The following is a 96,309-nucleotide window of genomic DNA, read 5'->3' as shown; positions in this document are numbered from 1 at the left end:
GGTACTGCAGGGGGGACCCTGTGGGAGAGTAGGACGCCGCCGAACTAATTTTAGGGAAAACCCCCGCACCTTTGGTGCGGGGGTTTTCTGCGTTCGGGGTCATTTAGGGTCGGAGATATGCGCTACGACCTCATCCTCTTCGACAACGACGGCGTCCTGGTCGACAGTGAGCCGATCTCCAACCGGCATCTCGCCGCCTACCTGACCGAGCTGGGGCACCCGACGACGTACGAGGAGTCCCTCCGGGACTACATGGGTTCCGCCATGCACCGCGTGCACGAGCTGGTGCGGGAGCGGACCGGGGAGCGGCTGCCCGAGGACTTCGACGACGTCTTCCACGCACGGGTGTTCGCGGCCTTCGAGCGGGAGTTGCGTCCCGTCGCCGGCGTCGGGGGAGTGCTGGAGAAGCTCGCCGCCGACGGGGTTCCGTACTGTGTGGCCTCCTCCGGCAGCCATGAGCGGATTCGCGTCGGACACCGGGTGACCGGGCTGGACCGGTGGTTCACGGACGACCGCATCTTCAGCTCGCAGGACGTCGGCCGGGGCAAGCCCGATCCCGACCTCTTCCTGTACGCCGCCGAGCGGATGGGAGTGGCCCCGGAGCGCTGCCTGGTCGTCGAGGACTCCCCGCTGGGCGTACAGGCGGCCGTGGCGGCCGGGATGGACGTGTACGGGTTCACCGCGATGACCCCACCGGAGAAGCTCGCGGGTGCCACGCAACTCTTCGGCAGCATGGGCGAGTTGGCTGACCTGCTGGTGTGACCGTCCGCACCGGGCGGACCTGACGGATGTCATGTGCAGCTCCGGACGATCGTTTCTGTCGGCCGGACCCCCTCGGCGGCCAGGCTGGGGGCATGACGAAGAACACGGGGAACCAGGGCCAGGACCAGCGGCGCCGGCCGAGCGCGCTCGACAACTTCAAGCCGCTCCTCATCGATGTGGCGCTGCCGCTCGGCTCGTACTACGTCCTCAAGGAGGTCTTCGGGGCGAGCACCTTCGCCGCTCTGGCCTGGAGCAGTGTCGGGCCCGCCCTGCGGACCGTGTGGAGTGTCGTGCGGAAGCGGTCGGCCAACGGGCTGGCGCTGCTCATCCTGACCGTGAACGTGGCCGGGCTGGCGCTCAGTTTCGTCTCGGGGGACCCGAGGATGATGCTCGCCAAGGACGGGGCCGTCAGCAGCACGGTGGCCGTCGGCATCCTGGTCTCCGTGGCGCTCGGGCGCCCGATGATGACCGCGGGGGTGAAGCCGTTCCTCGTCAAGGGTGACGAGGCCAGGGAGGCCGCCTGGCAGCGGCTGGCCGACGGCACCGCGGCCGGGTCGGCGGACTTCCGGGGGCGGGAGCGGGTGTTCTCCCTCGTGTGGGGTGTGGCGCTGCTCCTCGAGTGCGTGGCCCGGGTGGTGGGGGCGTACGTCGTCCCCGTGGACACCATGGTGTGGCTGGGCGGGGTGCTGGTGGCCGTGATGATGACGGTGACCTTCATGGTGAGCGGCGCGTTCGGGGCCGGCCCGATGGGACGGCTGCTGGCCGCCGAGACCGCGAACGGGTGCGACGGGGCGGCCTGCGGTCAGCCCCAGCCGGTGTCGCGCCGGGAGGCCGCGGCCGCCGTCTGACCCGCTCTCCCTCCTCGCTCTCCCCTCTCCCCCCTCGTTCTCTCTCTGCGCTTCCCGGCCGAAGATGAGCGCAACTCATCTTTGGCCGGATCTGTTCAGCGCATCGCCGGGGCCCTACGCTCGCCGCCATGACTGGAGTGCTGCGGCGCGGCAGGGCCTCGTTGGCGTTCGGTTTCTTCACGCAGGGGGTCGCGTTCGCCCTGCTGGTGACGCGTATCCCGGCCGTGCAGGAGCGGTACGGGGTGTCCGACGCGCTGCTGCCCGTCTTCCTGGCCGCGGTGCCGGTCCTGGCCGGGGTCGGAAGCGTGGTCACCGAGCGGCTGGTGCGGCGGGTGCGTCCCAGCGGGTTGCTGCGCTGGTCCCAGCCCGTGGTGCTGCTGGCGTTGCTCGGGGTGGGGTCCGGGAGCCAAGTGGGCGCGCTGGCCGTGGCGTTGGGCATCTTCGGTCTGTCGGTGGGGATGCTGGACGCCTCCATGAACATGCTCGGGGTGAGTCTGCAGCGGGCGTACGGGCGCAGCATCATGCTCAGCTTCCACGCGGCCTACAGCCTGGGGGGAATCCTGGGCGCCTCGCTCGCCTGGGTGGGCGCGCACGAGGAGTTGGCGCTGTGGGTGTCGTATCTCCCGGTGGTGGCGGTGCTGTTGCCCGCGGTGCTGGTGGGGAGCCGGTGGTACGTCGACGGGGCGGGGGAGCCGGAGGGGGCCGGTGAGGCACAAGGGGTCGCCTTCCGGCTGTTGTTGCCGTTGTGTCTGGTGATGACGTTCGCCTACATCGGGGACTCGACGGTCTCCAACTGGAGCGCGAAGTACCTCAAGGACGTGCTGGGCGGCTCGGAGCAGCTGGCGACGGTCCCCTACAACGTGTACATGGTGACCACGCTGGTGGGGCGGGCGGTCGGGGACGTCGGGGTGCGGCGGTTCGGGGCCGTGGCGGTGGTGCGGGTGGGGGCGCTGCTGGCGGCCTGCGGGTTCGCGGTGGTGGCGGTGGCGCCGGGGGCCTGGGTGGGGATGCTCGGGTTCACACTGCTGGGGATCGGGCTGTGCGTGCTGGTGCCGCAGACGTTCGCGGCGGCGGGCCGGCTGTTCCCGGGAGCGTCGGACGCGGCGGTCGCGCGGCTCAACATCTTCAACTACGTCGGTTTTCTGGTGGGTTCGCCGCTCGTCGGGGCGCTGGGGGACGCCTGGAGCTACCGGGGCGCGATGCTCGTACCGATGGCACTCGTGCTGGTGACGACGGTGTACGCCCGGTCGTTCGCGTCCGGGGGCGACCGATACGGTGGCGGGCATGAGCGGCCGCGCACAGCTGATGTGGGACGAGGCAGTAACGGGCTATGACTTCGGCCCGGACCATCCGATGGCTCCGGTGCGGCTGGAGCTGACCCGGAAGCTGGTGGCGGCTCTCGGCCTGGACCGGGAGCTGGAGATCGTCGCGGCCAAGCCGGCCGGGGAGTCGACGCTGCGGCTGGTGCACCGGGAGGACTACATCGAGGCGGTGCGCGCCGCGTCGGCCGATCCGGGTGCGGCGGACGGGTCGTACGGGCTGGGGACGGTCGACGATCCGGCGTTCGCCGGGATGCACGAGGTGTCGGCGCTGATCGCGGGGCAGTCGGTGGCGGCGGCCGAGGCGGTGTGGCGGGGGGACGCCGACCACGCGGTGAACTTCGCGGGCGGGCTGCACCACGCCATGCCGGGCGGGGCGTCCGGGTTCTGTGTGTACAACGACGCGGCGCTGGCCATCGCCCGGCTGCTGGAGCTGGGCGTGGAGCGGGTCGCCTACGTGGATGTGGACGTGCATCACGGGGACGGGGTGCAGGCGGCGTTCTGGGAGGACCCGCGGGTGCTGACCGTCTCGTTGCACGAGCATCCGCGGACGCTGTTCCCGGCGACCGGGTGGCCGCAGGAGACGGGTGCCGGTGCGGGCGAGGGTTCGGCGGTGAACGTGGCGCTGCCCGCCGGGACCGGGGACGCCGGGTGGCTGCGGGCGTTCCACGCGGTGGTGCCGGAGCTGCTGGCGGAGTTCCGGCCGCAGGTGCTGGTGTCGCAGCACGGGGCGGACACGCACTTCGAGGACCCGCTGGCGCATCTCGCGGTCTCGCTGGACGCGCAGCGGGCGGTGCAGGTGGCCTGTCACGAGTTCGCGCACACCTACGCGGACGGCAAGTGGCTGGCGCTGGGCGGCGGCGGGTACGCGGTGGTGGACGTGGTGCCGAGGTCGTGGACGCATCTGGTGGCGATCGCGGCCGGGCGGGAGATCGCGCCGGAGACGGTGATCCCGGAGGGCTGGCGGCAGGAAGTGTACGCACGGACGAGGCAGTTGGGTCCGCAGCGGATGACGGACGGGCGCTGGCCGGTGGGGTACGCGGCCTGGGAGTCGGGGTACGACCCGGCCGACCGGCTCGACCAGGCGGTGCTGGCCACCCGGCGGTCGGTGTTCCCGCTGCGCGGTCTGCTGGCCTGAGCGGGCGGTTCGGGCGGCCACTACGCCAACCGTGCGGTCTTCGTCCGTTCCGCTTCCGGGCGGCCCTTCGATGGGCCACGATCGCACCCGTGTCGGACATCGGTGCCCTGCGTGCGCACCTGCTGGCGGCCCGTCTCGCCGGGGAGGTCGCCACCACGCGGGAGGACAGTCTCCGCAACTACCGGCTGTTCGCCGCGCGTGACCCCCGCGCGCTGATCGGGATCGATCCCGAACGGCACTGGGGGCAGCGTGAACTGCTCGATCTGATGGCGGACCGGTGCGGGGTCTCGGCCGATCCGCGGCACACGTCGGGCCGGGACGTGATCGACCCGGAGCGGACGCTGGCCGCGCTGGACGCGTTCGCGGGGGCGATCGCCGGCGCGGCGCGGCGGGGGGTGCCGGTGCTGTTCGGCACCGGGCATCCGCGGCAGCTACTCGGTTTCTACGCCGCGCTCGCGGACGCGGTGTCGGCGGCGGGATGTGAGGTTCTCACCCCGGCGCAGGGTCGCTGTGTCGACATATTGACCCGGTTCGGTCTACGTACGCACCACCTCGACTACGTACGAGGGGTTGCCCTGGTGCGGGAACCGGCGAGCGGGCGCCGGGGTGGTGAGCCGGGCGCGCACAGCCATTCCCCGCTCCCGGTTCGGCTCGCGCTGGCCGCCGCGGCGGAGGCCGGCGGGCCGCTGCCGGGGCTGGTGGTCGGGGACCACGGGTGGGTCTGCGGTGCAGGTCAGCTCGGGTTCGAGGCGATCGGGCTGGCCGACTCCGACGACCCCGCGCCCTTCGTCGGCGAGGCCGAGGGGACGGTGTCCGTCGTCGTTCCGCTTGATGACGCCGTGCGGTCTGGTCACTACCGCCCGCTCACCCGCTACGTACTCAAACGAGCGTGTCTGTCACAGTAGGACGCCGATGGGGACACCTCTTCCCCATTCGCATCACCCGCCCCTAGTCTGGGGAGTGAGCACGCAACGACGAAGAGTCACCGGAAGGGGAAGCCGGTGGCCGTCGAGTGCGGAAGGTTCAGGTGTGTCATGGCTGCTGGCGAAAGGCCTCTGAACGAGGTTCAGTTCCTTACCGTGGCGGAGGTCGCCTCGGTGATGCGAGTCTCGAAGATGACCGTGTACCGGCTGGTGCACAGCGGTCATCTGCCCGCGATCCGGGTGGGGCGGTCGTTCCGCGTCCCCGAGCAAGCGGTCCACGAGTATCTGCGCGAGAGCTACGTGGGGGTGGAAACGGCCTGACGGCGGTCCGGTGGATCCCGGAACAACCCCTCGATTACGACCACGGCGCTCGGGCGGGTAGGCTGACCCCTCGTAGGTCGTATGGGCCCATGGCGCCCAGCAACCGAGTCATGAGAAGTGAGCGAGGGTAGTCGTGGGCTCTGTTATCAAGAAGCGGCGTAAGCGGATGGCCAAGAAGAAGCACCGCAAGCTGCTCAAGCGCACGCGCGTTCAGCGCCGCAACAAGAAGTAAGCGGCACCGCGCGAAGACGCGTCCCCGGTGGCCTCCCGTCCTTGAAGGGCGGGGGGCCACCGGCATGTCCGGACGCGGGCCGGGACGCCCGGTGTCTTCCGACCGGGCAGATTCCGCCACTTCGGGCCTCGGCGGGACACCTCGGCGTCACACCGACCCGATAGGTTGGCCGCACACGGGGAACGCGGACGAGGACGCGGTGCCCGCGTGCGCTCGCGCGAGGTCGGAAGGAAGGCGCTGGTCTTGGGAAAGGTCGTGCTCGTCACCGGAGTCGCCCGGCAGCTCGGCGGCCGGTTCGTGCGGCGCGTCCAGCGGGACCCGGAGGTGGACCGGGTGATCGCCGTGGACGCCGTGCCGCCCGCGCACGACCTGGGGGGCGCGCAGTTCATCCAGGCCGACATCCGGCAGCCGACCGTCGCCCGCGTGCTCGCCGAGACCGGCGCCGACACGGTGGTCCACATGGACGTGACCGGTACCGCCCTGGGCGGCGGCAGCCGGGCCACGGTCAAGGAGACCAACGTCATCGGCACCATGCAGCTGCTCGGCGCGTGCCAGAAGTCACCGGCGGTCAAGCGGCTGGTGGTGAAGTCCAGCACCAACGTCTACGGCTCCGCCCCGCGCGATCCGGCCGTCTTCACCGAGACCACCCCCGCCAAGTCGCTGCCCAGCGGCGGCTTCGCCAAGGACGCCGTCGAGGTCGAGGGGTACGTGCGCGGGTTCGCCCGGCGCCGCCCCGACGTCGCGGTGTGCGTGCTGCGGTTCGCCAACATCCTCGGCCCCACCGCGGACACCCCGCTCGCCTCCTACTTCGCGCTGCCCGTGCTGCCGACCGTGTTCGGCTACGACCCCCGGCTGCAGTTCGTGCACGAGGACGACGTGATCGAGGTGCTGCGGATCGCCTCGCACGAGCCGCGCCGGGGCACCCTCAACAGCGGCACCTTCAACATCGCCGGCGACGGGGTGCTGCTGCTCTCGCAGGCCTCGCGCCGGCTCGGCCGGCCCACCGTGCCGCTGCTGCTGCCCGCGGTCACCTGGGCGGGGTCGCTGGTGCGTACCCTCGGTATGACGGACTTCTCACCCGAGCAGATCCGGCTGCTCACGCATGGCCGGGTGGTCGACACCGCCCAGATGCGCGAGACCCTCGGGTTCTCGCCCACGTACACGACGGCTCAGACGTTCGCGGACTTCGCGCGCGGCCAGGGTCCGGGGCTGCTGCCGCCCGGGACCCTCGCGGAGGCCGTCGACCGGGTCGCCGCGCTGACCGCTGGGCGCGGCGCCCCCCTTCCGCAGCCCGGCGCCAACTGAGGAGCGCAGCAACCATGGCGGACGCCAAGGTCATTCCGTTCGACGACGACCGGTCCCGCGGGAGCTCGGGGCAGCGGCCGCAGCGCCGCCGGAGCCCGGGCGGCCGGCCCGGCGCGGTCCAGCCGCTGCCCACCAGAGGAGGCGCCCGGCACGAGGAGTCGCCCGCCGGCGAGCCCCCGGCCGGGGAGCGGCCGGGAGCCCACGCGGAGGCCGACGCCCTCGAGCAGCGCGTCGCCCGCGGCCTCGCCTTCCTGCGCCGCAGGCTCACCGGCGACTACGACGTCGACGACTTCGGGTACGACGAGGAGCTGACCGACCAGGTCCTGATGTCCCTGCTGCGCCCGGTGTACGAGAAGTACTTCCGGGTCGAGGTGAAGGGCGTCGAGAACATCCCGGCCGAGGGCGGGGCGCTGATCGTCGCCAACCACTCCGGGACGCTGCCGCTGGACGGGCTGATGATGCAGGTCGCCGTGCACGACCGGCATCCGGCCGGCCGGCATCTGCGGCTGCTCGCGGCCGACCTCGTGTTCGTGCTGCCGGTGGTCAACGAGCTGGCCCGCAAGCTCGGTCACACCCTCGCCTGCACCGAGGACGCCGAACGGCTGCTCGGCCAGGGCGAGCTGGTCGGGGTCATGCCGGAGGGGTTCAAGGGGATCGGCAAGCCGTTCGGGGAGCGGTACAAGCTCCAGCGGTTCGGCCGGGGCGGGTTCGTCTCCACCGCGCTGCGGCAGGGGGTGCCGATCATCCCGTGCTCGATCGTGGGCGCCGAGGAGATCTACCCGATGATCGGCAACGCCAAGACGCTGGCGCGGCTGCTGGGCTTCCCCTACTTCCCGCTGACGCCGACCTTCCCCTGGCTGGGGCCGCTCGGCGCGATCCCGCTGCCGACGAAGTGGACGATCCAGTTCGGCGAGCCGATCCCGACGGACGGCTATCCGCCGGAGGCGGCCGAGGACCCGATGCTGATGTTCAACCTGACCGACCAGGTCCGCGAACAGATCCAGCACACGCTGTACAAGCTGCTGGTGCAGCGGCGCTCGGTGTTCTTCTGACGCCACGCACACGAAGACGGGGCGCCCCTGCTCGGAAAGGGGCGCCCCGTCCTTCGTGTCGTGCGGGCCGCTACTGGGCGTCCTCGCTGTCGATGCCCAGGCCGGGCAGCAGGCCCGGCAGGAGCGGCGGGAGGGTGACGTCCGGCTTGCCGGACGGGGTGGACGACTTGCCCGCGGACGGCGAACCGTCCTCGGAACCGGTCTTCGGCGGGTCCAGCAGGCCGCCCGTGCTGCCGCCGAGCAGTCCGTCGCCGCTCTCGTCGCCCGCCGAGCCGCTGGGGGTGCCGGGGCTGCTGTCCTTCTTCGCCGACGGGGTGCCACCGGTGCTCGGGGAGCCGGACCGGTGGCCGTCGGCGGAGCCGGTGGGAGCCACGCCGGGACGCTCGCCGCCCTGACGGTCGTCGCCCTTGCCCGCGGGGGGCTTGGGCAGCAGCGACTCCAGCGGCGCGACTTCCTCGTCTATGGCGTCGAAGACCGACGAGACCTCGTCCTTCACGTCCCCGAGCTGGAGCGGGAGCCGGTCGCTCAGGGTGCTCCATGCCTCGCGGTGCGAGCGGGAGAAGGCGGAGAGGGCCTGGATCGGGCCGAGGGAGTCGGGGTCCGCCTCGTAGGCCGCGTGGAGCAGGCGGTGGCCCTCGGTGACGTCGTTGCGCATGCCGGACAGGGTGCGGCGGATCTCGCCGATGGACTCGTGGTCCAGCCGGCCGCTCCGGTCGCGCTCCATCAGCCTGCGCGCCTCGTTGAGCCGGGTGGAGGCGTGGTCCAGATACGCCTGGCCGCGCTCGCCGTCGCCCTCGCTGAGGTAGTTGAGCTGGAAGTCCTCGATGCCGCGCTTGAGGCCGTACAGCGAATCGCCGGGCAGGGCCTCGGAGCTGGCCGCGGCCACTCCGCCGAAGGCGCTGGCGGCCACGCCCACGCTGAGGCCGCCCGCGGTGAGTCCCTTGGCCAGCCGGGACTTCGGGCGCAGTTTGCCGAGCGGGCTCGCCCGGTGCGCGCCCCGGCCGGGGGCACGCTGTTCGGGCACCTGCGCCGGGGCCGTTGCGCCCAGGGTGCCCTCCTGGAGCATGGCCTCCATCGCGGCCACCAGTTGGGCCCGATGGACGACCTTGACCTCCGGGTCGAGCTGCGGTTTGGGCAGCTCGGCGAGGCCGTCGGCCAGGGCCAGCAGCTCACCCTGCTCGGATCTGCCCTCGGTGGGCGGTGGTCCCGCCGGGTGTGCGTGCTCGGCCGCCGTGTCCCGGTCGGACTGCTCCTCCAGGGCCTGGGCGAAGGCGTTCGCCCGCCGGTGCGCCGATACGTTCGCAATCACTGGCGGCACCTCCTCTCGTCATGACGGTCGACTCCCCAGGGGGTCTCCTGAGGGTTGCACGCCCATGGCCACAACCACCCGATCGAGCGATCAAGGTGGGCCAGGAAGTGACCACAGGGAGCCTGTATCCCGCACAACGAGCGGCTCGGCACTTGGGTTACGGACGGCGGCCCGCCGGATCGCGAAACCAACTCACTTTCACCGAGCGTGAGTTGGTCGTCGCTGTACGTCGCGGGGCGGCCGCCCTCAGCGGGCGTCCTCCGGCAGGAGCCGGGCGAGGGTGCGCACGGCCCGGTACTGGAGGGTCTTGATGGCGCCCTCGTTCTTCCCCATCACCCGCGCGGTCTCGGCGACCGACAGTCCCTGGAGGAAGCGGAGTGTCACGCACTCCTGCTGCTGGGGGTTGAGCCGGCGCACCGCGTCGAGCAGTGCCGCGTTGGAGAGCGACTCCAGTACGGAGTCCTCGGGGGAGCGCGCGACCTCGTTGGCGTCGAGCATCTCCCCGGTGGTGACCTCCAGCCGGAAGCGGCTGGACTTGAAGTGGTCGGCGACCAGGTTGCGGGCGATCGTCACCAGCCAGGCGCCGAAGTCGCGGCCCTGCCAGGTGAAGGTGCCGATCCGGCGCAGGGCGCGCAGGAAGGTCTCGCTGGTCAGGTCCTCGGCGGTGGCCTTGCCGCCCACCCGGTAGTAGATGTACCGGTACACGGTGTCGCTGTACTGGTCGTACAGGCGGCCGAACGCGTCCGCCTCACCGGCCTGGGCGCGTTCGACCAGGTCCATCATGCGGGCGCTGTCACTGTCCGCCGCCGGGCGGCGGGCGACGGGCGCGCTCGTGGAGCGGGCTCGTCTGCCGACCGCGGCACCGCGTTCGGCCAGTGCGTAGCACGGGCCGAGGGGTGCCGCGCCGGCGAAGGCGGGGACGGTGTGCGCGGTGGGGACGAGGCCGCGCAGCGCGTCTTTGACCGTTGCGACAGTTGCGCGCAGCGTAGCCAGGCCCGAGGCGTCAACCCCGACGTGTGGGTACACGGGACTCCCAGAGGCAGAGCTTCCATCACGTGCAGTACGGGACCTTTCACCCGTCGTAGCGACGGAGGGGTACCGGTTTGCGTCTGAGGAGAATAACGCTTCGTGTAGACCCTGCTACACCCAGTTGCTCAAATCGTCGATTAGGTCGCCTGTGTTAGCGATTGGCGACAGTTCAACTTGCCGAATCTGATCGCTTGTTGATCGAAACTGGGCTGATTTCTGTGAAAGCTGAGGCGTGTTCGAGGGCGAGATGCATAATTCGGGCGCGCGGGACCCGCACATGACGCTCTCGGGCGGGCCTGGGGATGATCCGGGAGTCAGCGCCGGCGACGGCTCAAAGCGATCGCCGCGGCCGTGCCGCCCGCCACCGCGCCGACACCGGCGGCCGCCGGGATGCCGACCTTGGCCGCCTTGCGGCCGGTGCGGTAGTCCCGCAGCCGCCAGTCCTTGTCGCGGGCGTGCCGGCGCAGCTTGGCGTCCGGGTTGATCGCGTAGGGGTGGCCGACCAGGGAGAGCATCGGGATGTCGTTGTGGCTGTCGCTGTACGCGGCGCAGCGGGAGAGGTCCAGCCCCTCCGCGGTGGCCAGCGCGCGCACCGCCTCCGCCTTGGCCGGGCCGTGCAGCGGTTCGCCGACCAGGCGGCCGGTGTAGACGCCGTCGACCGACTCCGCGACCGTGCCGAGCGCGCCGGTGAGGCCGAGGCGGCGGGCGATGACCTGGGCGATCTCCACCGGGGCCGCCGTCACCAGCCACACCTTCTGGCCCGCGTCCAGGTGGGCCTGGGCGAGCGCGCGGGTGCCGGGCCAGATGCGGTCGGCCATGTACTCGTCGTAGATCTCCTCGCCGATCGTCTCCAGCTCGGCCACGCGGTGGCCCTTGACGATGGAGAGGGCGGAGTCGCGGGCGTCCTGCATGTGCTCGGGGTCCTCGACCCCGGCCAGCCGGAACCACGCCTGCTGCCAGGCGAACTTGGCGAGGTCGCGGGTCTCGAAGAACTTCCGCTTGTACAGACCGCGCCCGAAGTGGAACAGCGCGGCGCCCTGCATCACGGTGTTGTCGAGATCGAAGAAGGCGGCGGCCCGGTCGTCGCCGAGCACCGGGAACTCCGGTTCGGGCCCGGCGCCCTCGGGTTCCGGGTGTTCCTGCGAGGACTTGCGGGCGGCCTCCGCGGAAGCCTCGCCTGCCAACACGCTCCGCGCCGTGGCGGAGCGCCTACGGGGGGTGAGCCATCCAAGAGCGGCCATGGCGTGAGCATAGCCAGTCCGTTCGGTGGTTCCGGAGCGGAGAGGTTCGGAGGATGTGAACTCTGGGTGGCCTCGCCGCCCCGGGCGAGGGGGGGGAGGGGGTGGTGCGGGGCGCGAGAATGGCCCGCATGAGTCCCCTCTTCCGGCGCAAGGCCGCCCCTCAGGAGCGACTGGTCACCCTGGTCCGCAAGCCCGGCTGCCATCTGTGCGACGACGCGCAGGTTGTGGTCGAGAAGGTGTGCGGCGAGCTCGGCGTGCCCTGGGAGGGCCGGGACATCACCGAGGACCGCGCGCTGTACGACCAGTACTGGGAGCAGATCCCGGTCGTCCTGGTCGACGGCGAGCAGCACACCTTCTGGCGGGTGGACGAGGGGCGGCTGCGCCGGGCGCTGACCGGCGGATGAGCGGTGCGGAAGGGGCTTTGGGGGCGAGATTCGCGGCAAGTGTGTAGCTTTGCCCCCAGGTAGGGCCCCGCAACGGGCATGCGTGACCCCGGTCACGTTGGCCGGGCAAATCGGACACCATCTTTGTGCACACGTTCACAAAGACATAGCCTTCTTGTCGACGGGGCGGTCCGGGGAAGCATGACCGCTCGCAGCCCCGCTCTACCCGCAGGAGCACCGTGGCAACTGGCCGAACTCACCGACCGGCGACCCGCAGCCGAGGGATTCCCGAGGCCACCGTCGCCCGGCTTCCGCTGTACCTCCGAGCCCTGACGGCCCTTTCCGAGCGCTCGGTGCCCACGGTCTCCTCCGAGGAACTGGCCGCGGCGGCGGGAGTCAACTCCGCCAAGCTGCGCAAGGACTTCTCCTACCTCGGCTCCTACGGCACCCGCGGTGTCGGGTACGACGTGGAGTACCTCGTCTACCAGATCTCCCGCGAGCTGGGCCTCACCCAGGACTGGCCCGTCGTCATCGTCGGTATCGGCAACCTCGGCGCGGCCCTCGCCAACTACGGCGGCTTCGCCTCGCGCGGCTTCAGGGTCGCGGCCCTGATAGACGCCGATCCCGCGATGGCCGGCAAGCCGGTCGCGGGCATCCCGGTGCGCCACACCGACGAGCTCGAGAAGATCATCGAGGACAACGGGGTCTCCATCGGCGTCATCGCCACCCCCGCCGGCGCCGCCCAGCAGGTCTGCGACCGGCTCGTGGCCGCCGGGGTGACCTCCATCCTGAACTTCGCGCCGACCGTGCTGTCCGTCCCGGACGGCGTCGACGTGCGCAAGGTCGACCTCTCCATCGAGCTGCAGATCCTCGCCTTCCACGAGCAGCGCAAGGCCGGTGAGGAGACCGCCTCCGGCGACGGCGCCGTACCCGCGGCCGCCCCCGCCCGCGCGGGCTCCGCGGACCAGGGACCCGACGGGGACGTGCCCGCCGTGATGCCGGCATGAGCCTCCTCGTCGTAGGGCTGAGCCACCGCAGTGCCCCCGTGAGCGTGCTGGAGCGGGCCGCGCTGAGCGCGGACGCCCAGGTCAAGCTGCTCCAGGACACGGTCGCCGCCGAACCGGCCACCGAGGCCGCGGTGCTCGCCACCTGCAACCGCATCGAGCTGTACGCCGACGTCGACAAGTTCCACGCCGGTGTCGCGGAGCTGTCCACGCTGCTCGCCCAGCACAGCGGGGTGGGCCTGGAGGAGCTGACGCCGTTCCTCTACGTCCACTACGAGGACCGGGCCGTCCACCACCTGTTCTCGGTGGCCTGCGGGCTGGACTCCATGGTCGTCGGCGAGGGGCAGATCCTCGGCCAGATCAAGGACGCGCTCGCCCGCGCCCAGGAGCTGCACACCGCCGGGCGGCTGCTGAACGACCTCTTCCAGCAGGCCCTCAGGGTCGGCAAGCGCGCCCACTCCGAGACCGGCATCGACCGCGCCGGCCAGTCCCTGGTCACCTTCGGCCTGGAGCAGCTGGCCGGGGGCGCGGACGTGCCCGGCTGGGCCCGGGGCCGTACCGCGCTGGTGATCGGCGCCGGATCGATGTCCTCGCTGGCCGCCGCCACGCTGGCGCGGGCCGGGGTCGCCGAGATCGTCGTCGCCAACCGCACCTTCGAGCGCGCCGAGCGGCTCGCCCGCATCCTCACCGAGGCCGAGGGCGGCACGACCACCGCCCGCGCGGTCCGGATGAACGCGGTGCCCGCCGAACTGACACGTGCCGACGTCGTCGTCTCCTGCACCGGCGCGACCGGGCTCGTGCTGACGGCCGACGCCGTCGCGGAGGCCGTCGCGGGCCGTACCGGCGAGGCCGCTTCCGGCCTGTCGGACGGCGGCGCCGAGGCTCCGGCCGCGCTGCCCCCGACCAGTGTGGGCAGCGAGGAGAACTGCCCGCTGGACCTGGCCGCCGTACAGGGCACGCCCGGCTTCTCCGTGCACGGCGAGGCCGCCGTCGCCGGGATGGACGCCGCCACCCTGGAGCAGCACGCGGCCTGGGTCGGCGAGGGCACCTCCCTGCTGGAGCAGGGCCGCGAGCACGACGCGGGCGCCCGGCCGGGCCCGGAGGACGAGACCGGGCTGATCGGCCGGCTCGCCCAGGCCGTCGCCACCGCCGGCCGTGTCCCCGAGTACCGCAGGCCCGAACCGGTCGCCGAGATCCCGCGCCCGGCCCCGGCCGTCTTCCTCCTCGACCTCGCCATGCCCCGCGACATCGACGCGGCCGTGCACCGGCTGGCCGGGGTGCGCCTGGTGGACATCGAGTCGCTGGCCGAGGCGTCCGCCGACGCCCCGATGGCGTCCGACGTGGACCAGGTCCGGCGTATCGTCTCCGACGAGGTCGCGGCGTTCGGCGCGGCCTTGCGGGCGGCGCACATCACGCCCACCGTGGTCGCGCTGCGCACGATGGCCGCCGATGTCGTCGCCGCCGAGATCGCGCGGCTCGACGGACGCCTGCCCGGCCTGGACGACCGCCTGCGCGGCGAGATCCGGCAGACCGTGCACCGTGTGGTGGACAAGCTCCTGCACGCGCCGACCGTACGGGTCAAGCAGCTCGCGGCCGAGCCCGGGGGCACCGGGTACGCGGACGCGCTGCGGACCCTGTTCGACCTCGACCCCGAGACGGTCGCCGCCGTGTCGCGGGCCGTGGACAACACAGATGACAAGGACCGACCGGCATGACTGACAAGGCACTGCGACTGGGGACCAGGCGGAGCAAGCTCGCCATGGCCCAGTCCGGGCAGGTGGCGGACGCCGTGAGCCGGGTGACCGGCCAGCCCGTCGAGCTGGTCGAGATCACCACGTACGGCGACGTCTCCCGTGAGGCGCTGGCGCAGATCGGCGGCACCGGGGTGTTCGTCACCGCGCTGCGGGACGCGCTGGTGCGGGGCGAGGTGGACTTCGCGGTTCATTCGCTCAAGGACCTGCCGACCACGCAGCCCGAGGAGCTGGCGCTCGCCGCCGTACCGGTGCGCGAGGACCCGCGGGACGTGATCGTCGCCCGCGACGCCCTGAAGTTCACCGACCTGCCCCGCGGCGCGCGCATCGGCACCGGTTCGCCGCGCCGCATGGCCCAGCTCAACGCGTACGCGCGGACCCACGGGCTGGACATCGAGACGGTGGCGATCCGCGGCAACGTGGACACCCGCATCGGGTACGTCCACGAGGGACGGCTGGACGCCGTCGTGCTCGCGGCCGCCGGACTCAACCGGATCGGCCGGATCGACGAGGTGACCGACTTCCTGTCGGTCGACACGGTCCTGCCCGCCCCCGGCCAGGGGGCCCTGGCGATCGAGTGTGCCGCCTTCGACGCGGACCTCGTCGCGGCCCTCGGCGAACTCGACGACCCGCACACGCGGGCCGCCGTGACCGCCGAGCGGTCACTGCTCGCCGCGCTGGAGGCCGGCTGCAGCGCCCCTGTGGGTGCGCTGGCCGACCTGCTGACCGACGGGCCTGTAATCAAGGAAATGCGCCTGCGCGGCGTCGTCGGCACGACCGACGGTTCGCGCACGGTGCAGCAGTCCACCACCGGTTCCGTGCCCCTGACGCACGACGGGGCGATGGCACTCGGGCGCGAACTCGCCACCGAGATGCTCGCCCAGGGCGCGGCCGGTCTGATGGGGGAGCGAGCACATTGAGCCCCACCGCCTTTCCCGCCGGTCCCGAACACGGGCACGTCACCTTCCTGGGTGCCGGACCCGGAGATCCGGGACTGCTGACTCTGCGCGCCGTGGAGGCGCTGTCCCACGCGGACGTCCTGGTCGCCGAGCACGAGGTGCTCGACGTGATCCGGACGCACGCCCGGCAGGGCGTCTCCGTCGTGCCGACGGAGGCGGTCTCCTCCCCGGACGCGCTTCCGGGCGCACCGCAGCTGACGATCGTTGACGGTGCGTCAACTCCCGCTGTGGCCCCGGCCGCTGCTCAGGATGCGGCTCATCTTGTCATGGAGGCCGCACGGGGCGGCAGGCGGGTGGTCCGTGCGGTCGCCGGTGATCCGGGACTGGACACGGACGCGGCCGAGGAGATGCTGGCCTGCGCCGCCGCAGGGGTGCCCTTCGAGGTCGTCCCGGGCGTCGCGGCGGCGACCGGCGTGCCCGCGTACGCCGGTGTGCCGCTGAGGGACGCGCGGGGCGCGGACGTGCGTTTCGTGGACGCGCGCACCGCCTCCGAGCGCTGCTGGACCGAGGTCGGCGCCTCGGACGGCACGGTGGTCGTCTCCACCTCGCTGGACTCCGTCGCGGCCGCCGCGGCCGAGCTGGTGTCGGCGGGCCGCAAGCCGGACACCCCGCTGACGGTGACGATCGCCGGTACGACGACCCGCCAGCGCACCTGGACGGCGACGCTGGGCACGGTCGCGCAGACGCTGAAGCAGGCCAAGGTGCTGCCGTCCCCGGACGGCGGCCGCCCGGTCATAGCCGTGGTCGGTGAGCGTTCCGCCGCCGCCCGCCGCGACCAGCTCTCGTGGTTCGAGTCCAAGCCGCTGTTCGGCTGGAAGGTGCTCGTGCCGCGTACGAAGGAGCAGGCCGCCTCGCTGTCCGACCAGCTCCGCTCCTACGGCGCGGTGCCGCACGAGGTCCCGACGATCGCCGTCGAGCCGCCGCGCACCCCGCAGCAGATGGAGCGCGCGGTCAAGGGCCTGGTCACCGGCCGCTACGAGTGGATCGCCTTCACCTCGGTCAACGCGGTCAAGGCGGTGCGCGAGAAGTTCGAGGAATACGGGCTCGACGCGCGTGCCTTCGCGGGCATCAAGGTGGCCGCGGTGGGCGAGCAGACGGCCAACGCGCTGATCGCCTTCGGCGTGAAGCCGGACCTGGTGCCGAGCGGTGAGCAGTCGGCCGCGGGCCTGCTGGAGGACTGGCCGCCCTACGACCCGGTCTTCGACCCGATCGACCGTGTCTTTCTGCCGCGTGCCGACATCGCCACCGAGACCCTGGTGGCGGGCCTGATCGAGCTGGGCTGGGAGGTGGACGACGTCACCGCGTACCGCACGGTCCGCGCGTCGCCGCCCCCGGCGGACACCCGTGAGGCGATCAAGGGCGGCGGCTTCGACGCCGTGCTGTTCACCTCCTCCTCCACGGTCCGCAACCTGGTCGGCATCGCGGGCAAGCCGCACAACGTGACGGTCATCGCCTGCATCGGCCCCGCGACCGCCAAGACGGCCGAGGAGCACGGGCTGCGGGTGGACGTGATGGCCCCCGAGCCGTCGGTCACCAAGCTGGCGGAGGCCCTGGCCGCGTTCGGCACGAAGCGGCGTACGTCGGCGCTGGAGGCGGGCGACCCGGTCACCCGGCCCAGCGAGCGGCGTCCGGGGGCGCGGAGGCGTCGTACGACGACCTGAGGTCTGCCGAGGCGTGTGTGAGCGGGGCGTCCCTGTACGGGGGCGCCCCGCTCCGCCGTTTCCGGACGCCTCCGGCGCCGCGGCCCGCCGGGGTCCGGGAACGCGTGTACCGGCGCGTGGAGCGCCGGGGCCGCGGGACGTAAAAAGACCAAAGAACCGGGGAAAAGAACCTGCCTACCGGCCAAACCTGGTGTGGATCACTCGGCCGGGTGAAAAGCCGCGAACCGGCTGGCGCGGCGCAGCCGTTGGGGTGCACTCTCACCACGAGGCGTTGACGCGCCGTGACAACCCCACACATGCATCGGCCCCCGCCGGGACGGCAATCCCAGTGCGAGGGCCTGACCAACGAGGAAGAAGAGACCTTCCCCATGGCTGAGAAGAAGCCTAACCCCGCCCCGCGCCGGATTCACGAGGTTCGCCGCACGGACACCCCCTCCGGTGTCACCCACGTACGGGCCCAGCAGCCCGACCGGTTCACGGTCGTCGGCAACCACCTCCTCCAGCACCCCGCGCTGTCGCTGACCGCCATCGGGCTGGCCGCGCACATCCTGTCGCTGCCCGAGGGCGCCCCCGTCGACATCCGCAGTCTCGCCGAGCGGTTCCCCGAGGGGCGGGACCGGATCGCCTTCGCCCTGCGGGAGCTGGAGACGCACGGGTACCTCCGGCGGGTGCGGGAGCGCACGGAGAGCGGGCGGATCGCCACCCGTACCTATGCTCACCACCTTCCGGTCCACGTGCCCGCCGTACCCGGTCCTGCCACGGCGCCCCGAGCCCGCAGGCAGGTACCCCGGCCGTCGCGGGACGTCCAGGCCCCGCCGCAGGAGGACGACCGGGGCGCGGGCCGGGCGGAACCGGCGCCCCCGGAGATGACCACTGTTCCCTCGGCGCCCTCAGCACCCGGGGCACCCGTCGTGGCAGCCACGCCAACCGCTTCCCCAGCAGGGGCGGACCAGCTCGACCCATCCGGCGCCGACGCCACACCGCGCCCCCGCGACGACAAGGCCGTCGCGCTTCTCGCGGGCCTGCGCCGCGCCGACGCCCGGCTCACCCTGTCCCGCCGGGACGTGTACCGGCTCGCGCCCGCCGTCACCGCCTGGTTCGACGTCGGCGCGGGCGCCTCCATCGTGATCCACACCTTGACGTCGGGCCTGCCGGCGGTCCTGGAGAGCCCGGCGGCGCTCCTCGCCTACCGCCTGCGTAACCAGCTCCCGCCACCCCTGCCCACGCCCCCCACGCCGCCCGCCCGTCCCACGACGACCCCCCACTCCATGCGGAACTGCGACGGCTGCGACCGGGGGTTCCGGGCGGCGGAGCCGGGGCTGTGCAGGGACTGCCGGTCCGCTCCCGCGGGGGTGTACGCGGCCTGACGCCGCCCCGGCGGCCCGACTGCGCGTCGGTAAAGGCACCGGGGCAGCGGGCGTAGCGTAGGACGTATGTCGAAGTACGGTTCCTTTCCCGGTACGCGTCCGCGGCGGTTGCGGACCTCGCCCGTCATGCGGCGGATGGTCGCGGAGACGCGGCTGCATCCGGCCGACTTCATCCTTCCGGCGTTCGTCCGGGAGGGCGTGAGCGAGCCGGTGCCGGTCGGGGCGATGCCGGGTGTCGTGCAGCACACCCGGGACAGCCTGAAGAAGGCCGCGCTGGAGGCCGTCGAGGCGGGCGTCTCCGGGATCATGCTGTTCGGGGTGCCGGAGGACGCGAAGAAGGACGGGCTCGGCACGCCGGGCACCGACCCGGACGGCATCCTCCAGGTCGCCCTGCGTGACGTGCGCGCCGAGGTCGGCGACGACCTGCTGATCATGTCCGACCTGTGCCTGGACGAGTTCACCGACCACGGGCACTGCGGTGTGCTGGACGCCGAGGGCCGCGTCGACAACGACGCCACCCTGGAGCGGTACGCCGAGATGGCGCAGGTCCAGGCCGACGCGGGCGCCCATGTGGTGGGCCCGAGCGGCATGATGGACGGCCAGATCGGTGTCGTACGGGACGCGCTGGACCAGATCGGCCGCGAGGACGTGGCGATCCTCGCCTACACCGTGAAGTACTCCTCCGCCTTCTACGGCCCCTTCCGCGAGGCCGTCGGCTCCTCCCTGCAGGGGGACCGCAAGACCTACCAGCAGGACCCGGCGAACCTGCGCGAGTCGATGCGCGAGCTGGAGCTGGACCTCGCCGAGGGCGCGGACATGGTCATGGTCAAGCCGGCCGGGCCCTACCTGGACATCCTGGCGCGGGTCTCCGACGCGGTGGACGTGCCGGTGGCCGCCTACCAGATCTCCGGCGAGTACTCGATGATCGAGGCCGCCGCCGAGAAGGGCTGGATCGACCGCGACCGGGCCATCCTGGAGTCCCTGACGGGGATCAAGCGGGCCGGTGCGCGCAACATCCTCACCTACTGGGCCACCGAGGTGGCGCGGAAGCTGCGCTAGCGGGTCGCCGGTCACCGCGCCGCTCTCCGTCGGGACGGGCGGCGCGGTGACCGGGGGCGGCTACTTCGCGCCGTCGCCCTCCGCGGTGCGCGGGCCCTGGATCTCCAGGCGGCCGCCCGGCTGCTCCCCGTCGGACGACGGGGCGCCGCCCTGGCCGCTGAGGTTGTTGCGGACCGAGTCCAGGATGGTCAGACCCTGGGCGACCAGGCCGGCCGCTATCTCACCGAGGCCGTCCGCGCCGTTCAGGACGTTGACGTTGGCGCCCTTGAGGCCGCCCGCGGCCTCCTTCACGATCAGCGGGAGCTGGTCGATCAGCATCCGGTCCAGCGCGACCCGGTCGTGCGAGGCGGCCGCCTCCGCCTGGATCTTCATCCGCTCGGCGTCCGCGATGGCGAGCACCCGGACCCGCTCCGCCTCAGCCTCCGCGGGCTTCACGATCTCCGCGACCAGCTCCTGCTGACGCAACTTCGCCTTGCGCAGCGCCAGTTCGGTCTGCGCGGCGAGCACCTCCTGCTGTGCGTGCGCCTGCGCCAGCGGACCGGCCTGCGCGGCCTCGGCCTGGGCGCGGTCGACCTGTGCCGAGTACTCCGCCTGGACCACCGCGGTCTGCCGGGCGTACTCCGCCTGCTTGCGGGCCGCGACCTGCTCCGCCTCGGCGGCGGCCTGGTTGGCCTGCGCCTGGGCGATCTGGGCCTGCCGCCGGATGGCCGCCTTGTGCGGCGCGGACATCGCGTCGATGTACCCGGTGTTGCCGTCGTCGATCGACTGGATCTGGAGCGAGTCCACGATCAGGCCGATCTTCGCCATCTCCGTCTTCGACGTGTCCAGCACCTCGGCCGCGAGCTTCTGCCGCTCGGTGACGATCTCCTCGACCGTCATCGAGCCGATGATGGCGCGCAGATGGCCGGCGAAGATCCGGCCGGTCAGCACCGACATCTGCTCCTGGTCGGACAGGAAGCGCTGTCCGGCGTTGATGATGCTCTCGGGGTCGTTGCCGACCTTGAACGCGATCACGGCACGGACGTGCAGCGAGATGCCCTGCTTGGTCACACAGGTCTCGGTGACCTCGGCCTCGCACATCGACAGCGTGAGGAAGCGGACCTTGCGGAAGACGGGGAGCACGAACTTCCCGTGCCCCGTCACCACCCGGAACGGCGCGCCCCCCAGTCCCCGCCGGCCTCCCGAGATCAGCATCGCCTCGTCGGGTGCGGGAACGCGGTAACCGAACATAACTGCTCGTCTCCTCAGTCGACGCCGGCGGACATCCCGCCCAGCGTGTCCAATGGATCGCCCCACGCGATGACATCGACCTCACGCAGCCCCCGCGACTCGATCACGAGTACGGTCGCCCCGCGCGGCAGCGGCTCCGGCGACCAGGCGAGGAAGGTCTCGGAGCCGCCTCTGACCCGCACCAGGATCTCGCCGGGACCGGCGGAGCCGCGCGTGCCGATGAGCAGTTCCCCCGTGCAGCCGATCACGGCTTCGTCCTGTGCCATCTCCCGGCTGCCTCCCGTCGTTTCTGGTCCTCCGGTCCGACGATAGACCCGCCGTTGACGGGCGTACACCAAGGTTTTCTCTGGCTTTTGAAGGGCCGCCGGTCATAAGAATCGGCCCGGTCCGCACAGGGCGGGCCGGGCCGATCGGTGGTCGTACGGGTCAGAGCTTGCCGGGCGTCCGGATGCCCAGCAGCGCCATGCCCTCGTGCAGGGTGCGCGCGGTCAGGTCGACCAGGAACAGGCGGTTGGCCACCTGCGCCGGGGAGTCGGCCTTGAGCACCGGGCACTGGTCGTAGAACGACGTCAGCAGCGAGGCGAGCTGGTAGAGGTAGGCGGCCATCTTGTGCGGCTCGCGGGCCGCGGCCACCTCCAGGACCGTCTCGGCGAACTGGTCCAGGTGCAGGCCCAGCGCGCGCTCGGCCGGGGCCAGCGCCAGCTCCGGGTGGGCGGCGGGGCGGGCCTCGCCGGCCTTGCGGAGGATGGACTGGATACGGGCGTACGCGTACTGGAGGTACACCGAGGTGTCGCCGTTGAGCGAGACCATCTGGTCCAGGTCGAACTTGTAGTCCCGCACGGCCGAGGTGGAGAGGTCGGCGTACTTCACGGCGCCGACGCCGACGTACCGGCCGTTCTCGACGATCTCGTCCTCGGTCAGGCCCACCTTCTCGGCCTTCTCCCGGACCACGGCGGTGGCCCGCTCGACGGCCTCGTCCAGCAGGTTCTCCAGCTTGACCGTCTCGCCCTCACGGGTCTTGAACGGCTTGCCGTCCTTGCCGAGGACCGTGCCGAAGGCCAGCTGGAGCGCGGTCACGTCGTCGTTCAGCCAGCCGGCGCGCCGCGCGGTCTCGAAGACCATCCGGAAGTGCAGGGCCTGCCGGGCGTCCACCACGTACAGCAGGGTGGACGCCTTGAGGTTGAAGACGCGGTCGCGGATCGCGGAGAGGTCGGTGGCCGCGTAGCCGTAGCCGCCGTCGGACTTCTGGACGATCAGCGGGACCGGGTTGCCCTCCGGGCCCTTGATGTCGTCGAAGAACACGCACAGCGCGCCCTCGGAGCGCACGGCGACGCCGGACTCCTCCAGCAGGCGGCAGGTCTCCGCGAGCATGTCGTTGTATCCGGACTCGCCGACGATGTCGGGGTCGCGGACCTCCATGTCCAGCTTGTCGAAGACGGAGAAGAAGTAGATCTTCGACTCGTCCACGAACTTCTGCCAGATGGCGAGGGTCTTCTCGTCGCCCGCCTGGAGGTCGACCACCCGGCGCCGGGCGCGGGTCTTGAACTCCTCGTCGGAGTCGAACAGCCTGCGCGCGGTCTTGTAGAGGCGGTCCAGGTTGGACATCGCCTCCTCGCCGGACACCTCGGACTCCTTGTGGTCCAGCTCGTGCGGGTGCTCGTCCAGGTACTGGATGAGCATGCCGAACTGGGTGCCCCAGTCGCCGATGTGGTGGCGGCGGACCACGTTCTCGCCGGTGAACTCCAGCAGCCGCACCATCGCGTCGCCGATGACCGCCGAGCGCAGGTGGCCGACGTGCATCTCCTTGGCCACGTTCGGCTGCGCGTAGTCGATCACCGTGGTGCCGGGGTGCGCGGCGTACGGCACTCCCAGGCGGCCGGTGTCGTCCGCGTACCGGGCGGCGAGGTTCTCGGTGATCGCCTTGTCGGCGACGGTGATGTTGAGGAAGCCGGGGCCGGAGACCTCGACGTCCGCGATCACGTCGCCGGTGACGATGCCGGAGACGACCTGCGTGGCCAGCTCGCGCGGGTTGGCCTTGGCCTTCTTGGCGAGCGCGAGGATGCCGTTGGCCTGGTAGTCGGCCCGGTCGCTTCGTCGCAGCAGCGGGTCCGCGTCCGCGGCCTCCGGCAGGGCGGCCGAGAGGGCGGAGGACAGGTGCTGCTGGACGGAGTCGCTGAGGGACGTGACCGAGGCCATAGGTAAGGGTGCCGTTCTCCTCGTGGGAATGGATGGTCCCGGCCAGTATCCCACGGGGGGTAAAGCCATTTTTTCCCGTGCGTGGGTGTCTGGGATTATGAGAGGAGGCCGGCGGCCGAGCGACCGCCGGACCCACCTCACGCCGAACTGAAGGACGTGCCGATCGTGGCTCAGAGCACCGAGACCGCCGACTGGGTCTCCCGTTTCGCGGATGACGTCATCCAGGAGTCGGAGCGTCGGGCTCCGGGCAAACCGGTCGTCGTCGCCTCGGGGCTCTCCCCGTCCGGCCCGATCCACCTGGGCAACCTGCGCGAGGTGATGACCCCGCACCTGGTCGCCGACGAGATCCGGCGGCGCGGGCACCAGGTCCGCCACCTGATCTCCTGGGACGACTACGACCGCTACCGCAAGGTCCCGGCCGGGATCGCGGGCGTCGACGAGTCCTGGGCCGAGCACATCGGCAAGCCGCTGACCTCGGTCCCGGCGCCCGAGGGCTCCGCGTACCCGAACTGGGCCGAGCACTTCAAGGCCGCCATGACCGAGGCCCTCGCCGAGCTGGGCGTGGAGTTCGACGGCATCAGCCAGACCGCGCAGTACACCTCCGGCGTCTACCGCGAGCAGATCCTGCACGCGATGAAGCACCGCGGTGACATCGACGCGATCCTCGCCCAGTACCGCACCAAGAAGGCGCCCGCCAAGAAGCAGCAGCAGAAGGCGGTCGACGAGGCCGAGCTGGAGGCCGAGGAGGGCTCCGGCGCGGCCGCCGAGGACGACGGCAGCTCCTCCGCCGGGTACTTCCCGTACAAGCCGTACTGCGGCGGCTGCGGCAAGGACCTGACCACCGTCACCTCCTACGACGACGACTCCACCGAGCTGGCCTACACCTGCTCCGCCTGCGGCTTCGCGGAGACCGTCAAGCTCAGCGAGTTCAACCGGGGCAAGCTGGTCTGGAAGGTCGACTGGCCGATGCGCTGGGCCTACGAGGGCGTCATCTTCGAGCCCTCCGGCGTCGACCACTCCTCGCCGGGCTCCTCCTTCCAGGTCGGCGGCCAGATCGTCGGCATCTTCGAGGGCGAGCAGCCCATCGGCCCGATGTACGCCTTCGTCGGCATCTCCGGCATGGCCAAGATGTCGTCCTCGCGCGGCGGTGTGCCCACCCCGGCCGACGCGCTGAAGATCATGGAGCCGCAGCTCCTGCGCTGGCTGTACGCCCGCCGCCGCCCCAACCAGTCCTTCAAGATCGCCTTCGACCAGGAGATCCAGCGGCTCTACGACGAGTGGGACAAGCTCGGCGCGAAGGTCGAGGACGGGTCCGCGCTCCCCGGTGACGTCGCCGCGTACACCCGCGCCGTCGGCACCGCCGCCGGTGACCTGCCGAAGACCGCCCGCCCGCTGCCGTACCGCACGCTGGCCTCGGTCGCCGACATCACCGCCGGCCACCAGGACCAGGCGCTGCGCATCCTGTCCGAGCTGGACCCGGCCGACCCGATCGCCGACCTCGCCGACGCGCGCCCCCGGTACGACAAGGCGGAGGCGTGGATCAACGCCTACGTTCCCGCCGACCAGCGCACCATCGTCCGCGAGGAGCCGGACGCCGAGCTGCTGAAGTCGCTGGACGACGAGGCCCGCCAGTCGCTGCGCCTGCTGGTGGACGGGCTCGGGGACCACTGGTCCCTCGACGGCCTGACCCACCTCGTCTACGGCGTGCCGAAGGTCCGGGCCGGCTTCTCCGCCGACGCCACGCCCAAGGAGCTGCCGCCGGAGATCAAGACGGCCCAGCGGACCTTCTTCGCCCTGCTGTACCACCTGCTCGTCGGCCGGGACACCGGCCCGCGCCTGCCCACGCTGCTGCTGGCGGTCGGTCAGGACCGGGTGCGGGCCCTGCTCGGGGAGTAGCCGCACGGACGGAAGAGGGGGCGCCCGGTGTCGTACCGGGCGCCCCCTCTTCGCGTGCTGACGCGGGTCAGGCGATGTGTTCCTCTTCCATCTGCGCCATGTGGCGCTGCTGGAAGCGCTCCGCCAGCACCTTCGCGGCACCGGGGTCGAGCGTGAGGCCGAAGGTGGCGTGGATGTTGTCGGCGAGCATGGGGCCCGTCGGGTAACTGCCGTCTATCGACTGCCGGAAGACCTGGTAGAGATCCTCCTCGTCCGGCTCCGCGGGACCGCCGCCGTCGCCCAGCTCGCGGGTGCGGTTGGGGCCGACGGGTATCGGGAAGCTGCCGGTCTCCTCCGGGGAGGGCTGCTGGAACTGCTCCGGGGGCTGCTCCTCGTACCAGTCCCCGTACTGCTCCTCGGGGAAGTACTGCGGGTCCGGGCCCGGGTCGAAGGCCGGGTCGTAGCCGCCGTGGTAGTCGACGTCACGCGGGGGCGTCTGGAACCAGGGGCTGTTCTCGTCCTCCGTCTCCGGGGACGGCGGCTGCTGCCCGGCACCGGCCGGCCGCGCCGGAGCGGCGGCCTGGGGCTGCGTGGCCGGCTGGTCCGGTGCGGCGGCCTGGGCCTGGGCCTGGGCCTGGGCGGGCGCGGCCTGCTCGGCGGGCGCGGCCGGGAGTTCGGCGGGGGCCGGCCGGGCCGGTTCCGGCACCGGCGGCAGGAGCAACGGCTCGATCCCGGCCGCCGCGAGGCCCGCCGGGGCGGTCTCGGCGAGCGGGACGCCGTAGCGGGCCAGGCGCAGCGGCATCAGGGACTCCACCGGGGCCTTGCGGCGCCAGCCGCGGCCGAAGCGGGAGCGCAGGCGGGCCTGGTAGACGAGACGTTCCTGCTCCAGCTTGATGACCTGCTCGTAGGAGCGCAGCTCCCACAGCTTCATCCGCCGCCACAGCAGGAAGGTGGGCAGCGGGGAGAGCATCCAGCGGGTGAGGCGGACGCCCTCCATGTGCTTGTCGGCGGTGATGTCCGCGATCCGGCCGACCGCGTGCCGGGCCGCCTCCACGGCGACGACGAACAGGATCGGGATCACCGCGTGCATCCCGGTGCCCAGCGGGTCGGGCCAGGCGGCGGCGCCGTTGAAGGCGATCGTCGCGGCCGTGAGCAGCCAGGCCGTCTGGCGCAGCATCGGGAAGGGGATGCGCATCCAGGTCAGCAGCAGGTCCAGGGCGAGCAGGACGCAGATGCCCGCGTCGATGCCGATCGGGAACACGTACGAGAAGTTCCCGAAGCCCTTCTGGATGGCCAGTTCCCGGACGGCCGCGTACGAACCGGCGAAGCCGATACCGGCGATGATCAGCGCGCCGGTGACGACCACGCCGATCAGAACGCGGTGCATCCGAGTCAACTGCATTGGCGCGGCCACTCGTACTCCCCTCCCTTGCGTGTTGTTGCGCGCAACAGAGTGGCACAGGTGTGCGCCGAACGTGGTGTCGGTCAGTCCTTCTTGGGGGCGGAACTCGACGCCGAGCCCTTGGGGGAAGGGGACTTGGAGGAGCCCTTGGACGCCCCGGCCGACGGGGACGAGGACGAAGTGCCCTCCGTCTTGCGCCCGTTGGCACCGGCGACCGCGGCGACCGCTTCCTTGGCCGCCTTCTTCGCGTCCGCCGTCAGGTCGTCCGCGTCCGGGGTCTTCTCGCCCGCCAGGCCGGCGCCGTTGTAGTCGAGGGTGACGACGACGTTCTCCACGCGCGCGACCACCGTCTGCTGCTTGAAGGCGCCTTCCTTCTTCTTCAGGTCGTAGCGCACCGCGGTGGCCTCGTCGCCGGTCCCGCCGAGCGCCTCCGTCCTGGTGTTCTTCGCACCCGAGGCGCCCTTGGCGTCGTCGACCTGACGCGTGTAGTACGCGTGCGCCTGGTCGTTGCCGCTGCCGCGCGAGGCGTCCGACTCGAAGCGCAGCAGGGAGACGTTCAGCCAGCGGAACTGCGAGCCCTTGACGCCGTTGTTGTCCAGGCTGGTCCAGGAGCAGGAGGCGCGGTTGGCCGGGTTGTCGCTGGAGCCCTTCTTGCCCGACTTGCCCGCCTCCGGCGCCAGGTCGTCCAGCGTCTTCTTCGACAGCACACCGCACGGCTGGGGCAGCTCGCGGAACGCGGCCGCCTGCACGGTGGGAGAGCTGTCGGCCGAGGGCCGCTCGGAGCCGGCGCCGGTGGACGACGGGGCGGAGGCGCCCGCCTTGCCCGGAGCGTCACCGGAGTCGGAGGAACAGGCCGCGGTGATCAGTACCGCGGGGACGGCTGCCGCGCACACCAGGGCACGGCTCAGACGCGTGGCTCGCGGTCCACGCTGGGCACGGTCGTCTCGCTGGGCTGCTCGCTGCATGGTTCCTTCACTCGTGACGCTCGGTGTTCATGCGGGTTCCTGCGGGGCCACCGTACGCGGTACGCGCGGCACGCGGTCGCTGTTCGAGCGCCTCGGGAGAGGGGGGCCGGGGCGGGCGAGGGAGTGTCAGCCGTCCAGGGCGTCGGCCAGTTGAGAGGCCAGATCCCGTGCCCTGTCCTGCATTTCCTTGCTGTCCGGGACCGCGCCGACGGCCATCGGCTGCTCCTCGTAGTCGATGGTGACGACGACGTTGGACGTGCGGAACACCACAGTCACCGTCCGGGGTTCGGCGGTCGAGCCGGAGGAGCCGAGCCGGTCGTCCAGATACGCCTCGTCGCCGAGGTCCGGCAGCACGCGCGGCTGGAGGTCGGTGGGCGCGGGGCTGCCGGAGCCGCCCGCGGCGGGGTCGCCGGAGGAGCTGTCCGAGGGGTCGGCGGACGCGGAGGGGCCGCCGCTCGCCTTGGAGGAGGGGGACGCGGACGAGGACGGGGCGGACGGCGAGGAAGGGGAGGAGGGGGCGGAGAGGGACGGCTCCGGGAGGTCGGCGGCCTTCGCCATGCCCTGGAACAGCTTCTGCGCCTGCGTGTCGTCGCTGACCGCGTTGTCGTAGGACACCACGCGCTCGAAATCGACCGAGAGACGGTCGGTGGCGAGAGTGGACTCCACCTTCCAACGGCAGCCCACCTTGCGGTCGGTGTCGTAGGTCAGCGCCGGAACGCCCCGGTACGCCTTGTCGCGCTGGTCGGCGTCGGTCAGCTGCCGGATGCCGGGGAGCATCGCGCCGAGGGTGTCGTGGCCGAGGACGCCGCAGGGCTCGGGCAGAGTGCGGTACCGGCCGGGCTGGGCGGCGGGCGGGGCCGAGGCGGCGTCGCCCGGGTTGGCGTCGTCGGTGCCGGAGCCGCCCCCCGAGCCGCCGCTGCAGCCTGCCAGCAGGGCCGCGAGGAGGGCGGCGGTGCCGGTGATGTACGCCTTCCGCTGCACGGTCGGGCTCCTTAGGACGGTGTGCGACCCGACGGCGGTGCCCGGTCGATGCTCCAGTGTCCCCGCTGGTTAATCGCTTGCCGCGGCGGGGCGTCTGCTGGAGACAATGTGTATCGCACGCACCGCCGTGGACGCCGGTCCCCTGTCCCATTTCACCGGCCCTGGCGCTGCATTTGCGTTCTGCCGGTCCGGGTGACTTCCGTGAGCAATGCCCGTTGACCGGCATACGCGTTGTCATGTCGTTCTTAGGGGGATTGATCAGTTATGTCGTACGTGGAGATACCGGGCGCCCGCGTCCCGGTGCGGATGTGGACCGACCCCGCCACCGTCGAGGACGGCGCCCTGCGCCAGCTCCAGAACGTGGCCACGCTGCCCTGGATCAAGGGCCTCGCCGTGATGCCGGACGTGCACTACGGCAAGGGCGCCACGGTCGGCTCCGTCATCGCCATGCGCGACGCGGTGTGCCCGGCCGCGGTGGGGGTCGACATCGGCTGCGGGATGTCGGCGGTGAAGACCTCCCTGACCGCCAACGACCTGCCCGGCGACCTCTCCCGCCTGCGCTCCCGCATCGAGCAGGCGATCCCGGTCGGCCGCGGCATGCACACCACCGCCCTCGACCCCGCCCGCTTCCACGCCCTCCCCACCTCCGGCTGGGACACCTTCTGGTCCCGCTTCGACACGGTCGCCCAGCCGGTCCACTTCCGCAGGGAGCGGGCGGCTCTGCAGATGGGGACGCTGGGCAGCGGCAATCACTACGTGGAGATGCTGCTCGACACCGACGGCACGGTCTGGCTCACACTGCACTCCGGTTCCCGGAACATCGGCAAGGAGCTGGCCGAGCACCACATCGGGGTCGCGCAGAAACTCCCGCACAACCAGGGCCTGGTCGACCGCGACCTCGCCGTCTTCGTCGCGGACACCCCGCAGATGGCGGCCTACCGCAACGACCTGTTCTGGGCGCAGGAGTACGCCAAGTACAACCGCACCCTGATGATGGCGCTGCTGAAGGACGTCGTCCGCAAGGAGTTCAAGAAGGCGAAGCCGGTCTTCGAGCCGGAGATCTCCTGCCACCACAACTACGTGGCGGAGGAGCGGTACGACGGGGTGGACCTGCTGGTGACCCGCAAGGGCGCGATCCGCGCGGGCGCCGGTGAGTACGGCATCATCCCCGGCTCCATGGGGACGAGTTCGTACATCGTGAAGGGTCTCGGCAACAGCGCGGCCTTCAACTCCGCCTCGCACGGCGCCGGCCGGCGCATGAGCCGCAACGCGGCCAAGCGCCGGTTCAGCACGCGGGACCTGGAGGAGCAGACGCGGGGCGTGGAGTGCCGCAAGGACTCCGGCGTGGTGGACGAGATCCCCGGCGCCTACAAGAACATCGACCAGGTGATGGAGCAGCAGCGCGACCTGGTCGAAGTGGTGGCCAAGCTCAAGCAGTTCGTCTGCGTGAAGGGCTGAGCCCGCCCCCGCCTCACAGCTCCCGGTGGACCTTGGTGTTGGAGGCCTGGGCTCGGGGGCGGAGGACCATGAGGTCGACGTTGACGTGGCTGGGGCGGGTGACGGCCCAGGTGATGGACTCGGCGACGTCGTCGGCCGTGAGGGGTTCGGCCACGCCCGCGTAGACCTTCGCCGCCTTCTCGGTGTCGCCGTCGAAGCGAGTGAGGGCGAACTCCTCGGTCTTCACCATGCCGGGGGCGATCTCCAGGACCCGGACCGGCTTGCCGACGATCTCCAGGCGGAGGGTCTCGGCGAGGACGTGCTCGGCGTGCTTGGCGGCGACGTAGCCCGCGCCGCCCTCGTAGGTGGCGAGACCGGCGGTGGAGGAGACGACGACCACCGTGCCGTCGCCGCTGGCCTCCAGCTTGGGCAGCAGGGCCTGGGTGAGGTTGAGGGTGCCGAGGACGTTCGTCTCGTACATCGTGCGCCAGTGCGCCGGGTCGCTGGTGGCCACCGGGTCGGCGCCGAGCGCGCCGCCCGCGTTGTTGACCAGGACGCCGATGGTGCGGAAGGCGCCCGCGAACTCGTCCACGGCCTCCCGGTCGGTGACGTCCAGCGGGTAGGCGGTGGCCGAGTGGCCCGCCTCGGTCAGCTCCTTCGCCAGCGCCTCGATGCGGTCGGCGCGGCGCGCGGTGAGCACCACCCGGTAGCCGGCCGCCGCGAGCTGCCGTGCGGTGGCCGCGCCGATGCCGCTGCTCGCCCCCGTGACGACGGCGATACGGGACGCGGCGGAAGGGGCGCTGGCCATGGGCTGCTCCAGGGAAGGGGTCGCGGACTCGCGTCCAGCCTAGGTCAGCCTCAGCCGCCGTTCCTCGGGGCCCACATGATCACGGCCATGCCGGCCAGGCAGATCAGGGCGCCGGTGATGTCGAAGCGGTCGGGGCGGTAGCCGTCGGCGATGACGCCCCACAGGATCGAGCCGGCCACGAAGATGCCGCCGTACGCGGCGAGGATGCGGCCGAAGTGGGCGTCCGGCTGGAAGGTGGCGACGAACCCGTACGCGCCCAGTGCCAGCACCCCGCCGGTCATCCACAGCCAGCCCCGGTGCTCGCGCACACCCTGCCAGACCAGCCACGCGCCGCCGATCTCGAAGAGGGCGGCGACGACGAAGAGGGCGGCGGAGCGCAGGACGAGCATGGGTGAAGCCTGGCACGGTCCCGGCGTTCACCTGTTGGAGGGCGCCTGTCGCGCGGCTCGCGTGGCATACATCGGATGGGCGGTACCGGTGACGGAGGCGGGAGTGGTCGGCGTGGGCGTGACGACGAGGACATGGCTGCTGCTGGGGGCCGCCGCGGGCGCGGTCCTGTGGGCCGGGGGTCCGGCCCAGGCGGCCCCCGGCCCGCAGGACCGCGCCGACCTGGCCTTCCACGGCTGGGCCGTGATCGACGGCGACCGGATGGACGTACGCCTCACCCCGCGGGACCACGGTCCGTCCGCCGTGCCGGAGGCGAGTGTGCGGGTGCGCTGGTCGGTGCCGCCCGCCGGGGCGGTGACCCTGCCGCAGGGCTGCACGCGGACCGGTGAGCGGACGGTCGTCTGCGGCACCGGGGCGCTCGCCGCGGGCGAGGCGGGGCAGGAGATCCGGCTGTCCGTCCGGCTGCGGGTGCCCGCCCCCGAGGTGACCCTGGAGGTGGAGACCGCGTGGAACGGCGGGGTCGCCGACCCCGACCGCAGCAACGACCGGCTGCGGGTGCTCGTCCTGCCGACCGGCGACGAGTACTCGTTCTGACCGGCGTGAGCCAGGAGGACGGCATGGCCGGGAACGACAGCGCGCGGACCGGGCTGCTGGCGGAGCTGGACGCGGTGTCCCGGCGCTACATCGCCTCCTACGCCCTGTTCACCCAGGCCGTCGCCGACCGCATCGGGCTGCACCCCACGGACCTGCAGTGCCTGAACCTGCTCACGCTGGAGCCGGAGCCGGTCACCACCGGCCGGGTCGCCGCGCTGACCGGGCTCACCACCGGCTCCGCGACCCGGCTGGTGGACCGGCTGGAGCGCGCCGGGTACGTCGTGCGGCGCCGGGACGCGGGCGACCGGCGCCGGGTGCTCGTCGTCCCCGTGGCGGAGCGGATCGCCGATTTCCAGCATGCCTGGGAGGAGTTGTCCGGCGACTGGTCGCGCATCTTCGACGAGCTGGACGACATCGAACTCGCCGTCATCATCGGGCACATGGAGCGCACGGTCGCCTTCACCGGAGAGCGGATCGCCCGGCTGCGGGAGGGCCGGGACGCGGACGGGGAGCCGTGAGGGCGCGGCCCGTACCGGTGAGAGGCCGGTAAAAAGGGCGCCCGCGGGCGCCCGCGCCCCGGCGTGAGCGCTGTCGCCCTTGGCAGACTGGGGGCGTGTCCCACACCGTGCCCCACACCGTGCTTCTCGCGGAAGACGACCGCGCCATCCGTCATGCCCTGGAGCGGGCCCTGACCCTGGAGGGCTACGCGGTGACGGCCGTCGCCGACGGCGTCGAGGCGCTCGCGCAGGCCCACCGCACCCCGCCGGACGTGCTGCTCCTCGATGTGATGATGCCCGGCATCGACGGCCTCCAGGTCTGCCGGGTGCTGCGCGCGGAGGGCGTCAGCACCCCGATCCTGATGCTCACCGCGCTGGTGGAGACCGCCGACCGCATCGCGGGCCTGGACGCGGGCGCCGACGACTACGTGGTGAAGCCCTTCGACGTCGAGGAGGTCTTCGCCCGGCTGCGCGCGCTGCTGCGCCGTACCGCGCAGGCCGGCGCGGGCGAGCCGGGCCCGGCGCGCGAGGAGCGGGTCTCCGACCGGCGGATCGAGGGCGCGGGCGTCCGGATGGATGTGCAGGCCCGCCGCGCCTGGCGGGGCGGCCGTGAACTGGAGCTGACCCGGACCGAGTTCGAGCTGCTGGAGCTGCTGGTGCGCAACGCGGGCATCGTGCTCGACCACGCCACCATCTACGACCGCATCTGGGGCTACGACTTCGGCCCTGGCTCCAAGAACCTCGCCGTGTACGTCGGCTATCTGCGCCGCAAGCTGGACGTGCCCGGCGCCCCGCAGCTCATCCACACCGTGCGCGGTGTGGGTTACGTGCTGCGGGAGGAGTAGTGGGTCCTGCCCGGCGGCCGCCCGGCCGGTCCCGCACCGGGCTGCGTTCGCTGCGCACCACGTTCGCCGTGTCGTTCGCGGCCGTCACCGCCGCCGTCACGATCCTGGTCGGCATCCTGTCCTACGGTTCGGCGGCCCGGCTGGTCCGGGTCGACCAGCAGTCGGTGTTCACACAGGTCGTCCAGGACGTCCGGGCCGAGGTGCGGCAGCACCCGATGACGCCGGACGACTTCTCCTCCTCCCGGCCCGGCCACGACCTGGTGCGGCCCGCCCGTACCGATGTGCAGGTGCTCGGGCCGCGCGGGGAGGTCGTCGACCCCGGCACCCCGGCCCTGCCGGTCACCGCCCGCGACCGGGAGGTGGCCGGCGCGCGGAGCGCGGGGGAGCTGGCCGAGTACCGGGACGTACGGGTCGGGGCGGACCTCTTCCGGATCGCCACCGTCTCGCTGGGCCGGGGCGGGGGCGCGGTGCAGGTGGCGCAGGAGTTCAGCGACACCGAGGACCTGCTGCGCGCGCTGCAGCGGCGGACGCTGATCCTGATGGCGGCCGTGGTGGTGGGTGCGGGGCTGTTCGGCTGGTGGCTGGCCCGCCGCATCACCCGGCGCCTGGTGCTGCTGACCTCCGCCGCCGAGGACGTGGCCCGCACCCGCCGCCTGGGCATCCAGGTGCCGGTGACCGGGCCGGACGAGGTGGGGCGCCTGGGCCGTGCCTTCGACCGGATGCTGGGACGGCTGGCCCAGTCCGAGGAGGACCAGCGGCGGCTGGTGCAGGACGCGGGCCACGAGCTGCGCACTCCGCTGACCTCGCTGCGTACGAACATCTCGTTGCTGCGCCGGATCGACGAGCTGCCGCCGGAGACGCGGGAGGACCTGGTGGCGGACCTCACGCTGGAGGCGCGGGAGCTGACCGACCTGGTCAACGAGCTGGTGGACCTGGCGGCCGGGCAGTCCGACTCCGAGCCGCCGCAGCGGGTGGACCTGGCGGACATCGCGGAGGACGTGGTGGGGCTGGCCGGGCGGCGTACCGGCCGGGAGATCGTGCTGACGGTGAGCGGGGACACGTACGCCGAGGGCCGTCCCGGGCTGCTGCAGCGGGCGCTGTCGAACCTGGTGGAGAACGCGGCCAAGTTCGACCGCGAGGGCAGGGCGCCCATCGAGGTCCGGGTCGCGGGCGCGGAGCGGGCGGGCACGGTCCGGGTGGAGGTGCTGGACCGGGGGCCCGGTATCGCCGAGGGCGACCTGCTGCGCGTCTTCGACCGCTTCTACCGGGCCGCCGACGCCCGCTCCCGGCCCGGCTCCGGGCTCGGGCTCTCCATCGTCCGCGAGATCGCCATGTCCCACGGCGGGGCGCCCTTCGCCTACCGCAGGGAGGGCGGGGGCGCGGTGATCGGGTTCACGGTGGGCGGGGGAGTGCGCGGGGACGCCCTGTGGGACGAGGGCCCTTAGGGGGTGTCGCGGGAGGGGATCTCCTCGGGGCCTCTGCGGGCCGCCGAGAGGGTCCAGGCGAGGTTGCCGACGGCGGCTCCCGCGGCCACCACGGCGACGATCACCCCGCCGGTGGTCAGGCCGTCGCTGAACAGGTGGGGGCGGTGGTCGAGGCTGTGCAGTCCGAAGCCGCACAGTTCGTAGACCCCGACGGCCGCGAGGGTCAGGCTGACCACGAGCAGGGTCAGCGTGGGGGTGAGGTCGCGCACGTCGACGGCCACCGTCGGTACGGTCCCCGCCGGTTCGGTCTCGGATCGTGTCTGGTGCATGTCTCCCCGATGAACTGGCTTGTGGCCTGAGGCGGTTGAAAACCCACGATACGTAGGGTCGGCCCGGTGCGGGCGTGCTTGCCGTGCGGTTGCTCCCTGGGTGTGGACAACGACGGCCGGCCCCTCCGGGCGACGGCTCTGGCGTCCGGACGGGCGAGCGGGGCCGCGCGTGCGGCCCCCTCCATCATGGCCGACGGTTCAGTGCCGCAGCGCCGTCCCCACGTCGGCCCGTATGTCGCCGGTCAGCTTGCGGTGGCTGCGGGCGGTGGCCCGGCCGGTGGCGCCGGCGGCCACGTCGTCGACGGTGACGACCACGGTGTCCTGGAGGTCGCCCTCGGCGTTCTTGAAGTTGACCTGGACGACGAAGGACTTCCCGTCACCGGTGGTGTTCCTCGCGGACACCTCGGTCGTCGGCACGCCGTCGGAGCCGGTGGTGACCTTGCCCAGCGACACGTCCTGCTTGGCGTTCACCCCGCCCTTGACCTGGTCCAGCTTCCGCTTGGCCTCCGCCGTGGCCGAGGCCACCGAGTCGGAGGCGCGGGAGGCGAGGGAGGAGGCGGCGGAGGCGGCCCTGCTGGCCTGGCCGGAGGGGCTGGAGCCGTCCGAGCAGCCGGTCACCGCGACGCCGAGCGCCATCACCAGGGCGGTACCCGCGACCCGTCGCGTCCCGTGCGCTGTCATGCCGGCCTCCTGTGCGCTCGCCGTTCCTGCCTCACAGTGAAGGGGTCCGCGCCCCGGCCCGCACGCCGGGTGCGGCACCCGTGCCGCACCGGCACCTGAACGGCCCACCGTCGCTCGCGCCGATGCCGGGAGCGCGGTCTGCTGCTCTCAGGGCGGGCCGGGTTCTTGCGGAGGTGGACGGGTATGGCCGAGGGGCAGCCGAGCGACGATCTTGCCCGGCTCCAGGAGCGGGTGGACGCGCTGGAGGGCCGTCCGGCGCCCGTACGGCACCGGACGCGCTCGGTGTGCGCGATCGTGCTGATCGTCCTCGGCTGTCTGCTCGCCCCGCTGGGGCTGGTCGCCGCGTGGACGGCCGACCTGGCGGACGACACCGACCGCTATGTCGCCACCGTCGCGCCGCTCGCCCGGGACCCCGCCGTCCAGGACGCCGTCGCCGACCGGGTCACCGGCGTCCTGATGAGCCACCTCGACCTGGCCGACCTGCTCAAGGAGGTGGCGCCCGCCGACCGTCCGGTGCTGGAGAAGGGGCTCGGCGCCCTGGGCTCCTCGCTCGAGGACGCGCTGTCGGGGTTCGTACGGGACAAGGCGCGCGAGGTCGTCGCCTCCGAGACCTTCGCCCGGCTGTGGACCGACGCCAACCGGCAGATCCACACGGCGGTGGACAAGGCGCTCACCGGCAGCGGCGGGGGAGCGGTACGGATCGAGGGCGACGCGGTCACCATCGACCTCGCGCCGGTCATCGAGCAGGTCAAGGACAAGCTGGCCGGCTCCGGGCTCAAGGCGGCGGAGAAGATCCCGGACGTGCACACCGACTTCACGGTCCTGCGCACCGAGAAGGTCGCCGACCTCCAGTCGTACTTCCGGCTGCTGCAACTGGCCGGGGTGTGGCTGCCCGTGATCGCCGCGCTGCTGCTCGCGGGCGGGGTGCTGGCCGCGGTGCGCCGCCGTCGGGCGCTGGTCGCGGCGGCGCTCGCCACGGCCTTCACCGCGCTGCTCCTGGGGCTGGGCCTGACCGTCTTCCGCGCCTTCTACCTGGACGCGCTCCCCGCCGGGGTGTCCCAGCCGGCCGCGGGGGCGGTGTACGACACCCTGACCCGTTTCCTGCGCACGGCGGTACGGGCCGTCGTGGCGCTCGGTGTGGTCGTGGCGCTGGCGTCCTGGATCAGCGGACCCGGCCGCAGGGCCCGCGCCGTCCGCCAGATCTGGCACGCCGGTCTCGGCGCGGCCCGCACCCAGACCGGCCGCCTCGGCCTGCGCACCGGCCCGGTGGGCCCCTTCGTCCACCGCCACCGCCACTGGATCGGCTGGCTCCTGGCCGCGGCCGCGATCATCGCCTTCGTCCTGTGGCCCCACCCCACCGGCTGGGTGGTCCTCGGCCTGGCCCTGGCCCTGCTGTTCGCGCTGGCGGTGGTGGACTTCCTGGGGGCGGACGCGGCGGACGGGGCGGAGGGGGCGGGCTGACCCGTCACACGATGGTGCGGCAGCCCTCTCTCACGGCCACACCAAGCAGTACGGCTGGTGCCCCGCCTCGTGCAGGCGGTGGCTGAAGTCCTGCCATTCGTGGAGGAGTTGGTAGACGTTGAAGGCGTCGCTGGGGCCGCCGCGGTCGGGGACCGTGGACCAGATGAACGCCGCCGCGCCGACCGCTTCCTCGCCGATGTCGCGCAGGGGGTCCACCACGGTCATGGGGAGCTTGACGACCGCGTAGTCCGGGTGCAGGACGACCAGTTCGAGCGGCGGCACCTTGTGCAGGGGCACGCCCTCGATGCCGGTCAGCACCATCGCGGCCATCGTCTCCGGCTTGATCTTGGTGAACATGCCGTTCATGCCCAGCTCGTCGCCGCCGAGTTCCTCGGGACGCATCGAGATGGGGACGCGGGCCGCGGTCGCACCGTCCGGCGCACCGAAGTATTTGTACGTCACCCCCACCCGACCACCATTTCTGCTCCCCGCCCCGGGGCGGGCGGCCCGCTCGTCGGACGGGGCGTCTTCCGGCAGCTCCGGACCGGGGTCCGGGAAGTCCAACTGCCGGTCCAGCCGCCGGTCGCCGCGCTCGGGCTCACTCGGTAGACCCTGTGCCTGACGTGCGTCAGCCTGCCGTGTCTCGGTCGCTTCCTCCGCTTCGCGCCGGTGCCTTCCCCGCCGGGCTCGCCGAGGACCCAGGTCATCAGTCCCCTCGCCCAGTCCGCCACCGCGATGCATATCTCCACCCGAGTGCTTTTCTAGGACGCGTGGCCCCCGCCGCGCAACCCGATCATCGTGTCAGTGACCTCCCCCACGGCCGCCCGCCGAAACGTGCGGTCAAACCGAAGTCCGTGGGATCTTCCCCGGTCCCTGACAGGTACGTGCCGTATGAGGTGTGTGTATCAGGTGTCAGTCTCGCAGATCGGCAAAGACCGGCCAGGAAGGTCGGACGGATCGGCCCGGGGAGTGCCGGCGGCCGCCGTACGCCCCGCCCGGACGGGCCACGGCGCCGCCGCCGGGCGGCTCCGCCTACCCTGAGGGGGTCACCACCCCACCGGAGTCCGAGAAGTCGGAGAAGCCGCACGTCATGAGCGAAACGCCTTACCCCTACGACGCGCCCGCCTCGCAGGCGCTCTTCGACCGAGCCTCCGTCGTCACCCCGGGCGGCGTGAACTCCCCGGTCCGTGCCTTCCGCGCGGTCGGCGGCACGCCCCGGTTCATGGTCTCGGGCAGCGGCCCGTACCTCACCGACGCCGACGGGCGGGAGTACGTCGACCTGGTGTGCTCCTGGGGTCCGATGATCCTCGGGCACTCGCACCCCGAGGTCGTCGCCGCGGTGCAGGAGGCGGTCGGGCGGGGCACGTCCTTCGGTACGCCCGGTGAGGGCGAGGTCGCGCTCGCCGAGGAGATCGTCGCCCGCGTCGGGCCCGTGGAGCAGGTCCGGCTCGTCAGCAGCGGCACCGAGGCCACCATGTCGGCGATCCGGCTGGCCCGCGGCTTCACCCGCCGCGCCAAGGTGATCAAGTTCGCCGGCTGCTACCACGGCCACGTCGACTCCCTGCTGGCCGCCGCCGGTTCGGGTCTCGCCACCTTCGCGCTGCCGGACACCCCCGGTGTCACCGGTGCGCAGGCCGGGGACACCATCGTGCTGCCGTACAACGACCTGGAGGCGGTGCAGGAGGCGTTCCACCGGCACCCCGGTGAGATCGCGTGCGTGATCACCGAGGCGTCGCCGGGCAACATGGGCGTCGTCCCGCCGGCCCCCGGTTTCAACCAGGGTCTGAAGGACGCCTGTGCCAAGAACGGCGCGCTGTACATCTCCGACGAGGTGATGACCGGTTTCCGCACCTCCCGCGCCGGCTGGTACGGCGTCGACGGCGTGAAGCCCGACCTGATGACCTTCGGCAAGGTGATGGGCGGCGGGTTCCCCGCGGCCGCGTTCGGCGGGCGGGCCGACGTCATGGCGCACCTCGCCCCGGCCGGCCCGGTGTACCAGGCGGGCACCCTCTCCGGTAACCCGGTGGCCACCGCCGCCGGTCTGGCCCAGCTGCGACTGCTGGACGACGCGGCGTACGACAAGGTCGACGCGGTCTCCGCGCAGATCCAGTCGCTGGTCACCGAGGCGCTGACCAAGGAGGGCGTGGCCCACCGGCTGCAGAACGCCTCCAACATGTTCTCGGTGTTCTTCACCGACCGGCAGGTGCGCACCTACGAGGACGCCAAGCGGCAGGAGTCGTTCCGCTTCACCGCGTTCTTCCACTCGCTGCTGGCGAACGGCGTGTACCTCCCGCCGTCGTCCTTCGAGTCCTGGTTCGTGTCCACGGCCCACGACGAGCGGGCCATCCAGAAGATCGCCGACGCCCTCCCGGCGGCGGCCCGAGCCGCCGCGGAGGCGACCGCGTGACCGACCCCGAGAACCCCGAGAACCCCGAGAGCACGGCCGCCGAGAAGGACGTCACCGTCGTCCACGTGATGCGGCACGGCGAGGTCCACAACCCCGACGGCCTGCTGTACGGGCGGCTGCCCGGCTACCACCTCTCCGACCTGGGCCGGAAGATGGCCGAGCGGGTCGCCGAGCACCTGGCCCCGCGCGACATCACGCATGTCGTCGCCTCCCCGCTGGAGCGGGCGCAGGAGACGGCCACGCCGATCGCCAAGGCGCACGGGCTGGACCTCGGTACCGACGCCCGGCTCATCGAGGCGGACAACGTCTTCCAGGGCAAGACCTTCGGGGTCGGCGACGGCGCGCTGCGCAACCCGGACAACTGGAAGCACCTGGTCAACCCGTTCCGGCCGTCCTGGGGAGAGCCGTACATCGACCAGGTGGTGCGGATGACGGGCGCGCTGAACGCGGCGAAGGACGCGGCGCGCGGGCACGAGGCGGTGCTGGTCAGCCATCAGCTCCCGATCTGGATCGTGCGCTCCTACGTCGAGCGGCGCCGGCTCTGGCACGACCCGCGCAAGCGGCAGTGCACGCTGGCCTCGCTGACGTCCTTCACCTACCTCGGTGACAAGATCGTCTCTGTCGGCTACAGCGAGCCCGCGATCGACCTGGTCCCGGCACATCTGCGGGCCGGCGCGAAGCCGCAGAAGGGTGCCGGGGCGCAGGGCAAGGCATTCGGGGCCTGAATCCGCACATTCGGTGTGCTTCGTGTGACTTTGCCGTGTCCGCCGCGAAAGAGCGGCGGATCAAGGAACCTCCCCGTTCGTCACATCATCTGACTGGGTGACACCAGTGGGCGTGACGAATCGGGGAGCTCCATGCAGACCATCACCCGGAGGGGAATACTCGGCCTCGGCGCGGGCGCGACGGCGGCCGGACTCGTCGGCTGCGGCACCTCCGCATCCGTGGGCGGCGGCAAGCACCCGAGCGGTTCCGGCAAGCCCTCGCACAGCGGCAGGCCGCGTACGAAGGCCCGCCCCATCGGTGACGGCTCGACCTCCTTCACCGGCCGGCAGCCCCACCAGCCCGCCCGCCCCGAGCCGCTGGAGCCGGGTCAGACCCCGCCGCAGTTCGTGGTCTTCTCCTGGGACGGCGCCGGCGAGGTCGGCAACGGCCTCTTCCCGCGCTTCCTGGACCTGGCCAAGGAGCACGGCGCGAGCATGACCTTCTTCCTCTCCGGGCTGTATCTGCTGCCCGAGTCGAAGAAGCGGCTCTACGACCCGCCGAACAACCCCCGCGGCGCCTCCGACATCGGCTACCTCACCGACGAGCACGTCAAGGCCACGCTGGCCAACGTGCGCCGGGCGTGGCTGGAGGGCCACGAGATCGGCACCCACTTCAACGGGCACTTCTGCGGCGGCTCCGGCACGGTCGGCAACTGGACTCCCGCCCAGTGGCGCAGTGAGATCGACCAGGCCAAGTCGTTCGTCAAGGAGTGGCGCACCAACACCGGCTGGACCGACCTGCCCGCGCTGCCCTTCGACTACGACAAGGAACTGGTCGGCGGCCGCACCCCCTGTCTGCTCGGCCAGGACAACCTGCTGCCCACCGCGCGCGAGCTGGGCTGGCGCTACGACGCCTCCTCGCCCGGCGGCCGCCAGATGTGGCCCGGCAAGCGCAAGGGCATCTGGGACCTGCCCCTCCAGCAGATACCTTTCCCCGGACACTCCTTCGAGGTGCTGTCCATGGACTACAACATGCTGGCCAACCAGTCGGTCAACTCGACCAAGGCCCCCTCCTACAACTACCCGGGCTGGCGCAAGCAGTCGGCGCAGGCGTACATCGGCGGCTTCCGGCGGGCCTACGAGACCAACCGGGCGCCCTTCTTCATCGGCAACCACTTCGAGGAGTGGAACGGCGGCATCTACATGGACGCCGTCGAGGAGGCGTTCAAGCACATCGCGCGCGAGAAGGAGAAGGGCGCGGATGTGCGCCTGGTCTCCTTCCGGCAGTTCACGGACTGGCTGGACGTCCAGCGGCCCGAGGTGCTGGCCCGGCTGCGCACGCTGGACGTCGGCCAGAAGCCGGCCGGGGGCTGGAAGGGCTTCCTCGCCGCGGCGTGACGGGATGTCCGCAATGTCCCGTGTAAATACGCCCTGAAAGGCGCTTTTCCGCCCGGTAGGGGGGCGGGCGAAACCGCCGGAACAGCCATGCGAAACTTTTCACATGAGTACCCGTAGCCGCGCCGCCCTGCTCGGTGCCGTGGCCGCCGCCGCGGCCCTGACCCTGTCCGCGTGCGGCAGCGGCGGGACCTCCGGCGGAGGCGGCGACACCAACTTCGTCACCGGTCGCAACGGCGTGGACACCGCCGCCAGGGGCGAGCGCGCCCAGGCCCCCGAACTGTCGGGCAGGACCATCGACGGCAAGACCCTCGATGTCGCCGACTACAAGGGCAAGGTCGTCGTCCTCAACGTCTGGGGCTCCTGGTGCGGGCCGTGCCGCCAGGAGGCGAAGTACTTCTCCAAGGTCTCCAAGGCGTACGAGGACAAGGGCGTGCGGTTCGTCGGGATCAACACCCGCGACACCAGCACCACCCCCGCGGTCGCCTTCGAGAAGGCCAACGGGATCGCCTACCCGAGCCTGTACGACCCGACCGGCAAGCTGATGCTCCGCTTCGAGAAGGGGACGCTCAACCCGCAGCTCATCCCCTCCACGCTGATCCTGGACCGGGACGGGAAGGTCGCCGCGCGGGCGCTTCAGGCGCTCGACGACACGGCCCTGGTGAAGATGCTCGATCCGGTCCTCGCGGAGAAGTGACGTGAGCGACCTGCTGACGCTCGCCGCCGTGACGGGCCGCAACGAGACCGTGCACAGCGGCGCCCTGCTCCTCGCGCTGCCCGTCGCGGTCCTCGGCGGGCTGGTCTCCTTCTTCTCGCCCTGCGTGCTCCCGCTGGTCCCCGGCTACCTCTCCTACGTGACCGGCGTCACCGGCACCGACCTGGCCGACGCCCGGCGCGGCAGGATGGCCACCGGCGCCGCCCTGTTCGTGCTCGGCTTCACCGTGGTCTTCGTCTCCGGCGGGGCCCTCTTCGGGTACTTCGGGCAGACGCTCCAGGGCTACAAGGACGTGCTCACGCGGGTCCTCGGCGTCCTGATGATCCTGCTCGGCGTGTTCTTCATGGGCCTGATGCCCTGGCTGACCCAGCGCGAGTTCCGCTTCCACAAGCGCCCGGCCACCGGGCTGGTGGGCGCGCCCGTGCTCGGCGCCCTGTTCGGGATCGGCTGGACGCCCTGCATCGGCCCGACCCTCGCCTCCGTCGTCGCCCTCTCCTCCCAGCAGGCGAGCGCGGGCCGGGGCGCCATACTGACCGTCGCGTACTGCCTCGGGCTCGGCGTGCCCTTCGTGCTCACCGCGATCGCCTTCCGCAAGGCGCTGGGTGCCTTCGGCTGGGTCAAACGCCACTACGTCTGGGTGATGCGGGCCGGCGGCACGATGATGATCGCGACCGGCGTACTGCTGCTGACCGGCGCCTGGGACCACCTGGTGCAGGAGATGCAGACCTGGTCCGACGGCTTCTCTGTGGGGATCTGAACGATGAGCGACACCACGACCGACAACGGCCGGGACCAGGAGGGACTCGGCGCGGCGGGCTCACAGCTCTCCACCGCGCCGCAGGAGGACACCGGGAGCCTGCCGGGCCTCGGCGTCATCGGCTGGGCCCGCTGGTTCTGGCGGCAGCTCACCTCGATGCGGGTCGCGCTGCTGCTGCTCCTGCTGCTCTCCCTCGGCGCGATCCCGGGCTCGCTGATCCCGCAGACCGGCGCCGACGCCGGCAAGGTCGCGGCGTTCCGCGCGGCCCACACCACGCTCGCGCCGATCTACGACAAGACCGGCCTCTTCCACGTCTACAGCTCGGTGTGGTTCTCCGCGATCTACATCCTGCTGTTCGTCTCCCTCATCGGCTGCATCGTCCCGCGCACCTGGCAGTTCGTCGGCCAGCTCCGCGGCCGCCCGCCGGGCGCCCCCCGCCGCCTGGACCGGCTGCCCGCCTACACCACCTGGCGCACCACGGCCGAGCCCGAGCAGGTCCGCGAGGCGGCGCTCGCCCTGCTGAAGAAGCGCCGCTTCCGCGCCCACCGCGCCGGTGACGCCGTCGCCGCCGAGAAGGGGTACGTGCGCGAGCTGGGCAACCTGCTCTTCCACATCTCGCTGATCGTCCTGCTGGTGGCCTTCGCCTCCGGCCAGCTGTTCAAGTCCGACGGCACCAAGCTGGTGGTCGAGGGCGACGGCTTCTCCAACGCGCTGCCGATGTACGACGACTTCAAGTCCGGCAGCCTGTTCCAGAACGACGACCTGGTGCCGTTCAGCTTCGACCTGAAGGACTTCAAGGGCACCTACGAGCTGTCCGGCCCCAACCGCGGCACCCCGCGCACCTTCGAGGCGAAGATCGACTACAGCGAGGGCGCGGACGGGGCCACCCGCTCCAAGCTCGTCCAGGTCAACGAGCCGCTGAAGATCGACGACTCCAAGGTCTACCTGGTCAGCCACGGCTACGCGCCCGTCATCACCGTCCGCGACGGCAAGGGCGAGGTGGTCTACCAGGACGCCGTGCCGCTGCTCCCGCTGGACGGCAACGTCACCTCGCAGGGCGTCGTCAAGGTCATGGACGGCTACCACGACGCCAAGGGCACCAAGGAGCAGCTCGGCATCCGGGCCTTCTTCCTGCCGACCTACGGCGGCGGCGCCTCCGTCCTCTCCCAGTTCCCGGCCCTGCTGAACCCGGTGCTCAACCTGGAGCCGTACCACGGCGACCTCGGCGTCGACTCGGGTCTGCCGCAGAGCGTCTACCAGCTCGACAAGAAGCACATGAAGGGCTTCAAGGGCGACGACGGCAAGCAGCTGCGGGCCAACCTCAAGCCGGGGCAGACCATGAAGCTGCCCGGCGGCGCCGGCACCGTCACGTTCGAGAAGAACGTCAAGGAATGGGCCGGCTTCCAGATCGTCCAGGAGCCGGGCGGCGCCTGGGCACTGGGCGGCGCCGTCGCCGCCATCCTCGGCCTGGCCGCGTCGCTGTTCATCCAGCGCCGCCGCGTCTGGGTCCGCGTGGTCACCGGTGCCGACGGCGTCACGGTGGTCGAGATGGCCGGCCTCGGCCGCAGCGAGTCCGCGAAGGTCCCCGAGGAGCTGGGCGAGTTCGCCGCGATCCTCTACGACCAGGCGCCCGGCGCCCCCGAAACCCACGAAGACACAACCCGCGCAGTACCTGCCGAAGGGGCTGAGAAGTGACTCTCGCCGCCGCGACCGACCTCGCCACCGCGACCAACGAGCATCTGGCGAGCATCAGCAACACGCTGATCTACTCCTCGATGGCCGTGTACACGCTGGCCTTCTTCGCCTACATCGCCGAATGGCTCCTCGGCAGCCGCAGCAAGGTCGGCCGCACCGCGGCCGCGCTCACGGCCGGCACACCGGCGGCGAAGAGCGCCCCCGCCGTCACCGTGAAGCAGGCGGGCGGCACCACCGTGCTGGAGCGCCCGCGGGTCGTCGTCCGCGCCGCCGCCGGAGCCCGTGACGTGCCCGACGGCCCCGGCGCCCACGGCGGCGACGTCCAGGGAGACATGTACGGCCGGATCGCCGTCTCCCTCACCGTGCTCGCCTTCCTGGTGGAGCTGGCCGGCGTGGTCGCCCGCGCGGCCTCCGTGCAGCGCGCCCCCTGGGGCAACATGTACGAGTTCAACCTGACCTTCTCCACCGTCGCGGTCGGCGTGTACCTGGGCCTGCTCGCATGGAAGAAGAACGTCCGCTGGCTCGGCCTGTTCCTGATCACCACGGTCCTGCTGGACCTCGGTCTCGCCGTCACCGTGCTCTACACCGCCAGCGACCAGCTCGTCCCGGCGCTGCACTCGTACTGGCTGTACATCCACGTCTCCACCGCGATCTTCTGCGGCGCGGTGTTCTACGTCGGCGCGGTCGCCACGATCCTGTACCTCTTCAAGGACTCCTACGAGAGCAAGCTGGAGAGCGGCGGCACCCCGGGCACCTTCGCCCGCTCGGTGCTGGAGAGGCTGCCCGCCTCCGCCTCGCTGGACAAGTTCGCCTACCGGGTCAACGCGGCCGTCTTCCCGCTGTGGACGTTCACGATCATCGCGGGTGCCATCTGGGCGGGCGACGCCTGGGGCCGGTACTGGAACTGGGACCCCAAGGAGACCTGGTCCTTCATCACCTGGGTCGCCTACGCCTGCTACCTCCACGCCCGCGCCACGGCCGGCTGGAAGGGCCGCAAGGCCGCCTACCTGGCGCTCATCGCGTTCGGCTGCTGGCTGTTCAACTACTACGGCGTGAACATCTTCGTCAGCGGCAAGCACTCGTACGCGGGCGTCTGAGCGCCCCGTCGGGGACACTGGTGGCATGCGCGGTTCCATCGAACAGGGCATGAGCCAGACCCACGGGAACACCCACATCCGGCACTTCCTGGTGCGGCTGCCGAGGGCGATGGAGGACGTCTGGCCCGCGGTGGCGGCCGCCGAGGGCCTGTCCGCTTGGTGCACCCCGGTCGACGTGCTCGAACCCCGCCTCGACGGCACGGTCGCGCTGCGCGACCTGGGCGCCGGGCGGGTCACCGCCTGGGACGTGGACCGGGTCGCGGAGTACACCGTCGAGGGCGGCGGCAGACTGCGGTTCCACCTCGAACGCGACGGCGAGGCCGGCAGCATCCTCCGCTTCACCCACGAGCACCAGGGCGAGGGCGCGTCGGCGGCCGAGTGGCGCACCCGCTTCGAGCGACTGCTCGCCTTCTGGGGATCAGACGAGCGGGGCCGCGAGCAGGTCCCGTAGCCGCTCCACGTACAGGCCCATGTTCTTCGCCGCCACGTCCGTGTCCGGGTGGCGGCTGGCCAGCCACAGGCCGTCGTGCAGCCGGTTGACCCACACGCACACCTGGTCGCCGTAGGACACCCGCAGCAGCGCGTGCGCGTTCTGCTCCGCCCAGCGGGCCGCGCCCGGGATACCGCGGGTGTCGACGAAGGAGACGATCGAGTACAGGTCCGGCGAGGTCGGCCGGAAGTCCGCGCCCAGCAGGCTCAGCACCCGCGCCAGCGGCATCCGGGCCAGCGTGCGGTTCGCCTGGAGCTCGGCGCGCACCGCCCGCAGCGTGGAATCCAGGTCCGAGGCGTGGTCCAGCGGCACCTCGATCGGGGCACCGCCCACGAACCAGCCGACCGAGTCGTTCCACTGGGACTTCACCCGCGTGTGGAACGGCACCACCGTCCGGTACACCGACTGCTCGCCCAGCTCCTGCACGATCAGCGCGGTCGCCGCCAGCAGCCCGACCAGGCTGCCCCCGTACGGCCGGCAGCGCGCCTCGAACGCGGCCGCCGTCTCCGCGTCCACCAGCGGCTCGCAGATCATCCGCTGCCGCGGCAGCGGACCGCCCGGCTCCACCCCCAGCTCGACCGGGAACGAGGGCAGCGTGCCGTCGCAGCGCCGGATGAACTCCCGCCACCGCGCGACCGTCTCGTGCCCGCCGTCCAGCCGGTCGGCGTCGGCCCGCTCGATCTCGCAGAAGTCCACGTAACTGGCGGCCGGCGTGCGCACCACCGGCCCGCGCCCCTCAAGGCCCGCCGAGTACAGCTCCTCGATCTCGGCCGGGATGCCGTGCAGCGAGTAGGCGTCCACGTTGCTGTGGTCGAAGGCGAGGAAGACGGTGGCCGAGTCGTCCCGGACCACGGCCGCGTAGATCAGGTTGGGCCAGCGCAGCGCGTCCGCGACCGTGTCGAACCGCTCCTGGAGGTGCGCGGTCAGCGCGGCCGCGTCCGTGAAGTCACCGGCCGCCTCCCGGCGCAGGGTGACGTCGTCGGCGTCCAGGGTGAAGCGGCGCAGCTCGTCGCCGTCCCCGCCCGCCCAGCGGAAGCCGCTGCGCAGCGTCTCGTGCCGGACCGTCCAGGCCCGCAGGGCCTCCTGGAGCACATCGAGGTCGACCGGTCCGGGCAGGTCGAAGCAGGTGCCGAGCCAGGTCGGCACGAACAGGCCGTCCTCCCGGACGTGCCGGGCCGTCCGGATGTGCGACTCCTGGATGTAGGCGGGCGGGCGGGAGTCCTCCGGCAGGCCGTGCGCCGTGGCGACGGTCGCCGGACTCAGCGTCCACTCGACGAGCCGCCCCGGCCGGACCTCGCAGCGCTGGATGTCAGTGATTCGCACGCGTCTCCGATCGCAGAAGGGGACCCCGGTGTAAGGGCCCCCCGTCAAGGGAATGCCGTCGCACGCGGTGGAGACATGCCCGCGCGGGGCTTTTCAGCGGAACGGATGGCGGGCCGAACGCCTGACCGTGCGCCGCTCAGGGCCCGGCGACCCCGATGTCCTCGTTCCACAGCGCGGGATGCGCCGCGGCGAACTCCCGCATCAGCGCGGAGCACTCGGGATCGTCCAGCACGATCACCTCCACCCCGTGCGCGGCCAGCCACGCGTGCCCGCCGCTGAAGGTGCCCGCCTCCCCGACCACGACCCGGGAGATCCCGAACTGCCGCACGAGCCCGGAGCAGTACCAGCACGGCGACAGCGTGGTGACCATGGTCGTGCCGCGGTAGGAGCGCCGCCGCCCCGCGTCCCGGAAGGCCGCCGTCTCGGCGTGCGTCGCCGGGTCGCCGTCCTGCACCCGCCGGTTGCGGCCCCGCCCGAGCAGCTCCCCGCCGGGTCCGTAGAGCGCGGCCCCGATCGGGATGCCGCCCTCCGCCCGTCCCGCGCGCGCCTCTTCGACCGCGGTACGCAGCCACGTCCGGGCCGGCTCCAGATCCATGGGGGCACTGTCCCCCGGATCACGCGTGCGCGAAACGCCTCACTCGGTGCCCGGCTCGTCCTTCTTCAGGGAGCGCAGGAAGTCCGGGTCGTCGTCGGGGGCCACCCAGGCCGGGCCGGGACCGGTGGTCCGGCGGACCTTGCCGGTGATCAGCCAGGCCAGCGGGCCGATCAGGACCTCGCCGAAGAGCAGGACGATGAACACCCAGGCCACCTTCGGCAGGTGGCGGACCTCGTCCTCGGGGGTGTTCAGACAGTCCACGAAGGCGTAGATCCACAGCGCCAGGACCAGCAGGAACGGCAGATACCTGAGCATGGTCGCGCGTTCTCCCCACGATGTGGACGGCCCCGGTGACCGAGCCAGCGTATCCGGTGGCCGATACTGGGACACATGGCTTACGACGATCTTCGCTCCCTGCTGCGGGCGCTGGAGCGCGAGGGAGACCTCAAGCGCATCAAGGCCGAGGTCGACCCATACCTGGAGGTCGGTGAGATCGTCGACCGGGTGCAGAAGGCCGGCGGCCCGGCGCTGCTCTTCGAGAACGTCAAGGGCTCCGCGATGCCCCTGGCGATGAACGTCTTCGGCACCGACCGCCGCCTGCTCAAGGCGCTCGGGCTGAAGTCGTACGCGGAGATCTCCGACAAGATCGGCGGTCTGCTGCGGCCCGAGCTGCCGCACGGCTTCGTCGGCGTCCGTGAGGCGTTCGGCAAGCTCGGCGCGATGGCCCACGTGCCGCCGAAGAAGGTCAAGGGCGACAACGCGCCCGTCCAGGAGGTCGTCCTCACCGGTGACGACGTGGACCTGGACGCGCTCCCGGCCCTGTTCACCTGGCCCAAGGACGGCGGCTCCTTCTTCAACCTCGGGCTGACCCACACCAAGGACCCCGAGACCGGCATCCGCAACCTCGGGCTGTACCGCCTCCAGCGGCACGACAAGCGCACCATCGGCATGCACTGGCAGATCCACAAGGACAGCCGGAACCACTACGCGGTCGCCGCCCGCCGCGGTGAGCGCCTGCCGGTCGCCATCGCCTTCGGCTGCCCGCCCGCCGTCACCTACGCCTCCACCGCCCCGCTGCCCGGCGACATCGACGAGTACATGTTCGCCGGGTTCATCGCGGGCAAGCGGATCGAGATGGTCGACTGCAAGACGGTCCCGCTCCAGGTCCCGGCCAACGCCGAGGTCGTCATCGAGGGCTGGCTGGAGCCGGGCGAGATGCTGCCCGAGGGTCCCTTCGGCGACCACACCGGCTTCTACACCCCGCAGGAACCGTTCCCCGCGCTGAAGATCGACTGCGTGACGATGCGGAAGCGGCCGCTGCTCCAGTCGATCGTGGTCGGCCGCCCGCCGACCGAGGACGGCCCGCTGGGCCGCGCCACGGAACGCTTCTTCCTGCCGCTGCTGAAGATCATCGTCCCGGACATCGTGGACTACCACCTGCCCGAGGCCGGCGGCTTCCACAACTGCGCGATCGTCTCGATCGACAAGAAGTACCCCAAGCACGCGCAGAAGGTGATGTCCGCGATCTGGGGCGCGCACATGATGTCCCTGACCAAGCTGATCGTGGTCGTCGACTCCGACTGCGACGTGCACGACCTGCACGAGGTCGCCTGGCGGGCGCTGGGCAACACCGACTACGCCCGTGACCTGGTGGTCGCCGAGGGCCCCGTCGACCACCTCGACCACGCCTCCTACCAGCAGTTCTGGGGCGGCAAGGCGGGCATCGACGCGACGAAGAAGCTGCCCGAGGAGGGCTACACGAGGGACGGGGGCTGGCCGGACATGGTCCTGTCGGACCCCGCTACGGCGGCGCTGGTCGACCGCCGCTGGAAGGAGTACGGACTGTGAGCACCCCGTCCGCCGCCGCGATCCCGCAGCCGGGCCGCACCAAGGCCTTCCTGCGCCTGGTGATGATCGAGCACTCGGTCTTCGCGCTGCCCTTCGCCTACATCGCCTCGCTGACCGCGATGTACCAGTGGGACAAGAACATCCACTGGGCGCGGCTGCTGCTGGTCACCATCTGCATGGTCGGCCTGCGCACCTTCGCCATGGCGGTCAACCGGATCATCGACCGCGAGATCGACGCCCGTAACCCGCGCACCGCCCAGCGCGAGCTGGTCACCGGCGCGATGTCGGTACGGCACGCGTGGACCGGCGCGCTGGTCGCGCTGGTGGTCTTCCTCGGCGCGGCCGCGCTGCTGAACCCGCTGTGCCTGGCGCTCGCGCCGATCGCGGTGATCCCGATGGTGGTCTATCCGTACGGCAAGCGGTTCACCAACTTCCCGCAGGCCATCCTCGGCCTCGCGCAGGCGATGGGCCCGGTCGGCGGCTGGCTGGCGATCTCCGGCACCTGGTCCTGGGACGCGGTGATCCTCGGCCTCGCGGTCGGCGTCTGGATCGGCGGCTTCGACCTGATCTACGCCTGCCAGGACGTGGAGACCGACCGCGAGATCGGCGTGAAGTCGGTCCCGGCCCGCTTCGGCATCCCGGCCGCGATCTGGGGCGCGCGGGCCTGCCACGCCGTCACGATGGCCCTCTTCGCCTGGTACGCGGTCCTCACCCACGCGGGTCCGTTCTTCTGGCTGGGCCTGGTCATCGTGGGTTCGGCCTTCGTCTACGAGCACCGCATCGTGCGTCCGCACGACCTGTCCCGCCTGAACCGGGCGTTCTTCCAAGTCAACGGGTTCATCGGCATCGCGCTCTTCGTGTGCGCGCTGCTCGATCTGGTCGTCCGGGGTCTGACGGTCTGACCGAGGCGCACCCGGCCTGAACACGGCGCGTCACGCCGGTACTCTCAAGGTGTGAACGCAGGAGAATCGCAGCGCGTGCCTTGGATCGTGGGGGTTTCGGGCGCTTCCGGGACCCCGTACGCGGCGGCGGTGCTGCGGGCGTTGCTGGCGGCCGGGGAGGACGTCGACCTGGTGGTCAGCCGGGCCTCGCGGCTGACGCTGCTGGACGAGACGGGGATCTCGTTCCGGGACGCCCACTGGCGCGAGGACCTGCGGGACTGGCTGGCGCGCGGCGCCGACGGCAAGCCGGACACCTTCGCCCCGGACCTCGGCGGGGTGCGGTACTGGAACGCGGGCGACCTCGCGGCGGGACCGTCCTCGGGGTCGTACCCGGTCAAGGGCATGCTGATCGTCCCGGCCTCCACGGCGTGCGTCGCGGGGGTGGCCCTCGGCCTGTCCAAGGACCTGCTCCAGCGGGCGGCGAGCGTGACGCTGAAGGAGCGCAGGCCGCTGGTGGTGGCGGTGCGCGAGACCCCGCTGAACGGGCAGACCCTGCGCCAGCTCGTCGCGCTGGACGAGGCCGGGGCGAGTGTGGTCCCCGCGTCGCCGGCCTTCTACGCGGGCGCCACCCACATCCAGGACCTGGTGGACTTCGTCGCCGGGCGGGTGCTGGACGCGGCGGGCGTGGGGCACGGCCTGTACCGGCGCTGGAAGGGCGAGCTGGGCGGCGGCGCGCAAGGCAAGTAGCGGTACCTCTCATCTCACACAGGCGAATTTCACACCGGAAGGCTTCGATCGCATGGACGCGGTGGACAGGCAGCTCATCCAGGCCCTGAGGGAGAACGGCCGGGCCTCGTACGCGGAGCTGGGGCGCCTCGTCGGCCTGTCGGGACCCAGCGTCACCGACCGCATCAACCGGCTGGAGGCGGCCGGGGTCATCACCGGTTACCGCGCCACGGTGGACGCGGCCTCGCTGGGCCTCGGGGTGACCGCGCTGATCGGCATCTCGCTCTCCGACGCCGCCGACCACGAGGACGTGGCCCGCCGGCTGAAGGACCTCACCGAGATCGAGGACTGCTGGTTCATCGCCGGCGACGACTCCTTCATGCTCAAGGTCCGCTCCTCCGACGTGGACGGTCTGGAGAAGACCATCCGCCGGCTGAGCGGCACCAAGGGTGTCTCCCGCACCCGCACCACCATCGTGCTCTCCACGAAGTGGGAGAACCGGGTCGGGGAGCTGCCCGAAGAGGTGTGACAGCGGGTCAGGGGGGTCGGGGGAGTACGGTTGGTCAGGTTGTCGTGGAAAGGTGTTGGTATGGACGTCGGACTCAAGCGCGAGCTGGAGGACAAGGTCCGCTCCGGTGAGCGGCTGACCCGTGAGGACGGCATCGCGCTCTACGAGTCGGACGACCTGGCGTGGCTGGGCGGCCTCGCCCATGAGGTGCGCACCCGTAAGAACGGTGACGTGGTGCACTTCAACGTCAACCGGCACCTCAACATGACCAACGTGTGCACGGCGTCGTGCGCCTACTGCTCGTTCCAGCGCAAGCCGGGCGAGAAGGACGCGTACACGATGCGCATCGAGGAGGCCGTGAAGCTGGCCAAGGCGATGGAGTCGGAGAACCTCACCGAGCTGCACATCGTCAACGGCCTGCACCCGAGCCTGCCGTGGCGCTACTACCCGCGCTCCCTGAAGGAGCTGAAGGCCGCGCTGCCGCACGTCTCGCTGAAGGCGTTCACGGCCACCGAGATCCATCACTTCGAGACGATCTCCGGGCTGAGCGCGAGCGAGATCCTGGACGAACTGATCGACGCGGGCCTGGAGTCGCTGACCGGCGGCGGCGCCGAGATCTTCGACTGGGAGGTCCGGCAGCACATCGTGGACCACCGCACCCACTGGGAGGACTGGTCCCGCATCCACCGGCTGGCGCACGAGAAGGGTCTGAAGACCCCGTGCACCATGCTGTACGGGCACATCGAGGAGCCCCGCCACCGGGTGGACCACGTGCTGCGGCTGCGTGAGCTGCAGGACGAGACCGGCGGCTTCCAGGTCTTCATCCCGCTGCGCTACCAGCACGACTTCGTGGACATGAAGGACGGCAAGGTCCGCAACCGCCTCCAGGCGCGCACCCAGATGGCGACCGGCGCCGAGGCGCTGAAGACGTTCGCCGTCTCCCGGCTGCTGTTCGACAACGTCCCGCACGTGAAGGTGTTCTGGGTGATGCACGGCGTGCAGACCGCCCAGCTGGCCCTGCAGCACGGCGCGGACGACATGGACGGCTCGGTCGTCGAGTACAAGATCACGCACGACGCGGACAACTACGGCACGCCGAACAAGCTGACCCGCGAGGACCTGCTGGACCTGATCCGCGACGCCGGCTTCCGTCCGGTGGAGCGGAACACCCGCTACGAGATCATCCGCGAGTACGAGGGTCCGGACCCGCTGCGCCGCGAGACTCCGCAGGCCATGCGCGTCTGAGGGACCGGGCAGTTGGTTGAGCCGGGGCCGGGGTAAGGATTACCTTGGTCCCGTGGCTCTTACCTTCACGCTGGACCCCGCCGTCACCCCCGACCTGCGCGACGGCCTGCTCGACCTGTGGACGGACGTCACCAACTCCGGTGGTCCCGTGGGCTTCGTCGCGCCCGTCACCCGTGAGGACATACGGCCCGAGCTGGTCCGCTCGCTGGCGCGGCTCGCCCAGGGGCACAGCAGGCTGCTGGTCGGGCGGGATGACGAGGGCGGGGCGGACGGCGCGGGCCGCGTCGTGGCGGCCGCCTTCCTCACCTTCAACAGCCACCGGCTGATGACCCACTGGCTGTGGCTGTACACCGTGATGGTCCATCCCAAGCACCAGGGCCGCGGGTACGGCCGGGACCTGCTCGCGGCCGCCGCGGACGCCGCGCGCGGCTTCGAGGGCATCGAGTCCGTCCGGCTCGGCTGCCGCGGCGGCGAGGGCCTGGAGCACTTCTACGCCTCCTGCGGCTACCGCGAGGTGGGCCGGGTGCCGGGTGCCATCCGGGTCGGCCCCGGCGCGTACCGGGACGACATCGCGATGCTGCTGGACCTCGGCTGAGCCCGCCACCCCCTGCCAAGATCGGGTAGGACGCGTGCTTCACTGGACGGTGCACGTGATGGGATTCAGGACCATAACGACACGGAAGAGTGGATTGAGATGCTCCGCTACACACTGATGCGCCTCGGCGTCTTCGCCGGCTGCCTCGTGGTCGCCTGGGGAGCCGTCTACTCCGGGATCTTCCCGCGCGGTTTCGGCGCCTCCAACCTCTTCTGGATCGTGCTGCTCGCCATGGTGCTCTCGGCGCCCATCAGCTGGGTGGTGCTGCGCAAGGAGCGCGAGCGGGCGTCCGTCCAGGTCGCCGGCCGGGTGGACCGGATGAAGGCCAACCTGGACGCGAGCCGCAGCCAGGAGGACACGGCCGAGGCCGGGACCCGGGCTTCCTGACCCCGCCCGCCGGCCCCGTGAACGGGCCGGCCCGCGAAGCGGAACATCCCTCACGAAACCTCCGGGACTGCACACGTCCGGCGCCGGACCACCGCCCGGTGTGCACAGGGTCACCACAGGTGCCTCGTACGATCGCCAGCCTGAGCGGCGGCGCACCGTGCCGACGGAAGGCCGCCCTGAACGCCTCGGTGTGCGAGGCGCGTATGTCATGCAGCAAGCAGTACGCCGCTGCACGTCCCAGGAGCCGCCCGTGACCGCCCTGTACCCCAACGCCCCCGTCTCGCCCGCCCCGCACGTCTCGGCCCTCGACTACGACGGCCGGCCGGTGCTGGTGGAACCCGAGATCCGGCGCCTGGACGGGGCCGTGCGGGAGGTGGCGGTGCCTCCGCTCGCGCCCTCGGTGACGCACGGTTCGCTCGCCGACCTGCCCTTCGAGAACGCCGAGGCGGCGCCCGGCGCGGTCGTGCTCAGCCGGAAGAACGCCGACGGCGCGTGGGAGGACGTGACGGCCGAGCGGTTCGCCGCCGAGGTGCTGGCGGTGGCGCGCGGGCTGGTCTCGGAGGGGCTGATGCCCGGCGAGCGGATCGCGGTCATGGCCCGCACCCGCTACGAGTGGACCCTGCTGGACTTCGCCGCCTGGGCGGCCGGTCTGGTCACCGTGCCGGTCTACCCGACCTCCTCCGTCTACCAGACCCGCTGGATACTCCAGGACTCCGGCGCCGTCGCCCTGATCACCGAGACCACCGCCCAGGGCGCCGCCATCGCCCCGGAGCTGGACCAGCTCCCCGGGCTGCGGCACGTCTGGGTCATCGACGAGGGGCACGTGGAGCTGCTCGCCGAGGCGGGCGCGGGCACGCCGGACGGCGAGGTCGCCGTACGCCGGGGCATGCTGGGGCCCGACACCCTCGCCACCCTGATCTACACCTCGGGCACCACCGGCCGCCCCAAGGGCTGCGCCCTGACGCACGGCAACTTCTTCGCCGAGGTCGACAACGCCATCGAACTCCTGCACCCGGTGTTCAAGGTGACGACCGGTGACGAGGCGTCGGTGCTGCTGTTCCTGCCGATGTCGCACGTCTTCGGCCGCATGGTCGCCATCGCCTGCGTCCGGGCTCGCGTACGCCTCGGGCACGCCCCCAGCCTCAAGCCCGAGCATCTCCTGCCGGACCTGGCCGCGTTCCGCCCGACCTGCCTGCTGACCATCCCGTACATGCTGGAGAAGGTGTACAACACCGCCCGCGCGAAGGCCGAGGAGACCGGCAAGGCCGCCGCCTTCGACCGGGCCGCCGCGACCGCCGTGCGCTACGGCGAGGCGCTGGAGGCCCGCCAGACCGGCACCGGCGGCGGGCCGGGCGCGGCCCTGAAGGCGAGCCGCTCCTTCTACGACCCGCTCGCCTACCGCAAGCTGCGCGCCGCCATGGGCGGCCGGGTCCGGTACGCCATCTGCGGCGGCTCCCCCCTCGGCCGCCGGCTGGCCGCCTTCTACGCCGGTGCGGGCATCGAGATCTTCGAGGGGTACGGCCTCACGGAGTCCACCGGGGCGACCACGGTCACCCCGCCGCTCAAGCCCCGCCTGGGCACCGTCGGCTGGCCGCTGCCAGGCACCCGCGTCCGCATCGCGGCCGACGGCGAGATCCTGCTCGCCGGTGACCATGTGCTGCGCGGCTACTGGGACCAGCAGGCGGGCGGTGTCGTCCCCGCGACCCGCGACGGCTGGCTCGCCACCGGCGACCTGGGCGAGCTGGACGACGACGGCTACCTGACCATCACCGGCCGCAAGAAGGAGCTGCTGATCACGGCGGGCGGCAAGTCGGTGGCGCCGGCGCCGCTGGAGAACTGGCTGCGCCAGCACCCGCTGATCTCCCACTGCCTCCTCGTCGGCGACGGCCGCCCGTACATCGCCGCGCTGATCACCCTGGACCGGGACGGCCTGCACCACTGGCGCCAGATGAACGGCAAGCACCCGGTCCCGGCCGAACTGCTCACCGGTGACCCGGACTTGAACGCGGTCCTGCGGGACGCGGTGGAGCAGGCCAACCAGCTCGTCTCCCGCCCCGAGTCCATCCGCCGGTTCGCCGTCCTGCCGGGCGACTTCAGCGAGCACACCGGCCATCTGACCCCGTCCATGAAGCTCCGCCGGGCGCGCATCCTGCGGGACTTCGCGGACGAGGTGGAGGGCCTGTACGAGGGGTCGGGACAGATCACCGGCCCCTGAGACCGGCGCACCGGCGTCATGCGGGACTTCGTGGATACGGCCGGGGTTCCGGGGACTTCCCGCGGGTGTTCCCCGGAGAACCGAGGTACCGGAATGCCCGCGGCTCCGACGGTCAATGGGCGGCTCGCGGGAGAGGGAATTCGCCGGGAATTCATGAAGGGGTCACGGCAAAGGCAGGAGCCCCGTCGCCGGAAGGCGTGGGGCTCCTTGGGTACTGCACTCAGGTTCTGCGATCAGGCAGTGATCAGACGGGGGTGACGTTCTCCGCCTGCGGACCCTTCGGGCCCTGCGTCACGTCGAAGTTCACCTGCTGGTTCTCCTCGAGGGAGCGGAAGCCGGTGGCGTTGATCGCGGAGTAGTGAACGAAGACGTCGGGGCCGCCGCCCTCCTGGGCGATGAAGCCAAAGCCCTTTTCGGCGTTGAACCACTTAACGGTTCCGGTAGCCATAAGCCCTCCTTGGGCTCAAAAGGGTTGCCCTGCTCCAGAACCTGCAAGTGCGGACGGTGCTGCACGACTGCATTCATCTGAAAACGACGAGAGCCCGCGGTCACATGCTCCGCAGGCTCTGTACTGCAAGGGAAACCAAACTGCAACTTGCGGCGAGCCTAGCACGCGGCCCCCGGAAAGCAATAGAGGTCAAGATCACGTCACCCGAATGTTTGAACCGCCTCTCGGGCGCCCCGGTCACGGCCCGGTCCGGGCTTCGTATCGCAAGGGGTCTAGTCTCGCTATGTGGACAATTCTCGCACCCGGCCGCGCGTCGGCCACATCCAGTTCCTCAACTGCCTGCCCCTCTACTGGGGGCTCGCGAGAACCGGCACGCTCCTGGACTTCGAGCTGACCAAGGACACCCCGGAGAAGCTCAGCGAGCAGCTCGTGCGCGGTGATCTCGACATCGGTCCGATCACTCTCGTGGAATTCCTGCGCAATGCCGGTGACCTGGTCGCCTTCCCGGACATCGCCGTGGGCTGCGACGGCCCCGTGATGTCCTGCGTGATCGTCTCGCAGGTGCCGCTGGACCGGCTCGACGGCGCGCGTGTCGCCCTCGGTTCGACCTCGCGCACCTCGGTCCGCCTGGCCCAGCTCCTGCTGGCCGAGCGGTACGGCGTGCGGCCCGAGTACTACACCTGCCCGCCCGACCTGAGCCTGATGATGCAGGAGGCGGACGCCGCCGTCCTCATCGGCGACGCGGCCCTGCGCGCCAACCTGGTCGACGCGCCGCGCTACGGCCTTCAGGTGCACGACCTGGGTGAGCTGTGGAAGGAGTGGACGGGCCTGCCGTTCGTCTTCGCCGTGTGGGCCGCCCGGCGCGATTACGCCGAACGCGAGCCGGAGATCACCCGCAAGGTGCACGAGGCGTTCCTCGCCTCCCGCAACGTGTCCCTGGAGGAGGTCGGCAAGGTCGCCGAGCAGGCCGCCCGCTGGGAGGCGTTCGACGAGGCGACCCTGGAGCAGTACTTCACCACCCTGGACTTCTCCTTCGGGCCCCCGCAGCTGAAGGCGGTCGCGGAGTTCGCCCGCCGCGTCGGCCCGACGACGGGCTTCCCGGCCGACGTGAAGGTGGAACTGCTCGGGGCGTAATCACTACCCTGCGAGGGCGCGGCTTTTACGGGGGAGCCCGCGGGGGAGGGGTCGCCATGCAGCCGCTCGGAGCGGACGAACCGGCCGCGGTCGGACCGTACCGGCTGCTGGGCCGGCTCGGCTCCGGCGGCATGGGCCGGGTCGCCGGCTACGAGCTGCCCCGCGCTCTCGGCAGCGCGGCCGAGGACACCCCCGAGGCCCGCCTGTCGAGGGTGGCACCCCGATGACTGAGCTGACTGAGCTGCCTGAGCTGACTGAGCTGCCTGACCTGCTCCCCGTGGCGATCGCCGCGCTGTGGGGCGCGCTGACCGGAGCCCTGCTCCCCAGGGCCGCGTACCGCTTCACCACCCCCCAGGGCACCCCGTGGCGCACGGCCTGCGAGACGGCGGACCACCCCCTGACCGGCTGGCTGGGCCCGACCCCGTGCCCCCGGTGCCCGCACACGAAGGCGGCCACCCTCCCCCTCCTGACGGCCGCGATCTGCGCCCTCCTGGCCCTGGCGACGGGGCCCCGCCCGGAACTGGCGGCCTGGCTGGCCCTGACCCCCGTGGCAGTCCTCCTGGCAGCGGTGGACGTACGGGTGCACCGCCTCCCGGACCCCCTGACCCTCCCGCTCACCCCTGCCGTTCTTGCCCTCCTGGCCCTAGCGGCGTGGCTCCCCGAACACACCGGGACCTGGCGCACGGCCCTCTACGGCGCCCTGGCCCTCGGCGCCGGCTACCTCGCCCTGCACCTCCTGAACCCCTCCGGCATGGGCTTCGGTGACGTCAAACTGGCCCCGGCCCTGGGCGCGGCCCTCGGCTGGTACGGCTGGCCGACCCTGATGCTCGGCACCTTCGCCGCGTTCGCCACGGGGGCGCTGTACGGCGTCTGGCTCCTCCTCACCCGCAGGGCCACCCGCAGATCGGCCATCCCCTTCGGCCCGTTCCTCCTGACGGGGACCCTGCTCGGGGTGCTGGCGGGCGCGTACGCCTCCTGAGACGAGGCGGGCCACCCCCTCCTCCGGAGCCCCCACACGGCCTGAAGTCGGGTGATCCGTGCCGCTGGCGTAGGCTGGCGACGTCCGTCCACAACCCTTGACGAAAGGGACGCCCGGTGACCGAGAAGGCCGAACTCGCTTCTTTGGATGTCGCAGCCGTGCTGGACCGAGCCGCAGCGGGCGGACGCATCACGCCCGAGGAAGCGCTCGTCCTCTACCGCGACGCCCCCCTGCACGCGCTCGGCGCCGCCGCCGACGCGGTGCGCCGCCGCAAGTACGCGGGTATCGAGCACATCGCGACGTACATCATCGAGCGGAACATCAACTACACGAACGTGTGCGTCACGGCGTGCAAGTTCTGTGCCTTCTACGCGGCCCCGAAGGACACCAAGAAGGGCTGGACCCGCGACCTCGACGACATCCTGCGCCGCTGCGCGGAGACGGTCGAACTGGGCGGCACCCAGATCATGTTCCAGGGCGGCCACCACCCGGACTACGGCGTCGAGTACTACGAGTCGCACTTCAAGGCGATCAAGGACGCGTTCCCCCAGCTGGTCATCCACTCCCTCGGCGCGTCCGAGGTCGAGCACATGGCCCGCATCTCCAAGGTCTCGGTCGAGGAGGCCATCACCCGCATCCACCGGGCGGGCCTGGACTCCTTCGCGGGCGCCGGCGCCGAACTCCTCCCGGAGCGCCCCCGCAAGGCGATCGCGCCCCTCAAGGAGAGCGGCGAGCGCTGGCTGGAGATCATGGAGACGGCGCACAACCTGGGCGTGGAATCCACGTCGACCATGCTGATGGGCACGGGCGAGACCAACGCCGAGCGCATCGAGCACCTGCGCATGATCCGGGACGTGCAGGACCGTACGGGCGGCTTCCGGGCCTTCATCCCGTACACCTACCAGCCCGAGAACAACCACTTGAAGGGCCGCACGCAGGCGACGCTCTTCGAGTACCTGCGCATGATCGCCATCGCGCGCCTCTTCCTGGACAACGTCCAGCACATCCAGGGCTCTTGGCTGACCACGGGCAAGGAAGTGGGCCAGCTCTCGCTGCACTACGGCGCGGACGACCTGGGTTCGATCATGCTGGAGGAGAACGTGGTCTCCTCGGCCGGCGCCAAGCACCGCAGCAACCGCCTGGAGATCATCGACCTGATCCGCAAGGCGGGCCGTACCCCTGCGCAGCGCGCGACGACCTACGAGCACCTCGTGGTGCACGACGACCCGGCGAACGACCCGGTCGACGACCGCGTGGTCTCGCACATCTCCTCGACGGCGATCGAGGGCGGCACGGCCCACCCCGAGCTGAAGCTGATCGCCTCCAACTAGGCGCAAGGTGCTGACACTTCACGTCGCCGAGAACTCCCCCGAGACGGCGGTCCTGGTCGACGGGGCGACCGTGGCGGCCGTAGGCCCGTACGAGAGGCTGACGGCCGCCGTCCCGCAGGCCAGGGTCCGCCGCTGGCCGGGCATCCTCCTGCCGGGCCTGCTGAACCCGTACGCCCCGGAACTCCTGGAGGAGACCTACCACCCGGACCCGAGGGAGGCGGACGCGCTGGGCACGGAGCCGATCACGGGAGAGCGCGCACAGGCGCTCTTCCGCGAGGACTCGTCCCGCCTGGGCGCGAGCGCCCGCAGGGGCGTGCAGCGCATGCTGGCCCACGGCACGGTGGCGGTCGCAGGTGACCTGCGCACCCGCACGGTGGCGGACGTGATCCGCAGAGCGGCCCTGGCGGTGGGCCAACGCCCACCCCGCCTCCCGGGCCCTCCGTCCCTCTCCCCCCGCCCCCTGATCCTCCTGCCGCCACTGACACGGGGCGGCGCGGCCCGCTTCGCGGTGTTCGACGTGGAAACCCGCGAGGACCTGGTGAACCGAGGCGCAAGCACTTGCGTGGCGACGGTGATGGCGGGCCGCCTCGTCTACCGAGGCTGCTGAGCAACGGAAACGGCCGGCCGGCGACGGCGAGGAGGGGACGTGTCGGGGGGTGTCCGCCCGCAGCGGCCGGCGATCAGGCAAGTTGTGCTCCACCGGAGAAACCCAAGTCGCCGGACCGAGGACGGACACCCCCCGGCGCGGCCCCGCCCCCACGACGCACCGCACCCGTACCGACCCGAATCCAACCGGCCTGCAACAATGACAGCGTGACCCGCGCCTCCCTGAACAAGCAGCCGCACGAAGTCGCCGAGATGTTCGACGACGTGGCGGAACGGTACGACCTCACGAACGACGTGCTGTCGCTGGGCCAGGACCGCCGCTGGCGCAAGGAGGTGGCGAAGGCGGTGGACGCCCGCCCCGCGCAGAAGGTCCTGGACCTCGCGGCGGGCACGGCGACGTCCTCGCTCCCCTTCGCCCGCACGGGCGCCTACGTGGTCCCCTGCGACTTCTCCCTGGGCATGCTCCAGGTGGGCAAGAAGAAGTACCCCTGGCTCCCGATCACGGCGGGAGACGCGACGAGGCTGCCGTTCAGGGACGACACCTTCGACGCGGTGACGATCTCCTTCGGCCTGCGCAACGTCCAGGACACCGACGCGGCGCTCCGCGAGCTGTACCGGGTGACCAAGCCCGGCGGCCGCGTGCTGATCTGCGAGTTCTCGCACCCCACGTGGACCCCGTTCCGCACGGTGTACACGGAGTACCTGATGCGCGCACTGCCCCCCGTGGCCCGCTCGGTGTCGTCGAACCCGGACGCGTACGTGTACCTGGCGGAGTCGATCAGGGCGTGGCCCGACCAGCCCGCGCTGGCGGAGAAGCTGCAGAAGGCCGGCTGGTCCAGGGTGGCCTGGCGCAACCTGACCGGCGGCGTGGTGGCCCTGCACCGGGGCTTCAAGCAGCTCTGACCCGCTCAGCGCCCGATCATCTCGAACGCGTCACCGGGCTCGCCCAGTTCGCGCTGGAGCCCGCCGGAGGGCGGGGCCGGGAGCCGCGGCTCCCGCACGCCCCCGCCCCCTTCGCCCTCGCCGAAGTCGAACCACACGTAGACGACGGAGTCCGGCGGGACTTCGGCCCCGGGCGCCGGGAACTGCCGTACGACGTAGTCGACGACGACACCGGCGAACTCGGGCCGGTCGGGTGTGTTGAGGAACAGCCCCCGGGACCGGGCGGCCGCGCGGGCGTCCACGGCCATGAGCCCGACGAACCGGGGCACCCGCACTTCGGGCGTTTTGGGTGGTATGCGCACTGATGTCACCCCCAGTGGTACTGGCAGGGTAACTCCGGGGGAGCGCACCCGGAAGCGGCATCTGTCTTTCTGTGACAATCGACTACACGGAGTCACAACTCCAGTGAGTAGCAGTGCCCTTCCCGCTCGGAGGAGGGCGTGGTGAACCGCTCGGAGAGCCGCATCCCCAGCCGCCGCGTGACCGCGATGGACCGCTCGTTGTCGGCGTCGACCATGGCGACGACCCGGCGTACCCCGGCGGCACGCACCCGCTCCAGACAGGCGGAGGCGGCGGCGGAGGCGTATCCCAGCCCCCAGTGCGGCCGCCCGAGCCGCCAGCCGATCTCGATCTCCCCTGCGGGCCCCCACGCGTGGGGCCACGGCTGAGCCCCGGTGAACCCCACCACGTCCCCGGAGGAGTCGAGCACGGACCACAGGCAGAACCCCAGCTCGGCGTCGTGCCGCCGCTGCCGCGCGGTGAGTTCCTCGTACACGGACAGCTCGGCCGCGCGCCCCCCGTGGAACCGCATGACCTCGGGATCGGCGAAGACCCGGTGCCAGACGAAGGCGTCCTCGTCGGTGGGCACACGCAGCCGTACTACGGGGTGAGTTCGGTTCACGGAGCAGCCCTTCAGCCGGTTGATCAATTCTGCTGAATAGACTGCCCATGTCCAGTGCCCGACGGCACGAAGATTCACGACCTTGGGGAGAACCCGCCGTGACTGAGCCCCTCTCCGACAACACCGCAGACGTGATCGTCGTGGGCGCGGGGCCTGCCGGCTCCACCACCGCCTACCACCTCGCCAAGGCCGGACTCGACGTCCTGCTGCTGGAGAAGACCGAGTTCCCGCGCGAGAAGGTGTGCGGTGACGGCCTCACCCCGCGTGCGGTCAAGCAGCTCGTGGCCATGGGCATCGACATCTCCGAGGAGGCGGGCTGGCTGCGCAACAAGGGCCTGCGCATCATCGGCGGCGGCTCCCGGCTGCAGCTCGACTGGCCCGATCTCGCCTCGTACCCGAACTTCGGTCTGGTGCGGAAGCGCGACGACTTCGACGAGCAGCTGGCGAGGCAGGCGCAGAAGGCGGGCGCCCGCCTCTTCGAGCTGTGCAACGTCAGCGGGCCGATCATCGACGACCGCACGGGCCGCATCACGGGCGTGACGGCGAAGCTGGGCGACGACAAGCGCCCGGTGACCTTCCACGCACCCCTCGTGGTCGCGGCGGACGGCAACTCCACGCGGCTCTCCCTGGCGATGGGCCTGCACCGCCGCGAGGACCGTCCGATGGGCGTCGCGGTCCGTACGTACTTCGAGTCGCCCCGTCACGAGGACGACTACCTGGAGTCCTGGCTCGAGCTGTGGGACCGCCGGGGCGCCCAGGACCGGCTGCTGCCCGGCTACGGCTGGATCTTCGGCATGGGGGACGGCACGTCCAACGTGGGCCTCGGCGTGCTCAACACCTCCGAGTCCTTCAAGGAGCTGGACTGGCGCGAGGTCCTCAAGGCGTGGTGCGCGTCCATGCCGGAGGAGTGGGGCTACACCCCGGAGCACATGACGGGCCCGATCCGGGGCGCCGCCCTGCCGATGGCCTTCAACCGCCAGCCGCACTACACCAAGGGCCTGCTGCTGGTCGGTGATGCCGGCGGCATGGTGAACCCGTTCAACGGCGAGGGCATCGCCTACGCCATGGAGTCCGGCCAGCTCGCCGCGGACGTCATCGTGCAGGCCCACGCCCGCCCGACCCCGGCGGCGCGCGAGATCGCCCTCCAGCGCTACCCGCGCGTCCTGAAGGACACCTACGGCGGCTACTACACGCTGGGCCGCGCCTTCGTGAAGCTGATCGGCAACCCGAAGGTCATGCAGATCGGCGCCCAGCGCGGCCTGACGCACCCCCTGCTGATGAAGTTCGTCCTCAAGCTGCTCGCCAACCTCACCGACCCCACGGGCGGCGACGCGATGGACCGCGTGATCAACGGCCTCACCAGGGTGGCCCCGAAGGCCTGAGTGCCCTGAGGACACGCGAAAGGCCGCTGCCCCCCGAGGGCAGCGGCCTTTTCGTGTTGCTGAGCCTGTGGTGAGGTCAGAGGACCCGGACCGCGCCGGTGGGCGGGTCGTAGGAGAGAGGCTTCTCGGCGACGCCCGTGGCGGAGTTCTGCGCGCCGACGAACATGCCGTCGCCGACGTAGACGCCCACGTGGTACGCGCTGCCCGCGCTGCCCCAGTAGAGGATGTCGCCGGGCTGGAGGTTGTCCAGGGAGACCTGGGTGCCGGCCGTGGACTGGTCCTGGGAGACGCGCGGCAGGCTGATGCCGACCTGCTTGAACGCCGTCTGGACCAGACCCGAGCAGTCGTACGCGGAGGGGCCGGTGGCGCCGGAGACGTACGCCTTGCCGACCTGGGACTTCACGAACGACACGATGGACGCGGCCGAACCGGTCGCGCTGGACGAGCCGGTGACGGTCGAGCTGCCCGCGGAGGCGGACAGGACGGTGCGCTCGGCGTTGCGGGTGGCACGGGCGGCGGCCTCCTTGCGGGCCTCCTCCTGCGCCTTCTTCTTGGCCTCGGCCTTCTGCTGGGCCTCGGCGAGGTCCGCCTTGGCCTGCTTCGCGGCGTCGGCGGCGGCCGCGTCACGCTCGGCCTGCAGCTCGTAGTTCGCGGCCGCCTGCTGGGTGGCGTCCGCGGACTGGGCGACCTGGTCGGCCACGTCGGCGGTGAGGGTGGGGAGTTCGAGCGTCTGCGTCACGGGCTGGGCCTCGGCCGCGTTCGCGTAGCCCGCTCCGGCGACCGCCAGGGTGCTGAGGACGCCGCCGGCGACACCCGAGCGCACGGCGATGGACGACGCGCTGCGGCGGGGCTTCCGGTGGCTGCGTATGTGAGCGGTGTGGGACATGGGAACAACCGGTACCAGGGGCTCCTTCATATCTTCAACAAACGTGTGCTGCGCCACAATTGTTCAATCCGATCCCCGAAACTTGTTCGCGACACTCTTTATTGACGCCGTAACGGACATAGTGGACGGGGCCCATTGGGCCGTTGATCACGGTCTTTGATCATTACGTCCGAATTGCCCCGCGCCTACCATCGGTTGGGGTGGATGGCCAAGCCCGGTTCCGGAACGGCCGCCACCGGTGTGGCGGAGGTCACGGAACGGTCACCGGAGCGGACGCGTCCGCGTCCGGCGCACGCGCGTCCGGAGTTCGTGAACGCGCGCACGTGCCCGGAGCGCGTCCACACCGCGCCCCGGATCTCCCCCCGAGGTGTGAACGCCATCCTCTAGCAGGCATATGCGTCCAGCACCAATTTGCATGCGCCGGAACCCTCTTGATATTGAGGCATCCCCTTCGCACCCCCTCTGGCCTGCGCCGACGAGCGGGATTGTCACTTCTGGTGATCAACTGAACGCTTCGCGTACGAAGATCACTCATCCTCCGCCTTCATGATCCTTCGTCAGGTGGTGGAGATCACAAAGCTTGTGCAATACCCCGTGTCGCAGATCACAGAGCGTCGGGCATAAGATGCGGAGCAGTTGGGCTTGTGACCTGCTTCACATGTTCTCGATCTTCGCCGGGACAGGTGGGGTCAGTGGGACGGAAGAGGCAGATGTGAGCCCCTGAACCGCCACCAGTCAATGCCGACTGAAGGGAGCGAGGAGCGGTGAACGCGTACGCGCCCATCCTCGTACTGGGAGCCCTCGGGGCAGGCTTTGCGATCTTCTCCGTGGTCATGGCCGCGCTGATCGGTCCGAAGCGCTACAACCGCGCCAAGCTCGAAGCCTACGAATGCGGCATCGAGCCGACCCCCACGCCGGCCGGCGGCGGGCGCTTCCCCATCAAGTACTACCTGACGGCGATGCTCTTCATCGTCTTCGACATCGAGATCGTCTTCCTCTACCCCTGGGCCGTCACCTTCGACGCCCTCGGGGTCTTCGGGCTCGTGGAGATGCTGCTCTTCGTGCTCACCGTCTTCGTCGCGTACGCGTACGTATGGCGGCGCGGCGGCCTGGAATGGGACTGAGGGGCCTTTAAGTCATGGGACTCGAAGAAAAGCTGCCGAGCGGCTTTCTGCTGACCACCGTCGAGCAGGCCGCGGGCTGGGTGCGCAAGGCGTCCGTCTTCCCGGCCACCTTCGGACTCGCCTGCTGCGCCATCGAGATGATGACCACCGGCGCCGGACGCTACGACCTCGCCCGCTTCGGCATGGAGGTCTTCCGCGGCTCACCGCGCCAGGCCGACCTGATGATCGTCGCGGGCCGGGTCAGCCAGAAGATGGCGCCCGTGCTGCGGCAGGTCTACGACCAGATGCCCAACCCGAAGTGGGTCATCTCCATGGGCGTCTGCGCCTCCTCGGGCGGCATGTTCAACAACTACGCGATCGTCCAGGGCGTCGACCACATCGTCCCGGTCGACATCTACCTCCCCGGCTGCCCGCCCCGCCCCGAGATGCTGCTGGACGCGATCCTCAAGCTCCACCAGAAGATCCAGGGCGAGAAGCTCGGCGTCAACGCCGAGGAGGCCGCCCGCGAGGCGGAGGAGGCCGCGCTCAAGGCCCTGCCCACGATCGAGATGAAGGGGCTGCTGCGGTGAGCGACGACAAGGGCACCAACGGCGTCAACCCCGAGAAGGACCTCTCGGCCTCCAACCTCCCCGGCCAGCGCGGCCAGGGCGGCGAGGAGATCCGGGTCCAGCGCGGCATGTTCGGCGCGAACAACGGCGGCGACACCTCCGGCTACGGCGGCCTGGTCCGCTCGATCCGGCTCCCCGGCGCGGCGGGCCGCCCCTACGGCGGCTGGTTCGACGAGGTCGCCGACGAGCTGGAGGGCGCGCTGGAGGAGCAGGGCCTGCTCCCGGAGAACGCCGTCGAGAAGACGGTCGTCGACCGCGGCGAGCTGACCTTCCACATCGAGCGCGAGCACCTGGTCCGCGTCGCCCGCACCCTGCGCGACGACCCCGCGCTCCGCTTCGAGCTGTGCACCGGCGTCAGCGGGGTGCACTACCCGAGCGACAAGGGCCGCGAGCTGCACGCCGTCTACCACCTGCGCTCGATCACCCACAACCGGCTGATCCGGCTGGAGGTCAGCGCCCCCGACGCCGACCCGCGCATCCCGTCCCTGGTCGCGGTCTACCCGACCAACGACTGGCACGAGCGCGAGACGTACGACTTCTTCGGCATCGTCTTCGACGGCCACCCGGCCCTCACCCGGATCATGATGCCGGACGACTGGCAGGGCCACCCGCAGCGCAAGGACTACCCCCTCGGCGGCATCGCCGTCGAGTACAAGGGCGCCCAGATCCCGGCTCCGGACCAGCGGAGGTCCTACTCGTGAGCACTTCCCACGCGTCAGCGCGCGAGACCACCGAGGGAACCGTCTACACGGTCACCGGTGGCGACTGGGACGAGGTCGTCCAGTCCGCGGCCAAGGCGGACGACGAGCGCATCGTCGTCAACATGGGGCCGCAGCACCCGTCCACCCACGGCGTGCTCCGGCTCATCCTGGAGATCGAGGGCGAGACGGTCACCGAGGCCCGCTGCGGCATCGGCTACCTGCACACCGGCATCGAGAAGAACCTCGAGTACCGCACGTGGACGCAGGGCACCACCTTCGTCACGCGCATGGACTACCTGACGTCCTTCTTCAACGAGACCGCCTACTGCCTCGCCGTCGAGAAGCTCCTCGGCATCGAGGACCAGATCACCGAGCGGACCGACATCATCCGGGTGCTCCTGATGGAGCTGAACCGGATGTCGTCGCACCTGGTGTGCATCGCCACCGGCGGCATGGAGCTGGGCTCCACGACGATCATGATCTACGGCTTCCGCGACCGGGAGATGATCCTCGACATCTACGAGCTGATCACCGGCCTGAGGATGAACCACGCGTACATCCGCCCCGGCGGCCTCGCGCAGGACCTCCCGCCCGGCGCGGTCGACCAGATCCGCGAGTTCGTCAAGAAGATGCGGAAGAACCTCCCGGAGTACGACAAGCTCGCCACCGGGAACCCCATCTTCAAGGCCCGTATGCAGGACGTGGGCCACCTCGACCTGGCCGGCTGCATGGCGCTCGGCGCCACCGGCCCGATCCTGCGCTCCACGGGCCTGCCGCACGACCTGCGCAAGACGCAGCCGTACTGCGGCTACGAGACCTACGACTTCGACGTGCCGACCGCCGACACCTGCGACTCCTACGGCCGCTTCCTGATCCGGCTGGAGGAGATGCGCCAGTCGCTCAGGATCATCGAGCAGTGCCTGGACCGGCTCCAGCCGGGCCCGGTCATGGTCGCCGACAAGAAGATCGCCTGGCCCGCGCAGCTCGCGCTCGGCCCGGACGGGCTCGGCAACTCCCTGGACCACATCAAGAAGATCATGGGCACCTCCATGGAGGCCCTGATCCACCACTTCAAGCTGGTCACCGAGGGCTTCCGGGTCCCGCCCGGCCAGGCGTACGCGGCCGTCGAGTCGCCCAAGGGCGAACTCGGCGTGCACGCCGTCTCCGACGGCGGCACCCGCCCCTACCGGGTCCACTTCCGCGACCCGTCCTTCACCAATCTCCAGGCCATGGCGGCGATGTGCGAGGGCGGCCAGGTCGCCGACGTCATCGTGGCCGTGGCGTCCATCGACCCCGTGATGGGAGGCGTCGACCGGTGACCACCTCTTCTTCCGAGCGGGGCGTCGGCCTGGGCATGCCGGAACTGCCCCCGCCCGCCTACCCGGACGACGTCCGGGCCCGGCTGGAGGCGGACGCGCGCGAGGTGATCGCGCGCTACCCCGACTCCCGCTCCGCCCTGCTGCCGCTGCTGCACCTCGTGCAGTCCGAGGACGGCCACGTCACCCGCACCGGCATGAAGTTCTGCGCCGACGTGCTGGAGCTGACCACCGCCGAGGTCACCGCCGTCGCCACCTTCTACTCGATGTACCGGCGCCGCCCCTCCGGCGACTACCAGGTGGGCGTCTGCACCAACACCCTGTGCGCGGTCATGGGCGGCGACGCCATCTTCGAGACCCTCCAGGAGCACCTGGGCGTCGGCAACGGCGAGACCACCGGTGACGGCAAGGTCACCCTGGAGCACATCGAGTGCAACGCGGCCTGCGACTACGCGCCGGTCGTGATGGTCAACTGGGAGTTCTTCGACAACCAGACCCCGGCCAGCGCCACCCGCCTCGTCGACGACCTGCGCGCCGACCGGCCGGTGGAGCCCACGCGCGGCGCCCGGCTGTGCACCTTCAAGGAGACCGCCCGCATCCTGGCCGGCTTCCCCGACGAGCGCCCCGGCGCCGTCGAGGAGGGCGGCAGCGCGGGCCCCGCCTCCCTGGTCGGCCTGCGCCTGGCCCGGGGCGAGGCGCACCCGGCCCGCGTGGTGCACCCGCGCGACGCCGCGCCGCCCGAGGAGAGCGCGGTGCACGAGCCGTCGCCCGCCGAACGCCTCAGCTCGCACGACCCCGTCGAGACCTCGGCCTCCGACCCCTCCCACCCGTCCGGTCCGACCGCAGAGGAGGGGGAGTGATGACCGTGGTGACCGACGTCAAGGACGACACCAGCCCCGAGAAGCTGCTCGCCCCCGTGCTCTCGGCCTTCTGGGACGAGGACCGCGCCTGGTCCCTGGACGTCTACCGCCGCCACGACGGCTACGAGGGCCTGCGCAAGGCCCTCGCGATGTCCCCGGACGACCTCATCGCCTACGTCAAGGAATCCGGACTGCGCGGCCGCGGCGGCGCCGGCTTCCCGACCGGCATGAAGTGGCAGTTCATCCCGCAGGGCGACGGCAAGCCGCACTACCTCGTCGTCAACGCAGACGAGTCCGAGCCCGGCACCTGCAAGGACATCCCGCTCCTCTACGCCAACCCGCACAGCCTCATCGAGGGCATCGTGATCGCCTGCTGGGCGATCCGCTCCTCGCACGCCTTCATCTACCTGCGCGGCGAGGTCGTCCCCGTCCTGCGCCGGCTGCACGAGGCGGTGCGCGAGGCCTACGAGGCGGGCTTCCTCGGCGAGAACGTCCTCGGCAGCGGCATGGACCTCGAACTCACCGTGCACGCGGGCGCGGGCGCGTACATCTGCGGCGAGGAGACCGCGCTGCTCGACTCGCTCGAAGGGCGCCGCGGCCAGCCGCGGCTGCGCCCGCCCTTCCCGGCCGTCGAGGGCCTGTACGCCTGCCCCACCGTGGTGAACAACGTCGAGTCCATCGCGTCGGTTCCCGCGATCCTGCACCAGGGCAAGGACTGGTTCCGCTCGATGGGCAGCGAGAAGTCGCCCGGCTTCACGCTGTATTCGCTCAGCGGGCACGTGGCGAGCCCCGGCCAGTACGAGGCCCCGCTCGGCATCACCCTGCGCCAGCTCCTCGACATGAGCGGCGGCATGCGCCCCGGCCACCGGCTGAAGTTCTGGACGCCGGGCGGCTCGTCGACGCCGATGTTCACCGACGAGCACCTCGACGTCCCCCTCGACTACGAGGGTGTCGGCGCCGCCGGTTCCATGCTCGGCACCAAGGCGCTCCAGTGCTTCGACGAGACCACCTGCGTGGTGCGGGCGGTCACCCGCTGGACCGAGTTCTACGCCCACGAGTCCTGCGGCAAGTGCACGCCCTGCCGCGAAGGGACGTACTGGCTGGTGCAGTTGCTGCGGGACATCGAGGCGGGCAAGGGCTCGATGAACGACCTCGACAAGCTCAACGACATCGCCGACAACATCAACGGCAAGTCCTTCTGCGCCCTGGGCGACGGCGCGGCCTCGCCGATCTTCTCCTCGCTGAAGTACTTCCGCGCGGAGTACGAGCAGCACATCACGGGCCGGGGCTGCCCCTTCGACCCGGCCAAGTCGACGGCCTGGGCGGACCGCCCGGAGGTGAACGCATGACCGTGACCACGAATGCCCCCTCAGGCGGGGGGCAGGCGGCGGTCCCGCCGGAGGACCTCGTCTCGCTGACGATCGACGGCATCGAACTCAGCGTGCCCAAGGGCACCCTGGTCATCCGGGCCGCCGAACAGCTCGGCATCGAGATCCCGCGCTTCTGCGACCACCCCCTGCTGGACCCGGCCGGTGCCTGCCGCCAGTGCATCGTGGAGGTGGAGGGCCAGCGCAAGCCGATGGCGTCCTGCACCATCACCTGCACCGACGGCATGGTGGTGCGCACCCAGCTCACCTCGCCGGTCGCCGAGAAGGCCCAGCACGGGGTGATGGAGCTGCTGCTCATCAACCACCCGCTGGACTGCCCGGTCTGCGACAAGGGCGGCGAGTGCCCGCTGCAGAACCAGGCCATGTCGCACGGCAGCGCCGACTCCCGCTTCGAGGGGCGCAAGCGCACCTACGCCAAGCCGGTCCCGATCTCCACCCAGGTGCTGCTGGACCGCGAGCGGTGCGTGCTGTGCGCCCGCTGCACCCGGTTCTCCAACCAGGTCGCGGGCGACCCGATGATCGAGCTGATCGAGCGCGGCGCGCTCCAGCAGGTCGGCACCGGCGAGGGCGACCCGTTCGAGTCGTACTTCTCCGGCAACACCATCCAGATCTGCCCGGTCGGCGCGCTCACCTCGGCCGCCTACCGGTTCCGCTCCCGGCCCTTCGACCTGATCTCCTCGCCGTCGGTGTGCGAGCACTGCTCGGGCGGCTGCGCCACCCGCACCGACCACCGGCGCGGCAAGGTCATGCGGCGGCTCGCCGCCGAGGACCCCGAGGTCAACGAGGACTGGATCTGCGACAAGGGCCGCTTCGCGTTCCGTTACGCGCAAGCGCGCGACCGGCTGGACACCCCGCTGGTCCGCAACGCCGAGGGCGTGCTCGAACCCGCCTCCTGGCCGGAGGCGCTGGAGGCGGCCGCGCGCGGCCTGGGCGCCGCCCGCTCCCGCGCCGGGGTGCTCACCGGAGGCCGGCTGACCGTCGAGGACGCCTACGCGTACAGCAAGTTCGCGCGGGTGGCGCTCGACACCAACGACATCGACTTCCGCGCCCGCGTGCACAGCGGCGAGGAGGCCGACTTCCTGGCCGCCCGGGTGGCCGGCCGGGGCCGTGACCTCGACGGCACCGGGGTCACGTACACCGCGCTGGAGCAGGCGCCCGCCGTGCTGCTGGTCGGGTTCGAGGCCGAGGAGGAGGCGCCCGGCGTCTTCCTGCGGCTGCGCAAGGCCTGGCGCAAGCACGGCCAGAAGGTCTACGCGCTGGCCACGCACGCCACCCGCGGCCTGACGAAGGCGGGCGGCACGCTGCTGCCGGCCGCGCCCGGCACCGAGCCCGAGTGGCTGGACGCGCTGGCCGGCGGGACCGGTCTGGAGGCGGCCGGTACCGAGGCGGCCGGGGCGCTGCGCGCCGAGGGCGCCGTGATCGTGGTCGGCGAGCGGCTCGCGGGTGTCGCGGGCGGCCTGACGGCCGCCGCGCGCGCGGCGGCCGCGACCGGCGCCCGGCTGGTGTGGATTCCCCGGCGGGCGGGGGAGCGCGGCGCCGTCGAGGCGGGCGCGCTGCCCTCGCTCCTGCCGGGCGGCCGCCCGGCCACCGACCCGCGCGCGCGGGAGGAGGTCGCCGCCGCCTGGGGGCTGGCCGAACTCCCCGCCCGCTACGGCCGCGACACCCAGCAGATCGTGGAGGCCGCCGCCACCGGCGAGCTGTCCGCGCTCGTGGTGGCCGGGGTCGAGGTCGCCGACCTCCCCGACCCGGCACGCGCGCGTGAGGCGCTCGACAGCGTCGGCTTCCTGGTCTCGCTGGAGCTGCGGCCCGGCGAGGTCACCGAGCGTGCCGACGTGGTGCTCCCGGTGGCCGCGGTGGCCGAGAAGACCGGCACCTTCCTCAACTGGGAGGGCCGGGTGCGTTTCTTCGAGGCCGCGCTCAAGCCCGACCAGATGACCCGCCGCCTCGCCCCGGCCGACGCCCGCGTCCTGCAGATGCTGGCCGACGCCATGGACGTCCACCTGGGCCTGCCGGACCTGCGCACCGCGCGTGCGGAGATCGACCGGCTCGGCGCGTGGACCGGGGCGAGCGCCGCCGATCCGGTGCACGGCGGGGCCGCGCCGCCCCGCCCGGCCGCCGGGGAGGCCGTGCTCGCCGGGCACCGGCTGCTGCTCGACCTCGGCGTCCTCCAGCAGGGCGACGAGGCGCTGGCCGGCACCCGGCACGCCGCGCACGCGCGCGTGTCCGCGGCGACGGCCGCCGAGGCGGGCGTCGAGGAGGGCGGCGTGCTCGCCGTCACCGGTCCCGCCGGGACGACCGGATTCCCGCTGGAGATCACCGAGATGCCCGACCGGGTGGTCTGGCTCCCGCTGGACTCGGCGGGCCGGGGCGTCGCCTCCGACACCGGGGCCCGGCCCGGCTCCCTCGTCCGTATCGGCCCGGCGGTCCCCGCCGCCGAGGCCCCCAAGGAGGTTCGAGGATGAGCCCGTTCCTCGCCGCTGAAGACCTCTCGCTGTTCGGCCGCGACCCGTGGTGGCTGGTCGTCGTCAAGGCGGTGTTCTGCTTCGCGTTCCTGATGCTGACGGTGCTGCTCTCCATCGTCTGGGAGCGCAAGGTCGTCGCCTGGATGCAGTTGCGCATCGGCCCCAACCGGCACGGCCCCTGGGGCATGCTCCAGTCGCTGGCCGACGGCGTGAAGCTGATGCTCAAGGAGGACGTCGTCGTCAAACGCGCGGACAAGGTGGTCTACGTCCTCGCGCCGATCGTCGCGGTCATCCCGGCCTGCATGGCGATCGCGGTGATCCCCTTCGGACCCGCCGGCAACGAGATCTCGATCTTCGGCCACCGCACCACGATGCAGCTCACCGATCTGCCGATCGCGATGCTGTACATCCTGGCGGTCGCCTCGATCGGCATCTACGGCATCGTCCTGGCGGGCTGGAGCTCCGGCTCGACCTACCCGCTGCTGGGCGGACTGCGCAGCTGCGCGCAGATGATCTCCTACGAGATCGCCATGGGCGCCGCGTTCGCGTCGGTGTTCCTCTACTCGGGGTCGATGTCGACCTCCACGATCGTGGAACAGCAGCAGGACCGCTGGTACATCCTGCTGCTGCCGGTCTCCTTCATCCTCTACGTGATCACGATGGTGGGCGAGACCAACCGCGCCCCCTTCGACATGCCGGAGTCCGAGGGCGACCTGGTCGGCGGTTTCAACACCGAGTACTCCTCGATCAAGTTCGCGCTGTTCATGCTCGCCGAGTACATGAACATGGTGACGGTGTCCGCGGTGACGGCCACCCTCTTCCTGGGCGGCTGGCGGGCTCCCTGGCCCATCAGCACCTTCTGGGAGGGCGCCAACCACGGCTGGTGGCCGATGCTGTGGTTCGTCATCAAGGTGCAGCTGCTGCTGTTCTTCTTCATCTGGCTGCGCGGCACCCTGCCCCGCGTCCGCTACGACCAGCTGATGAAGCTCGGCTGGAAGGTCCTCATCCCGGTCTCGGTCGTCTGGCTGATGCTGGTGGCGACCGTGCGGGTGCTGCGCAACGAGAACTACGACTTCGCCGACATCGCGCTGTACGTCGGCGGCGGTGTGCTCGCCCTGCTGCTGATCTCCTTCATCGCCGACATGTTCCGCGAGAAGGCCAAGGCCGAGGAGGCGGCGGCCCCGCAGCCCGGATTCGATCCGCTGGCGGGCGGCTTCCCCGTACCGCCGCTGCCCGGACAGCAGTTGCCCGCGGTGCCCAGGCGCCGTCCGCGCCAGGAGCGGGAGCTGATTGTCAGTGGTGGAGCGGACACTGTCAGTGACGGAACTTCGGATGGAAAGGAGGCGTCCGATGGCTGAGGAGCCCAAGGAGACCGCACCCGGTTTCCAGAATCCCGTGGCCGGCTTCGCCGTGACCTTCAAGGCCATGTTCAAGAAGCGGCTGACCGAGCAGTACCCGGAGCAGAAGAAGACCACCGCTCCCCGCTTCCACGGACGGCACCAGCTCAACCGCCATCCGGACGGCCTGGAGAAGTGCGTCGGCTGCGAGCTGTGCGCCTGGGCCTGCCCCGCCGACGCCATCTACGTCGAGGGCGCCGACAACACCGACGAGGAGCGCTACTCCCCGGGCGAGCGGTACGGCCGCGTCTACCAGATCAACTACGCCCGCTGCATCCTGTGCGGGCTGTGCATCGAGGCGTGCCCGACCCGCGCGCTGACGATGACCAACGAGTTCGAGCTGGCCGACTCCAGCCGGGCCAACCTCATCTACACCAAGGAGCAGTTGCTCGCCGGTCTGGACGAGGGCATGGTCGACTCCCCGCACTCGATCTTCCCCGGCACCGACGAACAGGACTACTACCGGGGCCTGGTGACCGAGGCCGCCCCCGGCACGGTCCGCCAAGTCGCCACCTCCAAGGGCGAGAAGCCCGAGGACGAGGGGGTGGAGGCATGAGCACACAGCTCGCCGCCGCGGCCACTCTCTCCGCGGGCACCTCCACCGGTGAGGCGGTCCAGTTCTGGATTCTCGGCAGCGTCGCGGTGATCGGCGCCCTGTGCACCGTCCTGATGCGGCGCGCGGTGCACAGCGCGCTCTGTCTCGCCGGGACCATGATCATCCTGGCGGTGTTCTACCTCGCCAACGGCGCCTATTTCCTGGGGGTCGTGCAGATCGTCGTCTACACCGGCGCGATCATGATGCTCTTCCTCTTCGTGGTGATGCTCGTCGGTGTGACCGCGGCGGACTCGCTGAAGGAGACCATCAGGGGCCAGCGCTGGCTGGCCCTGCTCTGCGGGCTCGGCTTCGGCGTCCTGCTGCTGGGCGGCATCGCCAACGCCTCGCTCACCCGGTTCAACGGCACCGGCCAGGCGAACGCGGGCGGCAACGTGGAGGGTCTGGCGACCCTCATCTTCACCAAGTACGTCTTCGCCTTCGAGCTTACCGGCGCCCTGCTGATCACCGCCGCCGTCGGCGCGATGGTGCTCACCCACCGCGAGCGCACCGAGCGGGCCAGGACCCAGCGCGAGCTGGCGGCCGAGCGGGTCCGCGAGGGCAAGCACGTACCGCCGCTGCCCGCCCCCGGTGTCTACGCCCGGCACAACGCGGTGGACATCGCGGGCCTGCTGCCCGACGGCACCCCCGCCGAGCTGAGCGTCAGCCGGACGCTGCGCGAACGCGGTCAGATCCGGGACGTCTCCGCCCAGGCCCTGGTCGACCTCAAGGCGCTGGAACAGCGCGCCGAGGAACGCCTGGAGCGCACGGAGCACGAACCGGCGAACTTCAAGCGGACGGAGGACGCGGCCCAGTGAACCCCGTCAACTACCTCTATCTCGCGGCCCTGTTGTTCACCATCGGCGCCACCGGCGTGCTGATCCGGCGGAACGCGATCGTGGTGTTCATGTGCGTGGAGCTGATGCTCAACGCCTGCAACCTCGCCTTCGTCACCTTCTCCCGGATGCACGGCAACCTCGACGGCCAGATCATCGCCTTCTTCACGATGGTCGTCGCCGCCGCGGAGGTCGTGGTGGGCCTGGCGATCATCGTGTCGCTGTTCCGCACCCGCCACTCGGCCTCGGTCGACGACGCCAGCCTGATGAAGCTGTAAGGGGTCGGAAGAATCGTGGAGAACCTGATCGCGCTGCTCATCGCGGCGCCCCTGCTCGGAGCCGTCGTGCTCCTGCTCGGCGGCCGGCGCCTGGACGCCGTCGGCCACTGGGTCGGCACCCTGCTGTCGACCGCCTCCTTCGGTATCGGCCTGGTCCTCTTCGCCGGGCTGCTGGGCGAGGACCCCGAACACCGCACCTGGACCCAGCACCTGTGGAACTGGATCTCGGTCGGTGACTTCCAGGCCGACGTCACCCTGCGGCTGGACCAGCTGTCGATGACGTTCGTGCTTCTGATCACGGGCGTCGGCTCGCTGATCCACCTGTACTCCATCGGGTACATGGAGCACGACGAGCGGCGCCGCCGCTTCTTCGGCTACCTCAACCTGTTCCTCGCGGCGATGCTCCTGCTGGTCCTCGCCGACAACTACCTGCTGCTGTACGTCGGCTGGGAGGGCGTGGGCCTCGCCTCGTACCTGCTGATCGGCTTCTGGCAGCACAAGCCGAGCGCCGCGACCGCCGCGAAGAAGGCGTTCCTGGTCAACCGGGTCGGCGATGTGGGCCTGTCCATCGCCATCATGCTGATGTTCACCACCTTCGGCACGTTCGCCTTCGGGCCGGTGCTGGAGAACGCGGGCCAGGCGTCCGAGGGCCGACTGACCGCGATCGGCCTGATGCTGCTGCTCGCCGCGTGCGGCAAGTCGGCCCAGGTGCCGCTGCAGTCCTGGCTCGGTGACGCGATGGAGGGCCCGACCCCGGTCTCGGCCCTGATCCACGCGGCCACCATGGTGACGGCCGGTGTCTACCTCATCGTCCGCTCCGCCGCGATCTTCAACGGCGCCCCGGACGCGCAGCTCGTGGTCACCGTCGTCGGCGCGGTCACGCTGCTGTTCGGTGCGATCGTCGGTTGCGCCAAGGACGACATCAAGAAGGCGCTGGCCGGCTCGACCATGTCGCAGATCGGCTACATGGTCCTCGCGGCGGGCCTCGGCCCGATCGGGTACGTCTTCGCGATCATGCACCTGGTCACCCACGGCTTCTTCAAGGCCGGGCTGTTCCTCGGTGCCGGTTCCGTGATGCACGGCATGAACGACGAGGTCGACATGCGCAGGTACGGCGCCCTGCGCAAGTACATGCCGGTCACCTTCGTCACCTTCGGCCTCGGCTACCTCGCGATCATCGGCTTCCCGGGCCTGTCCGGCTTCTTCTCCAAGGACAAGATCATCGAGGCGGCGTTCGCCAAGGGCGGCACCGAGGGCTGGATTCTCGGCGGGGTGGCCCTGCTGGGCGCGGCCATCACCGCGTTCTACATGACCCGCGTGATGCTGATGACGTTCTTCGGCGAGAAGCGCTGGCAGGCCGATGCGGAGGGCCACGAGCCGCACCCGCACGAGTCTCCGAGGACCATGACGATCCCGATGATCGTGCTGGCCGTCGGCTCGGTCGCGGGCGGTGCCTTCTTCGACGTGGGCGACCGCTTCCTGCACTGGCTGGAGCCGGTCACCGGGCACGCCGAGGGCCACTCCCCGCTGAGCGCGCTCACCGTCACCGGGGCCACCATGGTCTGCCTGGTGCTCGGAGTGGGCCTGGCCTGGGCGCAGTACGGCCGCAGGACCGTGCCCGCCGTCGCCCCGCGCGGCTCCGTGCTCACCCGCGCCGCCCGGCGCGACCTGTACCAGGACGACTTCAACCACGTCGTGCTGGTGCGCGGCGGCGAGCACCTGACGCGCTCGCTGGTCTACGTCGACCACACCCTGGTCGACGGTGTCGTCAACGGCACGGCGGCCGGTTTCGGCGGCCTGTCCGGGCGGCTGCGCCGCGTCCAGAACGGCTTCGCCCGCTCCTACGCGGTCTCGATGTTCGGCGGCGCGGCCCTCCTGGTCGCCGCGACCCTGCTGATGAGGGCGGTCTGATACCGATGTCGATGTCATTTCCCCTGCTGACCGCGACAGCGGCGCTCCCGGCGCTCGGGGCGGTGGCCACGGCCGCCGTGCCGGCCCGGCAGCGCACCGCCGCCAAGTGGCTGGCCCTGCTGGTCTCGCTGGCCACGCTCGCGCTGGCGATCGTCGTCCTGGTCCGCTTCGACCCGGACGGCGCCCGCTACCAGCTCACCGAGTCCCACTCCTGGATCAGGGACTTCGGGGTGCGCTACGAACTGGGCGTCGACGGCATCGCGGTGGCCCTGATCGGGCTGACCGCGCTGCTGATGCCGTTCATCGTGCTGGCGGGCTGGCACGACGCCGACCCGCTGGAGACCGGCAGCAAGCGGTGGCGGCCCACCCAGGGCTTCTTCGCGCTGATCCTGGCCGTCGAGGCGATGGTGATCATCTCCTTCGAGGCGACCGACGTCTTCGTCTTCTACATCTTCTTCGAAGCCATGCTGATCCCGATGTACTTCCTCATCGGCGGCTTCGGGGACCGGGCCCACAGCCAGGGCGAGGAGGCGGCCTCCCGGCAGCGGTCGTACGCGGCCGTGAAGTTCCTCCTCTACAACCTGGCCGGCGGTCTGATCATGCTGGCCGCGGTGATCGGGCTGTACGTGGTCGCCGGGAGCTTCAGCCTCCAGGAGATCACCGAGGCCCGCGCGAACGGCTCGCTCACCATGGCGACCGGCACCGAACGCTGGCTGTTCCTCGGCTTCTTCTTCGCCTTCGCGGTGAAGGCGCCGCTGTGGCCGCTGCACACCTGGCTGCCCAACGCCATGCAGGAGTCCACCGCGCCGGTCGCGGTGCTCATCACGGCGGTGGTCGACAAGGTCGGCACGTTCGCCATGCTCCGCTTCTGCCTCCAGCTCTTCCCGGAGGCGTCGAAGTGGGCGACTCCGGTGATCCTCGTCCTGGCCCTGGTGAGCATCGTCTACGGGGCGCTGCTGGCGGTCGGCCAGCGGGACATCAAGCGGCTGGTGGCGTACGCGTCGATCTCGCACTTCGGCTTCATCGTCATGGGCATCTTCGCCATGACCAGCCAGGGGCAGTCCGGCGCGACCCTCTACATGGTCAACCACGGCATCTCGACGGCCGCGCTGATGCTGGTCGCCGGGTTCCTGATCTCCCGGCGCGGCTCCCGGCTCATCGCCGACTACGGCGGTGTGCAGAAGGTCGCCCCGGTGCTCGCCGGCACGTTCCTGATCGGCGGTCTGGCGACCCTGTCGCTGCCCGGACTGGCGCCGTTCGTCAGTGAGTTCCTGGTGCTGGTCGGCACGTTCAGCCGCTATCCGGTGATCGGGATCATCGCCACGCTCGGCATCGTCCTCGCCGCGCTGTACACGCTGGTGCTGTACCAGCGCACGATGACCGGCCCGGTGCGGCCGGAGGTCTCGGCGATGCCCGACCTGAGGGTGCGCGAGGTGCTGGTGGTCGCGCCGCTGATCGTGCTGCTGGTCTTCCTGGGCGTCTATCCCAAGCCCCTGACGGACATCGTGAACCCGGCGGTCAAGCAGACCATGTCCGACGTACATCAGAAGGACCCCAAGCCCGCGGTGGAGGCGGCCAAGTGAGCGCTGTAGCCGTCCACAGCCTGTGGACAACGGCGGCCGATCCGATCTCCAAGATCGACGCGCCGAAGATCGAATACGGACAATTGTCGCCGACGCTGATCGTGTTCGGCGCCGCCCTGATCGGGGTGCTCGTCGAGGCGTTCGTGCCGCGCCGCTCCCGCTACTACGCCCAGGTGTTCGTCTCGGCCGTCGCGCTGTGCGCCGCGTTCGCCGCGGTCGTCGCGCTCGCGGCGGCCGGGTACGGCACCACCAAGGCGCACATCGCGGCCATGGGCGCGATCGCGGTGGACGGACCGGCCCTGTTCCTGCAGGGCACGATCCTGCTGGCCGGACTGGTCGGCCTGTTCACCTTCGCCGAGCGGCGCCTCGACCCGTCGGCGCACGGCAACCGGGTCGACTCCTTCGCCGCGCAGGCCGCTTCCGTGCCGGGCGGCGAGGGCGAACAGGCGGCCGTGAAGGCCGGGTTCACCACGACCGAGGTGTTCCCGCTGCTGCTCTTCGCGGTCGCGGGCATGCTGGTCTTCCCCTCGGCGAACGACCTGCTGACACTGTTCGTGGCCCTGGAGGTGCTCTCCCTCCCGCTGTACCTGCTGTGCGCGCTGGCCCGCCGCAAGCGGCTGATGTCGCAGGAGGCCGCGGTCAAGTACTTCCTGCTCGGCGCGTTCGCCTCGGCGTTCACCCTGTTCGGCATCGCCCTGCTGTACGGCTACGCGGGCTCGGTGTCCTACGCGCGCATCGCGGCCGTCGTCGACGGCACGGTCAGCGGGGTCGACCCGGCGCTGGCCGACACCATGGGCAACGACGCCCTGCTGCTGACCGGCATGGCCCTGCTGGTGATGGGCCTGCTGTTCAAGGTGGGCGCGGTGCCGTTCCACATGTGGACCCCGGACGTGTACCAGGGCGCGCCGACCCCGGTGACCGGCTTCATGGCGGCCGCGACCAAGGTCGCCGCGTTCGGCGCCCTGCTGCGGCTGCTGTACGTGGTGCTGCCGGGGCTGCGCTGGGACTGGCGACCGGTGATGTGGGGCGTGGCGATCGTCACCATGGTGGTCGGCGCGATCGTCGCCATCACCCAGACCGACATCAAGCGGCTGCTGGCGTACTCCTCCGTCGCGCACGCGGGCTTCATCCTGGCCGGCGTGATCGCCACGACCGAGGACGGCGTCTCTGCGGTCCTCTTCTACCTGGCCGGGTACTCCTTCGTGACGATCGGCGCGTTCGCCGTGGTCACCCTGGTCCGGGACGCGGGCGGCGAGGCGACCCACCTCTCCCAGTGGGCCGGTCTCGGCCGCCGCTCGCCCCTGGTCGCGGCGGTCTTCGCCGTCTTCCTGCTGGCCTTCGCCGGTATCCCGCTGACCAGCGGCTTCGCGGGGAAGTTCGCGGTGTTCCGGGCGGCCGCGGAGGGCGGCGCGGCCCCGCTGGTCGTGGTCGGCGTGATCTCCTCGGCGATCGCCGCCTTCTTCTACGTCCGGGTGATCGTCCTGATGTTCTTCAGCGACCCCAAGCCCGACGGCCCCACGGTCGCGGTCCCGTCCCCCCTGACGACGACCGCCATCGCGGTGGGCGTCGCGGTGACGGTGGTCCTGGGTGTGGCCCCGCAGTACTTCCTGGACCTGGCGGGACAGGCGGGGGTGTTCGTCCGCTGACCCGACACGACGGCCCGGCAACCTGCGGTTTCGGGGGCCGGGCCGTCGTGCGTGTGCTTGCGGTGACTACTCGACTGTGCCCCGGCGGGTCTTGATCCTGGTGAGGTCGAGGTCGACGGGGAACGGCGCCTCGACCTTCATCCGATCGCGGAAGATGCCCACGCTGGTGTACGTACCGGTGGTCGGCTCCAGCTCGAAGGCGTGGATCACGGCACGCCCCCGCTCGTTCTCGACGCGCCAGAAGTGCGGGATCTTGGCGCGGGCGTACTTCATCGGCTTGGTCTCGCGGTCGCGGGAGGCGGACTCCTCGGACATGACCTCGATCGCCAGCAGGACCGCGCTTACGGGAAATCGCGTCTGCGTCAGGTCTTCCGCAGCGTCCGCGCGCACTACGACCACGTCGGGTTCCGGCCTGTTCTGCTGGTCCAGATCGATGGTGAGTTCGCGGAAGATCTCGAAGTCGTCCGGTGCGACGGACTGAAGCTGCCACTTGAGGTAGTCAATGGCACGCTCATGAAAGATGGTCTGCGGACTCACGAAGACGAGGCTCCCGTCGATCAACTCCGTGTGCGGAGGAAGATTCGGAAGCTGGTCCAGGTCGTCGGCGGTCCACCCGCCCTCCGGCGGGGTCGGCCAGGCGGGTTTGGACGCCTTCGGTGCGACGCTCATCAGTGCTCCCATGGGACGGAGTCTCGCCGGAGCATCCAGACTATCGACGGGAAACCGGCAGGTCTCCCGCGAACGTGTGGACTACGGCCGAGATCCGGACAAGGCCGATCGGCATATGTCTAGGGCATGGATCTCCGCGAGCCTGTGGATAACTCCCGGCCCTGTCGGCGCGGGCGCCTATGGTGGATGCGGTGGTCGAGTGACGGCGCACGGGGCGGGCGATGAGTGGGACAGGTGGGATCAGCGGGATGACGACGGTGACCGAGGGGCCCGGCGTGGACGGGAGCGAGGCGCTGGCCACGCTGAACCGCGTCTTCGGGTACGACTCCTTCCGCGGCGAGCAGGAAGCGATCATCGAGCACGTGGTGGCGGGCGGCGACGCCCTGGTGCTCATGCCGACCGGTGGCGGCAAGTCGCTGTGCTACCAGATCCCGGCCCTGGTCCGGCCCGGCACCGGTGTGGTCGTCTCACCGCTGATCGCGCTGATGCAGGACCAGGTGGACGCGCTGCGCGCCCTCGGGGTCCGGGCCGGCTTCATCAACTCCACCCAGGACTTCGACGAGCGCCGCACGGTCGAGGCCGAGTTCCTCGCCGGTGAGCTGGACCTGCTCTACCTGGCCCCGGAGCGGCTGCGCGTGGACGCCACGCTGGACCTGCTCTCGCGGGGCAAGATCTCCGTCTTCGCCATCGACGAGGCCCACTGCGTCTCCCAGTGGGGCCACGACTTCCGCCCGGACTACCTGACCCTCTCCCTGCTCGGCGAGCGCTGGCCGGACGTCCCGAGGATCGCCCTCACGGCCACCGCCACCCGGGCCACCCACGAGGAGATCACCCGGCGGCTGAACCTCCCCGAGGCCCGGCACTTCGTCGCCAGCTTCGACCGGCCCAACATCCAGTACCGCATCGTCCCCAAGGCCGAGGCCAAGAAGCAGCTCCTCTCCTTCCTCCGCGAGGAGCACGCGGGCGACGCCGGGATCGTCTACTGCCTCTCCCGCAACTCGGTGGAGCGCACCGCCGAGTTCCTCACCGCCAACGGCATCGCCGCCGTGCCGTACCACGCGGGTCTGGACGCGGCCACGCGCGCCCGGCACCAGTCCCGGTTCCTGCGCGAGGAGGGCCTGATCGTGGTCGCCACGATCGCCTTCGGCATGGGCATCGACAAGCCCGACGTCCGTTTCGTCGCCCACCTCGACCTGCCCAAGTCCATCGAGGGCTACTACCAGGAGACCGGCCGCGCGGGCCGTGACGGACTGCCCTCCACGGCCTGGATGGCGTACGGCCTGGGCGACGTCGTGCAGCAGCGCAAGCTGATCCAGTCCGGCGAGGGCGACGAGGCGTTCCGCCGCCGCGCCGGCGCCCACCTCGACGCGATGCTCGCCCTCTGCGAGACGGCCCGGTGCCGCCGAGGCCAGCTCCTCGCCTACTTCGGCCAGGACCCGGCCGAGGCGGGCTGCGGCAACTGCGACACCTGCCTCACCCCGCCGGAGACCTGGGACGGCACGGTGGCCGCGCAGAAGGTGCTCTCCACCGTCGTGCGGCTCCAGCGTGAGCGCGGCCAGAAGTTCGGCACCGTGCAGATCGTGGACATCCTGCTCGGCAAGCGCTCCGCCAAGGTCATCCAGTTCGACCACGACCAGCTCTCCGTCTTCGGTATCGGCGAGGACCTGGCCGAGGGCGAATGGCGGGGCGTGGTGCGGCAGTTGCTCGCCCAGGGGCTGCTGGCCGTCGAGGGGGAGTACGGCACGCTGGTGCTCACCGAGGCGAGCGGCGAGGTGCTGCGCCGCGAGCGCGAGGTGCCGCTGCGCAAGGAGCCCAAGCGTCCGGCCGCGTCCCGCTCCTCCGGCCGGGGCGAGCGCAAGGGCAAGACGGCGGCGGCCGAGCTGCCCGCCGAGCTGGTGCCCGTCTTCGAGGCGCTGCGCGCCTGGCGCGCGGAGCAGGCGAAGGAGCAGGGCGTCCCGGCGTACGTCATCTTCCACGACGCCACGCTCCGCGAGATCGCCTCCAGCCGTCCCGCCTCGGTGCGCGAGCTGGGCACGCTGAACGGCGTCGGCGAGAAGAAGCTCGCCACGTACGGGGAGGGCGTGCTCGCGGTGCTCCAGGCCCAGTCCGCCGGCGGGACCGGCACCCCGGAAGCGGCGGAACCGGCAGCGGCCGCCGCCCCCGCACCCTCGGCCTCCGGTCCGGGTGAGCCCTCCGATCTGTACTGGCCCGAGGGCGAGGAGGAGCCCGAGCCGGACTGGAGCTGACCGGCGGGCGCTACGCCAGCGCCGTCAGCCCCGGGGCGAACGTGATCAGCAGCGGCAGCAGCGGTACCAGCGCGGCCAGGGCGGTGGTCAGCGCCCGGTGTCCGCGCCGCAGCCGGGGCGGCGGCTCCAGCAGCCGGTCCACCCGCTCACCGAGCAGGCGGTGACTGGAGGCGCAGGACAGCACGCCCCGGTGCTGGTTCAGCTCGATCAGCGCCAGCGCGGTGGTGACGTGGCCGCAGCGCCGGGAGGCGGCGTCGTCGGCGGCCAGCTCGACCAGCCGGTGCGTCTGCTCGCAGAAGTGCGCGAAGAGCGGCACCCGCGGGAAGCCCGTGGCGAGCGCGCTCGACAGGTGCAGCAGCCAGTCGTGGTGGGCGCGCGCGTGGCCCCGCTCATGGGTGAGGACGGCGTCGAGCTGGTGCCCGGTGAGCCGGTGCAGTGCCCCCGTGGTCACGACCAGCCGGGCCGGGTGGCCGGGCATCCACCAGGCGTCCGGGTACTCGTCCTCCAGCACCAGCAGCGGCCCCCGGGACGGGGGCAGACCGGCGGGCAGGTCGGGCGCCCGCTCCCGCAGGTGCGCGCGGGCCGCCACGCGCCGCCGCCGGGCCTCGGTCAGTTCGCGGCCCAGCATCGCCGTGGTCCACGCGGCGCCCGAGGCCAGCAGCAGGGTGAGGGCGGTGGCCCAGACGGGCGCGGCGGTCAGGTCGTAGGCGGCGGTCACGGCGGGCGGGGCCGGGGCGAAGACATGGTCGCGGACGGTGTGGAAGACGGCCGCCGCGCCCAGGACCAGCGCGGTCAGACAGCACAGCAGCACCGTGGCGACCAGGCACTGCCACACCCACAGCGCCACCACCGGCTCCCGCTCCGGCCAGTCGGCACGCGTCAGCGCCCGGGGCGCCGGTACGGCGGCCGTCAGGGCGAGGACGGTCAGCAGGAGCAGGCAGACGGTCATGCCGGGGCTCCGGTTCCTGGTCGGACGTGCCTGGTCGGAAAGGGGTGGGGCCTGCGGGAGCGCGGGGTGCGCGCCGCCCGGTTCGTACGCCGTCAGTATGACGGCCCGGGCCCGCCGAATACAGGCGTACGGCACCACACGCGCCCCGCCGCCCCCGCCCCCCCGTCCCCGACCCGCGCTCACCTCACCCGCTGACGATCCGCCCCTCGACCTCCCCGAGCCCGACCCTGCTGCCGTCCCGGCCCGGCGCCCAGGCCGTGAAGGTGACCACGTCGCCGTCCTCCAGGAACGCCCGCTTGCCGTCGGGGAGTTCGAGGGGGTCGCGGCCGTTCCAGGTCAGTTCCAGCAGCGAGCCGCGCTGCCCCTCCGCCGGGCCGCTGACCGTGCCGGAGGCGTAGAGGTCGCCGGTGCGCAGCGAGGCCCCGTTCACCGTGAGGTGGGCGAGCTGCTGGGCGGCGGTCCAGTACATGGTGGAGAACGGCGGCTCGGACACCACCTGTCCGTTGACGGCGACGGAGATCCGCAGGTCGTAGCCGCCGGGCTCGACGCCGGGGGCGGAGTCGTCGAGGTAGGGCAGCAGCGGGTGGGTGCGCTCGGGCGGGGCCACCCGTGCCTCCTCCAGGGCGGCCAGCGGGGTGATCCACGCCGACACCGAGGTGGCGAAGGACTTGCCGAGGAAGGGGCCGAGCGGGACGTACTCCCACGCCTGGAGGTCCCGGGCGGACCAGTCGTTGAGCAGGCAGAGCCCGAAGACGTGGTCCCGGAACCCGGTCAGCGGGACCGGGGTGCCCTGTGCGGAGGGCACGCCCACCACGAAGCCGACCTCCGCCTCGATGTCGAGCCGGACGGAGGGCCCGAAGACCGGCGCCGGGTCGGCGGGGGCCTTGCGCTGGCCCGAGGGGCGGACCACGTCGGTGCCGGACACCACGACGGTACCCGCGCGGCCGTGGTAACCGATCGGCAGGTGCTTCCAGTTGGGGGTGAGGGGGTCGGGGGAGTCGGGGCGGAAGATCTGCCCGACGTTGCGGGCGTGGTTCTCCGAGGCGTAGAAGTCGACGTAGTCGGCCACCTCGAACGGCAGGTGCAGCGCGACCCGTGACAGCGAGTGGAAGTGCGGTTCGACGGCGGCCCGGTGCGCGGGCAGCGTGACCCATTCGGTCAGCGCCTCGCGCACCTCGGACCAGACGGCGGGCCCGGCCGCCAGCAGCGGGTTCAGGGTCGGCGCAGTGAGCAGCTCCGCGTGCGGGGAGCCGAGCGCGGAGGCGGCGGCTCCCGCGTCCAGGACATGGCCGCCGAGCCGGACGCCGACGCGGCGTCCGGTGCCGTCGGTGCTGCCGGAGGGCGAGAACACGCCGTAGGGAAGGTTGTGCGGGCCGAAGGGGTCGCCCTCGGGAACGTCGAACGGGGGCACGGGGGGCATGGGGTGCTGCCTCACTCTCATCCGCGTCTGCCTGGGTTGATGATCCATAGCGTCGGGCCACACGTTACGGCGGGACCGGGTGTTCTGGGCAGGGTCGGGCGGCCGTAGCGGGCCATGTCTAAAGAGTTCGCAATGTCCGAGTAGTGCTTGTCGGAGGGATGTGTTCCGGCTTAGCGTCCTTCGGGGACACGGACGGGGTGGGTCCGGCCCGAAAAAGGGGGGACACGTGGGGGGACCCGTGGCCGCGAGCCGCTTCGGCGCGCCTTTCGAGGCGGACCGTGAAGTGCCGGGCCTGATAGTCAAGTTCGGCGGATACCCGCTGCACCACGGCGGGGTCGGCGCGGTCCGCAGTCTCGGCCGGCTGGGCGTGCCGATGTACGCCATCACCGAGGACCCGTACACCCCGGCCGCCGCGTCCCGTTATCTGCGGCGGGCGTTCGTGTGGCCGACGACCGGCGCGGAGGAGCCCGGGCACCTGGTCGAGGGGCTGCGCCGGATCGGGCGCCGCATCGGCCGCCCGGCGGTGCTGATCCCGACCGACGAAGAGGCGGCCGTCCTGATCGCCGAGCACCAAGACGAGCTGTCCGGCGCCTTCCTCTTCCCGCGCGTCGAGCCCGACCTGCCGAGGCGGGTGGCCAGCAAGCAGGGCCTGTACGAGCTGTGCCGGGAGCACGGCATCGACACCCCCGCGACCGTCTTCCCGCGCTCCTACGACGAGATCGTGGCGTTCGCGGACGAGGCGCGGTTCCCGGTGGTGGCCAAGAACCGGGAGGCGTTCGTCCGGCGCAGACGCCCGGCCGTGGGCGGCACCACCCGGATCGCCACCCGCGGCGGCCTGCTGGCCCTCGCCCGCGACTGGGGCGACGACCCCGGCGTGATCCTCCAGGAGTACCTGCCGAGGGAGGCGGCCGAGGACTGGATCGTGCACGGCTGCTTCGACGCCGACGCGGGCCCGCTCGCCGTCTTCACCGGCGTCAAGGTCCGCTCCTGGCCCCCGCACGCGGGCATGACGGCCAGCGCCTTCGTCGTCGACAACCCCGAACTCGCCGATCTGGCCACGCGGTTCGTCAAACAGCTCGGCTTCGCCGGGGTCGTCGACCTCGACCTGCGCTTCGACCGCCGCGACGGCCGGTACAAGCTGCTGGACTTCAACCCCCGCATGGGCGCCCAGTTCCGGCTCTTCGAGAGCGAGTCGGGCGTGGACGTCGTACGGGCCCTGCACCTGAACCTCACCGGCCGGCCCGTCCCCGAGGGCGGACAGCGGGCCGGCCGGCGGTTCGTCGTGGAGAACATCGACCTGCCCGCCTGGCTCGCCTACCGCCGCAGCGGTTACACCACGCCGCACGCCCCGGCGCGGGCCAGCGGGACCGAGCTGGCCTGGCTCGCGGGCGACGACCCGATGCCGTTCCTCACGATGCTCGCCCGCTTCGCCCGCCCCGGCGCGAAGCACCTCTACCAGCTCTGGCGGACCGGCCGCCGGGGCGGCGGCACCTCGCACTCCGCGAAGTAGGCAAGGCCACGCACGTGGCGTACCGCGTCCTGGGAGGGACTTCGTGATCCGACCGGTTGCAGTCATCGGGGCCGGGCCCTACGGCCTGTCCACCGCCGCCCATCTGCGGGCGCGCGGGCTCCCGGTACGCGTCTTCGGCGACCCCATGGTGAGCTGGCGCGACCACATGCCCGAGGGGATGCTCCTGAAGTCGACCCCGGCCGCCTCCAGCCTCGACTGTCCCCAGCCCGGCCACACCCTCGCCGACTACTGCGACGCGGCGGGCGTGCGCCGCCTGGTGACCGACGAGGACATCATCCCGGCGGAGACCTTCATCGCCTACGGGGAGTGGTTCCGGCAGCGGCTCGTGCCGGACCTGGAGCGGGTCCGGGTGGTGTCGGTCGAGCGCGGGCGGCCCGGCGGCTTCGAGCTGAAGCTCGACTCGGGGGAGCAGTTCGCCGCCCGCGCGGTCGTGGTCGCCACCGGACTGTCCGGCTTCGCCCACCTGCCCGCCGAACTGGCCGGGGCCGCGCTCGACGGGCCCGCGCCGGTCTCGCACAGCTCCCAGCACCACGACCTCGGCCGGTTCGCGGGCAAGGAGCTGATCGTGGTCGGCGCCGGGCAGTCCGCGCTGGAGACCGCCGCCCTCGCCGCCGAGGCGGGCGCGCGGGTGCGGGTCGTCTCGCGCGGCCGGGGCCGGGTCGCCTTCGGCGCGCCGCCCTGGAAGCAGCCCCGGTTCCGTCCGGAGTCGCCCTTCGGCCGCGCCTGGTCGCTGTGGGCGCTCAGCTATCACGCCGACCCCTACCGCTTCCTGCCCGAAGGCGTCCGGCACCACCTGGTCCGCCGGGTCCTCGGCCCGCTCGGCGCCTGGTGGCTGCGCGAACGCTTCGAGGAGCGGGTGCAGGTGCGGGAGGTGGCGCGGGTGGTGGCCGCCGAGGCGGTGGACGGCGCCCCGGTGCTCACCGTGCGCACCCACGGGGGCCGCACCGACCGGCTCACCGCCGACCACGTCATCGCGGCCACCGGCTACCGGGTCGATCTGGCCGCGCTGGACTTCCTCGGTCCGGGCCTGCGCGCGGGCCTCGCGGTCACCCGGGGCGCGCCCCGGCTCGGCCCCGGCTACGTCTCCTCGCTGCCCGGCCTGTACTTCACCGGCCTGCCCGCGGCGGCCTCGTACGGTCCGGTGATGCGCTTCGTGTGCGGTACGGAGTTCGCCTCCCCGCGGCTGGCGCGGCACCTGGCGGCGGCACACGGCGCCCGGAGCTGAGCGGCGCGTCAACTCCCGTGACCGCGTGGTGAGTCGGGGGGACCTGTGATCCGTATTCTCTGATCATGGCCGCACCCTCCGCTCGCTCACTCATCGCCACCGACCTGGACGGGACGCTGCTGCGCGGCGACGACACGGTCTCCCCCAGGTCGCTCGCCGCGCTCGCCGGAGCGGCACGCGCCGGCGCCCGGCATCTGGTGGTGACGGGCCGCCCGGCGCCCCGCGTGCGCCCCCTGCTGGCCGCGCTCGGCGGCACGGGGCTCGCGGTGTGCGCCCAGGGCGCGCAGGTGTACGACGCCGGCGCCGCCCGCATGCTGTGGTCCGTCCAGCTCGACCGGGAGCTGGCCGAGACCGCGCTCGGCAAGATCGAGGCTGAGGTGGGCCAGGTGCACGCGGCCGTCGACCAGGACGGCGTGGACGGGCTCACGCTGATCGAGCCCGGTTACCGGATGCCGCACCCGACCCTGCCCGCCGTGCGGGTGGAGCGGCGCGAGCAGCTCTGGCGCGCGCCGATCAGCAAGGTGCTGCTGCGCCACGACGGCCTGTCCGACGACGAACTGGCGGCCACCGCCCGCTCGGTCGTCGGCTCGCTGGCCACGGTCACCATGTCGGGGCCGGGCACGGTCGAGCTGCAGCCGTGCGGGATCACCAAGGCGACGGGTCTGGCGCTGGCCGCGGAGCACCTGGGTCTCGGCCGGACGGATACGGTCGCCTTCGGCGACATGCCGAACGACATCCCGATGTTCCGGTGGGCGGCCCACGGCGTCGCCATGGCCGGGGCCCACCCGGAACTGAGGGCGGTGGCCGACGAGGTCACCCTCTCCAACGAGGACGACGGGGTGGCCGTGGTCCTGGAGCGCCTGTTCGCGCTGTGACGGCGAGCGCCCCCGTCGCACGCGCGAGGCGTGCGACGGGGGCGCGGCGAACAGGCCGTGGGGCCGGTCCGGCCTAGTACGGGCCGTTGACGTTGTCGATGGAGCCGTAGCGGTGGTACGCGTAGTTGCACGCGGCGGTGATGTTGGCGACCGGGTTGTACGGGTCGAGCGAGGTGCCGGCCACGTGGTACGTCTTGAAGGTCGGGTCGATCACCTGGAGCAGGCCCTTGGACGGGGTGCCGTTGATGGCGTTGATGTCCCAGTTGTTGATGGCCAGCGGGTTGCCCGAGGACTCGCGCATCACGTTGCGGTGGATGCCGTTGTAGGTGCCCGGGATGCCCTTCTCGGCCATGATCGCCAGGGACTGGCGGATCCAGCCGTCGAGGTTGTTCGGGTACACCGTGGAGGCGGCGGCGGGCTTGGCGGCCGGGGCGGCGGAGGCGCTGGTGGCGCCGATGAGGGGGAGCGCGAACATCGCGGCACCGGTACCGGCGACGGCGAGCGTGCGGGCGATGCGCTTGGTGCGGGCATGGCGCGGCTGAACGGCAGCAGTCATGTCGTTGTTTCCTCTCCGTCGCCTGCGAGGTGAGCTGTCGGGTTCGGGCGGGGAGGTGCCCGGCCGCTTCGTCCCCGGTGCCCGTCGGACACCGGGGACGATTCGGCTTCACCCCGAGCCGTTCCGGAGCGACATGTGTCGTCCGGTCCGGCGGCTTACCTGGGTCCCCCGCTCCTGCCGTACGAATGAGTTCGTGAGTGGGTTGTCAGGCGCGGCAGGATTCGGCGTTCGCCTGACAGGCCGGGAACGTATGCGACCGCACATGTCCGGAACAAGTACCGGAATCACCCGAAGTGCTAGTTGACCTTGTTCTGTCCCAATTGGCCCACTTGATCCTTTGCGGTCGCCAATCCTCAACTTCCCTACCGGGCACGGTAAGAAGGGGGTGAGAGGGGGGTTTGCGCGGGTAGGCGCGAGACGGGAGGGCGCGTGAGCCAACTCACGGAATCGCAAAATACGCAAAATTAGACATGGGGGATTATGTGCATTTGGTCCGTCTGTGCGTATTAGGGGGCATCGGTCCCCTCGGGACGGAACCCGGGGGGCGCTCCCGTTCGTTGGTTCGGTGTGACCCCCGGAGTGCCGGATCGCCCGACTGAGGACCTATATGTCCCCCTTGTCCACCCATCCGGCACATGCCGGACGAAAACCGATACCTCATGAGCTGGACCGGTGGGTGCGATCGGTGATCCAAAGAGGACCGGATACGCTGACTTGACTGATGGCAGCGACCTATCGACAAGCCGTGAAGTCGCCAGCAGACACCAGCAGACAGGAGATACCTCGTGACCGTCGTCGGGCCGTTCGGGCTGAGCGTGCGGGACCAGGCACTGGAAGCCGATGTCCAGGCCGGACTGGCGGCTGTCGAGGCGGGCCTGCTAGAGGCCACCAAGAGCGAGGTCCCCTTCATCACCGGCTCCGCCCAGCACCTGGTGCGGGCCGGCGGCAAGCGGTTCCGTCCGCTGCTGGTGCTGCTGTCCGCCCAGTTCGGCGACCGGCACGCCCCGCGCATCGTCCCCTCCGCCGTCGTCGTCGAGCTGACCCACCTGGCCACGCTCTACCACGACGACGTCATGGACGAGGCGGCCGTGCGGCGCGGCGTGGACAGCGCCAACACCCGGTGGGGCAACTCCGTCGCGGTGCTCACCGGCGACTTCCTCTTCGCCCGCGCCACGCAGATACTCGCCGATCTCGGCCCCGAGGCCGTCCGCGTCCAGGCCCTCGCCTTCGAGCGCCTCGTCACCGGCCAGATACTGGAGACCGCGGGTCCCCAGGACGGCCGCGATCCGGTCGAGCACTACCTCGACGTCCTCTCCGGGAAGACCGGCTCCCTGGTGGCCGTGTCCTGCCGCTTCGGCGCCATGATGTCCGGCGCCGACGAGAGCGTCGTCGACGTGCTCACCCAGTACGGCGAGCGGCTCGGCGTCGCCTTCCAGCTCGCCGACGACGTGCTGGACATCGCCTCCGAATCCGACGAGTCCGGCAAGACCCCCGGCACCGACCTGCGCGAGGGCGTGCCCACGCTGCCGGTGCTGCGGCTGCGCGAGCGCGCCGCCCGGCTCGGCGAGCCCGCCGACCTCGCGCTGTGCGAGCTGCTCGACTCCGACCTCACCGACGACGCCCGGCTCGCCGAGGCGCTCGCCGCGCTGCGCGTGCACCCCGCGCTGGAGCAGGCCCGGCGCGACGCCGTGCGGTACGCGGAGGAGGCCCGCGCCGCCCTCGCCCCGCTGAAGGACTGCACCGCCAAGACGGCTCTGATCGAGCTGTGCGACGCGGTGGTCCACCGGGCCGGTTAGGACAGGCCCCAGGAACGCCCGCCCGACCCCTACGGGTAGGCGCGGGTGTTCCGGTCCGTCTGTCATACCGCAGGTGTACGCCGAGTTGGCTCCGTGGGCTGACGCTCCAGGACTGCGGAGTTGGTCTGATGGGAACCAGGGAAACCACCACTGCTCACCGATCCCGGTGAGAATGGCGGCTCGGGTGGATCCCAGCGAGCGCAGCCGCCGCCGACGACGGAGGTAAGGCACACATGGCACCGTACGAATCCGACCACGCGACCGGCACCGGCCCCGACGAGGACCCGCGCACCGGACGCCGCAAGGCCGCCCGGTACGTCGTGCCCGTGGCGGTGGTGGGTGTGGCGGCGGCCACCATCGGGCTGGTCCCGGCGCTCGCCGCCGCCGGTGACCCGGACCTGCCGGAGATCACCGCCCAGCAGCTCGTCGAGAAGATCGCCAAGTCCGACGTCCAGCAAATGTCCGGCACAGTCAAGGTCAGCACCGACCTGGGCCTGCCCGACCTCGGCGCGCTCCAGGACGGCATGGGCTCCGGCCGGGACGGCGACGGCTCCTCCGCCGACCCGCGCACCAAGCTCACCGAGCTGGCCTCCGGCACCCACACCCTGCGCGTGGCCGCCGACGGCCCCGAGAAGCAGAAGGTCTCGCTGCTGGAGCGCGACGCCGAGTACAGCCTCATCCACAACGACAAGGACGTGTGGGGCTACGACAGCGCGAGCAACGAGGTCTTCCACACCACCGCCCGGCACTCCGGCGAGGAGCGCGGGCACCAGCGCTCCGCCACGCCCGACGACTTCGCCGAGGAGGCCCTGAAGTCGGTCGACGACACCACCTCGGTCACCGTCGACGGCACCACCCGCATCGCCGGCCGGGACGCCTACAAGCTGCTGATCAAGCCCAAGCAGTCCGGCTCCACCGTCGGCGCCGTCACCATCGGCGTCGACGCGAAGACGGGTCTGCCGCTGAAGTTCACCCTCACCCCGAAGAGCGGCGGCGCCGCCGTCCTCGACGCGGGCTTCACCAAGGTCTCCTTCGCCGCGCCGCCCGCCTCCACCTTCGACTTCCGCCCGCCCAAGGGCGCGAAGGTGACCGAGGAGAAGCCGGGCGACGACGGCAGGCGCGAGCACGCCCCGGGCTTCGGCGGCGAATTCGCGCCGGGCGGTCTGAAGGGCGCCGACACCATCGGCGAGGGCTGGACCGCCATCGCCAAGTTCGGCACCGGCGCCGAGGGCGGCCCCACCGGCTCCCAGGACGGCGCGATGGGCGGCTTCCTCGGCTCGCTCGGCGACCCGGTCTCCGGCGACTTCGGCAAGGGCACCGTCTTCTCCACCCGCCTGGTCAACGCCCTGATCACCGACGACGGCACGGTGTACGCGGGCGCGGTCACCAAGGAGGCCCTGGTGAAGGCGGCCGACGCCGACAAGTGACCCACCGGGCACGACGGAGCTCACGCAGGGGGAGCCGATGGACCGACCCTCCGCCGCGCGGGACGATGCCGCGCCGGTCATCGCCACCCGTGGCCTGACCAAGCGGTTCCGTGGCGGACAGCTCGCCGTGGACGGTCTGGACCTGACCGTCCCGGCGGGCAGCGTCTTCGGCTTCCTCGGCCCCAACGGCTCCGGCAAGACCACCACCATCCGCATGCTGATGGGGCTGATCGAACCGACCTCGGGCACCGCGCACGTCCTGGGCCGCCCCATGCCGGGCGCCGGGCGTGCCGTACTGCCCGAGGTCGGCGCCCTCATCGAGGGCCCCGCGCTGTACGGCTTCCTCTCCGGCCGGGACAACCTGCTGCGCTACGACGCCGCCGACCCGGCCGCCGACCCCCGCACCCGGCGCGCCCGCGTCGCCGCCGCGCTGGAGCGGGTGGGGCTCGCCGCCGCCGGGGGCAAGAAGGCGAAGGCGTACTCCCTCGGCATGAAACAGCGCCTCGGGCTGGCCGCCGCCCTGCTCACCCCGCGCCGCCTGCTCGTGCTGGACGAGCCCACCAACGGTCTCGACCCGCAGGGGATGCGCGAGATCCGCGGCCTGATCCGGGAGCTGGCCGCCGACGGCACCACCGTCTTCCTCTCCTCCCACCTCCTCGACGAGATCGAGCAGGTGTGCACCCACGCGGCGGTGATGACACGCGGCCGGCTCGTGACCCAGGGCGCGGTGGCCGACCTGTCCTCCGGGGCGCGCGGCCGGCTCGCCGTGACCACCCCGGACCCGGCGGAGGCGGCCCGGGTGCTGGGGGAGCAGGGCGTCACCGGCCTCACGGTGACCGGGGAGACGGTCACCGGGGAACCGCCCGCCCGCGACCTCGCCGAGGTGAACGCCGCACTGGTCGCGGCGGGCGTGCGGGTACGGGGGTTCACCCTGGAACGCGCCTCGCTGGAGGACGCGTTCGTGGCGCTGACCGGAGAGGGCTTCGATGTCGCGGGATGAGACCACGTACCCCACGGCGCCCCGGCCCCTGTGGACGTTCGGGCTGCTGCGCAGCGAGCTGGTCACCACCCTGCGCCGCTGGCGCACCCTGGTGCTGCTCGCGGTGCTGGCGGCGGTGCCGGTGCTGATCGGGATCGCGGTGCGCGTCGAAACCGGGGACGGCGGGTCGGCGGGCGGCGGGGGCGGCCCCGCGTTCATCGCGCAGATCACCAACAACGGCCTGTTCCTGGTCTTCACCGCGCTCGCGGCGACCCTGCCGTTCTTCCTGCCGATGGCGGTCGGCGTGATCGCGGGCGACGCCGTCGCGGGCGAGGCGCAGGCGGGCACCCTGCGCTATCTGCTGGTCGCCCCGGCGGGCCGGACCCGGCTGCTGCTGACCAAGTACGCCGCCGTCCTCGCCTTCTGCCTGCTGGCCACCCTGGTCGTCGCGGTGTCCGCGCTGGCGGTGGGCGCGGTGCTGTTCCCGCTCGGCGAGGTCACCACGATCTCCGGCACCCGGATCGGCTTCGGCGAGGGCCTGCTCCGGGCGCTGCTGATCGCCCTGGCCGTCGCGGCCTCGCTGACCGGTGTGGCGGCGCTCGGGCTGTTCGTGTCGACCCTGACCAGCAGCGGCATCGCGGCGATGGCGACCACCGTGGGGCTGCTGATCACGGTCCAGATCCTCGACCAGATCCCGCAGCTGCACGCCGTCCAGCCGTACCTGTTCTCCCACTACTGGCTGTCCTTCGCCGACCTCCTGCGCGACCCCGTCCTCTGGGACGACCTGCGCAGGAACCTCGTCCTCCAGGGGGTCTACGCGGCCGTGTTCGGCACGGCAGCGTGGGCGCGGTTCACGTCGAAGGACATCACGGCCTAGGCCGTGTCCGCAAAGTGGCGCCTGGCTCGCGACGCCTGGCACGCACGCTCGCCGCGTTGTCGGGATCGCCCTCGTACATCCAGTACGAGG

93 protein-coding genes and 1 riboswitch are annotated in these 96,309 nt (G+C 71.5%); of the genes, 68 read left to right on the top strand and 25 right to left on the bottom strand.

Annotation, left to right across the window (positions count from 1 at the left end):
* Positions 1 to 117 precede the first annotated feature (117 nt).
* From ABZ898_RS26260 to ABZ898_RS26220, 9 genes are all read left to right on the top strand, one after another.
* On the top strand, positions 118 to 762 hold the full coding sequence (locus ABZ898_RS26260) for an HAD family hydrolase (protein WP_361663679.1): 645 nt from the start codon (positions 118 to 120) through the stop codon (positions 760 to 762).
* A gap of 92 nt (positions 763 to 854) precedes the next feature.
* Positions 855 to 1,610 (top strand): VC0807 family protein, encoded by a 756-nt coding sequence (locus ABZ898_RS26255; protein WP_361663676.1) that lies wholly within the window; start codon positions 855 to 857, stop codon positions 1,608 to 1,610.
* 128 nt (positions 1,611 to 1,738) lie between these two features.
* Positions 1,739 to 2,944, top strand: coding sequence for an MFS transporter (locus ABZ898_RS26250; RefSeq protein ID WP_361663673.1), 1,206 nt, complete (start codon positions 1,739 to 1,741; stop codon positions 2,942 to 2,944).
* Positions 2,895 to 4,067, top strand: coding sequence for an acetoin utilization protein AcuC (locus ABZ898_RS26245; RefSeq protein ID WP_361663670.1), 1,173 nt, complete (start codon positions 2,895 to 2,897; stop codon positions 4,065 to 4,067). Before ABZ898_RS26250 ends, ABZ898_RS26245 begins: the two co-directional genes overlap by 50 nt.
* A gap of 89 nt (positions 4,068 to 4,156) precedes the next feature.
* Positions 4,157 to 4,972 carry a phosphatase gene (locus ABZ898_RS26240; protein WP_361663667.1) on the top strand — a complete coding sequence of 272 codons (816 nt, stop codon included), beginning with the start codon at positions 4,157 to 4,159 and terminating at the stop codon, positions 4,970 to 4,972.
* Between the two features lie 129 nt (positions 4,973 to 5,101).
* The gene (locus tag ABZ898_RS26235) at positions 5,102 to 5,311 is read left to right on the top strand and encodes a helix-turn-helix domain-containing protein (protein WP_093781815.1); all 210 of its coding nucleotides are present in this window, start codon (positions 5,102 to 5,104) and stop codon (positions 5,309 to 5,311) included.
* Positions 5,312 to 5,444: 133 nt separating this feature from the next.
* Positions 5,445 to 5,543, top strand: coding sequence for an AURKAIP1/COX24 domain-containing protein (locus ABZ898_RS26230; RefSeq protein ID WP_003948845.1), 99 nt, complete (start codon positions 5,445 to 5,447; stop codon positions 5,541 to 5,543).
* 243 nt (positions 5,544 to 5,786) lie between these two features.
* Complete coding sequence (locus ABZ898_RS26225; protein ID WP_361663664.1) at positions 5,787 to 6,848, top strand: NAD-dependent epimerase/dehydratase family protein; 1,062 nt, start codon at positions 5,787 to 5,789, stop codon at positions 6,846 to 6,848.
* Between the two features lie 14 nt (positions 6,849 to 6,862).
* Positions 6,863 to 7,900, top strand: a complete 1,038-nt coding sequence (locus ABZ898_RS26220) for a lysophospholipid acyltransferase family protein (protein ID WP_361663661.1) — start codon at positions 6,863 to 6,865, stop codon at positions 7,898 to 7,900.
* Positions 7,901 to 7,970: 70 nt separating this feature from the next.
* On the opposite strand, the gene ABZ898_RS26215 is transcribed toward ABZ898_RS26220, so the two are convergent.
* The 3 genes from ABZ898_RS26215 to ABZ898_RS26205 form a co-directional block, all read right to left on the bottom strand.
* Positions 7,971 to 9,209 carry a DUF5667 domain-containing protein gene (locus ABZ898_RS26215; RefSeq protein ID WP_361663658.1) on the bottom strand — a complete coding sequence of 413 codons (1,239 nt, stop codon included), beginning with the start codon at positions 9,207 to 9,209 and terminating at the stop codon, positions 7,971 to 7,973.
* A gap of 246 nt (positions 9,210 to 9,455) precedes the next feature.
* Positions 9,456 to 10,235 (bottom strand): ECF subfamily RNA polymerase sigma factor, BldN family, encoded by a 780-nt coding sequence (locus tag ABZ898_RS26210; protein ID WP_361663655.1) that lies wholly within the window; start codon positions 10,233 to 10,235, stop codon positions 9,456 to 9,458.
* A gap of 317 nt (positions 10,236 to 10,552) precedes the next feature.
* The gene (locus ABZ898_RS26205; protein ID WP_361663653.1) at positions 10,553 to 11,479 is read right to left on the bottom strand and encodes an HAD-IB family hydrolase; all 927 of its coding nucleotides are present in this window, start codon (positions 11,477 to 11,479) and stop codon (positions 10,553 to 10,555) included.
* A 128-nt stretch (positions 11,480 to 11,607) separates the two neighbouring features.
* Between ABZ898_RS26205 and ABZ898_RS26200 the strand changes: the two genes are divergently transcribed.
* The 7 genes from ABZ898_RS26200 to hemB all read left to right on the top strand — a co-directional run bounded on the left by ABZ898_RS26200 (position 11,608) and on the right by hemB (position 19,663).
* Entirely contained in the window at positions 11,608 to 11,883 is a 276-nt protein-coding gene (locus ABZ898_RS26200; protein WP_361663650.1) for a glutaredoxin family protein, read from the top strand.
* Between the two features lie 218 nt (positions 11,884 to 12,101).
* Complete coding sequence (locus ABZ898_RS26195; RefSeq protein ID WP_361663647.1) at positions 12,102 to 12,869, top strand: redox-sensing transcriptional repressor Rex; 768 nt, start codon at positions 12,102 to 12,104, stop codon at positions 12,867 to 12,869.
* The gene (locus ABZ898_RS26190) at positions 12,866 to 14,581 is read left to right on the top strand and encodes a glutamyl-tRNA reductase (protein WP_361663645.1); all 1,716 of its coding nucleotides are present in this window, start codon (positions 12,866 to 12,868) and stop codon (positions 14,579 to 14,581) included. Before ABZ898_RS26195 ends, ABZ898_RS26190 begins: the two co-directional genes overlap by 4 nt.
* On the top strand, positions 14,578 to 15,537 hold the full coding sequence (gene hemC, locus ABZ898_RS26185; RefSeq protein WP_361663642.1) for a hydroxymethylbilane synthase: 960 nt from the start codon (positions 14,578 to 14,580) through the stop codon (positions 15,535 to 15,537). Before ABZ898_RS26190 ends, hemC begins: the two co-directional genes overlap by 4 nt.
* Positions 15,534 to 17,237 carry a uroporphyrinogen-III synthase gene (locus ABZ898_RS26180; protein WP_361663639.1) on the top strand — a complete coding sequence of 568 codons (1,704 nt, stop codon included), beginning with the start codon at positions 15,534 to 15,536 and terminating at the stop codon, positions 17,235 to 17,237. Before hemC ends, ABZ898_RS26180 begins: the two co-directional genes overlap by 4 nt.
* Positions 17,238 to 17,605: 368 nt before the next feature.
* A complete protein-coding gene (locus ABZ898_RS26175; RefSeq protein WP_361663636.1) occupies positions 17,606 to 18,604 on the top strand; it encodes a helix-turn-helix domain-containing protein in 999 nt (332 codons plus the stop codon).
* A 66-nt stretch (positions 18,605 to 18,670) separates the two neighbouring features.
* Positions 18,671 to 19,663, top strand: a complete 993-nt coding sequence (gene hemB / locus ABZ898_RS26170; protein ID WP_361663633.1) for a porphobilinogen synthase — start codon at positions 18,671 to 18,673, stop codon at positions 19,661 to 19,663.
* 60 nt (positions 19,664 to 19,723) lie between these two features.
* Here hemB and ABZ898_RS26165 read toward each other — a convergent pair whose 3' ends face one another.
* The 3 genes from ABZ898_RS26165 to argS form a co-directional block, all read right to left on the bottom strand.
* A complete protein-coding gene (locus ABZ898_RS26165) occupies positions 19,724 to 20,893 on the bottom strand; it encodes an SPFH domain-containing protein (RefSeq protein ID WP_361663631.1) in 1,170 nt (389 codons plus the stop codon).
* Between the two features lie 14 nt (positions 20,894 to 20,907).
* Positions 20,908 to 21,159, bottom strand: a complete 252-nt coding sequence (locus ABZ898_RS26160; protein ID WP_361663628.1) for a hypothetical protein — start codon at positions 21,157 to 21,159, stop codon at positions 20,908 to 20,910.
* A gap of 160 nt (positions 21,160 to 21,319) precedes the next feature.
* Positions 21,320 to 23,089 carry an arginine--tRNA ligase gene (gene argS / locus ABZ898_RS26155; protein WP_361663625.1) on the bottom strand — a complete coding sequence of 590 codons (1,770 nt, stop codon included), beginning with the start codon at positions 23,087 to 23,089 and terminating at the stop codon, positions 21,320 to 21,322.
* Between the two features lie 156 nt (positions 23,090 to 23,245).
* Here argS and lysS point away from each other — a divergent pair, with 156 nt between their 5' ends.
* Entirely contained in the window at positions 23,246 to 24,985 is a 1,740-nt protein-coding gene (lysS, locus tag ABZ898_RS26150; protein ID WP_361663622.1) for a lysine--tRNA ligase, read from the top strand.
* 67 nt (positions 24,986 to 25,052) lie between these two features.
* Here lysS and ABZ898_RS26145 read toward each other — a convergent pair whose 3' ends face one another.
* The 3 genes from ABZ898_RS26145 to ABZ898_RS26135 form a co-directional block, all read right to left on the bottom strand.
* A complete protein-coding gene (locus tag ABZ898_RS26145) occupies positions 25,053 to 26,351 on the bottom strand; it encodes a DUF2637 domain-containing protein (protein WP_361663620.1) in 1,299 nt (432 codons plus the stop codon).
* A gap of 98 nt (positions 26,352 to 26,449) precedes the next feature.
* Positions 26,450 to 27,331, bottom strand: coding sequence for a DUF3558 family protein (locus tag ABZ898_RS26140; protein ID WP_361663617.1), 882 nt, complete (start codon positions 27,329 to 27,331; stop codon positions 26,450 to 26,452).
* A gap of 126 nt (positions 27,332 to 27,457) precedes the next feature.
* Entirely contained in the window at positions 27,458 to 28,312 is an 855-nt protein-coding gene (locus ABZ898_RS26135; protein ID WP_361663615.1) for a DUF3558 domain-containing protein, read from the bottom strand.
* A gap of 264 nt (positions 28,313 to 28,576) precedes the next feature.
* Here ABZ898_RS26135 and ABZ898_RS26130 point away from each other — a divergent pair, with 264 nt between their 5' ends.
* The gene (locus ABZ898_RS26130; protein ID WP_361663612.1) at positions 28,577 to 29,770 is read left to right on the top strand and encodes an RtcB family protein; all 1,194 of its coding nucleotides are present in this window, start codon (positions 28,577 to 28,579) and stop codon (positions 29,768 to 29,770) included.
* A gap of 13 nt (positions 29,771 to 29,783) precedes the next feature.
* Here the strand turns inward: ABZ898_RS26130 and ABZ898_RS26125 are convergent, their stop codons facing one another.
* Together ABZ898_RS26125 and ABZ898_RS26120 are read right to left on the bottom strand one after the other, a co-directional pair.
* Entirely contained in the window at positions 29,784 to 30,557 is a 774-nt protein-coding gene (locus tag ABZ898_RS26125; protein ID WP_361663609.1) for an SDR family oxidoreductase, read from the bottom strand.
* Between the two features lie 50 nt (positions 30,558 to 30,607).
* Complete coding sequence (locus ABZ898_RS26120; protein ID WP_361663606.1) at positions 30,608 to 30,946, bottom strand: YnfA family protein; 339 nt, start codon at positions 30,944 to 30,946, stop codon at positions 30,608 to 30,610.
* A gap of 61 nt (positions 30,947 to 31,007) precedes the next feature.
* Here ABZ898_RS26120 and ABZ898_RS26115 point away from each other — a divergent pair, with 61 nt between their 5' ends.
* From ABZ898_RS26115 to ABZ898_RS26100, 4 genes are all read left to right on the top strand, one after another.
* On the top strand, positions 31,008 to 31,538 hold the full coding sequence (locus ABZ898_RS26115) for a hypothetical protein (protein ID WP_361663603.1): 531 nt from the start codon (positions 31,008 to 31,010) through the stop codon (positions 31,536 to 31,538).
* Positions 31,539 to 31,561: 23 nt separating this feature from the next.
* Entirely contained in the window at positions 31,562 to 32,056 is a 495-nt protein-coding gene (locus ABZ898_RS26110; RefSeq protein ID WP_361663600.1) for a MarR family transcriptional regulator, read from the top strand.
* A gap of 107 nt (positions 32,057 to 32,163) precedes the next feature.
* On the top strand, positions 32,164 to 32,880 hold the full coding sequence (locus tag ABZ898_RS26105; protein WP_361663687.1) for a response regulator transcription factor: 717 nt from the start codon (positions 32,164 to 32,166) through the stop codon (positions 32,878 to 32,880).
* Positions 32,880 to 34,325, top strand: a complete 1,446-nt coding sequence (locus tag ABZ898_RS26100; protein WP_361663597.1) for an ATP-binding protein — start codon at positions 32,880 to 32,882, stop codon at positions 34,323 to 34,325. The genes ABZ898_RS26105 and ABZ898_RS26100 overlap by 1 nt, the downstream gene beginning before the upstream one ends.
* Here the strand turns inward: ABZ898_RS26100 and ABZ898_RS26095 are convergent.
* Both ABZ898_RS26095 and ABZ898_RS26090 read right to left on the bottom strand, forming a co-directional pair.
* Positions 34,322 to 34,633: a hypothetical protein gene (locus ABZ898_RS26095; RefSeq protein ID WP_361663595.1), complete on the bottom strand. Its 312-nt coding sequence runs from the start codon at positions 34,631 to 34,633 to the stop codon at positions 34,322 to 34,324. The two genes, ABZ898_RS26100 and ABZ898_RS26095, sit on opposite strands and share 4 nt — an antisense overlap.
* A 198-nt stretch (positions 34,634 to 34,831) precedes the next feature.
* The gene (locus ABZ898_RS26090; RefSeq protein WP_361663592.1) at positions 34,832 to 35,314 is read right to left on the bottom strand and encodes a hypothetical protein; all 483 of its coding nucleotides are present in this window, start codon (positions 35,312 to 35,314) and stop codon (positions 34,832 to 34,834) included.
* A 183-nt stretch (positions 35,315 to 35,497) separates the two neighbouring features.
* Here ABZ898_RS26090 and ABZ898_RS26085 point away from each other — a divergent pair, with 183 nt between their 5' ends.
* Positions 35,498 to 36,775, top strand: coding sequence for a hypothetical protein (locus tag ABZ898_RS26085; protein WP_361663589.1), 1,278 nt, complete (start codon positions 35,498 to 35,500; stop codon positions 36,773 to 36,775).
* Between the two features lie 30 nt (positions 36,776 to 36,805).
* Here ABZ898_RS26085 and ABZ898_RS26080 read toward each other — a convergent pair whose 3' ends face one another.
* Positions 36,806 to 37,516 (bottom strand): hypothetical protein, encoded by a 711-nt coding sequence (locus ABZ898_RS26080; RefSeq protein WP_361663586.1) that lies wholly within the window; start codon positions 37,514 to 37,516, stop codon positions 36,806 to 36,808.
* 349 nt (positions 37,517 to 37,865) lie between these two features.
* Here ABZ898_RS26080 and hemL point away from each other — a divergent pair, with 349 nt between their 5' ends.
* From hemL to ABZ898_RS26040, 8 genes are all read left to right on the top strand, one after another.
* Positions 37,866 to 39,182, top strand: a complete 1,317-nt coding sequence (gene hemL, locus ABZ898_RS26075) for a glutamate-1-semialdehyde 2,1-aminomutase (RefSeq protein ID WP_361663583.1) — start codon at positions 37,866 to 37,868, stop codon at positions 39,180 to 39,182.
* Between the two features lie 68 nt (positions 39,183 to 39,250).
* Positions 39,251 to 39,907, top strand: coding sequence for a histidine phosphatase family protein (locus tag ABZ898_RS26070; protein WP_361663685.1), 657 nt, complete (start codon positions 39,251 to 39,253; stop codon positions 39,905 to 39,907).
* A 132-nt stretch (positions 39,908 to 40,039) separates the two neighbouring features.
* A complete protein-coding gene (locus tag ABZ898_RS26065) occupies positions 40,040 to 41,284 on the top strand; it encodes a hypothetical protein (protein WP_361663580.1) in 1,245 nt (414 codons plus the stop codon).
* 103 nt (positions 41,285 to 41,387) lie between these two features.
* A complete protein-coding gene (locus ABZ898_RS26060) occupies positions 41,388 to 41,978 on the top strand; it encodes a TlpA disulfide reductase family protein (protein WP_361663577.1) in 591 nt (196 codons plus the stop codon).
* 1 nt (position 41,979) lies between these two features.
* The gene (locus tag ABZ898_RS26055; protein ID WP_361663574.1) at positions 41,980 to 42,753 is read left to right on the top strand and encodes a cytochrome c biogenesis protein CcdA; all 774 of its coding nucleotides are present in this window, start codon (positions 41,980 to 41,982) and stop codon (positions 42,751 to 42,753) included.
* Between the two features lie 3 nt (positions 42,754 to 42,756).
* A complete protein-coding gene (locus ABZ898_RS26050; RefSeq protein WP_361663571.1) occupies positions 42,757 to 44,448 on the top strand; it encodes a cytochrome c biogenesis protein ResB in 1,692 nt (563 codons plus the stop codon).
* Positions 44,445 to 45,545, top strand: coding sequence for a c-type cytochrome biogenesis protein CcsB (gene ccsB, locus ABZ898_RS26045; RefSeq protein WP_361663568.1), 1,101 nt, complete (start codon positions 44,445 to 44,447; stop codon positions 45,543 to 45,545). Before ABZ898_RS26050 ends, ccsB begins: the two co-directional genes overlap by 4 nt.
* A gap of 25 nt (positions 45,546 to 45,570) precedes the next feature.
* Complete coding sequence (locus tag ABZ898_RS26040) at positions 45,571 to 45,996, top strand: hypothetical protein (RefSeq protein ID WP_361663566.1); 426 nt, start codon at positions 45,571 to 45,573, stop codon at positions 45,994 to 45,996.
* Here ABZ898_RS26040 and ABZ898_RS26035 read toward each other — a convergent pair.
* The 3 genes from ABZ898_RS26035 to ABZ898_RS26025 form a co-directional block, all read right to left on the bottom strand.
* On the bottom strand, positions 45,964 to 47,358 hold the full coding sequence (locus ABZ898_RS26035) for a condensation domain-containing protein (protein WP_361663563.1): 1,395 nt from the start codon (positions 47,356 to 47,358) through the stop codon (positions 45,964 to 45,966). The two genes, ABZ898_RS26040 and ABZ898_RS26035, sit on opposite strands and share 33 nt — an antisense overlap.
* A gap of 136 nt (positions 47,359 to 47,494) precedes the next feature.
* Positions 47,495 to 47,953, bottom strand: a complete 459-nt coding sequence (locus tag ABZ898_RS26030) for a nucleoside deaminase (RefSeq protein ID WP_361663560.1) — start codon at positions 47,951 to 47,953, stop codon at positions 47,495 to 47,497.
* A gap of 39 nt (positions 47,954 to 47,992) precedes the next feature.
* Positions 47,993 to 48,268, bottom strand: coding sequence for a PLD nuclease N-terminal domain-containing protein (locus tag ABZ898_RS26025; protein ID WP_361663558.1), 276 nt, complete (start codon positions 48,266 to 48,268; stop codon positions 47,993 to 47,995).
* A 75-nt stretch (positions 48,269 to 48,343) separates the two neighbouring features.
* On the opposite strand from ABZ898_RS26025, the gene ABZ898_RS26020 reads away from it, so the two are divergent.
* The 8 genes from ABZ898_RS26020 to ABZ898_RS25985 all read left to right on the top strand — a co-directional run bounded on the left by ABZ898_RS26020 (position 48,344) and on the right by ABZ898_RS25985 (position 56,358).
* Positions 48,344 to 49,801, top strand: a complete 1,458-nt coding sequence (locus ABZ898_RS26020; protein WP_161146361.1) for a menaquinone biosynthesis decarboxylase — start codon at positions 48,344 to 48,346, stop codon at positions 49,799 to 49,801.
* Complete coding sequence (mqnP, locus tag ABZ898_RS26015; RefSeq protein WP_361663555.1) at positions 49,798 to 50,703, top strand: menaquinone biosynthesis prenyltransferase MqnP; 906 nt, start codon at positions 49,798 to 49,800, stop codon at positions 50,701 to 50,703. The genes ABZ898_RS26020 and mqnP overlap by 4 nt, the downstream gene beginning before the upstream one ends.
* A gap of 75 nt (positions 50,704 to 50,778) precedes the next feature.
* Complete coding sequence (locus tag ABZ898_RS26010) at positions 50,779 to 51,429, top strand: UbiX family flavin prenyltransferase (RefSeq protein WP_361663552.1); 651 nt, start codon at positions 50,779 to 50,781, stop codon at positions 51,427 to 51,429.
* Positions 51,430 to 51,481: 52 nt separating this feature from the next.
* Positions 51,482 to 51,937 carry an Lrp/AsnC family transcriptional regulator gene (locus ABZ898_RS26005; RefSeq protein WP_018543802.1) on the top strand — a complete coding sequence of 152 codons (456 nt, stop codon included), beginning with the start codon at positions 51,482 to 51,484 and terminating at the stop codon, positions 51,935 to 51,937.
* 60 nt (positions 51,938 to 51,997) lie between these two features.
* Entirely contained in the window at positions 51,998 to 53,161 is a 1,164-nt protein-coding gene (mqnE, locus tag ABZ898_RS26000; RefSeq protein WP_361663549.1) for an aminofutalosine synthase MqnE, read from the top strand.
* Positions 53,162 to 53,213: 52 nt separating this feature from the next.
* Positions 53,214 to 53,756, top strand: a complete 543-nt coding sequence (locus ABZ898_RS25995) for a GNAT family N-acetyltransferase (protein WP_361663547.1) — start codon at positions 53,214 to 53,216, stop codon at positions 53,754 to 53,756.
* 99 nt (positions 53,757 to 53,855) lie between these two features.
* Positions 53,856 to 54,143: a DUF4229 domain-containing protein gene (locus ABZ898_RS25990; RefSeq protein ID WP_361663545.1), complete on the top strand. Its 288-nt coding sequence runs from the start codon at positions 53,856 to 53,858 to the stop codon at positions 54,141 to 54,143.
* 250 nt (positions 54,144 to 54,393) lie between these two features.
* Positions 54,394 to 56,358, top strand: a complete 1,965-nt coding sequence (locus tag ABZ898_RS25985) for an AMP-binding protein (protein ID WP_361663543.1) — start codon at positions 54,394 to 54,396, stop codon at positions 56,356 to 56,358.
* A 244-nt stretch (positions 56,359 to 56,602) separates the two neighbouring features.
* Here ABZ898_RS25985 and ABZ898_RS25980 read toward each other — a convergent pair whose 3' ends face one another.
* Positions 56,603 to 56,806: a cold-shock protein gene (locus ABZ898_RS25980; protein ID WP_030813734.1), complete on the bottom strand. Its 204-nt coding sequence runs from the start codon at positions 56,804 to 56,806 to the stop codon at positions 56,603 to 56,605.
* 285 nt (positions 56,807 to 57,091) lie between these two features.
* Here ABZ898_RS25980 and ABZ898_RS25975 point away from each other — a divergent pair, with 285 nt between their 5' ends.
* The 6 genes from ABZ898_RS25975 (at position 57,092) to ABZ898_RS25950 (ending at position 61,759) form a co-directional block, all read left to right on the top strand.
* Positions 57,092 to 57,940 carry a menaquinone biosynthesis protein gene (locus ABZ898_RS25975; protein ID WP_361663540.1) on the top strand — a complete coding sequence of 283 codons (849 nt, stop codon included), beginning with the start codon at positions 57,092 to 57,094 and terminating at the stop codon, positions 57,938 to 57,940.
* 56 nt (positions 57,941 to 57,996) lie between these two features.
* Positions 57,997 to 58,167, top strand: a complete 171-nt coding sequence (locus ABZ898_RS25970; protein WP_361663537.1) for a hypothetical protein — start codon at positions 57,997 to 57,999, stop codon at positions 58,165 to 58,167.
* Positions 58,164 to 58,919, top strand: a complete 756-nt coding sequence (locus ABZ898_RS25965) for an A24 family peptidase (RefSeq protein ID WP_361663534.1) — start codon at positions 58,164 to 58,166, stop codon at positions 58,917 to 58,919. The genes ABZ898_RS25970 and ABZ898_RS25965 overlap by 4 nt, the downstream gene beginning before the upstream one ends.
* 116 nt (positions 58,920 to 59,035) lie before the next feature.
* Positions 59,036 to 60,250 (top strand): cyclic dehypoxanthinyl futalosine synthase, encoded by a 1,215-nt coding sequence (mqnC, locus tag ABZ898_RS25960; RefSeq protein ID WP_361663531.1) that lies wholly within the window; start codon positions 59,036 to 59,038, stop codon positions 60,248 to 60,250.
* Between the two features lie 7 nt (positions 60,251 to 60,257).
* A complete protein-coding gene (locus ABZ898_RS25955) occupies positions 60,258 to 60,857 on the top strand; it encodes a hypothetical protein (protein ID WP_361663529.1) in 600 nt (199 codons plus the stop codon).
* 206 nt (positions 60,858 to 61,063) lie between these two features.
* Positions 61,064 to 61,759, top strand: coding sequence for a demethylmenaquinone methyltransferase (locus ABZ898_RS25950; protein ID WP_361663526.1), 696 nt, complete (start codon positions 61,064 to 61,066; stop codon positions 61,757 to 61,759).
* A 5-nt stretch (positions 61,760 to 61,764) separates the two neighbouring features.
* Here the strand turns inward: ABZ898_RS25950 and ABZ898_RS25945 are convergent, their stop codons facing one another.
* Both ABZ898_RS25945 and ABZ898_RS25940 read right to left on the bottom strand, forming a co-directional pair.
* Positions 61,765 to 62,100 carry a PASTA domain-containing protein gene (locus ABZ898_RS25945; RefSeq protein ID WP_361663524.1) on the bottom strand — a complete coding sequence of 112 codons (336 nt, stop codon included), beginning with the start codon at positions 62,098 to 62,100 and terminating at the stop codon, positions 61,765 to 61,767.
* Between the two features lie 92 nt (positions 62,101 to 62,192).
* Positions 62,193 to 62,699 (bottom strand): GNAT family N-acetyltransferase, encoded by a 507-nt coding sequence (locus ABZ898_RS25940; RefSeq protein ID WP_361663522.1) that lies wholly within the window; start codon positions 62,697 to 62,699, stop codon positions 62,193 to 62,195.
* A gap of 47 nt (positions 62,700 to 62,746) precedes the next feature.
* Here ABZ898_RS25940 and ABZ898_RS25935 point away from each other — a divergent pair, with 47 nt between their 5' ends.
* Positions 62,747 to 64,081: a geranylgeranyl reductase family protein gene (locus ABZ898_RS25935; protein ID WP_361663519.1), complete on the top strand. Its 1,335-nt coding sequence runs from the start codon at positions 62,747 to 62,749 to the stop codon at positions 64,079 to 64,081.
* Between the two features lie 76 nt (positions 64,082 to 64,157).
* On the opposite strand, the gene ABZ898_RS25930 is transcribed toward ABZ898_RS25935, so the two are convergent.
* Positions 64,158 to 64,967 (bottom strand): C40 family peptidase, encoded by an 810-nt coding sequence (locus ABZ898_RS25930; RefSeq protein WP_361663516.1) that lies wholly within the window; start codon positions 64,965 to 64,967, stop codon positions 64,158 to 64,160.
* Positions 64,968 to 65,731: 764 nt separating this feature from the next.
* Here ABZ898_RS25930 and ABZ898_RS25925 point away from each other — a divergent pair.
* Genes ABZ898_RS25925 through nuoN form a run of 14 tightly spaced genes read left to right on the top strand, consistent with a single transcriptional unit; the run spans position 65,732 to position 81,669 of the window.
* Complete coding sequence (locus ABZ898_RS25925) at positions 65,732 to 66,091, top strand: NADH-quinone oxidoreductase subunit A (protein ID WP_030813697.1); 360 nt, start codon at positions 65,732 to 65,734, stop codon at positions 66,089 to 66,091.
* Positions 66,092 to 66,105: 14 nt separating this feature from the next.
* Positions 66,106 to 66,660: an NADH-quinone oxidoreductase subunit B family protein gene (locus ABZ898_RS25920; protein ID WP_361663513.1), complete on the top strand. Its 555-nt coding sequence runs from the start codon at positions 66,106 to 66,108 to the stop codon at positions 66,658 to 66,660.
* Entirely contained in the window at positions 66,657 to 67,400 is a 744-nt protein-coding gene (locus ABZ898_RS25915) for an NADH-quinone oxidoreductase subunit C (protein WP_361663510.1), read from the top strand. The genes ABZ898_RS25920 and ABZ898_RS25915 overlap by 4 nt, the downstream gene beginning before the upstream one ends.
* Complete coding sequence (locus tag ABZ898_RS25910) at positions 67,397 to 68,719, top strand: NADH-quinone oxidoreductase subunit D (protein WP_361663507.1); 1,323 nt, start codon at positions 67,397 to 67,399, stop codon at positions 68,717 to 68,719. The genes ABZ898_RS25915 and ABZ898_RS25910 overlap by 4 nt, the downstream gene beginning before the upstream one ends.
* A complete protein-coding gene (nuoE, locus tag ABZ898_RS25905) occupies positions 68,716 to 69,576 on the top strand; it encodes an NADH-quinone oxidoreductase subunit NuoE (protein ID WP_361663504.1) in 861 nt (286 codons plus the stop codon). The genes ABZ898_RS25910 and nuoE overlap by 4 nt, the downstream gene beginning before the upstream one ends.
* Positions 69,573 to 70,925, top strand: coding sequence for an NADH-quinone oxidoreductase subunit NuoF (gene nuoF, locus ABZ898_RS25900; RefSeq protein ID WP_361663500.1), 1,353 nt, complete (start codon positions 69,573 to 69,575; stop codon positions 70,923 to 70,925). The genes nuoE and nuoF overlap by 4 nt, the downstream gene beginning before the upstream one ends.
* Positions 70,922 to 73,426: an NADH-quinone oxidoreductase subunit G gene (locus ABZ898_RS25895; protein ID WP_361663497.1), complete on the top strand. Its 2,505-nt coding sequence runs from the start codon at positions 70,922 to 70,924 to the stop codon at positions 73,424 to 73,426. The genes nuoF and ABZ898_RS25895 overlap by 4 nt, the downstream gene beginning before the upstream one ends.
* On the top strand, positions 73,423 to 74,784 hold the full coding sequence (gene nuoH, locus ABZ898_RS25890) for an NADH-quinone oxidoreductase subunit NuoH (protein ID WP_361663494.1): 1,362 nt from the start codon (positions 73,423 to 73,425) through the stop codon (positions 74,782 to 74,784). Before ABZ898_RS25895 ends, nuoH begins: the two co-directional genes overlap by 4 nt.
* Complete coding sequence (gene nuoI, locus ABZ898_RS25885) at positions 74,777 to 75,379, top strand: NADH-quinone oxidoreductase subunit NuoI (protein WP_030813678.1); 603 nt, start codon at positions 74,777 to 74,779, stop codon at positions 75,377 to 75,379. Before nuoH ends, nuoI begins: the two co-directional genes overlap by 8 nt.
* Positions 75,376 to 76,233, top strand: a complete 858-nt coding sequence (locus tag ABZ898_RS25880; protein WP_361663491.1) for an NADH-quinone oxidoreductase subunit J — start codon at positions 75,376 to 75,378, stop codon at positions 76,231 to 76,233. The genes nuoI and ABZ898_RS25880 overlap by 4 nt, the downstream gene beginning before the upstream one ends.
* On the top strand, positions 76,230 to 76,529 hold the full coding sequence (gene nuoK / locus ABZ898_RS25875; protein ID WP_030742982.1) for an NADH-quinone oxidoreductase subunit NuoK: 300 nt from the start codon (positions 76,230 to 76,232) through the stop codon (positions 76,527 to 76,529). The genes ABZ898_RS25880 and nuoK overlap by 4 nt, the downstream gene beginning before the upstream one ends.
* A 15-nt stretch (positions 76,530 to 76,544) precedes the next feature.
* Positions 76,545 to 78,440: an NADH-quinone oxidoreductase subunit L gene (gene nuoL, locus ABZ898_RS25870; protein WP_361663488.1), complete on the top strand. Its 1,896-nt coding sequence runs from the start codon at positions 76,545 to 76,547 to the stop codon at positions 78,438 to 78,440.
* Positions 78,441 to 78,451: 11 nt separating this feature from the next.
* Positions 78,452 to 80,023: an NADH-quinone oxidoreductase subunit M gene (locus tag ABZ898_RS25865; RefSeq protein ID WP_361663485.1), complete on the top strand. Its 1,572-nt coding sequence runs from the start codon at positions 78,452 to 78,454 to the stop codon at positions 80,021 to 80,023.
* Positions 80,020 to 81,669, top strand: a complete 1,650-nt coding sequence (gene nuoN / locus ABZ898_RS25860; protein WP_361663482.1) for an NADH-quinone oxidoreductase subunit NuoN — start codon at positions 80,020 to 80,022, stop codon at positions 81,667 to 81,669. Before ABZ898_RS25865 ends, nuoN begins: the two co-directional genes overlap by 4 nt.
* 66 nt (positions 81,670 to 81,735) lie before the next feature.
* On the opposite strand, the gene ABZ898_RS25855 is transcribed toward nuoN, so the two are convergent.
* Entirely contained in the window at positions 81,736 to 82,338 is a 603-nt protein-coding gene (locus ABZ898_RS25855) for a Uma2 family endonuclease (RefSeq protein ID WP_361663479.1), read from the bottom strand.
* A 248-nt stretch (positions 82,339 to 82,586) separates the two neighbouring features.
* Here ABZ898_RS25855 and recQ point away from each other — a divergent pair, with 248 nt between their 5' ends.
* Positions 82,587 to 84,584: a DNA helicase RecQ gene (gene recQ, locus ABZ898_RS25850; protein ID WP_361663476.1), complete on the top strand. Its 1,998-nt coding sequence runs from the start codon at positions 82,587 to 82,589 to the stop codon at positions 84,582 to 84,584.
* Between the two features lie 10 nt (positions 84,585 to 84,594).
* Here the strand turns inward: recQ and ABZ898_RS25845 are convergent, their stop codons facing one another.
* Positions 84,595 to 85,533: a M56 family metallopeptidase gene (locus ABZ898_RS25845; RefSeq protein WP_361663473.1), complete on the bottom strand. Its 939-nt coding sequence runs from the start codon at positions 85,531 to 85,533 to the stop codon at positions 84,595 to 84,597.
* Between the two features lie 184 nt (positions 85,534 to 85,717).
* Entirely contained in the window at positions 85,718 to 86,944 is a 1,227-nt protein-coding gene (fahA, locus tag ABZ898_RS25840; protein WP_361663682.1) for a fumarylacetoacetase, read from the bottom strand.
* Positions 86,945 to 87,179: 235 nt separating this feature from the next.
* Here fahA and ABZ898_RS25835 point away from each other — a divergent pair, with 235 nt between their 5' ends.
* From ABZ898_RS25835 to ABZ898_RS25825, 3 genes are all read left to right on the top strand, one after another.
* Positions 87,180 to 88,463, top strand: coding sequence for an ATP-grasp domain-containing protein (locus ABZ898_RS25835; protein ID WP_361663470.1), 1,284 nt, complete (start codon positions 87,180 to 87,182; stop codon positions 88,461 to 88,463).
* A gap of 43 nt (positions 88,464 to 88,506) precedes the next feature.
* Positions 88,507 to 89,709: an FAD-dependent oxidoreductase gene (locus ABZ898_RS25830; RefSeq protein WP_361663468.1), complete on the top strand. Its 1,203-nt coding sequence runs from the start codon at positions 88,507 to 88,509 to the stop codon at positions 89,707 to 89,709.
* Between the two features lie 65 nt (positions 89,710 to 89,774).
* Complete coding sequence (locus ABZ898_RS25825; RefSeq protein ID WP_361663465.1) at positions 89,775 to 90,584, top strand: HAD family hydrolase; 810 nt, start codon at positions 89,775 to 89,777, stop codon at positions 90,582 to 90,584.
* 73 nt (positions 90,585 to 90,657) lie between these two features.
* On the opposite strand, the gene ABZ898_RS25820 is transcribed toward ABZ898_RS25825, so the two are convergent.
* Positions 90,658 to 91,140: a transglycosylase SLT domain-containing protein gene (locus tag ABZ898_RS25820; RefSeq protein ID WP_361663462.1), complete on the bottom strand. Its 483-nt coding sequence runs from the start codon at positions 91,138 to 91,140 to the stop codon at positions 90,658 to 90,660.
* A gap of 4 nt (positions 91,141 to 91,144) precedes the next feature.
* Positions 91,145 to 91,377: riboswitch (cyclic di-AMP (ydaO/yuaA leader) on the bottom strand.
* Between the two features lie 548 nt (positions 91,378 to 91,925).
* On the opposite strand from ABZ898_RS25820, the gene ABZ898_RS25815 reads away from it, so the two are divergent.
* The 4 genes from ABZ898_RS25815 to ABZ898_RS25800 all read left to right on the top strand — a co-directional run bounded on the left by ABZ898_RS25815 (position 91,926) and on the right by ABZ898_RS25800 (position 96,219).
* Positions 91,926 to 92,936, top strand: coding sequence for a polyprenyl synthetase family protein (locus ABZ898_RS25815; protein WP_361663459.1), 1,011 nt, complete (start codon positions 91,926 to 91,928; stop codon positions 92,934 to 92,936).
* Between the two features lie 233 nt (positions 92,937 to 93,169).
* On the top strand, positions 93,170 to 94,363 hold the full coding sequence (locus tag ABZ898_RS25810; protein WP_361663456.1) for a DUF2092 domain-containing protein: 1,194 nt from the start codon (positions 93,170 to 93,172) through the stop codon (positions 94,361 to 94,363).
* A gap of 37 nt (positions 94,364 to 94,400) precedes the next feature.
* Positions 94,401 to 95,363 carry an ABC transporter ATP-binding protein gene (locus ABZ898_RS25805; RefSeq protein ID WP_361663454.1) on the top strand — a complete coding sequence of 321 codons (963 nt, stop codon included), beginning with the start codon at positions 94,401 to 94,403 and terminating at the stop codon, positions 95,361 to 95,363.
* Positions 95,350 to 96,219 carry an ABC transporter permease gene (locus ABZ898_RS25800; protein ID WP_361663451.1) on the top strand — a complete coding sequence of 290 codons (870 nt, stop codon included), beginning with the start codon at positions 95,350 to 95,352 and terminating at the stop codon, positions 96,217 to 96,219. The genes ABZ898_RS25805 and ABZ898_RS25800 overlap by 14 nt, the downstream gene beginning before the upstream one ends.
* The last annotated feature ends 90 nt before the right edge of the window (positions 96,220 to 96,309 follow it).

The sequence above is a fragment of the Streptomyces sp. NPDC046860 genome (assembly GCF_040645115.1).
In the GTDB taxonomy this organism is placed as follows: Bacteria; Actinomycetota; Actinomycetes; order Streptomycetales; family Streptomycetaceae; genus Streptomyces.
Note: the sequence above shows the minus strand (reverse complement) of the source record. Positions and strands in the feature narration are given on the sequence as shown.

What these genes read in the sequence shown, in the direction of transcription:
- ABZ898_RS26260 (WP_361663679.1), top strand. Translation starts at nt 118, where the DNA reads ATGCGCTACGACCTCATCCTCTTCGACAACGACGGCGTCCTGGTCGAC.
- ABZ898_RS26255 (WP_361663676.1), top strand. Translation starts at nt 855, where the DNA reads ATGACGAAGAACACGGGGAACCAGGGCCAGGACCAGCGGCGCCGGCCG.
- ABZ898_RS26250 (WP_361663673.1), top strand. Translation starts at nt 1,739, where the DNA reads ATGACTGGAGTGCTGCGGCGCGGCAGGGCCTCGTTGGCGTTCGGTTTC.
- ABZ898_RS26245 (WP_361663670.1), top strand. Translation starts at nt 2,895, where the DNA reads ATGAGCGGCCGCGCACAGCTGATGTGGGACGAGGCAGTAACGGGCTAT.
- ABZ898_RS26235 (WP_093781815.1), top strand. Translation starts at nt 5,102, where the DNA reads ATGGCTGCTGGCGAAAGGCCTCTGAACGAGGTTCAGTTCCTTACCGTG.
- ABZ898_RS26220 (WP_361663661.1), top strand. Translation starts at nt 6,863, where the DNA reads ATGGCGGACGCCAAGGTCATTCCGTTCGACGACGACCGGTCCCGCGGG.
- ABZ898_RS26205 (WP_361663653.1), bottom strand. Translation starts at nt 11,479, where the DNA reads ATGGCCGCTCTTGGATGGCTCACCCCCCGTAGGCGCTCCGCCACGGCG.
- ABZ898_RS26200 (WP_361663650.1), top strand. Translation starts at nt 11,608, where the DNA reads ATGAGTCCCCTCTTCCGGCGCAAGGCCGCCCCTCAGGAGCGACTGGTC.
- ABZ898_RS26190 (WP_361663645.1), top strand. Translation starts at nt 12,866, where the DNA reads ATGAGCCTCCTCGTCGTAGGGCTGAGCCACCGCAGTGCCCCCGTGAGC.
- hemC (WP_361663642.1), top strand. Translation starts at nt 14,578, where the DNA reads ATGACTGACAAGGCACTGCGACTGGGGACCAGGCGGAGCAAGCTCGCC.
- ABZ898_RS26175 (WP_361663636.1), top strand. Translation starts at nt 17,606, where the DNA reads ATGGCTGAGAAGAAGCCTAACCCCGCCCCGCGCCGGATTCACGAGGTT.
- hemB (WP_361663633.1), top strand. Translation starts at nt 18,671, where the DNA reads ATGTCGAAGTACGGTTCCTTTCCCGGTACGCGTCCGCGGCGGTTGCGG.
- ABZ898_RS26165 (WP_361663631.1), bottom strand. Translation starts at nt 20,893, where the DNA reads ATGTTCGGTTACCGCGTTCCCGCACCCGACGAGGCGATGCTGATCTCG.
- ABZ898_RS26160 (WP_361663628.1), bottom strand. Translation starts at nt 21,159, where the DNA reads ATGGCACAGGACGAAGCCGTGATCGGCTGCACGGGGGAACTGCTCATC.
- argS (WP_361663625.1), bottom strand. Translation starts at nt 23,089, where the DNA reads ATGGCCTCGGTCACGTCCCTCAGCGACTCCGTCCAGCAGCACCTGTCC.
- ABZ898_RS26145 (WP_361663620.1), bottom strand. Translation starts at nt 26,351, where the DNA reads ATGCACCGCGTTCTGATCGGCGTGGTCGTCACCGGCGCGCTGATCATC.
- ABZ898_RS26140 (WP_361663617.1), bottom strand. Translation starts at nt 27,331, where the DNA reads ATGCAGCGAGCAGCCCAGCGAGACGACCGTGCCCAGCGTGGACCGCGA.
- ABZ898_RS26130 (WP_361663612.1), top strand. Translation starts at nt 28,577, where the DNA reads ATGTCGTACGTGGAGATACCGGGCGCCCGCGTCCCGGTGCGGATGTGG.
- ABZ898_RS26125 (WP_361663609.1), bottom strand. Translation starts at nt 30,557, where the DNA reads ATGGCCAGCGCCCCTTCCGCCGCGTCCCGTATCGCCGTCGTCACGGGG.
- ABZ898_RS26120 (WP_361663606.1), bottom strand. Translation starts at nt 30,946, where the DNA reads ATGCTCGTCCTGCGCTCCGCCGCCCTCTTCGTCGTCGCCGCCCTCTTC.
- ABZ898_RS26110 (WP_361663600.1), top strand. Translation starts at nt 31,562, where the DNA reads ATGGCCGGGAACGACAGCGCGCGGACCGGGCTGCTGGCGGAGCTGGAC.
- ABZ898_RS26095 (WP_361663595.1), bottom strand. Translation starts at nt 34,633, where the DNA reads ATGCACCAGACACGATCCGAGACCGAACCGGCGGGGACCGTACCGACG.
- ABZ898_RS26090 (WP_361663592.1), bottom strand. Translation starts at nt 35,314, where the DNA reads ATGACAGCGCACGGGACGCGACGGGTCGCGGGTACCGCCCTGGTGATG.
- ABZ898_RS26085 (WP_361663589.1), top strand. Translation starts at nt 35,498, where the DNA reads ATGGCCGAGGGGCAGCCGAGCGACGATCTTGCCCGGCTCCAGGAGCGG.
- ABZ898_RS26080 (WP_361663586.1), bottom strand. Translation starts at nt 37,516, where the DNA reads ATGCATCGCGGTGGCGGACTGGGCGAGGGGACTGATGACCTGGGTCCT.
- hemL (WP_361663583.1), top strand. Translation starts at nt 37,866, where the DNA reads ATGAGCGAAACGCCTTACCCCTACGACGCGCCCGCCTCGCAGGCGCTC.
- ABZ898_RS26070 (WP_361663685.1), top strand. Translation starts at nt 39,251, where the DNA reads ATGCGGCACGGCGAGGTCCACAACCCCGACGGCCTGCTGTACGGGCGG.
- ABZ898_RS26065 (WP_361663580.1), top strand. Translation starts at nt 40,040, where the DNA reads ATGCAGACCATCACCCGGAGGGGAATACTCGGCCTCGGCGCGGGCGCG.
- ABZ898_RS26060 (WP_361663577.1), top strand. Translation starts at nt 41,388, where the DNA reads ATGAGTACCCGTAGCCGCGCCGCCCTGCTCGGTGCCGTGGCCGCCGCC.
- ABZ898_RS26050 (WP_361663571.1), top strand. Translation starts at nt 42,757, where the DNA reads ATGAGCGACACCACGACCGACAACGGCCGGGACCAGGAGGGACTCGGC.
- ABZ898_RS26040 (WP_361663566.1), top strand. Translation starts at nt 45,571, where the DNA reads ATGCGCGGTTCCATCGAACAGGGCATGAGCCAGACCCACGGGAACACC.
- ABZ898_RS26030 (WP_361663560.1), bottom strand. Translation starts at nt 47,953, where the DNA reads ATGGATCTGGAGCCGGCCCGGACGTGGCTGCGTACCGCGGTCGAAGAG.
- ABZ898_RS26025 (WP_361663558.1), bottom strand. Translation starts at nt 48,268, where the DNA reads ATGCTCAGGTATCTGCCGTTCCTGCTGGTCCTGGCGCTGTGGATCTAC.
- ABZ898_RS26020 (WP_161146361.1), top strand. Translation starts at nt 48,344, where the DNA reads ATGGCTTACGACGATCTTCGCTCCCTGCTGCGGGCGCTGGAGCGCGAG.
- ABZ898_RS26005 (WP_018543802.1), top strand. Translation starts at nt 51,482, where the DNA reads ATGGACGCGGTGGACAGGCAGCTCATCCAGGCCCTGAGGGAGAACGGC.
- mqnE (WP_361663549.1), top strand. Translation starts at nt 51,998, where the DNA reads ATGGACGTCGGACTCAAGCGCGAGCTGGAGGACAAGGTCCGCTCCGGT.
- ABZ898_RS25990 (WP_361663545.1), top strand. Translation starts at nt 53,856, where the DNA reads ATGCTCCGCTACACACTGATGCGCCTCGGCGTCTTCGCCGGCTGCCTC.
- ABZ898_RS25980 (WP_030813734.1), bottom strand. Translation starts at nt 56,806, where the DNA reads ATGGCTACCGGAACCGTTAAGTGGTTCAACGCCGAAAAGGGCTTTGGC.
- ABZ898_RS25970 (WP_361663537.1), top strand. Translation starts at nt 57,997, where the DNA reads ATGCAGCCGCTCGGAGCGGACGAACCGGCCGCGGTCGGACCGTACCGG.
- ABZ898_RS25965 (WP_361663534.1), top strand. Translation starts at nt 58,164, where the DNA reads ATGACTGAGCTGACTGAGCTGCCTGAGCTGACTGAGCTGCCTGACCTG.
- ABZ898_RS25935 (WP_361663519.1), top strand. Translation starts at nt 62,747, where the DNA reads ATGTCCAGTGCCCGACGGCACGAAGATTCACGACCTTGGGGAGAACCC.
- ABZ898_RS25930 (WP_361663516.1), bottom strand. Translation starts at nt 64,967, where the DNA reads ATGTCCCACACCGCTCACATACGCAGCCACCGGAAGCCCCGCCGCAGC.
- ABZ898_RS25920 (WP_361663513.1), top strand. Translation starts at nt 66,106, where the DNA reads ATGGGACTCGAAGAAAAGCTGCCGAGCGGCTTTCTGCTGACCACCGTC.
- ABZ898_RS25895 (WP_361663497.1), top strand. Translation starts at nt 70,922, where the DNA reads ATGACCGTGACCACGAATGCCCCCTCAGGCGGGGGGCAGGCGGCGGTC.
- nuoH (WP_361663494.1), top strand. Translation starts at nt 73,423, where the DNA reads ATGAGCCCGTTCCTCGCCGCTGAAGACCTCTCGCTGTTCGGCCGCGAC.
- nuoI (WP_030813678.1), top strand. Translation starts at nt 74,777, where the DNA reads ATGGCTGAGGAGCCCAAGGAGACCGCACCCGGTTTCCAGAATCCCGTG.
- ABZ898_RS25880 (WP_361663491.1), top strand. Translation starts at nt 75,376, where the DNA reads ATGAGCACACAGCTCGCCGCCGCGGCCACTCTCTCCGCGGGCACCTCC.
- ABZ898_RS25865 (WP_361663485.1), top strand. Translation starts at nt 78,452, where the DNA reads ATGTCATTTCCCCTGCTGACCGCGACAGCGGCGCTCCCGGCGCTCGGG.
- ABZ898_RS25855 (WP_361663479.1), bottom strand. Translation starts at nt 82,338, where the DNA reads ATGAGCGTCGCACCGAAGGCGTCCAAACCCGCCTGGCCGACCCCGCCG.
- recQ (WP_361663476.1), top strand. Translation starts at nt 82,587, where the DNA reads ATGACGACGGTGACCGAGGGGCCCGGCGTGGACGGGAGCGAGGCGCTG.
- ABZ898_RS25845 (WP_361663473.1), bottom strand. Translation starts at nt 85,533, where the DNA reads ATGACCGTCTGCCTGCTCCTGCTGACCGTCCTCGCCCTGACGGCCGCC.
- ABZ898_RS25825 (WP_361663465.1), top strand. Translation starts at nt 89,775, where the DNA reads ATGGCCGCACCCTCCGCTCGCTCACTCATCGCCACCGACCTGGACGGG.
- ABZ898_RS25820 (WP_361663462.1), bottom strand. Translation starts at nt 91,140, where the DNA reads ATGACTGCTGCCGTTCAGCCGCGCCATGCCCGCACCAAGCGCATCGCC.
- ABZ898_RS25810 (WP_361663456.1), top strand. Translation starts at nt 93,170, where the DNA reads ATGGCACCGTACGAATCCGACCACGCGACCGGCACCGGCCCCGACGAG.
- ABZ898_RS25805 (WP_361663454.1), top strand. Translation starts at nt 94,401, where the DNA reads ATGGACCGACCCTCCGCCGCGCGGGACGATGCCGCGCCGGTCATCGCC.
- ABZ898_RS25800 (WP_361663451.1), top strand. Translation starts at nt 95,350, where the DNA reads ATGTCGCGGGATGAGACCACGTACCCCACGGCGCCCCGGCCCCTGTGG.